Source organism: Thauera aminoaromatica (assembly GCF_000021765.1).
GTDB lineage: Bacteria > Pseudomonadota > Gammaproteobacteria > Burkholderiales > Rhodocyclaceae > Thauera > Thauera aminoaromatica.
In genome coordinates, this window is the sequence record NC_011662.2 from 2,533,254 (window position 1) to 2,644,109 (window position 110,856).

Below are 110,856 nucleotides of genomic sequence, written 5' to 3' on the forward strand. Positions count from 1 at the left end.
GACATCGAGATCCACCTCGGCGCCGGCGCCTACATCTGCGGCGAGGAATCCGCGCTGATCGAGTCGCTCGAAGGCAAGCCGGGCAAGCCGCGCATCCGCCCGCCCTTCCCGGTCACCAACGGCTATCGCGGGCAGCCGACCACGGTGAACAACGTCGAGACGCTCGCCCTCGCCGCGCTGATCGCGGTGCGCGGCGGCGACTGGTTCCACGCCATCGGCACCCCGGCCTCGACCGGCACCAAGCTGCTGTCGGTGTCGGGCGACGTCGAGCGCCCGGGCATCTACGAGTTTCCCTTCGGTGTCACCGTGGCCGAGGTGCTCGAGGCCGCCGGCGCGCGCGACACGCAGGCGGTGACGAGCGCCGGCGCGGCCGGGCATTGCCTGGCTGCCGACGAGTTCGGTCGTCGCATCGCCTTCGAGGATGTCGCCACCGGCGGCTCGATCATGGTGTTCGACCGTTCCCGCGACATGTTCGAGGTGGCGCACAACTTCGCCCACTTCTTCGCCCACGAGAGCTGCGGCTTCTGCACGCCCTGCCGCGTCGGCACCGCGGTCAACGCCCGCCTGCTGGACAAGCTCGCCGCCGACCACGGCTCGCCCTACGACCTCGACGAGATCGCGAAGATGCACCGCCTGATGCAGGGCGCCAGCCACTGCGGCCTGGGCAACACGGCGACGATCGCGATCGACGACATGCTGGCCAAGTTCCGCCCCGCCTTCGAGCGCCGCCTGCACTCGCCCGACTACGAGCCCGCCTTCGACCTCGACGCGGCGCTGTCGCAGGCGCGCCGGATGACCGGCCGCGACGACCCCGGCGCCCACCTCGGCGACAACCACGAGGCCCTGGTCGAGGAGCGCCCCCATGCGCAGGGCGCCACCACAGCGGGCGCCGCGCAGTCCGTCCCCTCCTCCGCCGAGGCCGCCTCGGCAAAGGATCTGCAGCCATGAACGATTCCTTCCTGCTCGACGGCGAGGACATCCCCTTCACCCCCGGCCAGACCGTGATGCAGGCCGCCGCCGCCGCGGGCAAGTACATCCCGCACCTGTGCTGGCACCCCGACTTTGCCGCGCACGGCTCGTGCAAGCTGTGCACGGTGAAGATCGGCGGGCGCTTCGCCACGTCCTGCACGGTGCGCGCCGCCGCCGGCCAGGAGGTGGAGAACCGCACGGCAGAGCTCGACGCCAAGCGCCGCACGCTGCTGCAGCTGCTCTTCGTCGAAGGCAACCACTTCTGCCCTTCGTGCGAGAAGAGCGGCGACTGCGCACTGCAAGCCACCGCCTACGAGATGGGCATGCTGACGCCGCATTTCGACCACTTCTACCCCGATCGCCCGGTGGACGCCTCGCACCCCGACGTGCTGCTCGAGTTCAACCGCTGCATCCTGTGCGAGCTGTGCGTGCGCGCCAGCCGCGATGTCGACGGCAAGAACGTGTTCGCGCTCGCCGGCCGCGGCACGCAGTCGCACCTGGTGGTCAACAGCGACACGGGGCGGCTCGCCGACACCGACTTCGCCGTCACCGACCGCGCCGCCGCGGTCTGTCCGGTGGGCGTGATCCTCAGTAAACGGGTGGGCTTCGCCGTGCCGATCGGGCAGCGGACCTACGACCGCCGGCCGATCAGCGCGAGCACCAGCCCCGAAGGCAAGGCCGGTGCCGGCATCGAGGAGGCTCGATGATGGACATCGACATCGCAAAGATCGACGCTGGCGGCGCGCCACGCAAGCTCAAGGTCGCCACCGTCTCGCTCGCGGGCTGCTTCGGCTGCCACATGTCCTTTCTCGACATCGACGAGCGCCTGCTGCCGCTGCTCGAACTCGTCGAGTTCGACCGCTCGCCGCTCACCGACATCAAGCACTGCGGCCCCTGCGACATCGGCCTCATCGAGGGCGGGGTGTGCAACGCCGAGAACGTGCATGTGCTGCGCGAATTCCGCGCCAACTGCAAGGTGCTGATCGCGCTCGGCGCGTGCGCGGTCAACGGCGGGCTGCCTGCACAGCGCAATCACCTCGAGCTCGCCGACCTCCTGCAGGAGGTCTATCGAACCGGCCACGGTCTCGCCGAGGGCAGCCGCATTCCCGACGACCCCGAGCTGCCGCTGCCGCTCAACCAGGTCCATCCGGTGCATGAGGTGGTGAGGATCGATTACTTCTTGCCTGGCTGCCCGCCATCGGGCGACGCGATCTGGGCCTTCCTGACCCAGTTGATCGAAGGCAAGGACCCGAGCCTGGGACATGGGCTGCTGCACTATGACTGAAACCCCGAAAGGCTCGCGGCTCGCGCCGCTCCTGCAGGAAGCTCGAGCACCTCGCTTTTCGGCAGGAGTGGCGCAAGCCGCGAGCCTCTCACTGACGACGATATCCAAATGAGCTTTCAACTCGAAACCGCCACAGTCGCCAGCGATACCTTGCGCCGTATCGCAATCGACCCCGTCTCGCGCGTGGAAGGCCACGGCAAGGTCACCATCCTGCTCGACGAGGACAACAAGGTGCACCAGGTGCGCCTGCACATCGTGGAGTTCCGCGGCTTCGAGCGCTTCATCCAGGGGCGGCCGTACTGGGAAGTGCCGGTGATGGTGCAGCGCCTGTGCGGCATCTGCCCGGTGTCGCACCACCTCGCCGCGAGCAAGGCGCTCGACCTCGTCGTCGGCGCCGCACGCGTCACGCCAACCGCCGACAAGATGCGCCGCCTGATGCACTACGGCCAGATCCTGCAGTCGCACGCGCTGCACTTCTTCCACCTGTCCTCGCCCGACCTGCTGTTCGGCTTCGGCTCCGAGCTCGGTCGGCGCAACATCGTCGGCGTGGCACAGCAATATCCCGACATCGCGAAGAAAGGCATCCTGCTGCGCAAGTTCGGCCAGGAGGTGATCCGCCTCACCGCCGGCAAGCGCGTGCATGGCACCGGCGCGGTACCGGGGGGCGTCAATCGCGCGCTGAGCGCCGACGAACGCAAGCTCCTGCTCGCCGATGCCTACCAGATGATCGCCTGGAGCCGCGACGCGGTGCGCATCATCAAGGAACTCCACCAGCAGGACCGCGCGCTCTACGACCACTTCGGCACCGTGCGCTCGAGCTTCATGGGCCTGGTCGCGCCCGACGGCAGCCTCGACCTCTACCACGGCGTGCTGCGCGCCAGGGACGCCGACGGCAGGATCCTCTTCGACCAGGTGGACTACCAGACTTACGACCGCCTCATCACCGAGGAGGTCAAGCCCTGGAGCTACATGAAGTTTCCCTACTTCACGTCGATGGGCCCGGAGGCGGGCTGGTACAAGGTCGGCCCGCTCGCGCGCGTGCAGAACTGCGACAGCATCCCCACGCCGTTTGCCGAGCACGAGCGCCGCGAACTCGTCGCGTACGCCGGCGGCAAGCCGCTGCACGGCAGCCTGGCCTTCCACTGGGCGCGCATGATCGAGATGCTCTTCGCCGCCGAGACCATCAAGGACCTGCTTCACGACGACGACCTCTCCGGCACCGAGCTCATGACGAGCGGCGAGCGCCGGCGCGAGGGTGTGGGCGTGATCGAGGCCCCGCGCGGCACCCTCTTCCACCACTACCAGGTGGGCGACGACGACCTCGTCACCATGGCCAACCTGATCGTCTCCACCACCAACAACAACCAGGCGATGAACACGGCGGTGCGCGAGGTCGCGAAGCAATACCTCCACGGCCAGGAGATCACCGAGGGACTGCTCAACCACATCGAGGTCGCCATCCGCGCCTTCGACCCCTGCCTGTCCTGCGCCACCCACGCGCTCGGGCAGATGCCGCTGGAGGTCACGCTGGTGGATGCCGAGGGCACGGAGCTGGACCGGAAATACAAGGCATGAGCGCGCCGGTGCTGGTCTTCGGATGGGGAAATCCGAGCCGCGGCGACGACGCGCTCGGGCCGCTGTTCGTGGAGGCGGTCGAGGCGATGAAGCTGCCGGGGATCGAGTGCCTGACCGATTTCCAGCTCCAGGTCGAGCATGCGCTGGATCTGCGTCGCCGTAGCCGGATCCTGTTCGTCGATGCATCCGGTACGGCACGGCCGCCTTTCGAATTCCAGCCGATCGCAGCGGCCCGCGACGACAGCTTCACCACCCACTCGGTCTCGCCGCAGAGCGTGCTACAGGTGTTCGAGGACCTCGAGGGCCGGCCCGCGCCGCCCAGTTGGTTGCTCGCCATCCGCGGTGACTCATGGGAGCTCGGCACCGCGCCAGCCCCCTCCGCCAACGCCAACCTGCGCGCCGCCATCGCGGCCTTCACGGCCTGGCTCCCCGACCTGTAGAAGCGGCGCAAGCCGCGAACTCGGCGGACTCATTATCGACGTGGGTGGGACGGCCGACGCCGCATTCGCGCCTGGCGGCGCTCCTGCAAGAAACGGCGCGCTTGCGGGTGTCGTGTGGGAGCGGCGCGAGCCGCGATTCCTGCGTGCGGGGAATCGACGTGGGTGGGACGGTCGACGCTGCATTCGCGCCTGGCGGCGCTCGTACAGGGATGCGACTTACCTTCCCGCTTACAACCCGCGCAACTGCTCCAGGGCCTCCTCCACGCGCTCGACCGCGATCACCTTCAGGCCCTCGATCGGATGCTTCGGCGCATTGGCGCGCGGAACGATGGCGGTGTCGAAGCCGAGCTTGGCGGCTTCCTTCAGGCGCTCCTGGCCACGCGGTGCGGGCCGGATCTCGCCGGCGAGACCGACCTCGCCGAACACCGCGAGGCCGCGCCGAAGCGGGCGGTCGCGCAGCGAGGAGACGATCGCGAACAGGATCGCGAGGTCGGCGGCCGGCTCGGTGATCTTGACGCCGCCGACCGCATTCACGAAAACGTCCTGGTCGAAGCAGACCACGCCGGCGTGACGGTGCATGACCGCGAGCAGCATCGCCAGGCGGTTCTGCTCCAGGCCCACCGACAGCCGGCGCGGGTTGGGGCTCTGCGACGAATCGACCAAGGCCTGCACCTCGACCAGCAGCGGGCGCGTGCCCTCCTGGGTGATCAGCACGCAGCTGCCGGCGACCTGCTGCGAGTGCTGCGACAGGAAGATCGCGGAGGGATTGGACACACCGCGCAGGCCGCGCTCGGTCATGGCGAACACGCCGAGCTCGTTGACCGCGCCGAAGCGGTTCTTGAAGGCGCGGATCAGGCGGAAGCTGGAGTGCGTGTCGCCCTCGAAGTACAGCACGGTGTCTACGATGTGCTCGAGCACGCGCGGGCCGGCGAGCGTGCCGTCCTTGGTGACGTGGCCGACCAGGATCAGGCTGGTTCCGCTCTGCTTGGCAAAGCGGGTGAGCTGGGCGGCGCATTCGCGCACTTGGGCGACCGAGCCGGGGGCGGACTGCAGGGTCTCGGAATAGACGGTCTGGATCGAGTCGATGACCGCCACGCGCGGGCGCGCCTCGCGCAGGGTGTGGAGGATGCGTTCGAGGTTGATCTCGGCGAGCATCTGCAGGGGCGACTGCGGTAACTGCAGGCGCTGGGCACGCAGCGCGACCTGCTCGCCCGACTCCTCGCCGCTGACGTAGATGACGCCGCCCGCCTTGGTGCCCTTGCCCGTCGCGCCCTCGCTGCCAGCCGACGCACTCGTCGCGGCCAGGTTGGAGAGCGCCTGCAGCAGCAGGGTGGATTTTCCGATACCCGGGTCGCCGCCGATCAGCACCACGCCGCCGGCGACCAGGCCGCCACCGAGCACGCGGTCGAACTCGTCGAGACCGGTGGGCTGGCGGGGTTCTTCGCGGGGTTCGAGCGCGGACAGGGGCTGCAGCCGGCTGGTCTCGCCGGCGAGCGCGGCGAAGCGGCTGCCCGCAGCCGGCGCTGCGGGCTCGAGCACGGTTTCGACAAGGGTGTTCCAGGCCTGGCACTGCGGGCACTGGCCTTGCCAGCGCACGGCCTGCGCACCGCATTCGGTGCAGACGAAAGCGGATTTCTGCCGTGCCATCAGGGTCTTCCGTAACTGCGTCAGGGCCCCGGCCGCGGCCGGAGCAAAAACTTGCGGGGAATCAGTCCTGCTCGGTCGCGATGCGGGCGAACTCCTCGCAGACGTGGTCGGCGAAGGCGTTGATCAGGCGCGAGCGGAACTTGTCGCGTGGCAGGATGACCTCGAGCGGGGTGTGCAGCCGCGGCTGCAGCGGGATCGCCACCAGCCTGCCCTCTTCCACGTCGCGCCGGATCGCGCGCCCGGAGGCGATCGCGAAGCCGAGGCCCGCGGCCGCGAGCTGCTTGACCGCGGCGAGGCTGCCGAGTTCGGCGCACAGGGTGATCTGGCTGCCGGCGATGCCGGCGGCCTCGAAGAACTCGTCGGCGATCTGGCGGATGCCGTTGCCAGGGTCGCGGTCGATGAAGGGGTGGCCGACCAGGTCGCGGGCGGTGAGCTCCTTGAACTTCGCCAGCGGGTGGCCGGGGCTGCAGATCACCAGGAGGTCGTCGCGCGCGGCGCTGCGGCGTTCGATGCTGGGCTGCTCGGTGGCGATCTCGATGAGGCCGAGGTCGAGATCGCGCGCGGCGACGCGATCCTCGGTGAGCTTGGAGGTTCCGACCACCACGCGCGGCAGCACGCCGGGGTAGCGGCGCTTGAAGCTCTCCAGCACCTGCGGCAGCCAGTAGGCGGCGATCGTCGTGCTGGTGCCGATGCGCAGCTGGCCGGCGAGCTCGTCGGTGAGTTCGGAGACGCGCGAGTCGAGCTCGGCCGACAGACCGAGGATGCGCTCGGCGTAGGCGAGCACGAGCTCGCCCGCGGCGGTGAGCGTGATCTTGCCGTGCCCGCGATCGAGCAGGCGGGTGTCGAAGTGTTCCTCGAGCTGCTTGATCTGGAAGGTGACGGCCGGTTGCGTCATGTGGAGGTGTTCCGCGGCTCGGGTGAACGAGCCGTGCTTCGCAACCGCGTGGAAAACCTGGAGTCTGCGATCTGCCATGGCGTGGATAAGTACGTTTTATTTACGTGAATTAAAGCACAAACCGGCGCATTCAGGTGGATCCCTGCGCGTTCATCCCGAGAACCTGCTCGCTGCGGCCTCAAACCGTTGCCATACGGGCATCTGCGCGCCCTCGCACAAGCGCTGCGCGAGATCATCACAGGGCAATCCGCTTCGTGATATAAACCGCGCTTCGACCTTCCGCCGCGACCCGACGATGCCGCTCGGCTTCTACATCATCATGGCAGCGCAGTTCTTCTCCGCGCTGGCCGACAACGCCTTGCTGATCATCGCCATCGCCATGCTCCGGGACATGGCGGCCCCCTCCGAATACGAGCCGCTGCTCAAGCTCTTCTTCACCGTCTCCTACGTCGCGCTCGCCGCCTTCGTCGGCGCCTTCGCCGATTCGATGCCCAAGTGGCGAGTGATGCTGATCAGCAACACGATCAAGATCGGCGGCTGCCTGATGCTTTTCCTGGGTACGCATCCACTCTTCGCCTACGCGGTGATCGGACTGGGCGCGGCGGCCTACTCGCCGGCGAAGTACGGCATCCTCACCGAGTATCTGCCCCACCGCCTGCTGGTGGTGGCCAACGGCTGGATCGAGGGCCTCACGGTGGCGGCGATCATCGTCGGCACCGTGATCGGCGGGATCATGATCCGTGGCGACGTCTCCACCTGGCTGATGGGGCTGGGCCTGCCCGGCGCCGGCTCGGCCTTCGGCGCGGCGGTGCTGGTGGTCGGCACCCTGTACCTGGTGGCGGCGATCTTCAACATGTACATCCCCGACACCGGGGTGGACCACAAGCCGCTCAAGAGCAATCCGCTCTACCTGCTGCACGACTTCAACCACTGCCTGCGCCTGCTCTGGCGCGACAAGCTCGGGCAGATCTCGCTCGCGGTCACCACGCTGTTCTGGGGCGCAGGCGCGACGCTGCAGTTCATCGTGATCAAGTGGGCCGAGCACAACCTGGGCATGAACCTGTCGCAGGCCTCGATGCTGCAGGGCGTGGTGGCGCTCGGCGTGGCCACCGGCGCGGTGCTGGCGGCGCGCTACATCACGCTCCGGCGCGCGGTGAACGTGATCCCGCTCGGCATCGCCATGGGCCTCGGAGTGATGATCATGGTCGGCGTCACCGAGGCCTGGGTCGCGATGGCGCTGATGGTGATCGTGGGCGGGCTGGCAGGCTTCTTCGTGGTGCCGATGAACGCCCTGCTGCAGCACCGCGGCCACATCCTGATGGGCGCCGGGCACTCGATCGCCGTGCAGAACTTCAACGAGAACCTGTCGATCCTGATGATGACCGGCACCTATGCGCTGCTGATCGTGCTCGGCCTGTCGATCAACACCGTGATCGTGCTGTTCGGGCTCTTTGTCGCCGGCACCATGCTGCTGGTGAAGCGCCGCCACGAGGCCAACCAGCGCGAGTTCGACAACGTGGCGCTGCTCGAGGATCGCCCGCACTGAGGCCGGGCGGCCTTCGCCCCCGGTCCGCCCGGCACCCCGCCACCGCCTTCACCCCGTCTCGGCGATCAGCCGGCGCGCGAAGCAGAGGTCTTCCCATGCCTTGGCCTTGTCCTGCGGATTGCGCAGCAGATAGGCCGGATGGTAGGTGACCACGACCGGAGTGCCCGCGCGCTCGAAGCGCTTGCCGCGCGCGGCCGAGATTGCGATCTCGCGATCGAGCAGGGCCTGGGCGGCCGGACGGCCGAGCGCGACCAGCAGCTGCGGCTGCACGAGCGCGATCTGGCGATCGAGATACGGCTGGCAGGCGGCGATCTCGCCGCGTTCTGGAGTGCGGTTGTGTGGCGGTCGGCACTTGACCGCATTTGCGATATAGACGTCTTCTCCGCGCTTCAGCCCGATCGCCGCGAGCATGTTGTCGAGCAGGCGCCCGGCCTGGCCGACGAAGGGCTCGCCACGCTGGTCCTCCTCCGCGCCCGGCGCCTCGCCCACCAGCATCCAGCGTGCCTGGCGGTCGCCCACGCCGGGCACGGCCTGCTTGCGGCGCTCGCACAGCCCACAGGCCTTGCAATCGCGGATCTCGGCTTCGAGCGCGTCCCATTCGAGCGTGGAGATGCGGGCGCCGCGAGCCGGATCCGGCGCCGCAGGCGCACTGCGAACGGCTGCGGGCGTCGAAGCGGCCGCGGGCTGGGGGCGCGCGGCACGGTGCGGGCCGGCTTGGAACGCAACGCTCGATCGCGGTCCGGCAGCCGGGGCCGGTGCGGCTGGCGGAGGATTCGGCGTACGCGGCACCTCGACCCGGGGCGAGGCGGTCGCGTCGGTTTCGGTCGATGCAGGCTCGGCCGCTTCACGCTCCGCATCATCCGCTTCGGAGACCTCCGCCTTCCGCGTGCGCAGGCGCCAGATCGGGCCGAGCCCCATCTCGCGCAGCACCGCGTCGCGGCGGGAGGACAGGCGCGGCGACATCACAGCGCCCGCCTCATCACGATCGCGTCCTCGCGCCCACCCGCCGCGGGGTAATACCCGCGCCGGCGACCGATCTCGACGAAGCCGCTGCGCGCGTAGAGGCGCAGCGCCGCGGCGTTGGAAGGCCGCACCTCGAGGTAGAAATCCCGCGCGCCGCGCGTCTTCGCCCCTTCGGCCAGCCAGTCGAGGAAGCGCTTGCCCAGCCCCCTGCCCTGCAGCTCGCCGACGATGCCGATGTCGAGCAGATGCGCTTCGTCGAGCACGTTCATCACGACCGCGTAGCCGGAAGGGACACCGTCGCAGGACAGGATCCAGGCGTCGTAGCCGCTGGCCAGCGAGTCGGCGAAATTGCCGCGCGACCAGGGGTGGGCATGGAGCTCCGCCTCGCGCGCGCCGACCCAGTCGAGGTCTCCCTCGCCCATCGGCGCAAAGGCCAGCGCCAGCATCAGGCACGCCCTCCGCGCGCGAGTCGCTCGGCGGTGGTGAAGGCGACCTTGTCGCGCACGTAGAGCGGCGCGGCCTGCTCGGGGGCCACCAGCCCGCCTTCGCGCGCCTGGATCGCCCCGAGGCGGGCAATCTCTTCCGCACGCGGGTGAAGGTCGGGCTGGCAGGCGACGAGACGCCCTGCAGTGCGCGCCTCGAGTTCCTCCGGCCAGGCGCGGAAGGCCGACCCGGCAGCGCTCCACTCGCCGGGGGGCAGCTCGAGATCCAGCGGCGCGCAACAGCGCGGCATGCCCTGCGGCTGCGGCACCCCTTCGGTGTCGGTCACGAAGCTCGCCCAGTAGATCTCGCCCATGCGCGCATCGGTGGCCGCCAGCACCCGCGGCGCGCCGACCTGGAGCGCGAGCGCCTGCAGGCTGCCGACCACGGCCACGCCGAGATCCGCTGCCAGCGCGATGCCTTGCGCGACACCGCAAGCCAGCCGCAGCCCGGTGAAGGCACCGGGACCGGCGCCGAAGGCGACCGCGTCCAGCCGCGCCACGGCGAGCCCGGTCTCGGCAAGGAGTTCGCGCAGGTCGCGCAGCACCGCCTCGGAGTGATTGGCCGCGCCCTGGATGCGGCGGACGAGCAGCTCGTCACCATGCAGCAACGCGACGCTGCCGTGTTCGGTGGCGGTTTCGATGGAGAGGATGTTCATGGGGCCGCCATTCTACCGGGAGCGCGCCGGTTCGTTGCGGCCGCGGTTGTCACGCGGCGGCATCGACAGGGGCGAACGAAGACCGCGACCGCATGCGGGTGCGGGTATCCCGACTGCCGGATTGCCGAGTGCTCAGCGCTGCGGCTTGCGCCCCGATTCCTCGCGGTAGGCGCCGCGCGCGGCGTCGCGCATGTGGCGCCGCAGGTCGCTGCGCTCCTCCTCGCTCATGCGCCGGCGCTCGCGCGCGCCCTCGCGCTCGTTGCGCTGGTCGCTCAGGGTGTCGCGCCATTCCTGCCGGTCCTCTGCTCCCGCCGGACGCAAGCGTTGCGCCTGCTCCTCTCCACCGACGATGAAGCGTAGCTGCGCGCTGGCCGTGGTGGGCGCGAAGACGAAGAACGCCAGCAAGCCGCAAACGAGGTAAGCGCGCACGCACGGCCGGCAGGCAAGGTGCTGCGCGGGATGCCGGAAGGCGCGGGAAACGCGGAAAGGGGTCATGAGAGCACGACGTCGGCCCCTACGGCCTCGAGGAGGCACGGAACCGACGCAGGAAAGCGATGACCGCACCTTACGGCAAACCGCCCGGTGCGCAAAGCCTTCGCGGGCCTGATCGCGACTGCTTTGTAAGCCGATATTGCCTCTCCGTCCCCGCCTTACGAAGGCTTACCGGGAGCCCCCCGCGACCGGCCCCGGGAAGGCTGGCACCCTGCCGCGAGTCAGGCTAGCATTCCGTTCATGAACCAGAAAAACCGCTATCGCATTCTCGTGGTGGATGACGACGCGCGCCTGCGCGAGTTGCTGTCCCGATACCTTCAGGAACAAGGCTTTTCGGTGAAGGCCGTCGGCGATGCGCCGATGATGGATCGCGCCCTGCACCGCGAGCATTACGACCTGATCGTGCTCGACCTGATGCTGCCCGGCGAGGACGGGCTGTCGATCTGTCGCCGGCTGCGCGCGGCCGAGAACCAGATCCCGGTCATCATGCTCACCGCCAAGGGTGACGACGTGGATCGCATCGTCGGGCTGGAGATGGGCGCCGACGACTACGTCGCGAAGCCCTTCAACCCGCGTGAGCTGGTGGCGCGTATCCAGGCGGTGATGCGTCGCCAGCCCCACACCCTGCCGGGCGCGCCCACCCCCGAGGACGAGATCGTCGCGTTTGGCCGGGTCAAGGTGAACCTGGGCACCCGCGTGCTTGTCCGCGATGGCGAGGAGATTCAGCTCACCACCGGCGAATTCTCGCTGCTCAAGGTGCTGCTAACCCACCCGCGCCAGCCGCTGTCCCGCGACAAGTTGATGGAACTCGCGCGCGGGCGCGAGTACGGTGTGTTCGACCGGGCGATCGACGTCCAGGTCTCGCGCCTGCGCAAGCTGGTCGAGGACGATCCCGCCAAGCCGCGCTACATCCAGACCGTGTGGGGTTTCGGCTACGTCTTCGTGCCCGATGAGCAAAAGGGCGGCGAGGACAACGGCGGGCAGCCGGACACCCCGGCCGGCGGCGAGGACTGATGGCGGGCACGGTCGAGGCAGCGGGCGGGCCGGCGCGGCCCCGCCTGCTGCCGAGCACCCTGCTCTGGCAGACCTTCCTGCTCGTCGCGCTGCTGCTGATCGTCGCCCTCGGCAGCTGGGTGCAGATCTTCCGCTACTTCCAGGAGCCGGCGCGCTCGCGCGACGTGGCGCAGATGGTGGTTTCGGTGATCAACCTCACCCGCACCGCGCTGATCAATGCCGACTTCGACCGTCGCATGGATCTGCTGATCGACCTCGCCGCCCTGGAAGGCATCCGCATCTATCCCGCCGAGGCCACCGACGAGCTCGCGCCGCTCGCCGACACCCGGCCCTTGCGCTTGCTCACTGCCGACGTACGTCGGCAGCTCGGCGACCATACCCGCTTCGCCTCGCGCTGGAAGACGCTGGACGGCTTCTGGGTGAGCTTCCGTCTCGATCCGGACGACGCCAACGATGAATACTGGGTGATGCTGCCGCCCGAGCGTATCGAGAACCCGGACGATTTCGGCTGGCTCGGCTGGGGGGGGGGCGCGCTGCTCGCCGCCCTGCTCGGCGCCTTCCTGATCGTTGCCCGGGTGAGCGCGCCCCTGCGCCAGCTCGCGCGCGCGGCGCGCATGGTGGGCAGCGGCGAGCGCCCGCCTCCGCAGCCCGAGAGCGGCCCGCAGGAGATTGCGCTGGTGGCGCGCGCCTTCAACCAGATGGCGGGCAACCTCGCGCGCATGGACGAGGACCGCGCGCTGATCCTCGCTGGCGTCTCCCACGACCTGCGCACGCCGCTCGCGCGCCTGCGCCTGGGTATCGAGATGTCGGGTGCGCCCGACGACGAGGTCACCGCGATGGTCGCGGACATCGGCGAAATGGATCGCATCATCGGCCAGTTCCTCGACTTCGGCCGCGGCGACGCGCAGGAACCCACCGCGGCCATCGATCTCGCCACCCTGGCGCGCGAGGTCACCGAACCGTACCGGTTGCGCGGCGTGGATCTTCGCCTGGAGGTCCCGGAGAGCCTGTTCGTACAGGCGCGCGCCCTGTCGATCCGGCGCGCGCTCGCCAACCTGATCGACAACGCCCTGCGCTACGCGGGCGGGAACGCGCCGCTGGAGGTGACGGTCTCCATCGAGGACGGGCAGGCACGCATCGAGGTCGCCGACCGCGGACCGGGCATCCCCGAGAGCGAGATCGAGCGCATGCGCCAGCCCTTCACCCGGCTCGAGAAGGCGCGCAGCAACACGAAGGGCGCCGGCCTGGGCCTGGCGATCGTGGATCGGGTGATGCGCGCCCACCAGGGCCGCCTCGAGCTGTCCGCCCGCGATGGCGGCGGTCTGCGCGCGGCGCTCTGCCTGCCGCTCGCGGCTCCCGCCGGGGAACAGGATAGAATGCGGCGCTCCGCGCACAGCGAACCGGACCGACCATGAAATTCCTCTTCGATCTCCTGCCGGTGATCCTTTTCTTCGCCGCCTACAAGATCGGCGGCGCCAACCCCGAAGCCTCGCATGCCTTCGCTGCCGGCTGGCTGGGCGACGGCATCGCGGTCTCGCAGGCGCCCATCCTGATCGCGACCTTCGTCGCCATCCTCGCCACCTTCCTGCAGATCGCACTGGTGTGGCTCAAGCACCGCAAGGTGGACACCATGCTGTGGATCAGCCTGGCGATCATCGTCGTATTCGGCGGCGCCACCCTCTTCTTCCACAACCCCACCTTCATCAAGTGGAAGCCGACCGCGCTCTACTGGCTGTTCGGCGTGGTGCTGCTCGGCTCGGCCTCGCTGCTCGGACGCAACCTCATCCGCACCATGCTGGAGGCCCAGATCAAGCTACCGGACCCGGTTTGGGCGCGGCTCAACCTCGCCTGGGCCGGTTTCTTCATCGCGATGGGCGTGCTCAACCTTTGGGTCGCCTACAACTTCAGCGAAGAAGCCTGGGTCGACTTCAAGATGTTCGGCGGCATGGGGCTGATGCTCGCCTTCGTGCTCGCCCAGGGTTTCTACCTGTCCCGTCACATGGAAGAGGAAAGCAACTGATGCTCTACGCCCTGATCGGAGAGGACGCTCCCGGCGCGCTCGAGACGCGCCTCGCGGTGCGCCCGCAACATGTCGCCCGCCTCGAGGCATTGCGCGACGACGGCCGCCTGTTGCTGGCCGGGCCGATGCCCGCGATCGACTCGCCCGACCCCGGCCCGGCGGGCTTCGCCGGCAGCCTGATCGTCGCCGAGTTCGACTCGCTCGCCAGCGCCGAGGCCTGGCTTCGGGACGACCCCTACGTGCGCCAGGGCGTGTTCGTACGGACCACCGTGCGCCCGTTCCGGAAGACGCTGCCGTGAGCGCGACGAGGGTCGAGCGCATCCGCGCCGCGCTGCAGGAACGCTTCGCACCGACACGCCTCGAGATCGGCGACGACAGCGCGCTGCACGCCGGGCACGCGGGTGCGCGCGAGGGAGGCGGACATTATCGGGTTTTCATCGTCTCGGAAGCTTTCCAGGGCTGCAGCAGAGTCGTCCGGCAGCGTATGATCTACGACGCGGTCGGGGACATGATGCACAAGGACATCCATGCCCTCGCCATCCGCGCGCTAACGGCCGCAGAGGCCGAATCACAAGGACATTGAAGGAATCTCCATGAAACATTTCCCGAGCCGTCTCGCCATCACCCTGCTTGCCGGCTTCCTCGCGCTGCCCGCCCTCGCCGCATCCCCGGTCGCCAAGGTCAATGGAGTCGCGATTCCCGGCGAGCGTTCCGACGCCATGCTGGCCGAGCAGCGCGCCCAGGGCGCGCCCGACGGTGAACAGCTGCGCAATGCGGTGCGCGAGGAACTGATCCGCCGCGAGGTACTGAGCCAGGAAGCCGGCAAGAGGGGCCTGGACAAGAAGGCGGACGTGAAGGCGCAGATGGAGATGGCCCGCCAGGCCATCCTGATCCGTGCCTACCTGCAGGACTACGTGCGCACGAACCCGGTCGACGACGCCGAGCTGAAGAAGGAATACGAGGCCATCAAGGGCCGCATGGGCGACAAGGAATACAAGCCCCGCCACGTGCTGGTCGAGACCGAAGACCAGGCCAAGGCGATCATCGCCCGCCTGCAGGGCGGTACCGCCTTCGAGGAAGTCGCCAAGGAGTCGCGCGACCCGGGCTCCAAGGAGCGCGGCGGCGAGCTCGGCTGGAGCAACCCCGCCATGTACGTGAAGCCGTTCTCGGATGCGATGGTCCAGCTCCAGAAGGGCAAATACACGACGACGCCCGTCAAGAGCGATTTCGGCTATCACGTGATCCAGCTCGACGACGTGCGCGACGTGCAACCGCCGCCGTTCGAGGAGGTCAAGCCGCAACTGCAGCAACGCCTGCAGCAGCAGAAGATCGAGCGCCACGTGCTCGATCTGCGCGAGAAGGCCAAGGTCGAGTAAGCGCCCGTCCTGTCCGCGCCTTCCGACGCTCCTGCGTGGAAGGCGCGAACACGAACACAAGAAAAACCCGCTGCCGGGCAAGTGCCCGCAGCGGGTTTTTTTCGCTCGGTTGCTCCGGCGCTTCCACGCCGGGCAATATCCGGTCAGAACAGCTCTTCGGTCAGCTCCAGCGCGCCCGGGGCGCCATTGACGACCGTGTAGGCCAGACCGCCGGCCTGCGCGAGCACGTGGTCGGCATAGAAGCGCGCGGTGACGATCTTGGCCTTGCAGAAGCCGGCATCGCCCTCGCCCGCCTCGAGCTTGCGCTTGGCCACCAGCGCGGCGCGCGCCATCTGCCAGCCGCCAGCCACGATGCCGAGCAGCTTCAGGAAGGGCACCGAACCGACCGAGGCCGCCTTGATGTCCTGGGAGTAGGTGGCGAGGATGTAGGCCACAGCCTCTTCCACGGCCGCGATGCCCTTGCCGAGCGCGCGCGCGATGGCTGCGAAGGCCTCGTCCTGCACGCCGGCCACTTCGGCCTCGACCGCGCGCATCATCTTCACAACGGCACCGACGGTGGCGCCGTTCTCACGGGCGATCTTGCGGCCGATCAGATCGTTGGCCTGGATGGCGGTCGTGCCCTCGTAGATCGTGGTGATGCGCGAATCGCGGAAGTGCTGCGCCGCGCCGGTCTCCTCGATGAAGCCCATCCCGCCGTGCACCTGCACGCCGTCCGAGGTCACGTCGATCGAGTTCTCGGTGCACCAGCCCTTGACCACCGGGATCATCAGGTCGACGAAGGCCTGATTCTGCGCACGCACAGCCTCGTCGGCGTGGTGATGCGCCTTGTCGAAGGCGGCGCCGACGACGTAGGCGAGTGCACGCATGGCCTCGGTCTTGCTCTTCATGTTCATGAGCAGGCGACGCACGTCGGCGTGATGCAGGATGTTGACCTTCGGACCGCCGCGCACGCCGGCGTCGGTGCCCTGGATGCGATCCTTGGCGTACTGCAGCGCGTGCTGGTAAGAGCGCTCGGACAGCGCGAGGCCTTCCATGCCGACCGCGAAGCGGGCTTCGTTCATCATGATGAACATGTACTCGAGGCCGCGGTTGGGCTCGCCGACCAGAGTACCGATCGCGCCGCCCTTGTCGCCGAAGGCGAGCACGGCGGTGGGGCTGGCGTGGATGCCGAGCTTGTGCTCGATCGACACGCAATGCACGTCGTTGCGCGCGCCCAGGCTGCCGTCGGCGTTGACCATGAACTTGGGCACGACGAACAGCGAGATGCCCTTCACGCCCTCGGGCGCGTCCGGCAGACGGGCGAGCACGAGGTGGATGATGTTGTCGGTGAGGTCGTGCTCGCCGTAGGTGATGAAGATCTTCTGCCCGAAGATCTTGTAGGTGCCGTCGCCCTGCGGCTCGGCCTTGGTGCGCACCGCGGCGAGGTCGGAGCCGGCGTTCGGCTCGGTCAGGTTCATCGTGCCGGTCCACTCGCCGGCGATCATCTTGGGGAGGTAGAGGTTCTTCTGCTCGTCGGTGCCGCGCAGCATCAGGGCCTCGATGGCGCCGCTGGTCAGCATCGGGCACAGCGAGAAGGCCATGTTGGCCGACTTCCACATTTCCATGACCGCGGTGGCGAGCAGCTTGGGCAGGCCCTGGCCGCCGTATTCCGGATCGCACGGCAGCGCGGTCCAGCCCGACTCGGCGAACTGCGTGTAGGCGTCCTTCCAGCCCGGCGCGGTGGCGACCTCGCCATTGTTCCACTTGGCGCCTTCCTGATCGCCGGTCCAGTTCAGCGGAGCGAGCACGCCGCTGGCGAACTTGTCGGCTTCTTCCAGGATCGCGTCCACGAGGTCGGCCGAGACCTCCTCGTTGCCGGGCAACTGCATGACTTCGTCGAGACCGGCGAGCTCACGCATCACGAACTGCATGTCGCGGATGGGGGCGTTGTATTGACTCATTGTTGCGCTCCGGAAAAGGTTGAACAGCCCTACTTGTCGAGCAGATAGCGGCGATCGTCGAATGCACTCACCCATTCGGGCCGATACACCACCATCAGCGTGATGATCGCGCCGCTGATCCAGCCCTCGGAAAACCCGAGCAGCAGGAAGAACGGCAGGTAGTCGCTCCACAGGAAATCTGCGGAATACGCGCCCGACAGCGCCAGCACGGACGAGGCGGTCAGCCCCTGTGCGATTGCGGTCAGCGCGGAACCGGCAAAGCCGGTCACGAAAATGAAGATGAAGAAATGCGCCGGGAGCAGGCGCTCGATCAGGCGATGCAGACCGCTCGCGACGGAAACCGGAACCAGCACCATGAGCACGAAGTTGGCGGGCCAGTCGCCCCACTCCAGCGCGCCGTTGAGGGTGATCCCGCACAGCGCGAGCGCGAGCGCGGCGATCGCCTTCCACGGCCCGAGCGCGAGGGTTGCCGCCATCGCCCCGAGCAGATGCAGGTTAAGCCCCGGCTTGACCCCGGCCTTCATGCTCCAGATCAGCGTGAGGCACACCGCGAAGCCGAGCAGCAGGTTCAGATGCACCCCGCCGGCGAGCTCCCTCCACGGCAGCTTGCGCGCGAGCGCGAGCAGTCCCAGCGCGGCGAGCGCGAACACCACCCCCTGAACGTCTGCCGAAAGCAGCGCCGCCGGGAGATCCATGCCCGCGCTCCTCGCGCCCGGTCAGAGCGCCCCGGTCAGTTCCGGCACCACCTGGAACAGATCGCCCACCAGGCCGTAGTCGGCGACCTGGAAGATCGGCGCTTCGGGATCCTTGTTGATCGCCACGATCACCTTGGAGTCCTTCATGCCGGCCAGGTGCTGGATCGCGCCCGAGATGCCGACCGCGATGTAGAGCTGCGGCGCGACGATCTTGCCGGTCTGGCCGACCTGGTAGTCGTTGGGCACGTAGCCCGCGTCCACCGCGGCGCGCGAGGCGCCGAGCGCGGCGCCGAGCTTGTCGGCGAGCGGCTCGAGCAGCTTGTGGTAGTTGTCGCCGCTGCCCAGGCCGCGACCGCCGGAGACGATGACCTTGGCCGCGCCCAGTTCGGGGCGCGCGCTCTTGACGATCTCGCGGCCGACCAGCGCGGTCACGCCGAGGTCGGCCGCCGCCGCGACCGCCTCCACCGGCGCGGCGTTGCCGCCGGCTTCGGCCGCGTCGAACGCGGTGGTGCGCACGGTGATCAGCTTGATCGCGTCGGCGCTCTTGACGGTGGCGAGCGCGTTGCCGGCGTAGATCGGGCGCACGAAGGTGTCGGCGGACTCGACCGCGACGATGTCGCTGATCTGCGCCACATCCAGCAGCGCGGCCACGCGCGGCAGCATGTTCTTGCCCGCCGGCGTCGCCGGTGCGAGCACGTGGCTGTAGCCGCCCGCCAGACCCTTCACCAGCTCGGCGACGTTCTCCGCGGTCTGCGCCTCGTACTGCGGCGCGTCGCACACCCGCACCCTGGCGACGCCGGCGACCTTCGCCGCCGCATCGGCCGCGGCTGCGCAACCGGCGCCGGCCACCAGCACATGGACGTCGCCGCCCAGCTTCGCGGCCGCGCTCACGGTGTTGAGCGTGGCCGCCTTGATCGATTGATTGTCGTGTTCGGCAATGACGAGAATGGCCATGTTCAGATCACCTTCGCAACGTTCTTGAGTTTGTCGATCAGCTGGGCCACGTCGGCCACGCGCTCGCCGGCGCTGCGCTTGGGCGGCTCGGCGACCTTCAGCGTGGCCAGACGCGGCGCGACATCGACGCCCAGGTCGGCCGGCTTCACGGTGTCGAGCGGCTTCTTCTTGGCCTTCATGATGTTGGGCAGCGTCGCGTAGCGCGGCTCGTTCAGGCGCAGGTCGGTGGTCACCACCGCCGGCAGCTTCACCGACAGGGTCTCGAGGCCGCCGTCGATCTCGCGCGTCACCGCGGCTTTCCCGTCGGCCAGCGTCACCTTGGACGCGAAGGTCGCCTGCGGCCAGCCCGCCAGCGCCGCCAGCATCTGGCCGGTCTGGTTGGCGTCGTCGTCGATCGCCTGCTTGCCGCAGATCACCAGCTGCGGCTGCTCCTTGTCGCACACCGCCTTGAGCAGCTTGGCCACCGCCAGCGGCTGCAGCTCGACGTCGGTCTCGATCAGGATGCCGCGGTCGGCACCGATCGCCATCGCCGCGCGCAGGGTCTCCTGGCAGGCGCCCACGCCGCAGGACACCGCCACCACCTCGGTGGCCACCCCCGCTTCCTTCAGCCGCACCGCCTCCTCGACCGAGATCTCGTCGAAGGGGTTCATGCTCATCTTGACGTTGGCCAGGTCCACGCCGCTGCCGTCGGCCTTGACGCGAACCTTGACGTTGTAATCCACCACGCGCTTTACCGGTACGAGAATCTTCACTCTGACGCGCTCCTCTTCTTTGCAGGGGATGGTAGGCCCGAAACGCGGACCCGACTTTCGGATTATGTCACCGCCCTTGGCCGGTCGCACTGCTGCGCAGCAGCATTTCCATACGGCCAAGTATGGCGCATACGGTAGCGTATGGTCACCGAATCGTCAATACTACGCCGTATGGAAAACATTGTGAAAAAGCCGCGTACCCAGCTCGACCGTGCCGCCTGGATCGCAGGCGCCACCGAGGTGCTCGCCGAGGAAGGCATCGCGGGCTTGCGCGTGGAGGTGCTGGCGAAGCGGCTCAAGGTCACCAAGGGCAGTTTCTACTGGCATTTCACCGACCGCCGCGACCTGCTGATGGCCGTCCTCGCGCAGTGGAAGGAAGGTCGAATCCGCGACATCATCAAGCAGACGCGGGCACAGCCTGGCCGCGAGCTCGAGCAGATCTACCACGTCATCGACGTCTACAGCGCGAGCCGCAGCCGTCGCGGCATGATGATCGAGCTTGCCGTGCGCGACTGGGCGCGTCGGGACGCCGAGGCCGCGGCGATCGTCGCCGAGGTCGACGACGTCCGCCTGCGCTGCGCACGCGACCTCTTTCTCGCCTGCGGGGTGCCGATGGACGAGGCTTCCAGCCTCTGCATGCTGTTGTACGCTTACGTGTTCGGGGTCTCGCTGATGATCTACGAGAAATTCGATCGCGACGTCGTCCGGCTCAAGCGCGACATCGCCGACCTGATCGCGCGCTCGCCGTCGAGGGTGGTCGCTTAGCGCCTGCGCGGCAGCGCACGCGCCGAGCGATGCGCGCGCGCAGGCGTCGAGGGCGGAATCAGGCTCGACCGGAATGGCGCCTGGATTTCCTGCGCAACAATCCGAGCCCCAAGCCGAGCAGGGCGATCGTTGCGGGCTCCGGCACCGTTATCGCGGGAGCGTTCGTGCCACCGCCCGGGTTGTTGGTCCCCCCGGTGCCCGAACCCGAACTGGGCGCAGTGTCGGTCCACCACCGCGTGGAGCGGTCCGTCAACAACAGCCCACCAGTTGCGTACTCGAAAATCTGCACGCCGTTGAGATCGGTCTCGCTGAAGACGAAGACCGTGCTCCCGTCATCGTTCGTGCCCGTCAGCAGGCTGGTAGACCAGCCGTGGAGCTCCGCCGGATCGAGGCCGGCGAGGATGGAGTCGACTGCATCGTTTACGCCGATCTCCACCTTGGACGTGATCCGCGTCGCGGCCCGATACCAGTTGCCGCCCTCGTCCAGATACCAGTTTCCGACATCCCGCGTCTGCCCCATCCGCAGGTAGTAGCCGTCCGCCGAGCCGAGACCGGGGCCATTGGTGTCCGCGTACATCCGCACGTCGTTCGTGAGGTCGCTCCCCCGCCCTGCAAGGGTGCGCGTGACCCCGTTGATGGTGACCGATGCGCTCATGAAGTAGGTGCAGCCGGGGGCTGCGGATCCGCATCCGTAGGCGGAGAGGGTCGGATCGGTGTTGCGATCGGATCCCAGCGAAGCAGAGTCCATGAGCCACGAGAAGGTCGCGGCGCGTCCGGTGAGGCTGGTGTTTGCCCCCAGGCCGAAGACGTTGGTCCGATCGGTCCCGTAGGCGAGATTGCCCGAAACCTCGAGGCGGATGAGCGCAGCTTGCGCGCTCGCTGAAAGGGTGGCGATGCCGATGGCGGCGAGCAGGGCCATTCCGTTTTTCATGTTGTTTTCTCCCGGTTGCGGGCGTACGAGGCCCGTCCAATAAGCGTTAACTCGAAACCTCGCGGCACAAGGGTATGCATTCATCACCGCGACGGTTCGGCTAAAGCAAATTTCGAACCAGGAAGCTCTTCCCCATCAATACAGACACTTGCCGAGTCGATCGAGTGGCTCGCGAAAAAAAATGTAAAAAAAATCGACAAGCGGGCGCCGGGGATCTCGGCGCCCGCGTCGCCTATTCTTCTTCGAGGGGTGGCCAGTGCAGGACCTGGATGGCGTTGGCCGTGGTCACGTCCGCCACCTCTTCGGGCGCCATCCCTCGCAGCTCCGCAAGGATCCCGGCGTAACGGGCGAGGTTCGCCGGCTCATTGCGCCTGCCACGCGCCCATTCCGGCGCGATATCGGGTGCATCGGTCTCGAGGACGATCGCCTCCAAGGGCAGCGAGGCGGCGAGCTCGCGGATCCGGGTGGATCCGCCGTAGCTCATCGATCCGCCAAAACCCAGCTTGAACCCCATCCCGATCAGGATGTCCGCCTGCTGGCGGCTGCCGTTGAACGCATGTGCGATTCCACCCGGGACCGGGATGCGGCGCAGTTGCGCGAGTATCGGATCGATCGCACGCCGCACGTGCAGGATCACCGGCAGTCCGTGGCGAGCGGCCAGGCGGAGTTGTGCGGTGAAGAACTCGAGCTGTACGCCGCGATCGACGTCGGTCACGTAATGGTCGAGGCCGATCTCTCCGACGGCGATCGCCCTGCCACGGTTCAGGCGCTGGTCGAGGAGTTCGAGGTCTTCCCGCGCCGCCCGCATCGTGTAGAGCGGGTGGATGCCTAGCGCATGAACGATGCCGCGATGGTCGTCGGCGAGCCGCTCGACCGCATCGAACCCCCGGCGCTCGACTGCAGGAACGACGAAGCGCCCTACCCCCGCTGCGCGCGCACGCGCGATCACCTGCTCGCGGTCGTCGTCGAACTCCGCAGCATCGAGGTGGACGTGGGTGTCGATCAGCACCGGTCGCCTTCGCATTGCTCGACGGGGATGATCCCGACGCCGCTCAGCGCCCCTTGAACTCAGGTTTGCGCTTGGCGATGAAGGCATCGATGCCCTCGGCCGCGTCCTCGCACATCGCGTTGCAGGCCATGGTCTCGGAGGCGAGCTGGTAGGCGGCGTCGAGGCCCATCTCGAGCTGCTTGTAGAACATCTGCTTGCCCATGCGGATCGCCACCGGCGATTTGGCCAGGATGGACGCGGCCAGGCGGCCGACCTCCTCGTCGAGCTGGTCGGCCGGCACCACGCGGTTGATCAGCCCGCGCCGCTGCGCCTCGCGGGCGTCGATGAAATCGCCCGTCACCAGCATCTCGAAGGCCTCCTTGCGCCCCATGTTGCGCGACAGGCCGACGCCGGGCGTGGCGCAGAACAGGCCGACATTGATGCCCGACACCGCGAAGCGCGCGTGCTCGGCCGCCACTGCGAGATCGCACATCGACACCAGCTGGCAGCCCGCGGCGGTGGCGATGCTGTGCACCCGCGCGATCACCGGCTGGGGCAGCTCGGTCAGCTTCATCATGAACCTGCCGCACAGGCGGAACAGGCGCTGCTGGAATTCCAGCGTATGGTTGCCGCGCATCTCCTTGAGGTCGTGGCCGGCGCAGAAGGCCTTGCCTTCGCCGGCGATGACCACCACGCGCACCGTCTCGTCGCGTGCGATCTCATCCACCGCGGCGATCAGCGCCTCGAGCATCTCGAACGAGAGCGCGTTGAACTGCTGCGGACGGTTCAGCGTGAGGGTGGTCACGCCGCCGGCATCCTCGCGGCGCAGGATGGGGGCTTCGGCTGCGGCATCGGGGCGGAATTCGGCGTTCATGGTTCTCTCCTCGTGGTTTCGTGTTCGCAGGGCCATGTGGCCACGGGCGGCAACGTTAACGTCAACAAGCGCGCCACGCCAGCGCTTCGCGCAGCGCTCCGCCCATCACGATTCGTCGCGCCATGCGTCCGGGTGTGAGAAAACGCACACCTGCGCCCGCGCCGGCAGCCCAAACTGAGCAAGAAGCCACGGACAGCGACCCGAACGCAGGGAGTGCCGGCGCGTGAACCTGAGAACTCGATTTCTCCTCCTCATCTCCGCGCTCATCGTGGTCGGCTCGGTATCCGCATGGGCGGTGTTCCATCATCTTGCCCGGCAGATCGTCATGCAGTGGGGACAACGCGTCGCCGACATCCAGGTGCGCTACGACCGCGCCCGCCTCCTGCAACCGCTCGAACGCGAGATCGCGCTGGCGCGGCAGATGGCCGACTCGCTCGTGCTCAAACGCTGGGCACGCTCGCCCGTCGATCCGGCGCTCGAAGCCGAGGCAGTGCGCGAAATGGAGAACTTCCGCCGCAACTTCAGCTCCGGCAACTATTTCGTCGCGCTGCGCACCTCCGGGGCCTATTACCACAACAACGCCGGGGACGAGTTCGCCGGCCGCCAGCTGCGCTACCACCTCGACCCCGCCAAACCCGCCGACGCGTGGTTCTACAAGCTCGTCCAGGTCGGGCCCGACTTCCACCTCAACGTCAATCCCGATGCCGAACTGGGCGTCACCAAGCTGTGGATCGACGTCCTCATCCGCGACGGCGACGAGATCCTCGGCGTGGTCGGCACCGGCATCGAGCTGACACGCTTTCTGGACGAGATCGTGGACCTGCACCAGGACGGCGTGAGCACGCTGTTCGCAGATCTTTCCGGTGCGATCCAGCTTCACCGCGACGCGAAGCTCATCGACTTCGCCAGCCTGGTCAAGCCGGAAGGGCAGAAGAGCCTGGCGGACCAGCTGCTCGATCGCGAGTCCGACCGCGTGGCACTGCGCGAGACGATGAGTGCCCTGGCGGCGTCGGGCGACGGCGTTCCGCGGGTCCTGGACCGCTTTGTCGAGTCCGGCGGGCGGCGGACCCTGCTCGGAATCGCCTTCGTGCCCGAGATCGGCTGGTACGAGATCACCCTGCTCGACCTCGACGTACTGATGCCGGTGGCAGCCCTCACCCCGGTCGCAGTCGCCTTCGTCCTCACCCTGCTGGTCGCGCTCGTCCTCGTCCATCTGGTCCTGCGTCGCCTCATTCTCGACCCTCTGGGCAGGCTGGAGCAGGCCATGCTGCGGGTGCGCGACGGCGACCTCAGCCCCGCGCCGCTGGCGCAGGCGAGTGGAGAGATCGGGCGTCTCACCCAGCACTTCGAGGCGATGGCGGGCGCGATCCGGGCGCACACCGCGGAGCTCGAGGCCAAGGTGCGCGAGCGCACCGACGCCCTGCACCGGCTGGCGCGGATCGATCCGCTCACCAACCTGACCAACCGCCGCGGCATGAGCGAAATGCTGGAGGCCGAGATCATCCGCGCGGAACGCCAGGGCAGCCGCTTCGGCCTGCTGTGGCTGGATGTCGATCACTTCAAGGAGATCAACGACCGCCGCGGCCATGGTGCCGGCGACGAGGCGCTGACGAGGCTGGCGCGTGTCCTGGAAGGATGCCTGCGCCCCTACGACCGCGCCGCACGTTGGGGTGGCGACGAATTCCTCGTGCTGCTCTCGCCTTGCGACGCGGCCACGCTGGAGGCGATCGCCCACCGCGTCCGCGCCGACATCGAGCACGGCAGCGCGGCCTGCGGCGAACGCGTCACGGTCACCATCGGCGCCTGCCTGGCGGAACCGGGCGAGACCCTCGGCGTGGTGCTGCAGCACGCCGACGATGCGCTCTATCGTGCCAAGGACGCCGGGCGCAACCAGGTCGTGATCGCCGCCCGCTGAAACCGAGCGCCCCACTCCACCAGGCCGCCGCCGGTGCGCTCGAGACGGCCGCCCCCCGCGGCATCGCCTTCCTCAGCGCTGGCAGCGACCCGCGATGCCGAGCCCGCCGGAGAGCGCGCGGTCGGTCTCGGCGATCCACTGCGCGATGGCAAGCGCCAGCCGCTCGGTCGCCGCACGGAAGGCGCTCGCCCCACCGCTCGCATCGGCCGTCGTGGCCGGCTCCGCCACGACGAGCGAAGCGCTGGCGATGACCGCGGCGCCGCGCACCGGCAGCAGGGCGAAGCGAGCCAGGAGACGAGCCTCGCTGCGTTCGCCCGCGGTGAAGACCTGCTCGAACTCGTCAAGCTGGACCTGCAGCCGGCACCCGCCCCCCTCGCCGGCACCGAGCGTGCGCTCCAGCACGAGTCCGAGCATGGCGGGAGGTGGAGCGGCCCAGCGGTTGTCGGCATAGGCGCGGCGACGCCCTGGATCGACCCGGGCATCGCGATAATGCATCGTCGTCGTCTGCAGCCAGGGGGGCGAGGACACCGCCACCCGCGCGGGCGCGAGCCCGTGGGCGAGCGCGGCGCGCTCGCCGGTGCCGAGATCGTAGGTCGCCGCCGCACGCGGACGCTCGGGGAGCACCTGGCAGGCGGCCACCAGCAGCGCGGTCGCGATACACGCGGACAGGCGCGGCAGGACGCGGTGGCAGTCGGGATGACGTGGCTGCATTCCTTTCTCCCTTCGGCTCATCGGTCGCTCCCCGCAAAGCCCTCGTGGCCCGCCTCACCGGGCCCGGGCAGAGGACGGTCGCGCCCGGTCAGCAGGAGCTGCGGCGAGGCGTCGAGCTCCTCGACCAGGTGGCCGAAGCGTTGCGAGGTGCTCGTGAGCTCACCGAGCAGGACATCGAGCTGCGGCAGCGTGCGCTCGACGAGGTCGTCCCCTGCGGCGGCGGCGCGGAGCTCCAGACGCGCGGCCGCCTGATCGATGCGGACGATCAGGCGGCGCAGCTCGGCAACGGCGGGCACGGCTTCGGCCGAGCCGCGCTCGAGGTTCCCGAGCACGGAGGTGATGCGCGCGATGTTCCCGGCACTCAAGGCGGCCCGCAGCGCGGCCAGGGTCGCCGGCAGTTCCGCCACCCCGCGATCGACGCCCGCGGCCGCTGACTCCAGGCTGGCCAGCGCCCCCTGCAGGCGCTCGCCGAGCGCCTGGAACTGGTCGAGGGCGGCGAGCGCCCGCCCGGAGAGCGCCTCCACCAGCCCGGGTTGCAAGGCGATGCGCGGCACCTCGCCATCGGCGGCAGCCAAGGGCCGGCGGTCCACCCCGCGATCGTCGAGCTGCACGAAGGCCAGGCCGGTCACGCCCAGCGTGCCGAGCGCGGCGGTGGTGCCGCGGGTCAGGGGCAGATCGGCGGGCACCGCGATGCGCACCAGCAGCGTGCGCAGGTCCTCGGGGTCGATCGCGACGGCGCGCACGCTCCCCACCGCCATGCCGCGGTAGCGCACGCGCGACTGTGCGCCCAGGCCGTTGATGTCGCCGCGTGCCTCGAGCACGATCTCGCGCATCGGCACGCGCTGGCCCGAAAACCACCAGATCGCGAACACGACGCCGGCACCGAGCAAGATTGCGAACAGCCCGGCGGCAAGCGCGTGGGCACGGTTTTCCATTTCAGCCTGCTCCTGCGCCGCGCGGCTGGCCGCAGCGCGCCTGCAGCCCACTGAAAAAGCGGGCGACGAAGGGGTGGTCGTAGGCGAGCGTGTCGGCGAGCGAGGCGTGGCTGACGATGCGGCGCTCGGCGAGCACCGCCACGCTCGTGGCCATCTGCGCCAGTGTATCGAGATCGTGCGTGACCAGCACCACGGTGAGTCCGAGCTCGCGATGCAGCGCGCGGATCAGGCGGATGAAGCTCGCGCTGCGGTCGGGGTCGAGCCCGGCGGTGGGCTCGTCGAGCAGCAGCAACTCGGGCTCGAGCGCGAGTGCGCGCGCGAGCGCCACCCGCTTGACCATCCCGCCGGACAGCTCGGCAGGCATCAGTGGCGCATGCGCCGGCTCCATCTCCACCATCGCCAGCTTGAGGGCGACCAGGCGGTCGATCTCCGGCCGGCTGATCACGCCGAGCTCGCGCAGCGGAAAGGCGATGTTCTGCGCCACGCTGAACGCCGAGAACAAGGCGCCGTGCTGGAACAACACCCCCATGCGGCGCTGGCGGGCGAGCCGCGCGGCCGCCCCGCCGGCATCGAGCGCCTCGCCGAACACCTCCACCCGGCCGGCGGCGGGCCGGCTCAGCCCGACGAGGTGGCGCAGCAGTGTGGTCTTGCCACTGCCCGAGCCGCCCACGAGGGCGACGATGTCGCCCGCGCGGATGGTGAGGTCCAGCCCCTCGTGCACGATATTGCGCCCGAAACGGGTGACGATGCCTTCGAGGCAGACCACGGCGTCGCTCGTCGCCCGCTCGCTCACAGCGGCAGCCCGATCGAACGGGTGGCGATCGCGAACACCGCGTCCACCAGGATCACCACCGTGATCGCCGCCACCACCGAGGCGGTGGTGTTCGCGGACAGGCTCTCGGTGTCGGGCTTCACCCGCAAGCCGAAATGGCAGGCCACGAGCGCGATCAGGAAACCGAACACCGCCCCCTTGGCGAGCCCGATGTAGAGGTTGGCCACCGGCACCGCATCGGGCAGCGCCCGCAGGAAGAACTGTAGCCCGATGCCGAGCTCCACCCAGGCCGACACCCAGCCGCCGAAAAGGGCGATCGCCGAGGTCCACAACACGAGCAGCGGCATCGCGAGGGAAAGCGCCACCACCTTGGGCAGCACCAGGCGCAGGCTGCGCGAGACGCCCATCGCCGCGAGCGCATCGATCTCCTCGGTCACCCGCATCACCCCGAGCTGCGCCGTCATCGCCGAACCGGAGCGCCCCGCCACCAGCACCGACACCAGCACGGGGCCGAGCTCGCGGATGATGCCCATGCCGAGGATGTTGACGATGAAGGCGTCCGCGCCGAAGGTGCGCAGCTGCAGCGCGGACAGATAGGACAGCACCACACCGATCAGGAAGCCGACCAGGGCCGAGACCGGCATCGCCTTGACGCCTACCTTGTGGAGGTTTGCCGAGATCTCCAGCAGCGGCCAGTCGCGTGGATGGTGCAGCAGGTGGCCGAGATCGAGCACGAGACGACCGAGGAGCGCGACGAAGCCGGAAAGATGGCCAGCGAATGCGAACAGGCCCTTGCCGAGCAGCGCCACCGCGTCGAGCGCGGAAGCGCGCGGCGGCTCGGGCAGCGCACGGGCGGAGGCGTTCTCGATACGGCCGATGATGGCGCGCTGGGCGTCATCGGCCTCGAGCGCCGCAGGCCAGCGTCCGCCCCAGGCCTGCCACAGCAGCAAGGCGCCGAAGCTGTCCATGCGGCGCACCGCGCGCAGCGACCAGCGCGCGTCGGGAGGCACCGTGGCCAGCGCCCGGCGCAGCGTCGGGAGGCACTCGTCGAGACCGCGCAGGGTCCAGTCGCCGGCGAGGCGGATGCCCTCGGCTCCGGCCGTGAAGACCTCGTCGAGCACACGCCCTGCCATCTGCGCTCAGGCCACAGGCGTGCGCAGGCTGAGCGCCCGGATGTAGAGCGCGCGCCCGAGACCCTGCCACTGGCGCTGCTCCTCGTCGAGCGCGGCCGCGGTGAGCGGCAGCTTCTGCAGCCAGCCCGGCGCGGCGGTGAGGCTGAAGCCGCGGCCCTCGCGACGCAGCGTGACGGGCGGCAGGCCGCGCGCGTCGCGGGCGCGGTGGATCACCACCGCCAGGCGCATGCAGGCGATCAGCAGCCAGTCCACGCTGCCAGGGTCGATCGAGGCGACACGTTCGAGCTTGCCACGATGCGCCAGCACCAGGCGCGCCAGGCGGGCCTGGTCCATGCGCGAGAAACCGGGCATGTCGGCGTTGCCGACAATGTAGGCGCTGTGCTTGTGGTAGCTCGAGTGCGCCACCGAGATGCCGATCTCGTGCAGCATCGCCGCCCAGCGCAGGAAGCGGTGGTCGTCGTGCTCGGGATCGGCGGTCTCCGGCTCGAGCTGGGCGAGCAGGTGGCAGGCCGTGTCGGCGACCTGCTGGGCCTGGCGCAGGTCGACGCCGTAGCGCCGCACGAAGGCGCTTACCGTGGCGTCGCGCAGATCGTGGTGGTGGTAGCGACCGAGCAGGTCGTAGAGCACGCCCAGGCGCAACGCACCTTCGGAGAACACCATGTGCTCGAGCTCGAACTCCTTGAAGATCGCGCTCATGATCGCGAAGCCGCCCAGGATGACGGGCAGGCGGTCGCCCTTGAGGCCGGCGAGGTCGATGTTGTCCAGGCTGCCGGCGCGCAGCAGCAGCGCCTTGAGCTTCTCCAGGCCCTCGCGGGTGATCCCGCTCGCCGACAGGCCGTTCTGCTCGAGGATCTCCACGATCGCCTTGGCAGTGCCGCTCGAACCCACCGCTTCTTCCCAGCCGGCCTCGCGGTAGGCCGCCGAGATCGTCTGCAGCTCGCGGCGGGCGGCGAGTTCGGCCTCCTTGAAGGCGCGCTTGTCGATGCGGCCCTCCGGAAAGTAGCGCAGGCTGTAGCCGACGCAGCCCATGTAGCGCGACTCCAGCAGCTGCGACTCGAAGCTCTTGCCGATGATGAATTCGGTCGAACCGCCGCCGATGTCGACCACCAGCTGCTGGCGGTGCGGATCCGGCAGCGTGTGTGCGACGCCGACGTAGATCAGGCGGGCCTCCTCGCGGCCGGCGATGATCTCGATCGGGAAACCGAGCGCGGCCTCGGCGCGGATCAGGAACTCGGGCGCGTTCTTGGCCACGCGCAAGGTGTTGGTCGCCACGGCGCGCACCCGGGTGGGCGGGAAGTCGCGCAGGCGCTCGTGGAAGCGCTGCAGGGCGCCGACCCCGCGCTGCTGCGAGGCGAGGTCGAGCATCTTGTCGGGCGACAGGCCGGCGGCCAGGCGCACCGCCTCCTTGAGACCGTCGAGCGGATAGATCTGGTCGTTGACGATGCGGCCCACCTGAAGCCGGAAGCTGTTGGAACCGAGGTCGATTGCGGCGATCAGATCTTGCATGGTTTTGTCGGCGGCTGGCACCCGCGGGGCGCCGGAACCCTGGATTCTAGCACCCCGCAAAAGGCTTCCGAGCCGCGCCGGCATGGCGCCGGGGAAGGCCCCGCGGGCGCGGCCCGACGTCATCAAACCGAAATGGAAATGTCACATAATCGCGAGCGAACTTCCGCGCACAGGAATCCCGAATGCCCGTCGACCGCATGACCCTGAACTACCCGCCCGAGCACTTCCTCAACCGCGAGCTTTCGCTGCTGCAATTCCAGCGCCGCGTGCTGGCGCAGGCCGCCGACCCCACCGTGCCGCTGCTCGAGCGCCTGCGCTTCCTGTGCATCGTGTCGAGCAACCTGGACGAGTTCTTCGAGATCCGCGTCTCCGGCATCAAGGAGCAGATCCGCATCGGCAGCCGCAAGTCGGGCGAGGACGGGATCGCGCCCGTCGAGCTGCTCGAGCGCGTCAGCGACGAGGTGCACGAGATCATCTCCGAGCAGTACCAGCTGCTCAACGGCGACATCCTCCCGGCACTCGAGAAGGAAGGCGTGGTCTTCCTGCGCCGCAGCCTGTGGACCGAGGCCCAGCGCGCGTGGATCCACGACTACTTCATGCGCGAGGTCATGCCGGTGCTGACCCCGATCGGGCTGGACCCGGCGCATCCCTTCCCACGCGTGCTCAACAAGAGCTTGAACTTCGCCGTCGAGCTCGAAGGCCGCGACGCCTTCGGGCGCGACTCGGGCGCGGCGATCGTGCAGGCGCCGCGCGCGCTGCCGCGGGTGATCCGCCTGCCGCGCGAGCTGTGCGATCAGGAGTACGGCTTCGTGTTCCTGTCCTCGGTGCTGCACGCCCACGTGGGCGAGCTGTTCTCGGGCATGAACGTGCTCGGCTGCTACCAGTTCCGCGTCACGCGCAACTCCGACCTGTTCGTCGACGAGGAAGAGGTCAAGGATCTGCGCGCCTCGCTCAAGGGCGAGCTGCAGCAACGTCACTTCGGCGACGCGGTGCGCCTGGAGGTCGCCGACAACTGCTCCGAGGAGATGGCGGGTTTTCTCCTGCAGCACTTCCACCTCACCCCCGACGACCTCTACCGCACGCCCGGCATCGTGAACCTGGTGCGCCTCATGCAGGTCCCCGACTGGGTCGAGCGCCCGGACCTCAAGTACGCACCCTTCGTGCCCGGCCTGCCCAAGGTGCTCGACAAACGCCGCCAGGTCTTCACCGCGATCCGCGGCGGCGACATCCTGCTCCACCACCCCTTCCAGAGTTTCGCCCCGGTGATCGAGATGCTGCGCGCGGCGGCCGACGACCCGCAGGTGCTGGCGATCAAGATGACTGTGTACCGCACCGGCACCGACTCGGTGCTGATGGAGCACCTCGCCCGCGCGGCGCAGAAGGGCAAGGAAGTCACCGTGGTGCTCGAGCTGATGGCGCGCTTCGACGAGGAGGCCAACATCACGCTGGCCAACCGCCTGGAAGAGGTCGGTGCGCACGTCGTGTATGGCGTGTTCGGCTACAAGACCCACGCCAAGCTGCTGATGATCGTGCGCCGCGAGGAAGACGGCCTGCGCCGTTATGTGCACATGGGCACCGGCAACTACCACCCGCGCACCACACGCTTTTACACCGACTTCGGCCTGCTCACCTGCAACGCGGAGATCGGCGAGGACGTCGCCACCGTGTTCAAGCAGCTCACCGGCCTGGGCAAGGCCACCGAGCTGCGCCACCTGTGGCAGGCGCCCTTCACCCTGCAGCCCAACGTGGTCGCGGCGATCCGGCGCGAGGCCGAGATCGCGCGCGCAGGCCGGCGCGGTCGGGTGATCGCGAAGATGAACGCGCTGCTCGAACCCGAGACCATCGAGGCGCTCTACGAGGCCTCGCAGGCCGGGGTCGAGATCGACCTCATCGTGCGCGGCCCGTGCGCGCTGCGCCCGGGCGTGCCCGGGCTGTCGGACAACATCCGCGTGCGCTCGGTGATCGGCCGCTTCCTCGAGCACCACCGCATCTTCCACTTCCACGCCGACGGCGCCGAGCACATGTACCTGTCGAGCGCGGACTGGATGGACCGCAACTTCTTCCGCCGCATCGAGATCGCCTTCCCGGTGCTCGACCCGCGCCTCAAGCGCCGCGTCATGAAGGAAGGCCTGCGCCCCTACCTCGGGGACAACTGCCAGGCCTGGGACATGCAGGCAGATGGCAAATACCGCCGCAAGCACCCGCGCAGCATCCGCCGCGCGGCGCAGCTCATCCTGCTGAAGGAGCTCGCGGCGAGCAGCTGAGGCGTCGATACGGGAAGGCGTGCTGCGCGAGTCGGCGATGGGGAGGCGCCGCTGAAGCGCTCGCCGGACCAAGCCCGATGCCGCGCAAGCCCGCCGCAGGGCCGGGGGCGGCGCTCACTTGCGCTGAGCGTCGATCACGCCGGGCACCTCGCGCACCAGCGTGATCGCGCGCTGCACCTGCTTGATGCCGCCCACCTCCATGGTGAAGCGCATGTAGGCGGTGCCCTTCTTGGTGAGCGTGTTGACCGCGATGACGTTGAGCTTCTCGCGCGACAGCACCTCGGAGATGTCGCGCAGCAGGCCTTGGCGGTCGCTCGCCTGGACGTTGATGTCGACCTGGTAGAGGGCGTTGCGGGTGTCGTGCGCCTTCTCGCCCCACTCGGCCGGGATCACGCGCTCGGGGTGCTTGCGCGCGAGGTCCTGGAAGTCGGCGCAATCGACGCGGTGGATCGAGATGCCGCGGCCGCGCGTCACGAAGCCCTCGATCGCATCCGGCGGGGCGGGCTTGCAGCAGCGCGACAGCGAGGTCATCAGCTTGCCCACACCGACGATCAGGATCTTGTCCTGATTGTCGCCCGAGCGGCTGCGGCTGACCACGAACTCGGGTTCGGCCTCCGCCGCCGGCTCGGGGGCGCTGCCCTCGCGCAGCGCGGTCTGCATCGCGCGCGGGCCCACCTCGCCACGCCCGGCGGCCAGGTACAGCGCCTCGGCGTTCTTGAAGCCGAGGCGCTCGGCCAGGCCGTCGATGTTGGCCTGGCCGTGGCCGTCGCGCTGCATCTCCTTGGTGACGAAGCTGCGCCCGCGCGAGAGGATCTCCTCCTCGTCCAGTTGTGCGAAGTACTGCTTGATCTTGCTGCGCGCACGCGAGGTGGCGACGTAGCCCTGGCGCGTGTCCAGCCAGTCGCGCGAGGGGCCGCCCTCCTTGGCGGTGACGATCTCCACCGTCTGCCCGCTCTCCAGCTGGGTGTTCAGGGGTATGAGGTGGCCGTCGACCTTGGCGCCGCGGCAGTGGTGGCCGACGTCGGTGTGCAGGCGGTAGGCGAAGTCGACCGGCGTGGCGCCGCGCGGCAGATCGACCACCCTGCCCTGCGGCGTCAGCACGTAGAGCGTGTCGTCGAGCGAGGCGCGCTTGAGCTGCTCCACCCAGTGCGCCGCATCGGTAACCTCGTCGCGCCAAGACAACAGGCTGCGCAGCAGCGCGATCTTCTCGTCGTAGTCGCCGCCCTGCCTGGCGCCTTCCTTGTAGCGCCAGTGCGCGGCCACGCCGAGCTCGGCGTGCTTGTGCATGTCGAAGGTGCGGATCTGCACCTCGAGCGCGCGCCCGTCGCCCGCCAGCACGGCGGTGTGCAGCGACTGGTAGTTGTTGCCCTTGGGCTTGGTGATGTAGTCGTCGAACTCCTTCGCGATCGGCTGCCACATCTGGTGCACGATACCCAGCACCGTGTAGCAGTCCTTGATCTCGGGCACCAGCACGCGCAGCGCGCGGATGTCGAAGACCTGCGAGAAGTCGAGCCGCTTCTTGCGCATCTTGTTGTAGATGCTGTAGATGTGCTTGGCGCGGCCGGTGATCTCGGCCTCGATTCCGACCGCGGCGAGCTCGCTCTTCAGGCGCTCGATGGAGTCGCGGATGAACTGCTCGCGCTCCACCCGACGCTCGTCGAGCATCTTCGCGATGCGCTTGTAGGTGTCGGGCTCGATGAAGCGGAAGGAGAGATCTTCCAGCTCCCACTTGATCTGCCACACCCCCAGCCGGTTGGCGAGCGGCGCGTAGATGTCCAGGCTCTCGCGCGCGACCTCGACGCGGGCCTCGCCCGGCAGGTCGGTGTAGAAGCGCAGGGTCTGGGTGCGCGAGGCCAGCCGCACCAGCACGACGCGGATATCCTCGACCATCGCCAGCAGCATCTTGCGCAGGACTTCGGTCTGCGCGCGGATCTCGGGCGCGCTCGCGCTGGTGGTGAGGCGGGTGAGCACGCGCAGGCCGTTGAGCTTGTGCAGGCCGCGCACCAGCGCGGTGATCGCCGGACCGAAGCGCGCCTCGATCTCCTCGGCGGGGGCCTCGAGTTCCTCCCAGGCTGCGAACAACAGCGCGGCCACGCGCGTCTCGGCGTCCAAACGCAGCGAGGCCGCGATCAACGCGGCACCGATCGCGTGCGTCCAGGTCGGCTCGCCGGTGCCGAGCACCTTGCCCTCGTAGAGGTCGGCGATCCATTCGAGCGCGGCTTCGATGTGCTCGCGTTCGGTCGGCTCCAGGCCGGCCGCGAGCAGATCGATCGGGGGGGCGGTGTCGCCCTGGGAGATGGCGTGGGTGACGGATACCATGGCTGCAATTATCCCACATCGGGCAGTCCATCGTGCTGCATGCCCGTGCTCGCAGCCCCTTCGCCGGGTGCGACTCCCCGGGGTCAGCCGCGCCGGCGCGGCGTCTCGAAGGTGGTGAGCATGCCGCGCAGCAGGGCGACCTCCTCGCGCTCGAGGCGCACGCGGTTGAACAAGCGCCGCATGCGCGGTAACAGGCGCTTGGGGTTGGCAGGATCGTGGAAGCCGCTGGCGGTGACCGCACGCTCGAGGTGCGCCATGAAGCCCTCGAAGTCGGCATGCGTGGCCGGCTCGGGCTGCGGGTCGGCGGGCGCGGCGGCGTCGCCGAGCGCGGCCATGCGCAACTCGTAGGCCAGCACCTGCACCGCCGCGCCGAGGTTCAGGGAGGAGAACCCGGCGTCGGTGGGGATGGTCACCGGCAGGCTGCACAAGGCGGCCTCCTCGTTGGTGAGCCCGCTGGTCTCGTTGCCGAACACCAGCGCGACGGCGCCGTCCTGCGTGCGCCGCACCAGCTCCAGCGCCGCGTCGCGCGCCTGCAGGCGCGGCAGCGAGAGTTCGCGCCGGCGCGCGGTCAGCGCCGCGGAAAAGACCGTGTCGGCGAGCGCCTCCTCCAGCGTGCCGACCACCCGCGCGGCGTCCAACAGGTCGGCCGCGCCCGAGGCGCGCGCGGTGGCGACCTCGTCGGGAAAGGACTCGGGCGCGACCAGCCAGAGCTCGCGCAGGCCCATGGTCTTCATCGCGCGCGCGGCGGCGCCGATGTTGCCGGGATGGGTGGTACGGGACAGCACGACGCGGATGCGGTCGAGCGCGAGGGGGCGATTCATATTAAAATTCCGCGTTTTCCGAATTTGCCGGGCTGCCTGCCCGGAACGTGGCCCGGCGGTCGCGCGGCGGCTCGATGAAGCGGGCGGCGGCGCGCGCCCGACGCACGTGGCAGGCCCCGATTCTTTAACCGAGACCGCTCCGCATGCATCCCACCCTGAACATCGCCGTCAAGGCCGCCCGTCGCGCCGCGTCCGTCATCAACCGCGCGTCGACCCAGCTCGATCTGCTGACCGTCCAGTCCAAGTCGCCCAACGACTTCGTCACCGAGGTCGACCGCGCCGCCGAACAGGCGATCATCGAGGTGCTGCGCGACGCCTTCCCGGGGCACGGGATTCTAGCAGAGGAGTCCGGCGAGTCCGGACCCGAGAGCGAATACACCTGGATCATCGACCCGCTCGACGGCACCACCAATTTCATCCACGGCATGCCACAGTACGCGGTCTCGATCGCGCAGACGAAGAACGGCGTGCTCGAGCACGCGGTGGTCTACGACCCCAACACCAACGAGATGTTCACCGCTTCGCGCGGCGCCGGCGCCTTCCTCAACGACCGCCGCATCCGGGTCTCGCGCCGCACCCGCCTCAACGAGGCGCTGATCGGCACCGGCTTCCCCTTCCGCCAGTTCGACCACGTCGACGCCTACCTGGCGATGTTCAAGGAACTCACCCAGAAGACCGCCGGCATCCGCCGCCCGGGCGCCGCCTCGCTCGACCTCGCCTACGTGGCGTCCGGCCGCTTCGACGGCTTCTGGGAGATGGGCCTGTCGCCCTGGGACATGGCGGCCGGCGTGCTGCTGATCCAGGAGGCCGGCGGCCTGGTGTCCGACCTGTCGGGCGAAGCCAACTACCTCACCACCGGCAACCTGGTTGCCGGCACGCCGAAGATCTTCGGCCAGCTGCTGCCGATCATCCAGGCCTGGCGCCCGGCCAACCTGCGGGCCTGAGGACCGAGAAAACGCGGCCCGCTAGCCGGAACCCGGCGCGCGCAGGGTGAGCGTGTCGCCGCGCTGGGTAAACTCCAGGTGACGCAGCGCCGACATGCCGAGCAGCACCTCGTCGCCCTGCATGCCAGGGTTCAGGTGGCCGGCCACGTCGCGGAACTCGAAGGGGCCGAAGGCGAGGCGCGGGATGCGCGTCTGGCGCACCGTGACCGCGCCGTTGGCGGTCAGCACCGAGGCCGGCGCGCCCGCCTGCAGCCCAAGCTCCGCGGCGAGGCGCGCAGGGACCGACACCTGCGTCGCGCCGGTGTCGAGCAGCAGGCGCACCGGACGGCCGTTGATCTCGCCGGGCAGCAGGTAGTGCCCGGCGCGGTTGCGCTGCAGCACCAGCTCGCTGGCGCCGGGGGCGACCACGAGATTACGGTTGGGGTCCTCGCGGCGCTCGAGCGCGCCGTCGAAGCTCACCCAGCCCAGCGCGAGAAAGGCGAGCGTCGCCAGCAGGCCCAGCCTGCGGCCGATGCGGCGGGTGTCGGCGTCGGGTGTGTTCAAGTCGGTCTTTCCTTCGATCCACGGTGATAATCCTGCCTTTGCTGACGACAGCACGGCAACCGGGAGGTTTCTTCAGTTGGCAATCCGCAAGCCGCCCTTCGGCGACACGGCCATCCGCCCCGCCGCGCTGAGCGAGGCCGAGATCGGCGCCCACACTCCGATGATGCAGCAGTACCTCCGGATCAAGCAGCAGCATCCGGACACCCTGCTCTTCTACCGCATGGGCGACTTCTACGAGCTCTTCTTCGACGACGCCGAGAAGGCCGCGCGCCTGCTCGACATCACGCTCACCACCCGCGGCCAGTCGGGCGGCAAGCCGATCCGCATGGCGGGCGTGCCCTTCCACGCGGTCGAGCAATACCTCGCGCGCCTGGTCAAGCTCGGCGAATCGGTGGTGATCGCCGAGCAGGTGGGCGAGCCGGGCGCGAACAAGGGGCCGATGGAGCGCGCGGTGAGCCGCATCGTCACCCCCGGTACGCTCACGGACGCCGCGCTGCTCGACGACCGCCGCGACTCCTTGCTGCTCGCCGCCAGCCTGCACCGCGGCGTGCTCGGGCTGGCCTGGCTGAATCTCGCCAACGGCGACTTCCGCCTCATGCAGTGCCCATCGGACGCACTGCAGGCGCAGTTCGAGCGCCTGCGCCCGGCCGAGGTGCTGGTGCCCGACGGCCTCGCCCTGCCGCTCCTCGACACCCTCGCCCCCGCGCTGCGCCGCCTGGCCGACTGGCAGTTCGACGCCGAGACCGGCACGCGGCTGCTGACGACCCACTTCGGCACGCGAGACCTCGCCGGCTTCGGCGTCGAGGACCTGCCGGTGGCACTCGGCGCCGCCGCGGCCTTGTACGACTACGCCCAGGCCACCCAGCGCCAGACGCTCTCCCACGTCACCGGCCTCGTGGTCGAACGCGAGTCGGAATATCTGCGCCTGGACGCCGCAACCCGGCGCAACCTGGAGCTCACCGAGACCCTGCGCGGCGAGTCCTCGCCCACCCTGCTGTCGCTGCTCGATACCTGCGTGACCAGCATGGGTTCGCGCTGGCTGCGCCATGCGTTGCACCACCCGCTGCGCGAGCGCGCCGAGCCCGCCGCGCGCCATGCCGCGGTGGCGGAGCTGGTGGGTACGGTCGAAGGCGAGATGAGCGAGCACACCGGCGCAGCCCCCGGCGGCTTCGCGCTCGGTGGCCGCGACGGCCGCATCGCCTTCGCGGTGCGCAGCGCGCTGCGCGGCGTGGCCGACGTCGACCGCATCACCGCCCGCATCGCGCTGCGCAGCGCGCGCCCGCGCGACCTCTCGGCGCTGCGCGAGAGCCTGCTGCGGCTGCCCGAGCTCGCCGCCGCGCTCGCACCCTGCCGGGCGCCGCTGCTCGCCGAGATCGTCGGCGCGCTCGCCATCGCCCCCGAGCCGCTCGCCCTGCTGCAGCAAGCCATCGCCGCCGAGCCCGCCGCCATGGTGCGCGACGGCGGCGTGATCGCCCCCGGCTTTGACACCGAGCTCGACGAACTGCGCGGTATCCAGACCAATTGCGGCGAATTCCTCATGGCGCTGGAGACCCGCGAGCGCGAGCGCAGCGGCATCCCCGGGCTCAAGGTCGAGTTCAACAAGGTGCACGGCTTCTACATCGAGGTCAGCCGCGCCAACGCCGACAAGGTGCCCGACGACTACCGCCGCCGCCAGACGCTGAAGAACGCCGAGCGCTACATCACGCCCGAGCTCAAGGCCTTCGAGGACAAGGCGCTGTCGGCCAACGAGCGTGCGCTGGCGCGCGAGAAGACGCTCTACGACCAGGTGCTCGAGGTGCTCGCCGCCCACATCCCGGCGCTGCAGCGCATCGCGCGCGCGCTGGCCCTGCTCGACGGCCTCGCCGCGCTGGCCGAGGCCGCGCTGCGTTACGGCTACGTACAGCCACGCTTCCTGGAGACACCCGGGCTCACCATTACAGGCGGCCGCCATCCGGTGGTCGAGCGCCAGGTCGAGAGCTTCATCCGCAACGACGCCCGCCTGGCCGCCACGCGCCGCATGCTGATGATCACCGGCCCCAACATGGGCGGCAAATCGACCTTCATGCGCCAGGTCGCGCTGATCTGCCTGCTCGCCCATGTCGGCAGCTTCGTGCCGGCGGATGCCGTCGAGCTCGGCCCGCTCGACGCCATCTTCACTCGCATCGGCGCCTCCGACGACCTCGCCTCGGGGCGCTCGACCTTCATGGTCGAGATGACCGAGGCCGCCGCCATCCTGCACGGCGCCACCGAGCGCAGCCTGGTGCTGATGGACGAGATCGGCCGCGGCACCTCGACCTTCGACGGCCTCGCGCTCGCGTTCGCGATCGCCCGCCACCTGCTGGAGAAGTCGCGCGCGCTGACACTGTTCGCCACGCATTATTTCGAGCTCACCCGGCTCAACGCCGACTATCCCGAGTGCGCCAACGTGCATCTGGACGCGGTCGAGCACGGCCACCGCATCGTCTTCCTGCACGCGCTCGAAGAAGGCCCGGCGAGCCAGAGCTACGGCATCGAGGTCGCCGCGCTCGCCGGCATCCCGGCCGCGGTGATCCGCGACGCCAAGCGCCGGCTGCGCGCGCTGGAGAACCGCGAGATCGACGCCGGCCCGCAGGCCGACCTCTTCGCCGCCCTGCCCGAGCCGGAGGACGCGCCGCTGTCGCACCCGGTGCTCAGCGCGCTCGCCGACATCGACCCCGATGCACTGAGCCCGCGCGAGGCGCTGGAACGCCTCTACGCCCTCAAGCGCCTGGCCGGAGACCGCAACACATGAACCCGCCGATCGACATCTCCGAAGAAGCCGGCGTGCGCTACCTGCACTTCGGCTCCGACTGGATCCAGGGCGCGATGCGCATCCGCAAGCCGTACGCACTGGAACTCGCCTACACCCGCGAGATGATGGCCGGCCTGCTGCTGCGCGACGGCCTTGCCGCCGACGGCGGGCACTGGCCGCGCAAGGTGCTGATCATCGGCCTCGGCGCGGCCTCGCTGGCGCGCTTCGTGCATCACCACCTGCCGCAGGCCAGGATCCGCGTGGTCGAGATCGCTCCCGCGGTGGTGGCCGCGGCACGCCAGTTTTTCAAGCTGCCGACGGAGGATGCGCGCTTCTCGGTGCACCTCGGCTGCGGCGCCCAGTTCGTGCTCGAGCACGACGAGACCTGGGACTACGTGCTGGTCGATGGCTTCGACCGCAATGCGCGCGCCGGCGTGCTCGACACCGAGCCCTTCCACCAGGCCGTGCGTGCGCGCTTGTCGGCGCGCGGCATCATGGCGGTGAACCTCTTCGGCCGCGCGCGTGGCTACAAGGCCAGCCTGCAGCGCATCGTGCGCGCCTTCGATGACCGCGCGCTCGCCTTTCCGTCCTGCGACAGCGGCAACGTGGTCGCCTTCGGCGCGGCCGGCGAGCCGATCGAACGCAGCGTCGAGGAACTGCGCGAACGCGCCCGCCAGCTCAAGGCCGAGACCGGACTCGACCTCCTGCCTACAGTGACGCGCCTCGAAGCCGCGGGGGAACTCCCGGGCGGCGTGCTGCGCATGTGAGCCGCCCGCGCGCGACTTGCGTCGATCCGGCGCGCGTGCTCGAACGGCCCCATGGCCAGAACCCGGCAGCCCGCGTTATTGTCCACCCGATCGGATGTCCGTGCATCCGCAACCCGATAAGCTGCAAACCATGAACACTTTTCTGATCACCCTGCTCGTCGTCGGCCTCGTGATCCTGGCCATGGCGGTTGGCGTCCTTTTCGGGCGCAAGCCGATCTCCGGCAGCTGTGGCGGGCTCGGCTCGATGGGTCAGGACTGCGAGTTCGGCTGCAAGAAGCCGTGCTCGAAGCGCCAGGCCCGCATGATGGCGGCGCAGGCCGAACAACCACACTGATTCCCCGGAGACATGATGCTCGGCTCCCTTCTCGTCAAGGACTACATGGTCGGCGACCACCTCGCCTTCTCGCCGGACACCGATCTGCTCAAGGCGGTCCGTCTGCTGCTCCAGCGCGGCCTCTCCGGAGCGCCGGTGGTCGACGAAAACCGACGCCTCATCGGCTTCCTCTCCGAGAAGGACTGCCTCAAGGCGGCGTTGGACGCCTCGTATTTCCGCCGCGACGAAGGGAAGGTGGAAGACTTCATGAACCGCGACGTCGTCTCGATCCGCGCCAGTGCCAGCCTGATCGACGCGATCGAACTCTTCCTTGCCAGGAACCACCACATCCTGCCGGTCGTCGAGGGCGCGCGCCTGATCGGGCAGATTTCCCGCCACGACATCCTCAAGGGCCTGGAGAAGGTCCGCCGCGACGAACGCTAGCCTTCAGCGTCCTCGTGCACGAAACCGGTGCGCTGCGGGGCACCTGCGGAGCGATGCGAGTCGCGAGCGGGCGCTTCCATGGCGCCGTCGCAGATCCCATGCGCCCTGATCACGACTTGCATCGCCTTCCATGAGCGCCGGCGCACGCTCCCGCATCTGCAGGGGCGTGGCAAGTCACGGCGGGCTCAGCCGCCAGGCGCTCATCCCGCCGACGCCGGCTCCGGAGGCAACCACAAGCACAGCCCCTTGTTCGCCTTTGCGATGTCGGCGAGCGCTGCATCGTGGGCGGCGCATTCGTCGGCGCTCGCACGCAACACCCGGACCGCGGCGCGCAGCACGGGCGTGCCCTCGCTGTCGGACTCCCGCGGCGCGGCTTCCTCGTCGAGCCCGATCATGAGACTTTCCTGGCCGCGCGTCATCGCCAGGAAGACCTCGGCGAGCAGTTCCGCGTCGAGCAGCGCGCCGTGCAGTTCGCGGTGCGCGTTGTCGATCTCGTAGCGGTCGCAGAGCGCGTCGAGCGAAGCCTTCTTGCCCGGGTTTTGCTCCTTGGCGAGCTTCAGCGTATCGACGACCCCGGCGCACAGCGCACCCAGCTTCGCGCGCCCGAGGCGCTCGAGTTCGGCATCCAGGAAGCCGACGTCGAAGCTCGCGTTGTGGATCACCAGCTCGGCGTCGCGCACGAAGTCCTCGAAGTCGGCGACGATATCGGCGAACTTCGGCTTGTCGGCGAGGAATTCCTCGGTGATGCCGTGCACCGCCACCGCCTCGGCGTCGATGCCGCGCCCGGGGTTGATGTAGACGTGGTAGTGGCGGCCGGTGAGGCTGCGGTCGAGCAGTTCGACGCAGCCGATCTCGATGACGCGGTCGCCGTTGCGCCAGTCGAGGCCCGTGGTTTCGGTGTCGAGGACGATCTGTCTCATTGCACGCTCCCGCTCAGCATTGCACCGCGGCGCCGGACTTGCGCACCGCGTCCACGCCGCGGCGCGCGAGCGCGTCGGCGCGTTCGTTCTCGGGGTGGCCATTGTGGCCGCGCACCCACAACCACTTCACCTGGTGGCGCGATGCCGCGTCGTCGAGCGCCCGCCACAGGTCGGCGTTCTTGACCGGCTCCTTCGAGGCCGTCTTCCAGCCCCGCGCCTTCCAGCCGTGGATCCACTCCGAGATCCCCTTCTGCACGTACTGGCTGTCGGTGTGAACTCGCGCCGCCACCGGGCGCTTGAGCGCGTCGAGGGCACGGATCACCGCGAGCAGCTCCATGCGGTTGTTGGTCGTCGCCGGCTCGCCACCCCAGATCTCCTTCTCGTGCGATCCGGAGCGCAGGATCGCGCCCCAGCCGCCGGGTCCGGGATTGCCGCTGCAGGCGCCGTCGGTATAGATATCCACTTCTTCCATCGTTACTGCATGTTCCTCGTCGAGCCGTCGCGCTGGGCGACCGGCGAAAGTCGTTTGGCCGCGGCCTTGCGGCCGCGCCAGTGGGGGGTGATCAGCCGCATGCCCTGCACCCGCTTGACCCCGTGCAGCAGATAGCCCGCGCCCAGCACCGGCCACCAGCGCGAGCCAGCGCGGTCGAGGCAGCCCCAGCGCTCCAGCCACTGCGGCGTGCGCAGCGGCGGGGCGTAACAGCCGAAGCGGCTCTCCTGGATCTCGAAGCCGAGCAGGTTGAGCCAGTCGCGGATGCGCATCGCCGAGCGGTAATGCCCGCTCCACGGCGCCTCCGCGCCGCGGCGCGCCATCAGGCGACGCAGGCCCCACAGGCTGAGCGGGTTGAAGCCGCTGATCACGACGCTGCCCTCGGGCACCAGCACGCGCTCGACCTCGCGCAGCACCCGGTGCGGGTGCGCGGAAAACTCGAGCACATGCGGCAGCAGCACAAGGTCGAGGCTGCCGGTGGCAAAGGGCAGCTCGTATTCGCTGCAGCGCAGGTCGCGACCCTGCGGGCCGCAATCGATCCGGCGCGGCATGCGATTGGCGCGCAGCAAATCGAATCCGGACAGCCCGAGCTGCACCGCGTGATAGCCGAAAATGTCCGCCACCAGGCGGTCCAGTCCGTCCTGCTCCCAGTCGAGCAGGTAGCGCCCCTGCGGGGTCTGCAGCCATTCCTCGAGCCGGAGGATTGACATCGGCACTCAGGTCCTCACAATTCGCGGGATGGACATTATCCCCGTTCCCGCCTTCCGCGATAACTATATCTGGCTCGTCCACGACGGCCGCCATGCCTTGGTGGTCGATCCGGGCGACGCGACCCCGGTCGAGGAAGCCCTGCGCGAGCACGGCCTCGTGCTCGGCGCGATCCTGGTCACCCACCACCACCCCGACCACACCGGCGGCATCGCCGCGCTGGTGGCGAGCCACCGTGTACCGGTTTACGGCCCCGCGCGCGAATCGATCGCGGGCGTCGTCCATGCCGTCTCCGACGGCGACGAAATCCACCTGCCCGCGCCCGCCATCGCGCTGCGCGTCCTCGACGTGCCCGGGCACACCGCCGGCCATGTGGCCTACGTCGGCATGGACATCGAGCCGGGCCTGGTGTTCTGCGGGGATACGCTCTTTTCCGCCGGCTGCGGCCGGCTCTTCGAAGGCACGCCGACCCAGCTCGAGCACTCGCTCGCCCGCCTGGCCGCCCTGCCCCCCGACACCCGGGTGTTCTGCACCCACGAATACACGCTGTCCAACCTGGCCTTCGCACGCGCGGCCGAGCCCGAGAACGTCGAACGCGACGCCTGGGCCGCGCACTGCGAGACGCTGCGCGCACGCGGCGAACCCACCCTGCCGAGCACCGTCTCCCGCGAGCTGGCGATCAACCCCTTCCTGCGCTGCGACCAGCCCGGGGTGATCGAGGCCGTCGCCGCGCACACCGGCAGCCGCCCGCAGGATGCGCTCGAATGCCTCGCCGCGCTGCGTGCCTGGAAGGACCGCTTCTGAGCCCCGATGACCTCTTCCGCTTCTTGTGCCGCCCAGCCCCGCGGCGGCCGCAGGCATGGCCCGCTGCTGGCCGTCTGCGCCTGCGCCCTCGCCCTTGCCGCCCTCGCCTCTCCCGCGTCCGCCCGTGACGTGACGGCGGCCCCGGCCACCCTCACCGCCAGCGACACCGCCGCTAGCGCCGCGGTAGCGACGTCCGCGCCCGAGACGGCGCGCGTGCTCACGCTCGATCTCACCCGCGACGCCAACGACATATGGGATCGCATCCGCCGCGGCTTCGGCATGCCCGACCTCGACAGCCAGCGGGTGATGGACCAGCAGAGCTTCTACCTCAACCGCCCGCGCTTCCTCAAGCAGGTCTTCGAGCGCGGCGGGCGCTATCTCTACTACATCGTCGACGAACTCGAGCGCCGTGGCATGCCGACCGAGCTCGCGCTGCTGCCGATGGTCGAGAGCAGCTACAACCCGATGGCCTACTCGCGCGCGCACGCTTCCGGCCTGTGGCAGTTCATCCCCTCGACCGGCAAGCACTACAACCTCACCCAGGACCACTGGGTGGACGAGCGCCGCGACGTGATCGCCTCGACCAACGCCGCGCTCGACTACCTGCAGCGCATCTACGAGATGCACGGCGACTGGCACCTCGCGCTCGCCTCCTACAACTGGGGCGAAGGCGCGGTGCAGCGCGCGCTCAAGCGCAACGCCGAGGACGGCCTGCCGCTCGAATACGAGCACCTGCGCATGCCCGACGAGACGCGGAACTACGTGCCCAAGCTGCAGGCGATCAAGAACATCGTCGCCGAGCCCGAGCTCTTCCACTTCGAGTTGCCCTACGTCGCCAACGAGCTGCACTTCGTCAGCGTCGAGGCACCGATCGGGGTCGACCTCGCCACCGCGGCGAAGCTCTCCGGCATGCCGCTGGACGAGTTCCTCGCCCTCAACCCGGGCTTCAACCGCCCCGCGGTGACCACGCCCGGGCAGATCTTCATCGTGCCCACCGACCGCGCCGAGCAGCTGCAGCAAGGCCTCGCCGAGCTCGACGAGGAGGACGGCGAATGGCGGATGCACGTGATGGCCGCGGGCGAGACCCTCGAGGCGGTCGCCGCCCGCCATGGCCTGAGCTCGGCCGAGCTGCGCAGGCTCAACGGCCTCGGCCCCGGCAGCCAGCCGGGCGAAGGCCATTCGCTGCTGGTGCCCGACGGCATCGACCCGGACGGTGCGCTCGAGGTGACCAGCCTGCTCCCGTTCGCCGCCACCGCCGCCCGCCAACCGGGCCTCAAGCTCAACACCAGCCAGGCCCGCAGCGGCGAGCCTCACCTCAAGTCGCCCAAGGCCAGGCAACGCCCGGGCGAGAAGCGCAGCACCAAGCGCAGCAAGAAGCGCTGATCCTGGCGGCGGGGGCATGGAGTCCCGGGGCTCCCACCGCGCTTCGCGCCCCCTGCACAAGGAGCGACGCCAGTCGCGACTGCAGCGCCTCGACGAGCGCAGGCGCTTGAACGCTCGCGCGATCGCGACGCGCGTCGCTCCTGCAAGAAAACCGGTGTCAGCGGAGCGCGAGCGGCCAGTGGCAGCGCACGCGGTGGCCCTGGCCGAGGTCGGCGGGCGCGGGGTAGCGGATCCGGCATACGTCGGTGGCGTATGGGCAGCGCGGATGGAAATGGCAGCCGCTCGGCGGGGCGAGCGGCGACGGCAGCTCGGCCATGATCGTGCCGGGGGTCGCCGTGCTCCCGCCCGCAACGCCTGTGCCCCCCACGTCCGGTGCCGCGCCGCCCGCGCCCTCGATCCGCGGCACCGCCGCGAGCAGCGCGCGGGTGTAGGGGTGGGCGCGCACGCCGAGCACGCGCTCGATCGGGCCCTCCTCGACGATGCGACCGAGATACATCACCGCGACCTCGTCGGCGAGGTACTCCACCACCGCGAGGTTGTGGGTGATGAAGAGGTAGGCGAGGCCTTGCTCGTGCTGCAGCTCGCGCATCAGGTTGAGCAGCTGCGCCTGCACCGAAACGTCGAGCGCGCTGGTGGGCTCGTCGCACACGATCACCCGCGGCGCCACCGCGAGCGCACGCGCCACCGCGATGCGCTGGCGCTGGCCGCCGGAGAACTCGTGCGGATAGCGCCAGCGCATCTCCGCCGACAGCCCCACACGCTCGAGCAGTTCGGTCACGCGGGCCTGGCGCGCGCGGTGGTCGGCGCCGACGCCAAGCGCAGCCAGGCCCTCCTCGATGATCTCGCCCACCCGCATGCGCGGATCGAGCGAGGCGAAGGGGTCCTGGAAGACCATCTGCACCGCACGCCGCAGGGGTTGCAGCGCCGAGAGCGGCAGTGCGTCGTAGCGCTCGCCATCGAGCCATAGGCGGCCGGCGGTGGGCTCGATCAGGCGCAGCAGGGCCTTGCCCACAGTGGTCTTGCCGCAGCCCGATTCGCCCACCAGCGCGAGCGTGCGCCCGGGCTGCAGGCGCAGGCTCACGCCGTCGACGGCCTTCACGTGACCGACGGTGCGGCGCAGGAAACCCTTGCGTACCGGGAAATGCACCGCCAGCTCGGCGACCTCGAGCACGCTCTGCGCCGGGCGTGCGGCGACGACATCGGCCGCACCCGCCGTCTCGCGCACGAACCGGCGCGGAATCGCAACGCCTTCGTACAGATGGCAGCGCACGGCCTGCGTGCCGACCGCATGCCAGACGGGGACTTCCTCGTCGCAGCGGTCGAAGGCGGCCGGACAGCGCTCGGCGAAGCGGCAGCCGGGGAAGTGGCGGTCGGGCGGCGGCACGCTGCCCACGGGCGCGTCGAGCGCACCGCCGCGCTTGGCCGCCTCGGGCAGCGCGGCGAAGAGCTTGCGCGAATACGGATGCAGCGGCGTGGCGAAGAAGGCCTCGCGCGGACCGCTCTCCACCACCTGACCGGCATACATCACCCCCACGCGGTGGGCGACGCGCGCGACCACGCCGAGATCGTGGGTGATCAGCAGCATCGCCATGCCCTCGCGGCGCTGCAACTCGGCGAGCAGGTCGAGCACCTGGGCCTGGATGGTGACATCGAGGGCGGTGGTCGGCTCGTCGGCGATCAGCAGGCGCGGACGGCCGGCGAGCGCGATCGCGATCATCACGCGCTGCTTCATCCCGCCCGAGAACTGGAAGGGAAACTCCTGCAGCCGGCGCTCGGGGTCGGGGATGCCCACCGCTGCGAGCAGCCGACAGGCTTCGGCGCGCGCCGCCGCGCCGCGCAAGCCGTGGGCGGCGAGCGCCTCGGCGATCTGCGCACCCACGCTCATCACCGGGTTGAGGCTGGTGGCGGGCTCCTGGAAGATCATGCCGATGCGCCCGCCACGCACCCGCCGCATCGCCGCCTCGGGCAGCGCGAGCAGGTCCTCGTCGCCCAGGCGCACGCTGCCCGCGGCGATGCGGCCGCCGTCGGGCAGCAGGCGGGCGAGCGCGAGCGCGGTCATCGACTTGCCGCAGCCCGATTCGCCGAGCAAGGCGAAGGTCTCGCCCGCGGCGATGGCGAAATTCACCCCGTCGACCGGGCGGACCTCCTCGCCGTCGGTGCGCGCGATCGCCACGCCCAGTCCTTCGACGTGCAGCAGCGCAGCGGTCGCGGCTTCAGGGAGATCGGCGGGGAGCGGAGCGTTCATGCGCGTGGGACGACCCTTGCAGGGCCGCAGCAGATCGAGGCGGAGGAAGGCGGAGAGAGGCGAACGAGGCGCGGACGAGGCGGACGGCCCCTGACACGCACCACGCAGCCGCAGGTGCCGTCCACATGTCGAAAGGGCCGCTTGCGCGGCCCCGTCCTGACATCGGTGCAATCAGTGGTGGTGATGACCACCGGGACCATGCACATGGCCGTGGGTGATCTCCTCGGCGCTCGCCGCGCGCACCTCGGCGACGGTGACGTCGAACACCAGCGCCACGCCGGCCAGCGGGTGGTTGCCATCGACCACGACCTTGCCGTCGGCGATGTCGGTGATGCGGTAGATCATGTCTTCCTCGCCGTCCTCGGAGACGCGCTCGAAGCTCATGCCGATCTCGATGTTGTCCGGGAAAAGCTTGGCGTCCTCGACCAGGATCAGCTCCTCGTCGTAGTCGCCGAAGGCGTCTTCGGGCTGCAGCTTGACCTGCAGCTGCTCGCCGACCTTCTTGCCGTGCAGGGCCTCTTCGAGCAACGGAAAGATGCCATCGTAGCCGCCGTGCAGATAAACGAGCGGGTGCTCGCCGTCGTCGATCACCGCGCCTTCGGGGTCGCGCACGGTGTACTTCAGCGTCACCACGCTATTCTTGACGATTTCGTTTTGCATGCTGGGGTTCCAGTTCCTTGACCAATTCGAAAACCGCGGCGGCGTGGCCGCGGGGTGTCACATCGTAGAGCGCGTGGCGGATCCTGCCCTGCTTGTCGATCACGAAGGTCGACCGCCGCACGCCCATCTTCTTCATCCCGTCGACTTCGCGCTCATGCCATACGTTGTAGAGCCGGCACACCTCGGTGTCCGAATCGGAGAGCAGGCGGATCGACAATCCTTCCTGGTCGCGAAACTCGGCGTGGGTCAGGCAATCGTCCGGGCTCACGCCGACCACGATGCAGTCGTAGCGGGCGAACTCGTCGTCGTGGTCGCTGAAATCGGCGGCCTGACGCGTGCAGCCCGGGGTCTTGTCGCGAGGGTAAAAGTAGAGAACCACATTGTGCTTGCCGGCCACCGACGCGAGGTCGAAAATTTCCATGTCGGCATCCGGCAACGAAAACGCGGGGGCGATGTCTCCGCTCTGCAGCATGTGTTCTCCCTGATGTGGGCCGGATTCTAGCCGAGACCCCAGGCGAACACTACCGCCGGGACCGCAGGCTTCGGACTGGTCGAGCATGGGGGTCTCCTCCCTTTTCCTTGTCGTCGTGTCGGGTGCCGCGATGCGGCTCCGTGTCCAACGAATAGCCCAGATCGGGGCCGTACTCAAGTCGCAGCGCACCATCGTTCCGCCTGTCCTGGAGACCGCAAGCATGCCCCAGCCCCATCCGAACGCCCCCGCCAAGCCCCCCGCCGGCATGCGCGCGATGCAACTCGAACGCCCCGGCGAGGCCCTGCGCGCGGTGCATCTGGCGGTGCCGCGCCCCGGCCCCGGGCAGGTGCTGCTGCGGGTGGAGGCCTGCGGCGTGTGCCGCACCGATCTCCACCTCATCGACGGCGAGCTGCCCGACCCGGTGCTGCCGATGATTCCCGGCCACGAGATCATCGGCCGCGTGGTCGAACTGGGCGAAGGCGTCGGCGACGCCGCGGGCATGGTGCCGGGTCAGCGCATCGGCGTGCCCTGGCTGGGGTGGACCTGCGGGCATTGCGGCTTCTGCGCCAGCCAGCGCGAGAACCTCTGCGACGCGGCGCGCTTCACCGGCTACCAGATCCAGGGCGGTTATGCCGAATACACCGTGGCCGACGCACGCTACTGCTTCCCGATCGACGAGGCGCTCGACGCCGCCGAGGCCGCGCCGCTGCTGTGCGCCGGCCTGATCGGCTATCGTGCGCTGGAGATGGCGGGCGCCGCGCGCCGCATCGGCCTCTACGGCTTCGGCGCGGCCGCCCACATCATCACCCAGGTGGCGGTGTGGCAGGGTCGCGAGGTGTACGCCTTCACCCGTCCCGGCGACAGCGCAAGCCAGGCCTTCGCCCGCCGGCTCGGCGCCTGCTGGACGGGCGCGGGCGAAGAGCGCCCCCCGCACCCGCTCGACGCCGCGCTGATCTTCGCCCCCTCCGGCGAGCTCGTCCCCGCCGCGCTGCGCGCCGTCGCCAAGGGTGGCACGGTGGTGTGCGCGGGCATCCACATGAGCACCATCCCCGCCTTCCCCTACGACATCCTGTGGGGCGAGCGCCGCATCGTCTCGGTCGCCAACCTCACCCGCCGCGACGGCGACGAATTCCTCGCCCTCGCGCCCAGGGTGCCGGTACGCACCGAGGTCGTCCGCTTCGCCCTCGAGGACGCCAACGAGGCGCTCGAGCGCCTGCGCCGCGGCGCGCTGCAGGGGGCGGCGGTGCTGCTGCCCTGAATTCCGCTTGCCAGCGCTGCGGGACTGTTTAAAATTACAGCCATCCCATGGAGGCTGTCATGACCGCCCGTAGCGAAAACCTCACCGCGCGCCAGCAGGAAATCCTCGATTTCATCCGCTCCACCGTCGAGTCCGAAGGCCGCCCGCCCACCCGCGCCGAGGTGTGCACCGCCTTCGGCTTCCGCTCGCCCAACGCCGCCGAGACCCACCTGCGCGCGCTCGCCGCCAAGGGCGCGATCCTGCTCGAGGAGGGGCGCGCGCGCGGCATCCGCCTGGCCGAGGCGCTCGGCCTGCCCCTGGTCGGCCGCGTCGCCGCGGGCAGCCCCATCCTCGCCGCCGAACACGTCGAGGCGCGCTATCAGCTCGACCCCGCGCTGTTCTCGCCCAGGGCCGACTACCTGCTGCGCGTGCGCGGCATGAGCATGCGCGACGCCGGCATCCTCGACGGCGACCTCATCGCGGTGCATCGCAACAGCGAGGCGCGCAACGGCCAGATCGTGGTCGCCCGGGTGGACGACGACGTCACCGTCAAGACCCTGCAACGCAAGGGCCCGGTGGTCGAGCTCCTCCCCGCCAACCCGGACTACACCCCGATCGTCGTGGACACCCGCCGCGAGCCGCTGGTCATCGAAGGCGTCATGGTGGGGCTGATCCGCAAGGACCACTGAGCGAGCCGATGCCGCACCCGCCATGGCCCTCCCGCTCCAACGCCACGCCGACGCGTCGCTGCGCGCCGTAGCTCCTGCCGCCACCGGCACGCATGGCGTGCTCGCCGGCCTGCCTGCGGGCAGCGTGTGGCAGGCGAGCCGGCTCGCAGGCGCCGCAGGAGCGGTGCTGCCGACCGGCTTCTCCGCGCTCGACGCCGAGCTGCCCGGCGGCGGCTGGCCGGCCGGGGCGCTCATCGAGCTCCTCGCCGACCGCCCCGGCGTCGGCGAACTGAGCCTGCTGCTGCCGCTGCTCGGCGCCACCCCGCCCGCATGCTGGATCGTCTGCATCGCCCCGCCGCTGCTGCCCTACGCTCCCGCGCTGGCGAACGCAGGCGTGCCGCTGGCGCGCCTGCTCGTGGTGCGCCCCGAGCGCCGCGAAGACCTGCTGTGGGCCGCACGCCAGGCACTGCTGTCGGGCAGCTGCGCCTGCGTGCTGGCGTGGCCGCAGCGCATCGACAACACCGGACTGCGCCGCCTGCAGCTGGCCGCCGAGGAAAGCGCCACCCCGCTCTTCCTCTTCCGTCCCGGCAGCGTCGCCGGCCAGCCTTCGCCGGCGGTGTTGCGGATTGCGCTCGCCCCGCAGCCCGAAGGCCTGCAGCTACGCATCCTCAAGCGCCGCGGACCGCTCGCCGCCGCGCCGCTCGTGCTCGCCCTGCCGCCCGGGGCCAGCGCGGTACCGAAGGCATCCCGCGCAGGGCAATCCCCCCGGATGCCCCTCTCGGCAGCTTCCCACCCTACCGCATCCACCACCGTCGCCCCCGTCGCGCCTGCATGCAAACCGGAAGCGCGGCGTTTTCTGTAGGAGCGACGCCAGTCGCGATCGGCGGCCTTCCTCCACCCGCCGCAATCGTTTCGTCGCTCTAACCGCAGCCCTCGCTGCCGACCGATTCAAACACCTCGACGCGGAGCGTTTCCATGTTGTGGCTGGCGATCCTGTTGCCGGCGTTGTCGCTGCAGGTCTTCACACGCGGCGTACGCGCCGCCCCACCGCTGGCGATCCTGTCGCCCCGGGGCCGGGTGCTGGCCGCCAGCGCGGCGGCGAGCGCGGCCGGCATCGAACCGGGGCAGCGTGCGGCGAGCGCCCTCGCCTTGCTGCCCGAACTGCGCCTGCAACCGCACGAGCCGGCGCGCGAAGCCGAAGCCCTCGCCGAGATCGCCACCTGGGCCGGGCGCTTCAGCCCGCGGATCAGCCTGTCCGCAGCGGACGCGGTGCTGCTGGAGATCTCCTCCTGCCTGCGCCTGTTCGGTGGCACGGCACAGATCGAATCCGCCTTGCGCGAAGGCCTTGCCGAGCTGGGCTTCACGGCCCTGCTGGCCTGCGCACCCACTCCACTGGCCGCGCGCTGGCTTGCACGGGCGGCCGCTCCTTCCGCCCTCTCCTGCCCCCCGACCGACGCGGCACTCCCCACCGACGCCGCCGGGCAAGACTGGCGCGCTGCGCTCGACCCGCTGCCGCTCGAACTCCTGAGCGAGGAAGACGCCTGCGACGCCGCCACGCTGGAGTTGCTCGCCGGACTCGGCCTGCGCACCCTTGGCGAGCTTCGCCGCCTGCCGCCCGCCGGACTCGCCCGCCGTGGTGCGCAGGCGGCCGCGCGGGCGCTGGCGCGGGCGCGCGGCGAGCTCGCCGATCCACGCCCCTGGTTCGAAGCGCCGCTGCGCTTCCACCACGGCATCGCCCTGCCCGCGCCGGAACTTCACGCCGAGGCCCTGCTCTTCGCCGCACGCCGCCTCTTCGCCAGCCTTGCCGCCTGGCTCGATGCCCGCCACGCGGCAGTCGACCGCTTCCGCCTGCGTTTCGGCCACGGCTCGCGACCGCCCACCGAACTCGAGTTCGCGCTCGGCCGCCCAAGCCGCGACGAGGGGCACTTCGCCCTGATCGTGCGCGAACGCCTGGCCATGCTCGAGCTGTCCGCCGAGGTCGACTCGATCACCCTGTGTGCGGAAAGCCCCGTGGCTGCCGACCCGCGCGCCCGGGACCTGTTCGGCGATCCTGCCCAGGCCGGAGAGGACGCCGCCCTGCTGCTTGCCCGCCTGCAGGCGCGACTTGGCGAGGAATGCGTGCAGCGCCTGGATCTTCGCGCCGATCACCGTCCCGAAGCCGCCTGGCGAAACACCGTGCCCTCCGCACAGGCGACCACTGCACGCGCCGGCCGCGACGCCGCTGCGGGGCCGGCCTCGACACGGACGGCATCGCCGCCGCCACGCACGACAGCAGGCCTGCGCCCGCTCTGGCTGCTGCCCGCGCCGCGTCCGATCTCCGCTCCCCGCTATACCCTGCTCGGCGCCGCCGAACGCATCGAGACCGGCTGGTGGGACGGCATGCCGGTCCGTCGCGACTACTACCTCGCGCGCGATGCCGACAACGTCCTGTGCTGGATCTTCGAGAGCCTGGATGCGCCGGGGCAGTGGTTCGTGCATGGGTATTTCGGCTGAAGACGCCGGTCCCGATCACGGTGCCGGAGCCCGCGACGAGGGCGGCGCGAGCCGGGACGGAGGATCGCCACTCGCGTCGCTCCCAGCGGGGTCCGAAGCTGCATCGTGCTGCGGTAACGTGCCGATTTTCGTGGGAGCGACGCAAGTCGCGATCACGACGACGCGCGAGCGCGTGACGGGAACTGCAGGGGCGCGGGGCTGTGCGCGTAGTACACTTCCCGGGCTCCGAACCTTTTCCACCGCCTCCATTCCCATGCCCGAGCCTTCCTCTTCCGTCACCGTTTCCGCTGAAACCCGCGCCCGCCCCCTGCCGGGCGACCTCGACCGGCGCCGCGCGCTGTTCGCGCTGCTGGTATGCGTGGTCGCGCTGCCTGCATCGTGGCTGTTGTTCAGCCAGCTCGAGCGCCTGTGGCCGGAGATCGTGCGCCTGGAGGGGCTCGGCTTCCTCGCGGCGGCCACCCTGCTCGGCGGCGTGATGGCGATCGGCCCGCTCGCTGCGGCGCTCGGCTTCCTGATCGCGGTGTGGTTCGGGGTGCGCAGCGTCTACAGCGCGCGCAGCCTCGCCACGCCGCTGCTCGACCGCGTCATCGTCGGCGCCGGGCTGCTGGTTTGGTTCATGCCCGCGCTGGCGGCGATCGCACAGGCGGTGCGCGCGCTGACCACAGGGCGGATCCACTTCGTGCGCCCGCCGCGCGACTACCTCCTCGCCACCGATCCGATCGCCTTCTGGCAGGGCGTCGGCTTCTGGCTGATCATCGCGGGGCTCGCCGGCTTCCTCGCCTGGCGCTACTGGCAGCCGAAGCTGTTCCCGGCGCACGACGCCGCCCCCGAGGCCTGAACGCGACCTGCCGCCGCGGGCGCGCCTGGCCGTGCGTGCCCGCTCCGTCACACCTTGCCGTCGTCCGCGGCTGCGCCTCGCGCACGGCAAGGCGGCGCATCACCCCCCCAACCAACCCCGCCGCAGCTTCGCTGCCGCGCTATCGGCGCGCGGCGCCAGCTTGAGCTCCTGGCGCTCGGCAGGCGGTGCAGCGAGCACCGCACGGAAGCTCATCAGCTCGTCGCGACGGAAGAGATGCAGTTCCACCTCGTCGCCCGCACCACGACGGGCGAGCAGATCCTCCAGCCCCTTGGCGCTGGAGATCCTCAGCCCGTCGAGCGCGATCAGCACGTCCCCGGCCGAGACGCCCGCCGCCTGCGCCGGACCGTCGTCGTACACATTGGCGACCTTCGCCTCGCCACTGCCCCCGCCGAGCTTCATCCCGAGCACCGGCGCGGTCCCCGCCGCCTCGGCGCGCAGGCTCACGCCGAAGGGACGCAGCAGGCGCGCCAGCGGCAGATCCTCGCAGCCGTCCACCGCCTTCTGCAGCCATTTCGCCAGGCGCGCGCCGAGGCGTTCGCCGCCCGCGTCGCGCACCGCGGCGAAGATGCCATCCTCCGGCACGCCCACGCCGGTGAGGCCGTGGCGCCGCCACAGCAGCCGCATCACGTCGTCCAGGCTGGCCGCACCCTCGCTGCCCGCGCGCAGCTGCAGGTCGAGCGCGAGCGCGATCAGCGCACCCTTGGCGTAGTAGCTGACGATGGCATTGGGTGCGTTCTCGTCCTGGCGGTAGTACTTGGTCCACGCGTCGAAGGAGGACTCCGCCACGCTCTGCTTGAGCCGGCCGCTGCCGCGCAAGACGTTGGCGATGGTCTTGCCGAGCAGCCCCAGGTAGTCATCGATGCCGATCACGCCGCTGCGCACCAGGGCGAGGTCGTCGTAATACGAGGTGAAGCCCTCGAAGGCCCACAGCAGCCGGGTGTGGTTCTCGCGCGCGAGATCGTAGGGCGTGAACGCCACCGGCTTGATGCGCTTGACGTTCCAGGTGTGGAAATACTCGTGGCTGCACAGGCCGAGGAAGCTCTTGTAGCCGTCGGGCAGACCCTCCATGCCCTTCCACGGCAGCTCGGCGCGGCTGCAGATCAGCGCGGTCGAGGCGCGATGCTCCAGCCCGCCGTAGCCCTCTCCCACCACCATGGTCAGGAAGGCGTAATAGTCCACCGGCGCCGGCGTGCCGAAGAGCGCGATCTGCCATTCGCACACCCGGCGCAGGTCGGCGCACAGGCGCTCGAGGTCGCAGTCGTGGCGGCCGGTGAGGGCGATGTCGTGCGGCACGCCCGCGGCCTCGAAGCGTGCCAGCGTGAAACGGCCCATCTCGACCGGGTGGTCGATGAGCTCGTCGTAGTCCGCGGCGCGGAAGCGGCCGAAGCGGCAGGCCTGGCCCGGGTGGCCGTGCTCGGGCGGCAGCGCGGTGACGAGCTTCCAGTCGCGCCCGCAGTCGCCCTCGGGGCGTTCGATGGTCACCACGCAAGGTGCTTCGGTACGCCCCGCCACCGCGAGGAAGACGCTCGTGCCGTTGAAGAAGCCGTGTGTGGTGTCGAGATGGGCGGTGCGCACCGACAGGTCCCAGGCATAGACCTCGTAATGCACGCTCAGCACGCGCGCGCCCGGCACCGCAGCCGCGCGCCAGGTGTGCTTGTCGAGCTTCTCCAGCGCGCAGGGCTCGCCGTCGGCCTCGGCACGCAGGCGCACGATGTTGCGCGCGAACTCGCGGATCATGTAGCTGCCCGGGATCCACGCCGGCAGGCTGAAGACCTGCCCCGCGGGGTCGGGCTCGGCCACCGTGCAGCTCACCTCGAAGAGGTGGGCGCCGGGGTTCGCCGGGCGGATGCGGTATTCGACCGCGGGCGGCGGACGGCCATGGAGCGCCGACGCGGCGGCGGACAAGCGGGTGGAACGGGCGGACATCGGCAGGCTCCGGCGGAACTCGTCTGGAAGAGGTCCAATCGTAACCGCATGGCCGGGCGCCGGGGAGGCGACAGAGGTGGGCAGCGATCTCCCGGCGCCCAACGGCGAACGCCCGGCGTGACGGCCGCGATCCGCGGATACCCGTCATCCCCATGGATCGATTACCGTGCGCATCACGCGAACGACTGATAGGTTCCTTCGAACTCGATGATGATCGACCGGAGTCCGCTCAGATCGAGCTCACTGTTGTACTCCCGGGGAATTCGGATTGACCACTGACAGAACGGCCCGATCATTTGTCGCTGCGCGTCCAGGAACCCGCCGGTCAGCACGGGCGCTGGTGTCGCCGCTGATGCGCTGGTAACGGTGCCCGTCTCGGGTCTTGCTGCGGCCGCCGCACCTGCCGAAAGTGTCGTGCCATCGGGGGAGAGCGCACGTGCATCGTAGCGGTACTCGTGATGCACTTTTTGATGATTGACGGTGACCGGCACGTCGCTGGCGGTCACGATCGTCTCTACGCCGGGATGCGTAAACTGAATCACGTGAATGTTGTCCTTGGTCCTCATCCCGAGCGCGCACGCTCGAATGGCGGAGAGGCGGACGTTGGCCATTCCCGGGAAGTGTGTATGGTCGGTGTTGGTGTCTTTTCGCGCCGGAAGAATCGACACCAGTCCCTCGTTGCCGTTCATCAGCATTGCGAACAGCAGGGGGTTCCGCGCTTTTGTAAACTCGATTCGGCAGGAGTTGCCCATGGGGACAAAAGCTTGAATGGTCGAAAGCCGCTTGTTCTCCTCTTTCAGTCGTCCGACGATGAAGTCGATCAACGCGGCTCTGAACGCGGTCGAGTTGATGTTGTCGGGCCGCTGCGAGCCAGCCATCAACTGCCGAAGCACGTCGATGAACACATCCTTGTTGCTCAAGGTGTGCATCGTGAATGCGCGGCTCGCCAGGTACAGCGTCTCCACACACTGCTCGCGCGCGTGACGCCACAACGCGCTGCTGAACGCGGCCATCTGCGGCAGGCTGAGACCGGCCTGACTGACCCGCCAACTTTCGGTCTTGCTCTTGGCCGACCTTATGGCATCCGTCTGCGATCGCAGGTAGCACAATTCGGTAAGCGCGTCGTTGTACTCGGCAATCTTGGCATTCCGCGTCGCGACCAGTTCGATGTAGTGCGCCAGATCGTCGCTTAATTTCTGCGCTGTCGGACACTTGCTGAAGAAGTCGGCGCAGATCGCATCAACCTGCCTGCGCGTGGCCATCAGGCGGCCTTGCTCGGTTCCGTCGGCGCTGATCAGTCCGTCACTGGCCTGCTTCAATCCGGTGAAGTCGGTGACTTCATTGGACAAGGACAGCACCTGACGGCTGAGATACGAACGATTCACCGTAGTGCCGTTGTCGGTCGCGACCTCGTTGGCAGTCTTCGAGATCAAATCGCCGGCCTGGCCTGCAACGAGCGGTATCGCGAAGGCAGGCGCCTCAGGGTTGATGAAGGCCAGCTGACCGATGGCGGACAACAGGGCTGCGGGCGTAAGGCCTGTGCCGATCGTGACTTCATTTTCAAAATCGGTGAACTTCCTGATCAAGTGCACCGAGCCATCGGCGCGGTTCGCCTCGAACTGCTGAACGGACTTCAGGGCCGCATTGACCTTGGAGACGCTGTCGGCTACGTCCGCCTCGAGCGCCGTCAATGTGCGGCTCTGACTCTCCGAGAGGTTGCCGAGAAAGCCGGCTCGCTCCTGCGCGTTCTTCAGCGCGCCTGCCAAGGCGCCGTGCGTCTGCTCTATGGCGCTGTATTCTGCGACCACCTCGGTCAGATCCGGCTGATAGCGGTCGATCGACCCAAGCGCGACGAAATCATGATCGTGCCCGAACAGGTTCCGCCCCTGTCGAAGCGACTCCAGCGTCATCGTCGCCGCTGCAGCAAGGTCGGCCTCCTTGCGCTCCGTAGCCATCCGGACAATCCATGACAGGGTTGCCTGCAGGCTGCCGAGCGCTTCGCAGGTCTCGTTGGTGTTCGCATGAACGTTCGTGAAGAGAAAACGTTCGCGGCAACGCTCGAAGACCATGGGCAGAAGATCCCCGCTCAGTTGCAACGCAAGCGATCTGTCATCGACGATCGACCAGCAGCCGGGATAGTTTGACGCGGGACTGATGCCTACACGTGTGGGCGGCGTCGCAACGGGCCTCGCGCCTTGCGCAGGGCGATTGGTATTGTTGGCGCCGACCTGCCCGCTTTGCCCCGGACCAAATCCGCGCCCTCGGATGTCCAAGCCGCCATTGACGGCGCCATACCGGGGATCTACGGGTGCGGGCCCGCCTGGTGTTCCCGCTTTTCCGAACGTCTGCTCCGCCGGCAGCGCTTGCCCATCTGCCCCGTTCGCATCGATGGGCGTATGAATCTCATTCCACGAGCCCCACACTTTGGCGCGAGTCCACACTGCCCAGATATTCGCGATCGTTCCTTCGAAGGCCGCCTGCTCGGCCTCCACGCGAATGATCTGGTACGTCTTCGGGTCGACGGATGGAACTGCCGGCGGGCGGAGCGCGCCAATGGCGATCGTGCCAGGGCTGCCGGCAACTCCGCCGTAACCCGGAAGTCCGCAGACACCGCCGCCGCCGCTGTCGGCGCCGTTCTGGTGCCCATCCGAATCCCTGCCGCCCATGAAAGCGAGGAAATTGGGCTTGTAGCGCAGCGAGTCCATTTTGGGCGTACCGCCGTTTCCACCGTTGCCGCCGATTCCGGGTGATGCTCCGTTGCCGCCGATGCCACCCGCAACCGACAGGCTCATGCCTGACATCGGAAAATCAAACCCCAGAAAATTCAGCGAAATGGTTCCGCCGTCGCCACCTGCCCCGCCGTTTCCACCGTGACCGCCACAGCCTCCAGCGCCCCCACGTGCCGACTCCGAATCGTTGTCATCCAGGTTGTCGATCCCGTTTCCGCCGCGTCCGCCAGGCTGGCCCTTCCCTCCGTTGCCGCCGAGGCCCCCACTGGCATCGAGGACCAACTGCGGTCCCCGAACCAGTCGATCGCACCAGATCGTGATCGAGCCCCCCTCGCCCCCCTTGCCACCATCCCCGCCCGGTTGACCGTTCGACCCAACGCCTCCTTCGTGCCGCCCTGGTTGTCCGTCCTGTCCCGCGGTCGCCGCCATTGGTTCTGTGCCGGCGGTCGTCTGGCCTCCGCTGCACCCATCCTTGCCACGACAACCGCTTACATCGATTCCCCCGTAATTGCCTGGGTTCAATGGGTCGGGCAGGAACTCCAGGCGCCGGCAGACGATCGTTACCTGCCGTCCGGGCAAGGTGATCACGCCTTCAACCACCACCTCGTCGCCATAGACCGTCAGATTGGTGGTCGCCGCAACGGTCCTCTCGTTCAGGACGTGACGCCTTGCCGTCAGCACCTGCTGCATCGCGACTGAATCGCCCGCCGCCGCGGGAACCAGAATCTCCGAATAGTAGGGGTCGAAAGGCGTTTCGCTGGTGGATGCAGGCGAAGTGCATTCGGTCGTGTTCATGACGTTTCACCTCGATTCGAACGCGCCGTTCTGGAACAGAAAGGTCAATTCCTTTGCGATTGCGGCGCGCAGCGCCGCGATGGGTGCACAGGCGCCATCCGCGATCTGTTCAATCGCCAGCGGGTCGCCCGCCGCCGCACGGCTGTCTTCGCCATTCAGGATCGAGCGGGTTCGCAGCGCATACGCGTCGAGGGTTTGCAGCAGCGTCGATGCGAGGTTCTGCAGTTTCTGCGGATCCAGCTTGGACTTCACCAACTGTTTCGTGAAGTCGTCCAGTTTGCTCGCCAAATCAGAATCGAACGCGGCATCGAGTACCTTGCGGACGCTCTTCCCGAGCAGGGCGTCGACCTCGCTGAACAGCCGTGACTTCGACGAGCGCCAGAACTCTGCGAGATCCTGCCCGTTGGCCAACGCGCTTGCGGCGGTCTGGAAGCTCTGTTCATATGCGGCGCTACGGTCCGAGGCGGCTGCAAGTCCGTTCTCTGTCAGGGCGATGACGCTGTCCAGTCGGTCCGACACGCTCTTGAGACGGCTGATGTCCCGTTCCAGCTTGGACACTTTCCGTGTCGCCTCGTCGCGCTGAGCGGCCGTCAGGTCCGGACCTTGCAATTCGATGCGGAGGCCGTCGAGCTCTGTCGTCCGATCATAAATCAGCTGCTCGCTGCGGGCCTTGTTGTCGCGCCTTTTCGCGAGCTCCGTCTCCATGTTCGCCCGCGCCTGTTCAATCAGATCACCCGCCTCATCCATGCCGGCGCGCTCGATCAACTGCTTGGTCTGCGTGCTCATCGTGATCGGCTCGACGATGCCGCCTGCGGCGATGGCATGCAGACGCTCGGCAATCTGCTCAGACAGGCCGGTCAGCGCGCTGCCGAGCAGTGACAGGCAGGCGATTTCGGCGCGATCTTGCAGGCGCATTCCCTCGAGGCGCGAATCGAGCGTTGCGCGGGCCGCGCGAATACTCTCTCGAAGGGCATCGGCTGCCGCGCCGATCCGATCGGGATCATATTCGGCCGCCGGACTGGTAGCCTCTTCCCACTCGGCCAATCGCTCTTCCAGACCTCGATCAATCGACTTGAAGTCCGCTTCCAAGCCTGCCCCGAAACGTTCGAGCGTGGAGGCTCCGAATTCGTAGGCGTCGGACGCCGTCTCACGTGCGCTCGCCCAGTAGTCGCCGAGATCCAGGCTGAACTTGGCGGCCCGCTCGACCAGCCTGCGATTCGGTCCCGGGATTTCTTCGCGCTTGGCAGGCTTGTACCCCTCCGCTTTGGGGTCTCTCGACATGGAGTGATCGTAGAAGTGTTGGGCGTCCGAGGTGAAGGAATGCGCGATATCTGCCAGATGTCGGGCGCCAGGCGACTCGTGCTCGATCGGCCGTACTGCAACTCGTGTCAAGCGACACGAAGATTTAACCCCCTGACGACATCTGGAATTGACCCCCTGGGTTAATCAACTCTCCGACGTGATCGGGGTGGGGGCAGCGGCCTTCTGCAGAAGGCCGCTGCGGCGCTTGTCGCGCAGCCGGTAGCTGTCGCCCCGGATCGTGATGACCTGGCTGTGGTGCAGCAGTCGGTCGAGGATGGCGGTAGCGGCCACCGCGTCGCCGAACACCTGCCCCCACTCGCCAACGGGCCGGTTGCTGGTGATCAGCATGCTGGCCCGCTCGTAGCGCCGCGACACCAGCTGGAAGAACAGGTGCGCAGCGGCCGGCTCGAGCGGCAGGTAGCCCAGCTCATCGATGATCAGCAGCTTGGGCTTGGAGAGCTGCAGCAGCTTCTCCTCGAGCCGTCCGTCGGCGTGCGCCTTCGTGAGCCCGGCCATCAGCGCTGCTGCCGAGGTGAAGAGCACCGTGTAGCCGCGATCCACCGCTTCGCGCCCGAGGGCGACCGCCAGGTGCGTCTTGCCTACGCCCGGCGGACCGAGCAGCAGCAGGGCCTGACCGTGCCCGATCCAGCGACCGGAGGACAGATCCCGGATCTGCCCTGGATCGATCGAGGGCTGCGCGTCGAAGTCGAAGCCTTCGAGCGTGCGCACGCACGGGAAACGGGCGAGCTTCATGCCCATCTGGATGCGTCGGGTGTCGCGCCGGGCGACCTCGCGCTCGGCCAGGAAGAGCAGCGCTTCGCGCAGTGTCATCTGCGCCCGGCTGGCTTCGTCGAGCAGGCTGTCGAGCTGGTCGCGGATCGCCGTGAGCCGCAGCCGGGTGAGCAGTTCGTCGAGTCGGTCGGCATCGATCATCACCAGCCTCCTCCGACGAGCGCTTCGTACTCGGCCAGCGGACGCAGCAGCGCATCGGTGGGCGGCGGCGCCTCGATCTGGGCCGGCGGCAGCGACCCACCCAGCAGGTGGCTGCGCTCGATGCTGCGACCGCGACTGCCGGCGAGCTCCGCATGGCGGGCGACTTCCTCGCCGGCGTACTCGACCACCACGGTGTCGGCGCTGACCACGACCGTCACCGTCTCGCCAATCAGCCGCCACGGCACGCTGTAGGCGTTGGTGTCGAGCTCGATGCAGCCCTCCGCATTGACTCGGCGCACGAGCTCGCGCACCTGCAGGAAGGGGGCGATCCCGGCAACCGGACGCAGGTGTTCACGCTCCAAGTCGAAGCGCTCAGCGGGCGTGACACCGGTCGTACCGTGGATGCGCACATCGGCCACCTCGCGCTGCCAGCGCGCCAGGTGCGCCTCCATCGCCGTCCAGCTCTCGAAAGCATGGCCGGCGATGGCGTTCTTCTTCACGTAGCCCACGCCGTTCTCGGTCTTGCCCTTGGTGCGCGCGCGAAACGGCGCGCACGCCTTGGCACGGATATCCCAGTGCCGGCAGAACGCCTCGAAGCGGCTGTTGAGTCGGACCTGGCGCGTCTGCGTGTCGTGTTTGTCGACCAGCGCCTTGGCGTTGTCGATGAGCAGCGTCTGCGGCCGTCCGCCGAAGTGGACAAACGCCGCCTCGATCCCAGCGAACCACGCACTCTGGCGCTCGTGCCGGAACGCGCACGCAAATCCCCGGCGCGAATAGCCCAGCGTCGCCACGAACAGGAACACTCGCACCGACTCGCCGCCGATCAGCACACGTGTCTGGCCGAAGTCGATCTGCATCTGTTCGCCCGGTCCGGTCTCGAAGCGGATCGTCGCACGGCGACTCGCCTCCAGTTCCTGGCGGAACCCTCGACACGCGCGCTCGACCGTGCGCAGGCTCGTCTCGATCCCCAATTCCTTGCTCAACTGCTGACGCACCACGTCGCAGTTGCCCCGGTGCTGCAGGAAACGCTCCCGCAGCCATGCGTCGTGACCGCCCAGCACGCTGGCACGCTGCGGCTGTCGGTACGCCACCGGCCCGCCCGCGTTCAGATACCGCCGCACCGTGTTGCGCGCGATGCCCAGCGCCTTCGCAATCCGCTTCGCACCCCAGCCCGATTGCCCCAACCGAACGATCGTCGTGACCGCCTCCGGCTCCAACATCTCCTGCACTCCGCAAACCAGACGGCGTACAGGATTCACCTCGATGTGCTTCGTTTCCAATGATGGCCTCCTCGCGAACGAGGGGGTCAGTTCCTCGTGTCGCTAGGGGGTCAATTTACGGTGTCGCCTGACAACTCGCTCCAGTGCCATGGCTGCATCCCTCCTCTTCCCAGGTTCGGTTGGTGGTTACGGCGGCCTACGCGTGAATACGTCGTCGTCGATCGACCAACGACGTGTCCCGGCTTGTGTCCGCCCGCATACGGGCCTGTAACATTCTAGACACTACAGGAAAGACTCGCCCGCTGCCGCCAAGGGGCACGCTTGGATTCCTTCACCGCACCGAACCTGTGGTTGCTGGCGAAGTGTCGTCGCATGTGGTTCGACTGGAGGGTCGGATGGTCGGTCGCGCCGACCCATTCGCACTTCCTGAGGCATGAGGAGCGCGCGGAGCTGGACACCTCGCATCCGGATGAGAGCTGGTGGAGGGCCGAGTTGCAGATGGTTCCGTCGACAAGAAAAAAGCCGGCTCGCGGGCCGGCTTTTTTCTGCTGTCTGGTGGGCGATACTGGGATCGAACCAGTGACTTCCACCGTGTGAAGGTGGCACTCTACCGCTGAGTTAATCGCCCGTCTCTGGAACCTGTTCCGTACGATTTCCGTACCTTCTTTGCAGGAGGGCACCAAGTCGTTGATTTACCTGGTGGGCGGTACTGGGATCGAACCAGTGACCCCTGCCGTGTGAAGGCAGTGCTCTACCGCTGAGCTAACCGCCCTCCCGAAAAGAGGCCGCATTTTAGAAGGCGAGTCGCCGGGCGTCAAGCGCGGCATCGCTCGCGCGGCGTTGCTCGCACGCACGCCCCCTGGCGATGCGGCGCCGCGCGGGCAACCGGAGCCGGGACACGCGCGACCGCTCAGCGCAGCGCAGCGTGGATCTGCTCCGCGAGCTTGCGGCTGACGCCCTCCACCCGGCACAGGTCCTCCACCGTCGCCTCGCGCACCCCGTCCAGCCCGCCGAAGGCGGCGAGCAGGTTGCGACGGCGCGAAGGGCCGACGCCGGGGACGTCCTCCAGCTTCGAGCCCACCCGCGCCTTGGCGCGCTTGGCGCGGTGCCCGGTGATGGCGAAGCGGTGAGCCTCGTCGCGGATCTCGACGATCAGGTGCAGCGCCGCCGACTCGCCGCCGAGCGCCAGACCCTCGCGCCCGTCGGGGAAGATCAGCGTCTCCAGACCCGCCTTGCGCCCCTCGCCCTTGGCCACGCCCACCATCGCCACCGCCTCCAGGCCGACCTCGGCGAGGATCGCCCGCGCCGCGCTCACCTGCCCCTTGCCGCCGTCGATCAGGATCAGGTCGGGGCACACACCCTCCCCGGCCGCGACCTTGCCATAGCGGCGCTCGAGCGCCTGGCGCATGGCGGCGAAGTCGTCGCCGCCGGTGATGCCGGCGATGTTGTAGCGGCGGTATTCGGCGCGCTTCATGGCGCCCGCCTCGCACACCACGCAGGACGCCACCGTGGCCTCGCCCATGGTGTGGCTGATGTCGAAGCATTCGATGCGCTGCGGCGCCTCGTCCATGCCGAGCGCCTCGCGCAGGGCCTCGAGACGCTGTTCGATGCGGCCGGTGTCGCGCGCGCGCGCCTGGATGGCGAGGTGGGCGTTCTTCTCTGCCATCTCCATCCACGCCTTTTCCGCCTCGAAGCGCGGCGACACCACGCCGGGCGGACGCTCGGTGATCTCGGCGAGCGTCTCCTTGACCGCCTCCGGCGGCAGGTTGACCAGGATGCGCGCCGGGATCGGGTGCTGGCTGTAGTGCTGCTCGACGAAGGCGAGCAGGCTGTCCACCGCACCCGACACCGCCGCACCGCTCGGGAACTGCGGGCGATCGCCGAGATGGCGGCCGCCGCGCACCATGGCGATGTTCACGCAGGTGAGTCCGTCGGCCTCGATCGCGGCGAGCACGTCCACATCTTCATCCTTGCGGCTGTCGACGAACTGCTTGTGCAGCACCGCCTGCAGCACGCGCACCTGATCGCGACAGGCCGCGGCCTCCTCAAAGGCGAGGCGCTCGGCGGCGGCCTGCATGCGATTCGTGAGGTCGTCGATCACCTCGCTCGCCTGGCCGTCGAGGAAGCGCGTGGCGAGCTTCACGTCCGCAGCGTAGGCGGCGGGCTCGACAAGACTGACGCAGGGCGCGGTGCAGCGCTTGATCTGGTGCAGCAGGCAGGGGCGCGAGCGGTTGGCGAAGACGGTGTTCTCGCAGGTGCGCAGCTGGAAGGTCTTCTGCAGCAGATGGATGCTCTCGCGCACCGCCCAGGCGTTCGGGAAGGGGCCGAAGTAGCGCGCGCCCTTGGTGAAGGCGCCGCGGTGGTAGGCCAGGCGCGGGAACTCGTCGGCGGAGAGCTCGATGTAGGGGTAGGTCTTGTCGTCGCGGAAGAGGATGTTGTAGCGCGGCGCGAGGCTCTTGATGAGGTTGTTCTCGAGGATCAGCGCCTCGGCCTCGGAGCGTGTGGCGGTGATGTCCACGCGCAGCACCTGCGCCACCATCATCGCGATGCGCGGGCTGGAGACGGTCTTCTGGAAGTAGCTGGAGACGCGACGCTTGAGGTTCTTCGCCTTGCCGACGTAGAGCACCTTGTCGTCGGCGCCGATCATGCGATAGACGCCCGGCTCCTCGGTCAGGGTGCGCAGGAAGGGCTTGGGGTCGAAGGCGGGGGCGGGCGTCGGGTCGGTCATGGGAGCAGGATGTTTGAGCAACGCCGCTGATCGCGACTTGCGTCGCTCCTACAGGGGAGTTCGCTACCGCTGCGCGGAATTATCCTTCCTTGCGCAGGACTTCGGTACGTTGCTCACCGATGGTGGCGGCGGTCATGGTTGGCGCGGCGCTCTTGTCCTCGGGAATGGACGCGAGGTGCTCGCGGGCCCGGAGGTAGGGGGCGTGCAGTTCGAGTGCGAAGGGGTCGGCAAGCCAGGCTGGCCTGGCCGTGTCCGGCAAGATCGCGGCGAGTCGGGCCAGGTTGCCGGCGTCCAGGTCCGGCGCCCAGCGATCCAGCAGCTCGGCCGCGAGGTCAGGTCGATTGCACACCAGCAGCATGTCGCAGCCGGCCGCGTAGGCTGCTTTCGCACGGCCGACGATGTCACCGGCGACGCGGGCGCCTTCCATGTTGAGATCGTCGCTGAAGATCACCCACTGGAAGCCGAGGCGGTCGCGCAGCACCTCCTTCAGCCAGAACGGCGAGAAGCCTGCGGGCTGCGGTTCGGGGCTGGGGTCGGCGTTGGGGTAGACGACGTGGGCGGGCATGACGCCGGCGAGCTGGCGGCCGAGACGATGGCGGTAGGGGGCGATGTCCTCGTTCCAAACCGTGTCGAAGTCGCGCTCGTCCACCGGCACGTCGTGGTGCGAGTCGGCCTCGACGAAGCCGTGGCCGGGGAAGTGCTTGCCCACGCAGCCCATGCCCGCCTCCGCCATGCCGGCGCACAGCGCCTGCGCGAGCGCCGCGACCACCTGCGGATCGCGATGGAAGGCGCGGTTGCCGATCGCGCGGCAGCAGCCGTAGTCGAGATCCAGCACCGGGGTGAAGCTCAGGTCGACCCCGTGCGCGCGCAGCTCGGCGGCGAGCACGACGCCGGTGGCGCGCGCCGCGTCGAGCGCCACCAGATGGTCCTGCGCCCACAAGGCGCCGAGGCTGCGCATCGACGGCAGGCGGGTGAAGCCGTCGGTGCGGAAGCGCTGCACCCTGCCGCCTTCGTGGTCGACCGCGATGATCAGCGCCGGGTCGCGCAGCCCGCGGATCTCGGCGGTGAGCGCGCGCAGCTGCTCGGAGCCGGTGTAGTTGCGCGCGAACAGGATCACCCCGCCGACCAGAGGGTCGCGCAGGCGTTCGCGCTCCTCGTCGGTGAGCGCGGTGCCGGCGACATCGATCATGACGGGGCCGCGTGGGCGGCGGATGGGTGGATTCATGTTCTGGAGGCTCCGGGGCTCACACGCTTTCGATCAGGGCGAACGCGACGATGTGCTCGTCCTCGTCGCTGATGCTGAGGTGGGCGCGCAGCGCGTTGTCCCGCATGTGCGCGGCGAGGCGCTCGTCATAGCGGTATTCGGGCTTGCCGCGCGCGTCGTGGCCGACCGCAACCGCGTGCAGCGTGGCCGGCACCGCGACGCCGGTGCCGAGCGCCTTGCCGAAGGCTTCCTTGGCGGCGAAGCGCTTGGCGAGGAAGCGCGCCGGGTCGCGATGGGCGCGCCAGGCCTCGACCTCGCTCGCGGCCAGGATGCGCAGGGCGAAACGCTCGCCGTGGCGCTCGAGCGCCTCGCGCATCCGACGCAGTTGCACGAGATCGGTGCCGATGCCGTGGATCATGCTTGCACGCTCGCACACAGGCTCGCGCGCGCCCCTGTGGGAGCGGCGCAAGCCGCGAATGCGGCGCCCGGATCCACTCCACCGCCCGGATTGGGTGCAGCATTCGCGGCTTGCGCCGCTCCTGCAGGGGGACGCCGGCGCGCTGCGCTGTCGGCGGGTGCAAGGGGGCAGGGGCGCGGCACGCGCATCGCGCTTCCTCAGGCGCCCTGCGCCGCTTCGCGCATCAGCCGCTTCATCTCGGCGACCGCCGCGCGCAGGCCCACGAACACCGCACGGCTGACGATCGAATGCCCGATGTGCAGCTCGCGGATGCCGTGCAGGCGGGCGATCGGCTCGACGTTGTAGTAGTTGAGCGCGTGGCCGGCGTTGAAGCGCATGCCCAGGCTGCGCACCACTTCACCCGCCGTGCGGATCTTGTCGAGCTCGGCGAGCACCGCCGGCGCCTCGGCGTCGCGTCCGGCGGCGTGGAAGGCGTGGGCGTAGGGGCCGGTGTGGATCTCGCACACGCGCGCGCCGATGCGCGCGGCGGCCTCGATCTGCTCGGGCTCGGCGTCGATGAACACGCTGGTGACGATTCCGGCGTCGGCGAGGCGGGCGATCACGTCCTTCAGGCGCGTCTCCTGCGCGAGCACGTCGAGCCCACCCTCGGTGGTGATCTCGTGGCGGCCCTCGGGCACCAGCATCGCCATCTGCGGCTTCGTGCGGCAGGCGATGGCGACCATCTCGTCGGTGGCCGCCATCTCGAGGTTGAGCTTGACCTGGGTGAGCTCGGCGAGCCGGCGCACGTCCTCGTCGCCGATGTGGCGGCGGTCCTCGCGCAGGTGGATGGTGATGCCGTCGGCACCACCGAGGTGGGCTTCCACGGCGGCCCACACCGGATCGGGTTCCCAGGTGCGGCGGGCCTGGCGCAGCGTGGCGACGTGGTCGATGTTGACGCCGAGTTCGATCATCAGAGCTCCTGCAATTCCTTGAGCACCCGGCGCGACTGCAGCGGCTGGCCGCCCAGGGTGTGGTTGATCAGCATGCGCAGCAGCTGCTTGGACTGGCCCAGCGTCTCCGCACGCGAGAAGTCGCCGGCCGCCATGTCGAGCAGGGTCTGACCGGAGAGCAGCGGCTGCTCGCCGAGCGCGGCAGGGTCGAGGGCAGCACCCTCTTCCTCCAGCGCCTCCAGCCTCACCGGACCGCGCTCGATTATATAAAGGTAGCGCCCCTCGGGCCGCACCGGCTCGCCGCTGTCGCCCTCGTTCGCGAGCCCGGCCTCGTAGCCGAGCTCCTGCAGCAGGGCGAGCTCGAAGCGACGCAGGATGGGCGACTCCGCCTCGCCGCGGCCGAGCGCACGCACCGCCTCGGCGTAGGCGTCGAAGAGGCGCGGGTGGGGATCTTCACGTGCGGTCAGGCGCACCAGCAGCTCGTTGAGGTAGTAGCCGCAGATCAGCGCGCGCCCGATCAGCAGCGGCTGCCCGCCCTGCCATTCGGCACGCACCAGGGTCTTGACCTCGCCACCGCCAGACCAATCCATCCACAGCGGCTGGAAGGCGAGCAGCACGCCGCGCAACTGCGAGTGCGGGCGGCGCGCACCCTTTGCGACCAGGGCGACGCGGCCATGCTCGCGCGCGAAGATCTCGACGATCAGGCTGGTCTCGCGCCACGGGTAGGTATGCAGCACCCAGGCCGGCTGCTGCTCGATGCGCTGCTTGGCTGCCGCCATGACCCGGGGTCCGGATCACTCGTAGCCGAGGCTCTTCAGCGCGCGCTCGTCGTCGGCCCAGCCGCTCTTGACCTTGACCCAGACCTCGAGGAAGACCTTGCCGTCGAAGAGCTTCTCGAGTTCGACGCGGGCCTCGCTGGAGATGCGCTTGAGCTTCTCGCCACCGCGGCCGATGACCATGGACTTGTGGCCGGGCTTGTCGACGATCACCGCGGCGTAGATGCGGCGCAGGTTGCCCTCGACCTCGAATTTCTCGATCTCGACCGCGATCCCGTAGGGCAGTTCGTCGCCGAGCAGGCGGAAGAGCTTCTCGCGCAGGAATTCGGAGGCGAGGAAGCGCTCGCTGCGGTCGGTGATCTCGTCTTCCTCGAACATCGGCGTACCGACCGGCAGCAGGGGCGTGGCGGCCTTGACCAGCTCGTCGACGTTGCGTCCCTTCTCGGCCGACAGCGGCACGATCTCGGTGAAGTCGCGCGCCTCGCGCACCTGGGCGATGAAGGGCAGCAGGCGGGTCTTGTCCTTCAACTGGTCGACCTTGTTGATGACCAGGATCACCTTCGAGGACTCGGGGATCACCGCCAGCACCTTGCGGTCGTCCTCGGTGAAGCGCCCGGCTTCGATGACGAAGAACACCAGATCGACGTCGGCCAGCACCTGCGACACGGTGCGGTTCATCGAACGGTTGAGCGCGTTGCGGTGATGGGTCTGGAAGCCGGGGGTGTCCACGAACACGAACTGCGCGCCCGGCTCGGTGAGAATGCCGGTGACGCGGTGTCGGGTGGTCTGCGCCTTGCTGGAGACGATGCTGATCTTCTGCCCGATCAGACGGTTGAGCAGCGTCGACTTGCCGACGTTGGGGCGACCGACGATGGCGACGAAGCCGGCGCGAAAGCCGTCCTCGCCGGTGGGCTGGTCGCTGAGGGGAGTCTGGGACGCGTCGCTCATTTCTTTCTCACCGCGGCGAGCGCGAGCTCGGCCGACTGTTGTTCGGCGATGCGCCGGCTCGGGCCGCGGCCCAGCGTGCGTACCGCGAGTTTGGGGATTTCGCAGGCGACCTCGAACTCCTGCGCGTGGGCTTCGCCGACGATCTCGACCATGGTGTAGCTCGGCACCGGAATGCGGCGCGCCTGCAGCCATTCCTGCAGCGCGGTCTTGGGGTCCTTGCTCGGCTTGCACGGATCGACTTCGGCGATCAGCGGTGCGTAGAGGCGGTCGATGACCCCCTTCGCCGCTTCGAAGCCGGCGTCCAGATAGACCGCGGCGAACAGCGCTTCGAGCGCATCGGCGAGGATGGACGGGCGCCGGCTGCCGCCGGACTTGAGCTCGCCCTCGCCCAGGCGCAGGCAGTCGCCGAGCTCGAGCTCGAGCGCGAGGCGGTGCAGCGTGTCCTGGCGCACCAGCGAGGCGCGCACCCGCGACAGCTCTCCCTCGCGCAGCTCGCCGAAGCGGCCAAACAGCGCGATCGACACCACGCAGTCGAGGACGGCGTCGCCGAGGAACTCGAAACGCTCGTTGTTGGGCTGCCCGAAGCTGCGATGGGTCAGCGCCTCCTGCAGCAGGCGGACATCGGAGAACGCGTGGCCCAGGCGCGCCTGAAGTCGATCCGGCATCATCGGCTCAGCGCGGCTCGCTGCTCGGATGCAGGTCGATCGACAGGCTGACGTTGGCGAGCAGGGGAATCTTGCGGGTGTACTCGACGTCGATGACGGTGCGGACACCCGACTTGTCGATCGTCAGATCCGCGCCACCGACGCTGCTCACGTCGTCGATCTGCCGGCGCCGATCGAAGCTGCGCCGCACCTCGATCAGGCTCGCCCCCTTGTCGGACTCGTCGGCGACGATTCCGAGGATGCGCTTGATGGCGAGATACTCGTTGATCACCGGAACGCTGCGGAACCCGACGACGAGCACGAAGGCCGCGATCACGCCGGTCACCAGCACGCCCAGAAGCGTGAGCCCGCGTTGGGAACGCATCTTCATCTCCACCCCCATTTCAGTCGAAGCCGCCGATCCGCTTCATGTCGCCGAAGTTGAACCAGATGAAGAAGGCACGCCCGACGATGTTCTGGTCCGGCACGAAGCCCCACACGCGGCTGTCGCTGCTGGCGTCGCGATTGTCGCCGAGCACGAAGTAGTGCCCGGCCGGCACCGTGCAGCGCACGCCCGCATGCACGTAGGTGCAATGCTCGCGCCCGGGGAAGTTGAGCACCTGCGGCACGTAGGCCGGCGCGTCGCGCTCGATCAGCACAGAGTGCTCGACCTCGCCGAGCCTCTCGACGTATTTCGGCGAGTAGTACAGCCGATCCGGATGCAGGTAGCTGCCGTCCTCACGGATCGGCACCGCCTCGCCGTTGATGGTGAGGCGCTTGTCGATGTATTCGACGCGGTCGCCGGGCAGGCCGACCACGCGCTTGATGTAGTCCATCGACGGATCGGCCGGATAGCGGAAGACCATGACGTCGCCGCGCTGCGGATCGTTCACGGCGACGATCTTGCGGTTGATCACCGGCAGGCGGATCCCGTAGGTCCACTTGTTGACCAGGATGAAGTCGCCCACCAGCAAGGTCGGGATCATCGAACCGGAAGGGATCTTGAAAGGCTCGACGACGAAGGAGCGCAGGCCGAACACGATCAGGATCACCGGGAAGAAGCTCGCGCCGTACTCCACCCACCACGGGTCGGGCGTGCCCGCGGGACGCAGCTTGCGCGCGTGAAAGCGGTCGACGGACCACAGCGCGCCGGAGGCGATCAGCAACAGGAACAGGATCAGGGCAAAGTTCATGCGGTTTCCGTCTTAGGCCGGCCCCCAGGGCCGGCGTCGATCACTTGCCTTCGTCGGTGCGCAGCACGGCGAGGAAGGCTTCCTGCGGGATCTCGACGTTGCCGACCTGCTTCATGCGCTTCTTGCCTTCCTTCTGCTTCTCGAGCAGCTTCTTCTTGCGCGTGATGTCGCCGCCGTAGCACTTGGCGAGCACGTTCTTGCGCAGGGCCTTGATGGTCTCGCGCGCGATGATGTGCGCACCGATCGCCGCCTGCACCGGCACGTCGAACATCTGCCGCGGGATCAGGCCGCGCAGCTTGGCGGCGAGCTCGCGGCCGCGATACTGCGCGCTGGCGCGGTGCACGATGACGGACAGCGCGTCCACCTTCTCGCCGCCCACCATGAGGTCGAGCTTGACGAGGTCGGCCGTGCGGTACTCCTTGAAATCGTAGTCGAGCGAGGCGTAGCCGCGCGACACCGACTTGAGCCTGTCGAAGAAGTCCATCACGACTTCGTTCATGGGCATCTCGTAGATCAGCTGCACCTGGCGGCCGTGGTAGCGCATGTCGATCTGGTTGCCGCGCTTCTGGTTGCACAGCGTGATCACCGGTCCGACGTAGTCCTGCGGCAGGAAAATGGTCGCGGTGATGATCGGTTCGCGGATCTCCTGGTACTTGCCGGGCTCCGGCAGCTTGGCCGGATTCTCGATGCGGATGATCGAGTTGTCGTTCAGTACCACCTCGTAGACCACCGTCGGCGCGGTGGTGATGAGGTCCATGTCGAACTCGCGCTCGAGGCGCTCCTGCACGATGTCCATGTGCAGCAGGCCGAGGAAGCCGCAGCGGAAGCCGAAGCCGAGCGCCTGCGAGACCTCGGGCTCGAACTGCAGCGAGGAGTCGTTCAAGCGCAACTTTTCGAGCGAGTCGCGCAGTTGGTCGTATTCGGAAGATTCCACAGGATACAGGCCGGCGAAGACCTGCGGCTTGATCTCCTTGAAGCCGGGCAGCGGCGCACTCGCCGGCTTGTTGGCGAGCGTGATCGTGTCGCCCACCTTGGCTGCCTCGATCTCCTTGATGCCGGCGATGACGAAGCCCACCTCGCCCGCGCGCAGCGCATCCCGGCCCACCGAGCGCGGCGTGAACACGCCCACCTGGTCGCAGGGATACTGCAAGCCGTTCGACATCAGCAGGATGCGGTCCTTGGGCTTGAGTTCGCCGTCGACGACGCGCACCAGCATGACCACGCCGACGTAGTTGTCGAACCAGGAGTCGATGATCAGCGCCTTCAGCGGCCCGTCGGGCTCGCCCTGGGGCGGCGGCACCCGGGCGACGATGGCCTCGAGCACCTCCTCCACGCCCAGGCCGGTCTTGGCCGAGCACAGGATGGCCTCGGAGGCATCGACCCCGATGACGTCCTCGATCTCACCGCGCGCGTTCTCGGGGTCGGCCGCGGGCAGGTCGATCTTGTTGAGCACCGGCACCACCTCGACGTCGAGGTCGAGCGCGGTGTAGCAGTTGGCCACGGTCTGCGCCTCGACGCCCTGCGAGGCATCGACCACCAGCAGCGCGCCCTCGCAGGCGGCAAGCGAGCGGCTGACCTCGTAGGAGAAGTCGACGTGTCCCGGCGTATCGATGAGGTTGAGGTTGTAGACCTGCCCGTCCTTGGCCTTGTAGTGCAGGGCCGCGGTCTGCGCCTTGATCGTGATGCCGCGCTCGCGCTCGATATCCATCGAGTCGAGCACCTGCTCCTCCATCTCGCGCTCGGACAGGCCGCCGCAGAAGTGGATGAGTCGGTCGGCCAGGGTCGATTTGCCGTGGTCGATGTGGGCAATGATGGAGAAGTTTCGGATGTGCTTCATTTGAAACGAAAAAGGTGCCTTTCAGCACCCGTTTCGGAAAGGATTCGGTTAGTCGCCGGGCGGGTTCGGTCCAGCGCGTCAGGCCCGCGATTCTAGCGGAAAACCGCCCAGATAAGCGCGGACCGCGGCCTCGTCGAGGTGATAGTGGCAAAGTTCGTGCTCCCCGTGCAGCAGCACGGGCACCCATTCACCCCAGCGCGCCTCGAGCTCGGGATGCTGGTCGACGTCGATCACCTCGATGCCCCAGCCGGCCGCTTCGGCGAGCGGGCGCAGGGCGTCCACGAGCACATGGCACAGGTGGCACCATTCCCGGCTCATCACGGTAAAACGCCGTTCCATCGCGACCGGGCTCACTTGTCGGCGCGCAGGCTGACATAGGACGCGCTCTCGCCGCGCCCGACCAGCAGGGTGACCTGCTGCCCGGGCTTGAGTGCGGCGACCACGCGTTCGAAATCCTCGATGCGATCGAGCCTGGCCTGGCGCCCTTCGACGACGATCGCCAGCACGAGGTCGCCGGGAACGATCTGGGCCCGCGCGGCGGACTTTTCGGCACGCTGCACCAACAGGCCGTGCGCAAGCCCGCGCTCGCGCCGCTGCTGCGCCGTGGGCGCGACGAGTTCGAGGCCGAGGCGGTTGGTCGCGCCCGTGGCCAGACCGACCGCCACGGGCTCGACCTCTTCCTCCGGGTCGCGCCATTCGCCCAGCGTCAAGCTCAGGGAACGCGGCGCCCCGTCGCGATAGATCTCGACCTCGACCTTGCTGCCCGGGCGCGCCGCCGCGACGATGCGCGGAAGGTCGGCCGAATTCTCGACGTTGCGCTGGTTGAAGCGCACGATCACGTCGCCCTGGACGACGCCGCCGAGCGCCGCCGGACCACCGGCCTCCACACTGCTCACCAGCGCACCCGCAGGGCGCGGCAGCCCGAAACTGTCGGCGAGGTCGCGGGTGATCTCCTGGATCGACACCCCGATGCGCCCGCGCTCCACCCTGCCCTTCTCGCGCAGTTGCTGCTGCACGTCCATCGCGACATCGATCGGGATCGCGAAGGACAGACCCATGAACCCGCCCGTACGACTGTAGATCTGCGAATTGATGCCGATCACCTCGCCACGCAGGTTGAACAGCGGCCCGCCCGAATTTCCCGGATTGATCGCGACGTCGGTCTGGATGAAGGGCACGAAGTTCTCGTCGGGCAGACTGCGCCCCTTGGCGCTGACGATGCCGGCGGTGACCGACTGCTCGAAGCCGAAGGGCGAACCGATCGCCAGCACCCACTCGCCCACCGCGAGCGCCTCGGGGTCGCCGAGCACGACATGAGGCAGGTCCTTGGCCTCGATGCGGATCAGCGCGACGTCGCTGCGCGCATCGGCGCCGATCACCGTGGCGTCGAACTCGCGCTTGTCGGCGAGGCGGACCACGATGCTCTCTGCGGCCTCCACCACATGCGCGTTGGTGAGGATGAAACCGTCGGCGCTGATGATGAAGCCCGAGCCGAGCGACTTGTCGTCGGGCTCCGCCCCCGGGTACTCGGGCATGCGCGGGATGAACTTGCGGAAGAACTCGAACATCGGATCCGACTCGTCGAGTTCCGGAAGACGGAAGGGTTGCTTCTGCGGCTGCGCAGCCACCTGGGTGGCGCTGATATTGACCACGGCGGCGCCCTGTGTCGCCACGAGGCGGGTGAAATCGGGGAGCATCGCCCGCTCTGCCGTGCCGGCCGCGAAGCCCCTCGGCGCGCAGAGCATCAGCAGGAGACAGAGCACCACGGCGAGCGCCCTCGCGGCGCTCGTTTGCATGCGGACTTCGGGGTTCATTGCAGGACGCGCAGCCGGCGGCTGCAATTCTCCTCGACCGAGAGCTCCATGCTGAGACTGTTCCGCCAGTTGCGGCTGCGCGACAGCATCCGATTGACGACCCAGGCCAGCGCGAGCCCCGCGACGCCCCCGGCCAGACCCCAGGCATCGCCGTGCTGCACGCCGCCCAAGAGGCTGCCGAACGCGGCGCCGACCAGAAGCAGCAGCGTCCCCAGCCCGTAGCTGACCAGCGCCGCGCGCAGCGGCGCACCGTCCGGGATGCGGATCACCACCGCATCGCCAGCTGCGAAGCGGGCGTCCGCGGGGATGGAGAATTCGTCCCGGGGCATGCCGAAGACGTGGGAGATCTGCACCGAGCCGCAACCACCCGGCTCGTCACAGCGTCCGCAGCCGCCCTGCTTGCCACTGAGCTTGACCCAGGCCTGACCATTCTCGATCCGCAGGATACGGGCGCGCGCTTCCATCATCGTGCCTCCGGCCGAATGCCCTCGCCGATGCGACGCACCGCCGCCTCTGGCGCCTCGCCGAGTGCGGTGACAAGGTGACCGTCGATCGCGCGCTTGAAAATGTTGATCGCGCCGCTGGAGAGCGGGCCGAGGCCGGCTCGCGAACCCTCGCCGATCGGTTCGATGAACACGGAGATCGCCGCCAGCCCGTCGCTGAAAACCATGTGCACCGCTTCACCGCGATCCCGCCCCAGCGGGCGCTTCATGGCCGAGGTGAGCGCGTAACCCGGAACCGCCGGCTCGAGCACCCAGCCGGCAGCCTCGACGGACATGCTGACACCGCGCGCATTGACCATCCGCCAGCCTTCGTCGGTCTTGAAGCGCGACTCGAGCAGGCTGTTCTCCACCTCGCCCCCGATGCGCAGCTCGCTGAAGCTGAATTGCTCGATGACAGCACCGTGCTGATCGAGCGTACGCGACTTCAGCAGCAGGCCCGACTGCACGTCGGCCCACAGCACGTGGCCGTAGCGCAATTCGTCCTTGGGCTCGAGGACCAGCGCCTGGGCCTCGAGCCCGGCCACCCTGCCCAATTCGCCCTTGCGCACACGGTAGTTTTCGGCCAGCCCGGTCGGCGACGCCGGCAGGCGAGCCGGGAAGGCGCGACGGCCCTGCGCTTCGTCGATGATCACCGTGCGCTCGTCGGGCAATACGCAACGCACCTCGGCACCACGGCGGATGATTTCGCGCGGACTGCCATCGAGGACCTCGAGGCGCTCGTACTCGCCGCTGGCATCGACACGATGCGCGATCCGCGAGGTCTCGACATGGCTGCCGGACTGATACACGAAGGTGCCAACGTAATTGAGTCGTTGCCCCGCGGTCGAGATGCGTCCGAGCCAGGACAAGGGGTCGGTCGGGTGTTCGGCAGACGCCGGTCCCTGCGCGAGCAGCGCGCAGAGACCGAGCATGGCGGGGAACCACCTCATCGAGCGCCGCCCTCGCGCGTGTCGGATACGGTGCGGACGTACTGCACGCCGGCCGGCATCGGGCCGCCGCGGCTGAGGCCCTGATGGGCGAAGAGATACTCGCGCATCGGATCGGCCGCCGGAGCGGCGACCGGGCGCACATTCGAGGAACCGACGAACTGGATCGGCGACGCGGCGACCGCCATCTGCGGCGCCGGCGCGTCCTGCCGGTACAGACTCGCGGCCACCAACCCCACCGCGGCCACCCCCATCACCGAAGCGGCCAGCGGCATCAGGCGATGCACGAGGCCGCGCTGCGCGAGGCCTGCCGCCGGGACCCCAGGCGCGAGCAGCGTCGGCTCGTCATCCAGGCTGACCATGACACGGGAAACGAAATCACTTGAACCGGCGGAGTCGCCACGCAGGGTGTCGCCGATCAGGCAATAGGTGTCCCACTCCTTGCGCAGCGAAGCATCCTTGCGCATGCCGTCGAACACCGCACGCATGCCCTGGTCGTCGAGATCTCCGTCGAACAGCGCCGACACTTTGTCCTTCATGCTTGCACCTACCAACGTTTGTCCGGGGCCGTGTCCAGCAGGGGCCGCAGACGTTCTGCTATCGCTTCGCGCGCACGGAAGATCCGCGAGCGCACCGTGCCAATCGGGCATTCCATGATGCCGGCGATCTCCTCGTAACTGAGCCCTTCGAGCTCGCGAAGCATGATCGCCGTCCTCAGTTCCTCGGGCAGTGCGGCCATCGCGTCCTCCACGGTTTCGCCGATCTGGCGGGTCATCAGCAGCCGCTCGGGCGTGTTGATGTCGCGCAACTGATCGCCTTCCTCGAAGGTCTCCGCCTCTTCAGAATCGAAACTCGTCGAGGTCGGGGCCCTGCGCCCCTGGGAGACCAGGTAGTTCTTCGCCGTGTTGATGCCGATGCGGTACAGCCAGGTGTAGAAGGCACTGTCACCCCGAAACGAACCCAGCGCTCGATAAGCCTTGATGAAGGTCTCTTGCGCCACGTCCTCGACTTCTGCCGAGTCGCGGATCAGCCTCGACAGCAATCTGTTCAGCTTGCGCTGGTACTTGGATACCAGCAGACCGAACGCCTGCTTGTCGCCACGTTGAACACGCTCGACGAGTTGCTGATCGAGTTCCCGATCGCTCATGGGTTCCTGTTGATTCCGGGGAATTCAAAGATTCGAAGATCCCGGATTATAAGCGAGCGGGCCACGTACTCAGCAGAAATCGAAGACACTGGAACTGACAGGGTCGGGTGGAAATAGTTCAGGCGCGCGGACGGGCAGGACGGACGACCGGGCGCGCCCGACGGCCTGTCACCGCATGCTATATTCCCTCTCCCGCAAATCCTGCCCGAGCGACATCTTGCTGAAACAGTACGACGTACTCATTCTTGGCAGCGGCACCGCCGGCCAGTCGATGGCCCTCCGTCTGGCGGACCGCCTGCGCGTGGCGCTCGTGACCAAGCGCGAGTTGGCTGACAGCGCGAGCAACTGGGCGCAGGGCGGCATCGCCGCGGTGCTCGACAACACCGACAGCATCGAAGCTCATATCCAGGACACCTTCGTCGCCGGCGCCGGCCTGTGCAACCCCACGTCGACGCGCTTCGTGGTCGAGAACGGCAAGCGCGCGATCGAATGGCTGATCGACCGCGGCGTACCCTTCACCCGCGAGGCCGACTCCCAGCTCGGCTACCACCTCACCCGCGAGGGCGGCCATTCCCACCGGCGCATCATCCACGCCGCGGACGCCACCGGCGCGGCGGTGCAGGCGACACTCGGCGACCACGTGCGCCGACACCCGAACATCGACATCTACGAGCACCACATCGCGGTCGATCTCATCACCGCGGACAAGCTGGGGCAGTCCGGCGCAGGCTGCCTCGGCGCCTACGTGCTCGACATCCACGGCGAGCGCGTGCTGACCTTCGCCGCGCGCAACACCGTGCTCGCCACCGGCGGCACCGGCAAGGTCTATCTCTACACGACCAACCCGGACGTCGCCACCGGCGACGGCGTCGCGATGGCGTGGCGAGCGGGCTGCCGGGTGGGGAACATGGAATTCATCCAGTTCCACCCCACCTGCCTGTACCACCCGCAGGCGAAGTCCTTCCTGATCTCCGAGGCGGTGCGCGGCGAGGGAGGCCTGCTGAAGCTGCCCGACGGCACGCGCTTCATGCCCGAGCACGACCCGCGCGAGGAGCTCGCACCGCGCGACATCGTCGCGCGCGCGATCGATTTCGAGATGAAGAAACGCGGCATCGACTGCGTCTACCTCGACATCAGCCACAAGCCGGCCGACTGGCTGCGCGGCCACTTCCCCAATATCCACGCGCGCTGCCTGGAGCTGGGCATCGACATCACCAAGGAGCCGATCCCGGTCGTGCCCGCGGCGCACTACTCCTGCGGCGGCATCATGACCGACCTTGCCGCGCGCACCGGCGTTCCCGGGCTCTACGCCGTGGGCGAATCTGCATGCACCGGCCTGCACGGCGCCAACCGCCTCGCGAGCAACTCGCTGCTCGAATGCCTGGTGTTCGGCGAAGCCGCGGCCGAGGACATCCTCTCCAAGGCGCAAGAGCCTGCACCCGTGCTTCCGGCTTGGGACGAGAGCCGCGTCACCGACGCCGACGAGGAGGTGGTGATCTCGCACAACTGGGCGGAACTGCGCCGCTTCATGTGGGACTACGTCGGCATCGTGCGCACCAACAAGCGCCTGCGCCGCGCCCAGCACCGCATCCGCCTGCTGTCGCGCGAAATCCACGAGTTCTACTCGAACTTCCGCGTCAGCAACGACCTGATCGAGTTGCGCAATCTGGTGACCACTGCGGACCTGATCGTGCGCTGCGCGCTCAAGCGCAAGGAAAGCCGCGGCCTGCACCACTCGCGCGACTATCCCGAGACACTTCCACGCGCACGCGACACCGTGCTTCGTCCGCCGGCGCGCACGCCCCGCAAACGCTGAGCGTCAGCCCTGTCGCGCCGGCGCGATCCGTCCGCGGACGAGACCGCGTCAGCGCGCAGCGGCTTCGGGCCCGACGCGCCCCGAGCGATGGCGCAGCCAGACCCTGAGGAGGCGGAAACTGCCGGCGGATAGATTGCCGGGAACGAGGAACAGCGTTCGAGCAACCGGGGCGCCCTGCCCCGGCGCCGATATCTGCGCGGGCACCAGCGTGAACCAGGCGGCCATCGGCAACACCACCTGCGAGCGTTCGCGCACCCGATACAGCCCACCTTCACCGTCCGGTTCCTGCAACAGTTCGAGCGTGCCGTCGCGCTCCAGCCAGAGCGTGCAGCCATCCAGACGAGCCTGCGCACGCAAGCCGCGAAACAGCGACAGGAAGATCAGCGCCCAGGCGCAGGCGGCGATCGCCCGATCCACGTCTCCCGCCTCCCAGTCCGTGAAGACAGGCACGTGAAAAAGCGCCAGTGCGGCCGCTGCATGCACGACCCACACCGACGCTTTCACGAGACTGCAGCCGCGCAGCTTCAGTTCGACGGGGAACTGCATGCCGCGGAGCAGAACGAAAGGCTCACACCCGGCGGAACACCAGGGTGCCGTTGGTTCCGCCGAAGCCGAAATTGTTCTTCAGGGCCACGTCGATCTTCATCTCGCGGGCGACGTTGGCGCAGTAGTCGAGGTCGCACTCCGGATCCTGCTCGAAGATGTTGATCGTCGGCGGCGAAATCTGGTGGTACACCGCCAGCGCGGTCACAACCGACTCCAGCCCCCCGGCGCCACCGAGCAGGTGACCGGTCATCGACTTGGTGGAGTTCACCACCAGCTGCTTCGCCGCTTCGACGCCGAAGGCGAGCTTGATCGCGTCCGTCTCGTTCTTGTCGCCGAGCGGGGTCGAGGTACCGTGCGCGTTGAGGTACTGCACCTGATCGACGTTCACGCCGGCGTCCTTCATCGCATTGACCATGCTGCGGCGCGGGCCGTCGGTGTCGGGCGCGGTCATGTGGTAGGCGTCGCCGCTCATGCCGAAGCCGGCAACCTCGGCGTAGATCTTCGCGCCCCGGCGCCTGGCGTGCTCGTACTCCTCGAGCACCATCACGCCGGCACCCTCGCCGAGCACGAAGCCGTCACGCCCCTTGTCCCACGGCCGGCTGGCGGTGGCGGGATCGTCGTTGCGGGTGGACAGCGCCTTGGCCGAGCCGAAGCCGCCAATGGCGAGGTTGGTCACGGTGGATTCCGCGCCACCGCACACCATCACGTCGGCATCACCGTAGCCGATCATGCGCGCGCCCATGCCGATCGCGTGCAGGCCGGTTGTGCAGGCGGTGACCACCGCGAGGTTGGGCCCCTTCATGCCGAACATGATCGAGAGGTTGCCCGAGATCATGTTGATGATGGTGCCCGGAATGAAGAAGGGCGAGATCTTGCGCGGGCCGCCACCGAGGAAGTCGTTGTGCGTATCCTCGATCATCGGCAGGCCGCCGATCCCCGAACCGATATTGATGCCGATGCGGTCGGCGTTGGCCTCGGTGACCTCGATGCCGGAGTCGCGGATCGCCTGGATGCCAGCGGCCATGCCGTAGTGGATGAACACATCCATGCGGCGAGCTTCCTTGGGCGACAGGTAGGCGGACACGTCGAAGTCCTTCACCTCGCCGGCGATGCGGGCAGCGAAGTTGCTCGCGTCGAAACGGGTGATCGGACCGATGCCGCTCTTGCCGGCGATCAGGTTGGACCAGGCTTCGGTAACAGTATTGCCGACAGGCGAGATCACGCCCAGACCGGTGACGACGACTCTACGACGCGACACAGGCGACTCCGTTGAAATCGTTGGAGAAATTCAAACCTGTCCGGTTGCCGCAACGATGCGCGGTAACGCGGACAGGACGCGCGGGAAAATGCGCGGGGATTACTTCTTGAGGTGGGCGTTGACGTAGTCGATCGCCTGCTGGACGGTGGTGATCTTCTCGGCCTCTTCGTCCGGGATCTCGCACTCGAATTCTTCTTCCAGCGCCATGACCAGTTCCACGGTGTCCAGCGAATCCGCGCCCAGATCATCGACGAACGAAGACTCGGTCTTGATCTCCGATTCGTTCACGCCAAGTTGCTCAGCGACGATCTTCTTGACGCGCTGTTCGATGTTCTCCATGAACCAACTCCTTCCTGAGGGTGACAGGTGAATGTAAAAAGCCGGCGTATTCTACCAAAACGCCGCGGAACCGCTATCCCGACGCAAATCAGGACATGTACATGCCGCCATTGACGTGCAGGGTGGTCCCCGTCACATAGGCGGCAGCGGGGGAGGCGAGGAACGCCACGGCGCCGGCGATTTCTTCCGGACGACCGAGACGGCCCAGCGCGATGTTGCCGAGCAAGGCGTCGCGCGCGGCTTCGGGCAGCGCGCGCGTCATGTCGGTGTCGATGAAACCGGGGGCGACGCAGTTGACCGTGATGTTGCGGCTGCCGAGTTCGCGCGCCAGCGCGCGCGTCATGCCCGCCACGCCGGCCTTGGCGGCGGCGTAGTTGGCCTGGCCCGGGTTGCCGGAGCTGGCCACCACCGAGGTGATGTTGATGATGCGGCCGTGGCGGGCCTTCATCATGCCGCGCATGACCAGCTTGCTCATGCGGAAGACCGCGCGCAGATTGGTGTTCACCACCGCATCCCACTCCTCGTCCTTCATGCGCATGGCAAGGTTGTCGCGGGTGATGCCGGCATTGTTGACCAGGATGCCGACCGCACCGAAGCGCTTCTCGACCTCGCCGACCAGCGCCTCGCAGGCTGCCGCGTCGGTCACGTCCAGCGCCATGCCGGCCCCCTGGATGCCGGCGTCGGCGAGCGCCTTGCCGATATCGGCGGCGCCGGATTCCGAGGTGGCGGTGCCGACCACCGTCGCACCCAGGCGGCCGAGTTCGAGCGCCACCGCACGGCCGATGCCGCGCGACGCGCCGGTGACCAGGGCGACCTGGCCTTCGAGCGAAAAACTCATGTCTTACCTCACCGCCGCAATGGCTTGTTCCAGGCTCGCCGCGTCATGCGCCGAGCCACCCTCGACTTCCTTGGCGATGCGCTTGGTCATGCCGGCGAGCACCTTGCCGGGGCCGCACTCGATGACGTGGCTCATGCCGCGGGCGCCCATCGCCTGCACGAGCTCGATCCAGCGCACCGGCGAATACGCCTGCCGCACCAGGGCGTCGCGGATCTTCTCGGGATCATCGTAAACCGCGACGTCGACGTTGTTGATGACGTCGATCTCCGGCTTGACGATCGCCACACCGGCCAAGCGCTCGGCCAGGCGCTCGGCGGCCGGGCGCATCAGCGCGCAATGGAAGGGCGCGGAAACAGGCAGCAGCACGGCACGCTTGGCGCCCTTGGCCTTGGCGATCTCGCTCGCGCGCTCGACCGCGGCCTTGGCGCCGGCGATCACGATCTGCCCCGGCGCGTTGAGGTTGGCTGCCTCGACCACCTGGCCCTGCGCGGCCTCGGCGCAGGCCGCATGCACCGCGTCGGGCTCCAGGCCCATCACCGCCGCCATCGCGCCCTCTCCCGCCGGCACGGCCTCCTGCATGGCTTGGGCGCGGAAACGCACCAGCGGCACGGCGTCCTTGAAGGCCAGCGCGCCCGCGGCGACCAGCGCCGAGTACTCGCCCAGGCTGTGGCCGGCGACCAGGGCCGGTTTCGGCCCGCCCGCGGCCCGCCAGGCACGCCAGGCCGCCACGCCGGCGGTCAGCATCAGCGGCTGGGTGTTGACGGTGAGGGCAAGGCGCTCGGCAGGGCCGTCGCAGACCATCGCCCAGAGATCCTCTCCGAGGGCCTCGGAGGCCTCCGCGAAGGTGTCACGGATGACGGCGGACTCGCCGTAGGCGGCCATCATGCCGACCGATTGCGAACCCTGGCCGGGAAAAACCAGCGCAAAAGCCATGCTGTTCTCCGCTTGTGTCGAAAGTGGGAAATCGGGAAACGAAGCTCAGAAATCGATCAGGGCCGCGCCCCAGGTGAAGCCGCCACCGACGCCCTCGACCACGATGCGATGCCCCGGGCGCAACCGCCCCGCACGCACCGCCTCGTCGAGCGCGAGCGGAATCGACGCCGCCGAGGTGTTGCCGTGATGATCGAGCGTGGTCACGACGCGCTCCATCGGCACACCGAGCCGCTTGGCGGTGGCCTGGATGATGCGGATGTTGGCCTGATGCGGGATCAGCCAGTCGACACTGGACGCCTGCACACCCGCGGCATCCAGCACCTCGTTGGCCACATCGCCGAGCACCTTGACCGCGAACTTGAACACGGCCTGGCCGTCCATGCGCAGGAAGGGATCGCCGATCACCTGCCCCGAGGCCACAGCGCCCGGCACGCACAGGATGGGGTGGTGGCTGCCGTCGGCGTGCAGCGCCGAAGCCAGGATGCCCGGCCGCTCCGAGGCCTCGAGCACGACCGCGCCTGCGCCGTCGCCGAAGAGCACGCAGGTGCCCCGGTCGGACCAGTCGAGGATGCGCGAGAACACCTCGGCGCCGATGACCAGCGCGCGCTTGTTGCTGCCCGAGCGGATGAACTTCTCGGCCACGCTGAGCGCATAGATGAAGCCGCTGCACACCGCCTGCACGTCGAAGGCGGCGCCGCCGTTGCGGATGCCGAGCTTGGACTGCACGAGGGCCGCCGTGCTCGGGAAGATGTAGTCGGGCGTGGAGGTGGCGACGATGATGAGGTCGATGTCCTCCGCTTCGCAGCCGGCGGCCTCGATCGCGCGCTCGGCGGCGACGCGGGCGAGGTCGCTCGCCCCGGTGTCGGCCGCCGCCAGATGGCGGCTGCGGATGCCGGAGCGGCTGACGATCCACTCGTCGGAGGTATCGATGCCACGCTTGACCAGGTCGTCGTTGCTGACCGGTTCGCCGGGCAGGTAGCTGCCGGTACCGGCAATCCGTGCATAGATCATGCCTTCGCCTCGTTCATGCTCGCCATGCGTTCGGAGATGCGCTCGATGAGCCGGTTCGACGCCGCTTCGGCAGCGCGCGAAAGCGCATTGCCGAATGCGAGCACGTCGGCCGAGCCGTGACTCTTGAGCACCACGCCGCGCAGGCCGAGCAGCGGCGCACCATTGTAAAGACGATGATCGACGCGCTTCTTGAAGCGCTTGAGCACCGGCATCGCCGCCACCGCCAGCAGCTTGGTGAACAGCGTGCGCTTGAACTCCTGCTTCAGGAAGGCGCCGACCATCTGCGCCAGGCCCTCGGAGGTCTTGAGCGCGACGTTGCCGACGAAGCCGTCGCAGACGACCACATCCACCGTGCCCTCATAGATGTCGTTGCCCTCGACGTTGCCCTGGAAGTTGAGGCCGCTGTTACGCAGCAGCTCGCCCGCTTCCTTGACGACGTCGTTGCCCTTGATGACCTCCTCACCGATGTTGAGCAGGCCGACCGTAGGACGGTCCTTATGCTCGATCGCAGCGACGAGCATCGCGCCCATCACACCGAACTGGAGCAGATGCTCGGCGCTGCAATCGACGTTGGCGCCGAGGTCGAGCACATACGTGTGCCCCTTCATCGACGGCAGCACGGTCGCGATCGCAGGGCGATCGATCCCGGGCAGGGTCTTCAGCACGAAGCGCGAGATCGCCATCAGCGCGCCGGTATTGCCCGCCGAGACGGCAGCGCTCGCCTCGCCCGCCTTGACGAGGTCGACCGCGACGCGCATCGACGAATCCTTCTTGTTGCGCATGGCGATCGCGGGCGGATCGTCCATGGCCACCACCTCGGAGGCCGCGCGCACGCGGATGCGCGCGCCGAACTCGGTCGTCGCGTTGCCGAGCAGGGGCGCGATCGCCTCCTCCCGCCCGACGAGGATCGCGCTGGCCTGGGGATGGCTGCGCAGGAATTCCAGCGCGGCTGGCACGGTCACGACCGGGCCGTGATCGCCACCCATGCAGTCGATCGCAATGGTGACACCCATCGGGTTCTCGCGTGATTACAGGTTTCGGGAGCCGGAAAAAAGGCGGCGCCGGCGCAATGCGCCCGACGCCGCCCTTCTCGATTCAGGCAGCAGGATTACTCGCCCTTGCCCTTGGCGACCTTCTTGCCACGGTAGAAACCGCTGGGGCTCACGTGGTGGCGCAGGTGGGTCTCGCCGGTGGTGGGCTCGACGGCCAGCGCCGGACCGGTGAGGAAGTCGTGGGCACGGTGCATGCCACGCTTGGACGGGGACTTCTTGTTCTGCTGAACGGCCATGAGTAAAGCTCCTAAAACAAATATCGCGCCTATTTCGCGCTGTGACTGCCTCGCAGCGACGCCAGCGCAGCGAAAGGCGATTCCTTCGACGCACCACCATCGGGCCGTGGCGCGTCACAAACCTGGTGTCGCGGGGCGATCGGCAGGGCGAGCAGGATCTCGTCCTCGACCAGGGCGATCACGTCGAGCTCGCCATCGAGCTCGATCGCATCGATCTCGTCATCCTCGAGCTCTTCCTCGGGGATGGGCTGACCCGAACGCACCGGCTGCAGCACCGAGTCCACCCGGACCGGCCATGCCATCCCGCCGAGGCAGCGCTGGCAGCAAAGCTGCAACTCGCCCTCGAACATCAGGTGCAGCCGCGGTTCACGCGCCTCGACGCCTTCGACCATCGACCCCTCGATCCGCCACGACACCTGCCCGCCGGACGACGCGAGCACGTCGGACAGACGCAACATCTCCGCGACAGCGGTCACGCCTTCCAGCGTGCGCGCCTCCGCGGCAAATCGAAACGGGTCGGAGATGATCCTGGATGGATCGCCATGTTGCGACATAAGCCGCGCATGATAATATTTTTCGCATCGGCCTGTAAAGGCTTCATTCGATTCGGGAAGCCCCACCCCGATCCCTCCTCTCCAGCACAGTCGCGCGAACAACTCGACCGGTCTCCGGCGGGTCGTGTTCGCACCGGACCCATGAAGATCGTCCTCGCCTCCACCTCCGCCTACCGCCGGATGCTGCTCGAGCGCCTGCAACTCCCCTTCGAGACCGACCGCCCGGAGACGGACGAATCGCCTCTGCCCGGCGAGGCACCCGCCGCCACCGCCGAACGCCTGGCGCTGGAGAAGGCCCGTGCCGTCGCCGCGCGCTGGCCCGGCGCGCTGATCATCGGCTCGGACCAGGTCGCCCACCTCGGCAACGAGGTCTTCGGAAAGCCGGGCACCGAGGCGCGTGCGATCGCGCAGTTGCAGCGCATGCGCGGACAGACCGTGGTCTTCCACACCGCACTCGCCCTGCTCGACACCCGCAGCGGCCACGCCCAGGTCGAGGGCGTGCCGACGCACGTCCGCTTCCGCGAACTCTCCGACGACGAGATCCGCCGCTACGTCGAGCGCGAACGGCCGCTCGACTGCGCCGGCAGCGCCAAGTCCGAAGGCCTCGGCATCGCGCTGCTCGAAGCGATGCGGGGCGACGACCCCACCGCACTGATCGGCCTGCCGCTGATCGCCCTCGCGCGCATGCTGCGCACGGCCGGAGTGCATCTCCCATGAGCGGCGACGCCATGCCGCGCGGCAACCTCTACCTGGTCCCCGTGGCCCTGGGCGAGCACACACCGTGGGCACACTTCCTGCCTGCGCAGGCACAGGCGATCGCAGCCGGCCTGCGCCACTTCGTCGTTGAGACCGCGCGCGCGGCGCGCGCCCACCTCAAGCAGCTCGACTATCCCCACCCGCTGCGCGACACGGACATCCGCGAGCTGCCCGCCGAGGCCGCCGACGCGGCGCTCGACGCGCTGCTCGCCCCCGCGCTCGCCGGCACGGACCTCGGCCTGCTCTCGGACGCCGGCTGCCCGGCGGTGGCCGACCCCGGCGCCCGCCTGGTGGCACGCGCGCACGCCCTCGGCATCCGCGTCGTGCCGCTGGTCGGCCCCTCCTCCATCCTGCTCGGGCTGATGGGCTCGGGGCTCAACGGCCAGAGCTTCGCCTTCCACGGCTACCTGCCGGTGGCCGAGGGCGAGCGCGATGGGGCCCTGCGCACGCTCGAGGACGAATCCCGGAAGCTCGGGCGCACGCAGATCTTCATCGAGACGCCTTATCGCAACGAGCGCATGCTCGACGCCCTGCTGCGCACGCTCAAGCCCGAAACCCGGCTGTGCGTGGCCTGCGAACTCAACACCGCGGACGAATTCCTCCTCACCCGCAGCGTGCGCGAGTGGAAGAAGGCTGCGCGCCCCGCCCTCGCCCGCCGCCCCGCGCTCTTCCTGCTGCTGGCCTGAACGACGCTACGCGGCTCAGGCGTTGGCCAGCAGCCAGCCCGCGAGCTCGCCCGGCGTACGCACGCAGGCGAGCGGGGACTCGGCCACCAGCACCTCGACCGGATGCGCGCCGAAGCCCACCGCCAGCCCGGCGGTGCGCGCGTTCTTCGCCATCTGCAGGTCGTGGGTGGTGTCGCCGATCATCAGGGTGCGCTCCGGCGCCACGCCGAGCTCGTCCATGAGCGCTTCAAGCATCGCCGGATGCGGCTTGGAGAAGCACTCGTCGGCGCAGCGCGTGGCATGAAAATAGCGACCCAGCCCGGTGTGGCAGAGCGCACGGTTCAGGCCCACGCGGCTCTTGCCGGTGGCGACCGCCAGCAGGTGGCCGCGCCCGGCAAGCGCGTCGATCAGCGCGTCGATGCCCTCGAAGAGGCTCAGCTCGTGATCCGAGGACAGGTAGTGGTGACGATAGCGCTCGACCATGCGCGGATAGTCGGACTCTTCCAGATCGGGCACGGCGTGGCGCAACGCATCGCCCAGGCCGAGGCCGATGACGTAGCGCGCGCGCTCCTCGGAGGGCACCGGCAGATCGAGGTCGCGCGCCGCGGCCTGCATCGCACGCACGATGGCGGCAGCCGAATCCATCAAGGTGCCGTCCCAGTCGAAGACGATCAGGTCGAAACGTTCAGCCATGCTTTTTCTCCGCGGCATCGAGCCGGTCGAGGAAGGTTTGCAGGTCCGCGGGCAGCGGCGAATCGAAGGCGAGCGGCGCACCGGTGAGCGGGTGGGCGAGGCGCAGCTTCGCAGCGTGCAGGAACATCCGCCGCAAGCCCTCGACCTCCAGGCGCTTGTTGAGCGCGAAGTCGCCGTATTTGTCGTCGCCGCACAGCGCGAAGCCGAGATGGGCAAGATGCACGCGGATCTGATGCGTGCGCCCGGTCTTCAGTTCCACCTCGAGCAGGCTGTAGTCGCGCCAGCGCCGTACCAGGCGCACGATGCTGTGCGCCGCCTTGCCCTCGTCCGCGACGCGCACCCGGCGCTCGCCTTCGGCGGTCAGGTACTTGTGCAGCGGAACCTTGACGTGCTGCAGCGGATTGGACCAGCGCCCCGGCACCAGGGTCAGATAGCGCTTCTCCACGCTGCCCTCGCGCATCATGTCGTGCAACGCGGTGAGCGCCGAGCGTTTCTTCGCGACGATCAGCAGCCCCGAGGTCTCGCGGTCGAGGCGATGGGCGAGCTCGAGCATGCGTAGCTCGGGGCGCTGCACGCGCAGCTGCTCGATCACCCCATAGCTCACCCCGCTGCCGCCATGCACCGCCTTGCCGGAGGGCTTGTCGATGACGAGCAGCGCCTCGTCCTCGTACACCACCGGCAGCGGCTTGCCCGCCGGCGCGGGTGCGGCGTGGGTCGGCTCGGCGATGCGGATCGGCGGGATGCGCACCTCGTCGCCCTCCTGCAGGCGATAGGTCTGCTGCACGCGACGCCCGTTCACCCGCACCTCGCCGCTGCGCAGGATGCGATAGACGTGGCTCTTGGGCACCCCCTTGGCGATGCGCAGGAGGTAGTTGTCGATGCGCTGGCCCGCCGCCGCCTCGTCGATGCGTTCGTGGCGAACCGCGATCGCTTTGCCTTCAATCGTCGTCATGAAATATACTTTCGCGCGGTTGAACCGGTCGCTGCCACCCAAGTGCGGCGCGTCAGCAGTCCGTCAGGTCGAAACACCTGCTCCGGACGACGCGCGCAGACTGCTGGCAAAGAGCCCTGAAGAGCGCTCCCGGTCACAACCCTTGCCCGCCATCCAAGGCCGAAAAGGCGCCGATGGTAACGCAAGCGATCCCCTTCGACACACCCATCCAGCCCCCGGGTTGGATTTTGACGCGCAAGTCACCGACGCAGGATCAAATGTTCCGGCCACGCTGCCGCACCGGCACCGCGGGCGGGAACAAGAGAAATTCGACCAGCCGACCCATCACAGCCCTGTTAACCCACCGGATGAAAGCAGCAGCCCTACCCAATCGCTCCTGATCCCGGAAAGCGCGATGGTGCGCGCCGTTCGTCCTGCCCGTGTGTCTTCTCGCGGGAGAACGATCCAAATGAAGCGCATGCTTTTCAATGCGACGCAGGCCGAAGAACTGCGCGTCGCGATCGTGGACGGTCAGAAACTGATCGACCTCGATATCGAATCGGCCGCCAAGGAAGAACGCAAGAGCAACATCTACAAGGCCGTCATCACCCGCATCGAGCCCAGCCTCGAGGCGGCGTTCGTGGACTACGGTGCCGACCGCCACGGCTTCCTGCCGTTCAAGGAGATCTCGCGTTCCTACTTCCAGCCTGGTGCGGACGCCAAGGCCTCGATCAAGGAAGCCCTGAAGGAAGGCCAGGAACTCATCGTCCAGGTCGAGAAGGACGAGCGCGGCAACAAGGGTGCGGCGCTCACCACCTACATCTCGCTGGCCGGCCGCTATCTGGTGCTGATGCCCAACAACCCGCGCGGCGGTGGCGTCTCGCGCCGCGTCGAGGGTGACGAGCGCGCCGAACTGCGCGAGAACATGGATCAGCTCGACGTCCCCCAGGGCATGAGCCTGATCGCGCGCACCGCGGCGATCGGCCGCAGCGCCGAAGAGCTGCAGTGGGACCTCAACTATCTGCTGCAGCTGTGGACCGCCATCGAAGGCGCGGCACAGGGCCAGTCCGGCGCCTTCCTGATCTACCAGGAAGGCAGTCTGGTGATCCGCGCGATCCGCGACTACTTCCAGCCCGACATCGGCGAGATCCTGATCGACACCGACGACATCTTCGAGCAGGCCACGCAGTTCATGGCCCACGTGATGCCGGGCAACGTCGCCCGCGTGAAGCGCTACAGCGACGACGTGCCGCTGTTCTCGCGCTTCCAGATCGAGCACCAGATCGAGTCGGCCTATTCGCGCCAGGTGAACCTGCCCTCGGGCGGTGCCGTGGTGATCGACCATACCGAGGCGCTGGTGTCGATCGACGTCAACTCGGGCCGCGCCACCAAGGGCTCGGACATCGAGGAGACCGCCTTCCGCACCAACTGCGAGGCGGCCGACGAGATCGCCCGCCAGCTCCGCCTGCGCGACCTCGGCGGCCTCATCGTCATCGATTTCATCGACATGGAATCGGCCAAGAACCAGCGCGAGGTCGAGAACCGCCTGCGCGACGCGCTGCGCCACGACCGCGCCCGCGTGCAGACCGGCAAGATCAGCCGCTTCGGCCTGCTCGAGCTGTCGCGCCAGCGCCTGCGCCCGGCGCTCGCCGAAACCAGCTACATCACCTGCCCGCGCTGCAACGGCACCGGCCACATCCGCAGCACCGAATCGTCGGCGCTGCACATCGTGCGCATCCTCGAAGAAGAGGCGATGAAGGACAATACCGGCGCGGTGCACCTGCAGGTGCCGGTCGATGTCGCCACCTTCCTGCTCAACGAGAAGCGGGTCGACATCGCGCGCATCGAGATGCGCCACAAGGTGCAGCTCATCATCGTTCCGAACCGCCATCTCGAGACGCCGGCGCACGAGATCATCCGCCTGCGCCACGACCAGCTCAACACCGAGGACATCGCCCTGGCGAGCTATCAGATGGTGCAGAAGCCGGTCGAAGAGGACACCCGCCTGCCCTCCAAGGCCAACGAGCGCCCGGCACGCCCCGAGGCCGCGGTGAAGGGCATCGCCCCCGCGCAGCCTGCCCCGATGGCTGCACCCGAGCCCGCTCCCGCCTCGGCCCCGGCCCCTGCCGCGCCCGAGCCCAAGGGGCTGATCGCGCGCATCATGGGCTGGTTCTCCGCCGGCAAGGGCGCCGCGGAACCGGTCCCCGCCCCGGTCGTGGAAGAGACTCCGAAACGCGAGGCGCGCCCGCGTGGCGAACGCAGCGGCGAGGGTCGCCGCAATGGCGGCAGCAATGGCGGCCGTGGCCGTCGCGGCGAGCGCGACGGCGAGGCGCAGCCCTCCACCCGCGGCAGCCGTGCCGAGCGTGGCGAGAGCACCGAGCGCCCGCAGCGCGTCGCGGCCGAGCGTGCCGAGCGCCCCGAGCGTGCCGAGCGCCCCGAGCGTGCTGAACGCCCCGAGCGTGCCGAGCGCAGCGAAGGCGGCCGCCGTGGTCGCGGCCAGCGCGGCGAGCGTGCCCAGGAAGGCGCCGAGCAGCGCGCGGCCCAGACCGAGGACGATCTGCTGAAGGCCGCCACCGCCACTGCGATGGTGGCAGCGGCCACGACGGCGGACTCCGGCACGACCGAGACCGTTGCCAGCACGGAAGGCGGCGAAGAGGAAGGCACCCCGTCCGAGAAGCGCCGCCGTCGCGGCCGTGGCCGCGGCCGTCGCTCGGGCGAGCCGCAGGGCATCGACGGCGCCGCCGAAGCGGGTAACGAAGCCGAGACCGGGGCGAAAGCGCCCGAGGGCGAACTGCCGGGAATCGCGGCGTCCGCCGTCGAGCAGGGGACCGTCGAGTCCGCGCACGCTGCCAGCCCGGTCACGACCGGACAGGACGCGAACGTCGGCGCTGCCGCCACAGCCGTGGTGCAAACCGCTCCGGCGGATGCGCAGATCGCCGAACTGCCGATCGTCGGCGGCACCGCGGAGGACGTCACACCGGTCGCCCTGGCCGCACCTCAGGTGCCGCTTGCCCCGGTGCCGGTCGGCGCAGCGCTGGAAGTCGTCGCTGAAACGGCGCCTGCCGCGGAGGTCCCGGTCGACAAGGCCCTTGCGGCCGAAGCGGTGCTCGCCGAGCAAGGTGCTGCTGCCGAAGAGCTTGCCGCCGGGAGTGCTGCCACGGTCGAAGCGGTATCCGCCGCGGCGCCCCGTGCCGAGACCGCTGCCATGATCGATTCGGCTTCTGCCGAGGAAGCGCCGCCTGCGGTCGCCTCCGCAGCGGGCGAGGAGGCGGTCATCGGCACCGAACCCGTCGCGGTCGCCGAGCCCGCCCCCACGTCGAGCGCCGGCGTCCCCCCCGAGGTCGCCGCCGCAGCGCCGGAAGCCGTGCCAGCCCCGCTCGCGGATTCGACGGAGGTCGCCGAACCGTCCGTGCCTGCGGCAGCCGAGTCGACGGTGGTTCGCGCGATGGAAGCCGGCCGTGCCAGCCACGCGCCGAGCGCACCGATCGCGGTGCCGTCCGGCGACAGCGGCCTGATCAGGATCGAGACCGATCCGGCCAAGCGCGTGCAGTTCGGCACCGGCGCCCCGGAGCAGCCGGCACGCCTGGGCCGCCAGCCCCGCCCGGCCGCAGTGATCGCCGAAGAGCCGCTGCAACAGGTCGAGACCCGCAAGTAAGCGGTTCCACCAACCCCGGCGCGAAGGCTTGTCGAGCGCACATCGCGACTTGCATCGCTCCTGCAGGAAACCAGCCCGCGTGGTTGCGCTTTCCGCAGGAGCGGCGCGAGTCGCGATTTCCTTGTCGCCCCGAACTCAGCCCTCGCCCCGAACTCAGCCCTCGCCGCGGACGCGTTGCACGATCCCGCGTGCTGCGTCTTCACACATGTCGAGCACCAGGTCGAAGCCCTTCGGCCCGCCGTAGTAGGGATCGGGCACCTCCTCGCCGTGAGCTTGCGCGCCGGCGAAGGGCAGGAAGAGCTGCAGCTTGGGCCGGTACACCTCGGGGCAATGGCGCTGCATGTGCTCGAGATGCCCGCGGTCCATCGCCAGCAACAAGTCGAACTCCTGGAAGTCGCGCAGCTCGAGCTTGCGCGCGCGCAGCGCCGAGAGGTCGTAGCCGCGCAGCTTGGCCGCCTTCTGCGTGCGCGGGTCGGGTGCCTCGCCGGCGTGGTAGCCCTGCGTGCCGGCAGAGTCGAGCAACACCTGCGCACCCAGCCCGCCGGTCTCGACGAAGTGGCGCGCCACCGCCTCGGCGGTCGGCGAGCGGCAGATGTTGCCAGTGCATACGAACAGGATCCTCTTCATCCCCTCCCCTCCTCTTCTTGTTGTTCACACGCTGCCATGCTGGTCGGCGCCGAAGGCGCGCTCGCGCAGCTTGAAGAGCTCGTCGCGCGCCGCCGCCGCCTTCTCGAACTCGAGGTTGCGGGCGTGCTCCTGCATCTCCTTCTCCAGCCGCTTGATCGCCCGCGCCAGCGCCTTCTCGTCCATCACCGCGTAGTCGCTGCCCTTGTCGGCCACGCGTGCGGCGTCGCGCTTGGCCCCATCGGAATCATAGACCCCGTCGATGATGTCCTTGATCCGTTTCGTCACCGACTTCGGCACGATGCCATTGGCCTCGTTGAAGGCGATCTGCTTGTTGCGGCGACGCTCGGTCTCGCCGATCGCCGCCTTCATCGAGTCGGTGATGCGGTCGGCGTAGAGGATGGCGGTGCCGTGCAGGTGGCGCGCGGCGCGGCCGATGGTCTGGATGAGCGAACGCGCGGAACGCAGGAAGCCCTCCTTGTCCGCGTCCAGGATCGTCACCAGCGACACCTCGGGGATGTCCAGGCCCTCGCGCAGCAGGTTGATGCCCACCAGCACGTCGAACTCGCCCAGGCGCAGGTCGCGGATGATCTCCACGCGCTCCACGGTGTCGATGTCCGAGTGCAGGTAGCGCACGCGGATGCCGTTGTCGGCGAGGTAGTCGGTGAGGTCCTCGGCCATGCGCTTTGTCAGCACGGTGACCAGCACGCGCTCGTTTACCGCCAGGCGCTTCTTGATCTCGCCGAGCAGGTCGTCCACCTGCGTCATCGCCGGGCGCACCTCAACCATGGGGTCGATCAGGCCGGTCGGGCGCACCACCTGCTCCACCACCTGGCCCTGGTGCTCTTCCTCGTATTTCGCCGGGGTTGCCGACACGAAGACGGTCTGCGGCATCAGGCGCTCGAACTCGTCGAACTTGAGCGGCCGGTTGTCCAGCGCCGAGGGCAGGCGGAAGCCATAGCCGACGAGGTTCTCCTTGCGCGAGCGATCGCCCTTGTACATGCCGCCGACCTGGCCGATGGCGACGTGCGACTCGTCGATGAACATCAGCGCATCCTGCGGCAGGTAGTCGATCAGCGTCGGCGGCGGCTCGCCCGGACCGCGCCCGGACAGGTGCCGGGAGTAGTTCTCGATGCCCTTGCAGAAGCCCATCTCGTTCAACATCTCGAGGTCGAAGCGGGTGCGCTGCTCGATGCGCTGCGCCTCCACCAGCTTGCCCTCGCGCTGGAAGAAGGCGACGCGCTCCTTCAACTCCTCCTTGATCGCCTCGATCGCCTGCAGCACCGTCGCGCGCGGGGTCACGTAGTGGCTGGACGGATAGACGGTGAAGCGCGCCAGCTTGTGCCTGAGGTGTCCGGTGAGCGGATCGAACAGGGTCAGGTGTTCGATCTCGTCGTCGAACATCTCGATGCGCACCGCGAGCTCGGCGTTTTCCGCCGGGAAGACGTCGATCACATCGCCGCGCACGCGGAAGGTGCCGCGGCGGAAGTCGATGTCGGCGCGGGTGTATTGCATCGCCACCAGGCGCTGGATGAGGTCGCGGTGCGCCATGCGCTCGCCCTCGCGCAGGTGCAGGATCATGGCGTGGTAGTCGACCGGATCGCCGATGCCGTAGATGCACGACACCGTGGCCACGATGACCACGTCGCGGCGCTCCATCAGGCTCTTGGTCGCCGACAGGCGCATCTGCTCGATGTGCTCGTTGATCGACGAATCCTTCTCGATGAAAAGGTCGCGCGAGGGCACGTAGGCCTCGGGCTGGTAGTAGTCGTAGTAGCTGACGAAGTACTCGACCGCGTTCTCGGGCAGGAACTCCTTGAACTCGGCGTAGAGCTGCGCGGCCAGCGTCTTGTTGGGCGCCAGCACCAGGGCCGGTCGCCCCATGCGGGCGATGACGTTGGCCATGGTGTAGGTCTTGCCCGAGCCGGTCACGCCGAGCAGGGTCTGATACATCAGGCCGTCCTCGACGCCTTCGCACAGCAGGCGGATCGCCTCGGGCTGGTCGCCGGCGGGCGGAAACGGCTGGTGCAGGCGGAAGGGGCTGCCCTCGAAGCCGAGCACGGTCCCGCCTTGCTGCGGTGCATCGTTTCCGGCGCTATTGCCTTGAGTCGTCATGCTAAAATTCCCGCTCCATTCCGGTGCATCGCCGCACGGCGGCACCGGACGAAAACGCCGATTATTTCCCAAATCGCGTGACAAGGCACGGCGCAAGTCCGTTCCCGCCACGCGCATTCACTGCCGCCCTACCGGAACAACTGGAGTCCTCATGTCCGCTTCGATCTTCGCCGCCGTCGAGATGGCGCCCCGTGACCCGATCCTTGGCCTCAACGAGGCCTTCGCCGCCGACACCCGCGCCGAGAAGGTCAACCTCGGCGTCGGCGTGTACTACGACGACAACGGCAAGATCCCGCTGCTCGCCGCCGTGCGCACCGCCGAGAAGGCACGCCTCGAAGCCATGCCGCCGCGCGGCTACCAGCCGATCGAAGGCCCCGCGGCCTACAACAACGCGGTGCAGGGCCTGCTCTTCGGCAAGGACTCGCAGCTCGCCACCAGCGGCCAGACCATCACCGTCGAGGCCCTCGGCGGCACCGGCGCGCTCAAGGTCGGCGCCGACTATCTCAAGCGTCTCGTCCCCGGCGCCACCGTGTACATCTCCGACCCGAGCTGGGAGAACCACCGCGCGCTGTTCGAATCCGCCGGCTTTCCGGTCGAGAACTACCCCTACTACGACGCCGCCAGCCGCGGCGTGAACTTCGCCGGCATGAAGGCCAAGCTCGACAGCCTGCAGCCCGGCTCGATCATCGTGCTGCACGCCTGCTGCCACAACCCCACCGGCGCAGACCTGTCCGACGCGCAGTGGGACGAAGTGGTCGCCGTGTGCCGCGAGCGCGGCCTGATCCCCTTCCTCGACATGGCCTACCAGGGCTTCGCCGAAGGCATCGACGCCGACGCCGTGGCCGTGCGCGCGCTGTCGGCCAGCGGCCTGCAGTTCTTCGTGTCGAGCTCGTTCTCGAAGAGCTTCTCGCTCTACGGCGAGCGCGTCGGCGCGCTGTCCATCGTCACCGCCAGCAAGGAAGAGGCCGGTCGCGTGCTGTCGCAGGTCAAGCGCGTGATCCGCACCAACTACTCCAACCCGCCGATCCACGGCGGCGCCATCGTCGCCGCGGTGCTGAGCTCGCCCGAGCTGCGCCAGATGTGGGAAGACGAGCTCGGCGGCATGCGCGAGCGCATCCGCGCCATGCGCACCGGCCTGGTCGAGCAGTTGAAGGCCGCGGGCGTGGCGCAGGACTTCTCCTTCGTGATCAAGCAGCGCGGCATGTTCTCCTACACCGGGCTCACCGCCGCGCAGGTCGAGAAGCTCAAGGCCGATTTCGGCATCTACGCCGTGTCGACCGGCCGCATCTGCCTGGCCGCGCTCAACTCCAAGAACATCGGCTACGTCGCCAAGGCGATCGCGCAGGTGGTCAAGGGCTGATCCAGCCCGGCCAGGGCGGCGGGATCGCAAAATCTTCCGCCCCAGCCTTGACGAGCGCGCATCTGCTGCCTAAAATGCGCGCCTCTGTTCCCCGATAGCTCAGTCGGTAGAGCGCCGGACTGTTAATCCGTAGGTCCCTGGTTCGAGCCCAGGTCGGGGAGCCAAGTTTCAGGACTTGGTGTTTCATAAAGGAACAGCAAGCCAGCATCGCAACCGAGTACTTCCTCGATAGCTCAGTCGGTAGAGCGCCGGACTGTTAATCCGTAGGTCCCTGGTTCGAGCCCAGGTCGAGGAGCCAGCATCGCCAACAAGAAAGCCAATCCTTCGGGGTTGGCTTTTTTGTTGGCGGGGCCAGCGCGACGCGGCACTATTCCGCGCCGGATCGACCTCGCCTATCGCGACTTGCGTCGCTCCTACAGGCGGGCGGAACGACCCGACGGCTCACGGAAGCGATGACGACCGAGCCCGCGGTGGGAGCGACGCAAGTCGCGATACGGCGCGCGAACGAGCACCGGCGTCCGGCCCCGCGCCACGATGCGTCAACGAGCACTGAAACCGGGTTCGCCGCCGTGCCGCGAGCCCTCACGAATTGCCCGCATCGTTCGCCGGGTCCATCTCGCGCGCGGCACGCAGGTCGCGGTACACCGCGGCACGCATGATCAGCATCGACACCACCGGCGCGGTCATCAGCACGAAGACGCTGATCAGCAACTCGTGGATCACCAGGCGCGACTGTGTCACGGTGAAGTACAGCATCGATGCCACCAGGATGCAGCCGGCGCCGAGCGCGATGCTGATCGCGGGGCCGTGGATGCGCTGGTAGAAGCTCTGCAGGCGCGCCAGGCCGAGCGTGCCGACGAGGGTGACGATGCCGCCCAGCACCAGCAGCAGGGCCACCGGGATCGCCGCCCACCACGGCAGGGATTCGGCACCGCTCATTGGGCTGCCCTCCTGTCGCTGCGCGACCTCCTCCCCGAGGGAGGGGAGCGCTTTCCTTCGGGCGGTGGTGCGGACGCGCTCATTCGATCACCTCCCCGCGCATCAGGAACTTGGCGAGCGCGATCGTGGATACGAAGCCGAGCAGCGCGATGATCAGCGCGGCCTCGAAATAGATCTGGCTGCCGTGGCGGATGCCCAGCAGCAGCGCCAGCACCATCACGCACATCCACAGCGTGTCGAGCGCCAGCACGCGGTCCTGTGCCGAGGGGCCGATCATCAGCCGCAGCGTGCACAACAGCATGGCCAGCACCACGCAGGCCAGCGCGAAAAGTGTCGCCGCCGAGAGCAGCGTCGCGGTCGTCATGTCCGGCCTCCTCCGGGTTCGGGCGTCTCGAACACCTCGATGATCGGCTGTTCGTAACGCGTCTTGATGGTGTGCACCCACCACGCCTCGTCGTGCAGATCGAAGACGTGGAGCAGCAGCTCGTGGCCGTCGGGAAGGATCTCCACCCACACCGTGCCCGGCGTCGAGTTGATCAGGCAGGACAGCAGGGCCAGGCCGTGCGGGCTCTTCAGGTCGAGCGGCACGCGGATGAATTGCGAGTTCACATCGGCCGAACGCCGCAACAGGATGATCTGGGTGACGTTGAAACAGGAGCGGACGATCTCGATCGCCGCCATCCACAGCAGGCGGAACAGCGCCAGCGGGCGGCGGATGCGGGCGTGGCCGTGCGGCTGCAGCGGCTGCGACAGCAGCGGCGCGAGCACGCCGAGCGCGCCGCCGAGCAGCCAGTGCGCGGGCTCCAGGCTCTGGTTGAGCATCAGCCACATCAGCAGCAGGCTCGCCGACAGCAGCGGCGAAGGCAGCCAGCGTCTCATCGCGCACCCTCCGCGCCCGGCGCGCGCAGCACCGGAGGCTCGCCGAGCACGCGCGCCGCGTAGTCGCCGCTGCGCAGCAGGCCCGCGGTGGTGCGGTCGAGGTAGTCGAACACCGTGCCCGCCTGCACCGTCAGCAGCACGCACAGGATCACCAGCGCCCCCACCGGCACCGCCTCGGAGAACTGCAGCCGCGGCGGCGTCACCGCGCCCGCAGCCCAGAAGGTGCGCACCCCCAGGCGCATCAGCGCGATGATCGCCGCCAGCCCGGCGAGGATCATCAGCCCGATCAGGCCCCAGGTCGTCGCCGGGACGCCTTCGGGCGCGGCCGCGAGCATGGCGTGGAAGAGGCTGAACTTGGCGACGAAGCCCGCCAGCGGCGGCATCCCGGCGATCACCAGCGCGCACGCGGCGAAGCTCAGGCCGAGGAAGGCGAGCGTGCCGGGAATGCCGACGCCGACCGGATCCTCCGGCTTGTCCTCGATCGCGAAGGCCTCCATGGTGATCGCGATCAGCGCCGCGCCCGGCGGACGGATGCGCTCGGTGAGCTCGATCAGCAGCATGAAGGCCGCCATCGCCAGCGTGGAGCCGAGCAGGTAGTAGAGGCCCGAGGCCAGCACCGCTCCCCCGGAATGCCCGATCACCGCCAGCAGCGTGCCCGAGGACACGATCGCGCCATAGCCCGCCATGCGCCCGCCGTCCTGGCTGGCGAGCATGCCGATGGCGCCGAACAGCACGGTCGCCATGCCGCCGAGGGTCAGCGCGGCGAAGCCGAAGCCCTCCGCGGCGCCCGCCCCCTCGCCGAACACCGCCAGCCACACCCGCAGCACGGCATACACGCCCACCTTGGTCATCAGCACCAGCATCGCCCCCACCGGCGCCGAGGCCGAGGCGTAGGTGGTGGGCAACCAGAACCCGAGCGGCCACATCGCCCCCTTGGTGAGAAAGGCGAGCGCCAGCACCGCCGCCCCGACCTGCAGCAGCCAGGCGTCCTGCGCGCCGAGCAGGGCCACGCGGGCGCCGAGGTCGGCGATGTTGAGCGTCCCGGAGGCGGCGTAGATCAGCGACACCCCGATCAGGAACACCAGCGAAGCCACCAGGTTCACCGCGATGTACTGCATGCCGGCCTGGATGCGACGCAGGTTGTAGCCGTGCAGCACGAGCCCGTAGGACGCCGCCAGCATGACCTCGAAGAACACGAAGAGGTTGAACAGGTCGTTGGTCAGGAAGGCGCCGTTGAGCCCCATCAGCAGGAACTGGAAGAGCGGGTGGAAGCTCACGCCGACGCGGTCCCAGCGCCGCGCCGAGAACACCAGCACGGCGAGCGCGATCGTCGCCGTCAGCACCAGCATCAGCGCGGAGAGGCGGTCGGCCACCAGCGCGATGCCGAAGGGCGCAGCCCAGTTGGCCGCCAGATACACGCCGATGCCGCCGGGCCAGTACCCGCCGTCGGCCAGCACCAGCAGTGCGACCGCCACCGCCCACAGCAGCATGCCGCTCGCGAGGCCGAGGCCGAACTTGAGCCCGTGGCGCTTCTGGTTGATCGGGATCATCAGCGCGCCGACGATCAGCGGCAGCAGCACGGGCACGATGATCAGGTGGTTGAGCCAGGGCAACACCGTCATTCGCGCGGCTCCTCGCCATCGACGTGGTCGCTGCCCGAGAGCCCGCGCGCGCCGATCATCATCACCAGGTAGAGCGCGGTGGTGGCGAAGCCGATCACGATCGCGGTGAGCACGAGGCCCTGCGGCAGCGGGTCGGCGAACTGCGCCGGATCGATGGCGGGCGTGGGCGTGATCGGCGGCTTGTCCACCCACAGCCGCCCCATCGCGAAGATGAACAGGTTCACCGCGTACGACATCAACAGCAGCCCGGTGATGAGCTGGAAGGTGCGCGGACGCAGGATCAGCCAGATCCCCGCGCCGAACACCACGCCGACGGAAATCGCCAGTACCAGCTCCATCAGATCCGCCTCCCCTCGGCACCGCCCTGCCCGTCCGCCGGCAGGTCCTCGCCCGGGTGGCGGTGCGCGCGCAGCGACTGGTGCGCGAGCGCGACCAGCATCAGCATCGTGGTGCCGACCACCACCGCGAACACGCCGAGGTCGAACACGAAGGCGCTCGGCAGGTGCAGCTCGCCCACCAGCGGCCACTCCACGTGCGCGGTGTGGGTGGTGAGGAAGGGATGCCCGAACCACCACGCCCCCAGGCCGGTGGCGCAGGCCAGCAGCAGTCCGAAGCCCAGCCAGCGATGCGGGCGCAGGTTCAGGCGGCTCTCCACCCACACCGTGCCGGCGAGCATGTACTGCACCAGGATCGCCACTGCGAAGATCAGTCCGGCGACGAAGCCGCCGCCCGGCAGATTGTGCCCGCGCATGAAGAAATACACCGCGATCACCCCCATGAAGGGCAGCAGCAGGCGCAGGTAGATCCCCGGCACCAGCAGGTAGCCGCTGCCGGCCTGCTCGGCGGGGCTCTGCCGGCTCGCCGGATCGCCCTCGAAGCGCTGCTGCGGCGGGATGCCGGCGCTTTCCGGCGCCGGGCGGAAGCGGCGCAGCAGCGCATACACGGTGAGCGCGACGATGGCGAGCACGGTGATCTCGCCCAGGGTGTCGAAGCTGCGGAAATCCACCAGCAGCACGTTCACCACGTTGCTGCCCCCGCCGCCGCCGAGGGCGTTGAGCAGGAAGAAGTCCGCGATCGTGTCCGAGGCCGGATGCACCAGCACCGCATGGGTCAGCGCCGCCAGCGCGAGGCCGCCGCCGACGGCGAGCGCGAGGTCGCGCGTGCGTCGCGTCCATACCTGCCACGGCGGCTGCACCGGGCCGGCGATCGACTCGATCCGCGGCGGCAGCCAGCGCAGGCCGAGCAGGATCAGCACCGTGGTCACCGTCTCCACCATCAGCTGGGTCAGCGCCAGGTCGGGCGCAGACAGCCACAGGAAGGTCGCCGCGGTGACGATACCGGTGCCGCCGACGAGCGCGAGCGCGGCCAGGCGGTGGTACTTCGCCATCCACGCCGCCGCCAGCGCGCAGCCGGCGCCGATCAGCCACATGCCGGCGAAGAGCGGGTCGAAGCCCCGCACGAGGATCACGGTCCACGCCGGCGGAGCGCCCGCCAGCAGGAGCGGGATCAGCAGCAGCGCGAGCATCATCAGCATCAGCTGCGGCTGCAGCCGGCGCGTGCCGACGCGGCGCAGCAGCCACTCCGCACCGCGGGTGAGCTGCAGCATCGTCGTCTCGTAGGCCTGCGCGCCGTTGAGGCGGTGGAGCAGCGGCACGCGCTCGCGCCGCGCCAGGTCGAAATGGCGGCGCAGCACCCCGTAGAGCAGCACGCCGCCCACGAGCGCGCACACGCTCATCAGCAGCGGCAGGTTGAAGCCGTGCCACACCGCCAGGTCGTAGGCCGGCGCGGCCTCGCCCAGGGTGGCGACCACCGCCAGGTGCAGCAGCGGCTCGATGCTCACGCCGGGGGCGACGCCCACCACCAGGCAGGCCAGCACCAGCAGCTCGACCGGAAAGCGCATCCAGCGCGGCGGCTCGTGGGGGTCGCGCGGCAGGCCCTGCGCCGACGTTCCGAAGAAGACCGAGATGAAGCGCAGCGAGTAGGCCACGCTGAACATGCCCATCGCCACCGCGGCGTACGACATCCACCAGTTGCGATCCCCCCCGACGTGCAGCGTCTCGGCGAAGAACATCTCCTTGGACAGGAAGCCGTTCAGCAGCGGCACCCCCGCCATCGCCGCGCTGGCCACAATCGCCAGCGTGGCGGTGATCGGCAGCTTGTGGCGCAGGCCGCGCAGCACGCGCAGGTCGCGGGTGCCGGTCTCGTGGTCGATGATCCCGGCGGCCATGAACAGCGAGGCCTTGAAGGTCGCATGGTTGAGGATGTGGAAGATCGCCGCGACGATCGCCAGCGGCGTGCCGATGCCGATCAGCACCGTGATGAGGCCGAGGTGGCTGATCGTCGAGTAGGCCAGCAAGCCCTTGAGGTCGTGCTGGAAGATGGCCACGAAGGCGCCGATCAGCAGGGTGCACACGCCGGCGCCGCCGATGATCCAGGTCCATTCCGGCGTGCCGGCAAGCGCCGGCCACAGGCGCACGAGCAGGAACACCCCGGCCTTCACCATCGTGGCCGAGTGCAGGTAGGACGACACCGGCGTGGGCGCCGCCATCGCATGCGGCAGCCAGAAGTGGAAGGGAAACTGCGCACTCTTGGTGAGTGCACCGAGCGCGACCAGCACCAGCGCGGGCAGGTAGAGCTCGTGGCCGCGGATCTGGTCGCCGGCGGCGAGCACCACGTCGAGGTCGTAGCTGCCGACGATATGCCCCAGCACCAGCACACCGGCCATCAGGCACAGGCCGCCGGTGGCGGTCACGGTGAACGCCATGCGCGCGCCGCGGCGAGCGTCCGCGCGGTGGTGCCAGTAGCCGATGAGCAGGAAGGAGGTGAGGCTGGTGAGCTCCCAGAACACCACCAGCTGCACCAGGTTGCCCGACAGCACGACCCCCAGCATCGAGCCCATGAAGGCGAGCAGGAAGGCGAAGAAGCGCGGCACCGGGTCTTCGGGCGACATGTAGTAGCGCGCATACAGCACCACCAGCAGTCCGATCGCCAGCACCAGCATGCTGAAGACCCAGGCCAGGCCGTCGACCCGCAGCACGAAGTCCAAGCCCTCGGCGGGCAGCCAGGCGAACTCCGCACGCACGACCTCGCCGGCGGCGACCTGCGGGAACAAGGCCGCGGCGATCGCCAGTCCGCCCACCGCCACCCCGATCGCCAGCCAGGACTCGCGGTTGCGCGCGTCCTGCGGCATCAGCGCGGCGAGCACGCTACCGAGAAAGGGGAGGAGGACGAGCGAGGCGAGCAGCATCGAGGCGGATCGGGGCGGAAAGGCGTTCAGGGACGGGGCGGGGGCCAGGACGACGTGCGGCGGTCCGGCGAAACCCTGCCGAGGTTACCACAGCAAATTTGGTGCCAGATTACCGGGCACGCATGAAAAGGCGGAGCTCCCGCAGGGGTCTGTCGGGTTCTGGGAGCGCGGGAGCGGCGCGCTCCAGCGCTTTCGACCCGCTTCATCGACCCTTCCACCGCCGTATCGCGACTTGCGTCGCTCCCACAAGATGCGCGTCGTATCGCGACTTGCGTCGCTCCCACAAGGTGCCCGTCGCTCCCACAAGGTGCCCGAATCAACCGGTGGGGGCGCCGGAACCGCGGTGTTCTTGTGGGAGCGACGCAAGTCGCGATCGCCGCTGAAGGGTGCGATGACGCTCGCACCGCCCTCACCCGCCGCCACCCTGCTCCCCGCGCACCAGCCGCCCGACATCGAAGCCGCGCGCCGCGAGGCGTTCGAGCAGCTCGGCGTAGGCACGCGCCTCCACCGTCGGCGTGCGCGACAGGATCCACAGGTACTCCCGGCTCGGCTCGCCCACCGCCACCAGGCGATAGTCGGGGTCGAGGTCGAGCACCCAGTAGTCGCCCCATACGATCGGCAGGAAGGACAGCCAGGCCGGCGCGAAGCGCACCTCCAGCCGCGGCGAATCGGCACCACCGATCTGCCGCGCCACGCCGACCGCCTCGGAGACGCTGCCATCGGCCTCGCGACAGCGGTTCAGCACGCGCACCTCACCGCGCTCCAGCAAGCTGTAGTCTGCGCGAGAATCCCCTACGCACTTCTTCTGGAACCAGTTCGGATAGCGCGCGATCTCGTACCAGGTGCCCATGTAGCGCGGCACGTCGAGCGCGGCGATCGGTTCCACGGGCGGAAGCGGAGCATCGGCCGCGACGGCGGGGCCAAGGCGCACGAAGAGGGCGAGGACACAGGCGGCGAGCGTGAGCGGACGGGCTTTCATCAGAACTCCTGCATGTCTGGGGCCGGTAGGACTTGGCACAGGGCGCGAAGTTTCTGCGCGCTCGCGCAGACGACGAACCGACGCCAACAGGCCACGCTGGCGAGGATTGCCGCGAAGCCTCAGGATTGCCCGAAAAGGCCGTCGCCCGTAGCCCTCCGCCCCCCAGGAGGCCCCGCGCGATCGAGCCGAATGCCCAGCGCACCCACCCGCCGGTCCAGCCATCGCCGGCCGGCACGCGCCACCATCGTCATCGCCGGGAGCCCCCATGAACCTGCGCACTGCCCTGCTGATCCTCGTCCTCGCCGCCCTCCTCGCCTCGGGCGTCGCCCCCTACGACCGTGGCGTGTGGTGGGCCGAGGTGGCCCCGGTCCTGATCGCGCTGCCCATCCTGCTCGCGAGCGCGCAGCGCTTCCCGCTCACCCCGCTCACCTACGGTCTGATCGCGTTCTTCTCGCTGATCCTCATCCTCGGCGGCGCCTACACCTACGCGCGCGTGCCGGTCGGCTTCGTGGTGCAGGACTGGTTCGAACTCGCGCGCAACCCCTACGACCGCTTCGGCCACTTTTTCCAGGGTGTCACCCCGGCCATCCTCGGGCGCGAGCTGCTGCTGCGCACCTCGCAGCTGCGCCCGGGAAAATGGCTGTTCGCCCTGCTCACCCTGAGCTGCACCGGCATCAGCGCGCTGTACGAGCTCGTCGAATGGGCCTCGGCCGAGCTGTGGGCCGGCGGCGCGGTGGAATTCCTCGGCACCCAGGGCGACCCCTGGGACGCCCAGGCCGACATGCTGATGGCGCTGCTCGGAGCGATAATCGCGCAGATCGTGTTCGGACGGCTGCACGACCGCCAGCTCGCACGCCTCGCCGCGCAGCCCTCCACCTGAACGGACGCATCCGGCCGATCTTCATATCGGCCGTCCGTTGCGGCGACTGCGGTCGCCAAGCCCTGCCGAGCCGTCGCGCCCGGCTCATCAAGCCCCGGCGGCTTCCCGCACCGGGGCGGCTCACCTATCGGGAGACCTCATGAACCAGCCATCCTCGAACCCACGCCGGCGCTTCCTCACCGCGGCCGGCGGGCTCGCCACCGCCGCCGTCGCCGGCCCGGCCCTGGCGCAGTCCGCGCCCCCCGCCGCGAGCACCGAGCGCAGCCTGCCCTTCCTGATCGGCCGCGCCACCGACACCCTGCTGCCACCCGGCAAGCAACGCAGCGTCGTGATCTGCGGTGGCGGCTGGGGCGGGGTGACCGCCGCCAAGTACCTGCGCCAGCTCGCCCCCCAGCTCGACGTCGTGCTGCTGGAGCGCAACCCCGTGTTCTTCTCCTGCCCGATGAGCAACAAGTGGCTGGTCGATCAGGTGGATACCCGGTATCTCACCCACGACTACCTCGCCGTGGCCGAGAAGTACGCCTACCGCTTCATCCAGACCGAGATCCTCGAGATCGAGCGCGAGGGCAAGCGGGTGATCACGGCGGCCGGCGCCATCCACTACGACTACCTGATCGTGGCCCCCGGCATCCGCTACAACTACGAGGCCTGGTTCGGCAACGACCGCCGCATGGCCGAGGCCACCCGGGCGCGCTTTCCGGCGGCCTACATCCCGAGCGCCGAGCACTTCCACCTCAAGAACGCGCTCCAGTCCTTCAAGGGCGGCGACCTCGTGATGACCCTGCCGCCCCCGCCGCAGCGCTGCCCGCCCAGCCCCTACGAGCGCGCCTGCCTGATCGCGTCGATGTTCAAGCAGAAGAAGATCCCGGGGCGCATCTACATCCTCGACCACAAGGACGGCGCGCGCCCGATCGGCCCGGGCTTCCGTTCCACCTTCGAAGAGCTGTACAAGGACATCATCACCTACGTCCCCGACGCGCGCATCGAGGAGGTCGATCCGTTCAAGCGCAGGATCCGCACCGAGGCGGGCGATTTCGACTTCCAGCACGCCATCCTCATGGCCCCGCACCAGGCCGGCGACCTCGCCTGGAAGGCAGGTCTGGTGCCGCGTCCAGGTGCGGGCAACCCGAGCGGCGGCTGGGCCGACGTCGATCCACTCTTCCTGCACGACCGCACGGACAAGGAGGTCTTCGTCATCGGCGACGCGGTCGGCTTCGTGTCGCCACAGTTCGGCTTCTACCCCAAGGCCGGCCACGTCGCCAACCGCCACGCCCGCATCGTGGCCTACTACATCTCCGAGCGCGAGGCCGGGCGGGAACCCGACTACCGGCTCCCGGACAACCTCTGCTTCATGATGGTGAATATCGCCCCGCAGGAAGGCATCTCGGTGCAGTTCGACTACAAGGTCAACGCCCAGGGCATCATCGAGCAGACCCAGATCGACTACAACGAGCGCACCGCGGCGACGATCTCGCAGGACTTCGGCTGGGCGCAGACCATCTACGAGGACATGTTCTCGTAAGCCGGCCCGTCCGGCGCGGGGCTCACACCCCGTGCCGGCGGCGGTGCTGGCGGGCGCCGGCGGCGCCGTCGGCGTCCGAATAGGCGTGGCGCGCCGCGGTCATCTCGGCGAGCACGGTGGCGATCTTGTGGTTGAGCGTGCCCTTGGGAATCACGCCCTTGGCGTCGGGCTCGCCGGCCTCGACGCCGGTCAGCACGGTCATCGCCTCGTCCACCGTCTTCACCGCGTGGATGTGGAAGCGGCCTTCCGCCGCGGCCTGCACCACGTCCTCGCGCAGCATCAGGTGACGCACGCTCGCCGCCGGGATCACCACGCCCTGCGTGCCGTCCAGCCCGCGCGCGCTGCACAGGTCGAAGAAGCCTTCGATCTTCTCGTTCACACCGCCGATCACCTGCACCTCGCCGAACTGGTTCACCGAGCCGGTGATCGCGAAGCGCTGCTGGATCGGCACCTGGGTCAGCGCCGAGAGCAGTGCGCACAGCTCGGCGAGCGAGGCCGAGTCGCCCTCGACCGGCGCGTAGGACTGCTCGAACACCAGGCTCGCCGACAGCGACAGCGGCTGGTGGCGGGCGTAGCGCGCGGCGAGGAAGGCCGACAGGATCAGCACGCCCTTGGAGTGGATCGCACCGCCGAGCTCGGTCTCGCGCTCGATGTCGACCACGTCGCCCTCGCCCATGCGCACCGTGGCGGTGATCCGCACCGGGTGGCCGAAGAGCTCCCCGGCGAGCTCGATCACCACCAGGCCGTTGATCTGGCCGGCGCGCTCGCCGGTGGTGGAGATCAGCGTGGTGCCGTCGAGGATGGACTCCAGTACCCGGGTCGGGTAACGATTGGCCCGCCGCGCGCGCGCGGCGAGCGCGTCCTCGACCTCGGCGCGCGTCGTGGCGGCGAGGCCCTTCTGGCGGGCGTGGAAGTCGGCCTCGCGCATGAGGTCGGAGAGCGCGCGGGTGTTGAGCGACAGGCGCCCGGAGTCCTCGGCCAGGCGCGAGGCTTCCTCGACCAGGCGCGCCACACCGCTGCGCTCGACCGGCAGCAGCTTCGCGCCGCGCGCGAGCAGCGCCATCAGGCGGGCGTACTCGCATTCGTTCTCGGGCGTGCGCAGGATGTCGTCGTTGAAGTCGGCCGCCACCTTGAAGAGGTCGGCGAACTCCGGATCGTGCTCCATCAGCAGGTAGTAGACCTCGCGGTCGCCGATCAGCACCACCTTGAGCGCGCTCGGCACCGCCTCCGGCTCCAGGGTCAACGCCCCGCTCCAGCCCTGCGCCTCGGCCGGCGGCTCGATGCGGATCTCGCCCGCGCGCAGGCTGCGCTTGAGGCCTTCCCAGGCGAAGGGCTGCGACAGCAGGCGCTCCGCGTCGAGCACCAGGTAGCCGCCGTTGGCGCGGTGCAGCGCGCCGGCACGGATCAGGTTGAAGTGGCTGACCTGGTTGCCCTGCTGCACGATGTGCTCGATGCGGCCGATCAGGTTGCCGTAGCCGGGGTTGTTCTCGAACACCACCGGCGCACCCTGCGAGCCGGAATGATCCACCAGCAGCTTGACCTGGTAGCGGTGGTAGCGCGTGTTCTCCTCGGGCTCTGGGGCCTCGTCGTCTTCTTCCTCCAGCATGGTGCCGCGCACCGCGCTGTCGATGACGTCGCGCTCGACCGCGTCGAGGAAGGCGAGCACCTCGGGCAGGTCCTCGTGCGCCTCGCGCACCTCGCGCAGCAGGTGCGCGACCGCGGGGCCGAGCACCTCGCGCTCGGCACGGTCGATCGACTCGCGCACCGACTTGCGCCAGCCGGGAAAGTCGTTGAGCAGATCCTCGAGGCGGTCGCTCCACGCGCCGATGCGCGCCTCGATGGCCTTGCGCTCGTCCTCCGGCAAGGCCTCGAAGGCCTCGGGCGACAGCGGCTCGCCGTCCTTGGTGGGCGCGAACACGAAGCCCTCGGGGGTCTGCAGCAGCGAGATGCCTTCGGCGTTGCAGGCCTTGCCGAGCTCGCGCAGCGCCCCTTCCTCGCGCGCCTTGTGCGCGCTCTGCAGCGACTCGACACGCTCGACGTGGGCGTCGCTGTCGAGCGCGGCGCCGAGCGCCGGGCCGAGGTCGCGGATGAAGGTCTGCATGCGCGTGCGCAGCGCAGCGCCGCGCCCGGCCGGCAGGGTCAGCAGGCGGGGCTTGAGCGGCTCGTCGAAGTTGTGGAGATAACAGAGATCGGGCGGCACGTCCTCGCGCGCCGCGCGCTCGCGCAGCAGGCGGAAGGTGGTCGCGTGCTTGCCGCTGCCGGCATCCCCGAGCACGAACACGTGGTAGCCGGTGTGGCCCATCGCGAGGCCGAAGCGGATCGCCTCGACGGCGCGCTCCTGGCCAAGGTCGCCGGCGTGGTCGGCGAGCGATTCGGTGGTGTCGAAGCTGAAGCAGGCGGGGTCGCAGCGCTTGCGCAATGCCGTCGCCGGCAGTGGCACGAGATCGGCCATGGATTTGATCTTTCTTCTGGTGCCGGAGCGGCAGGGAGCGCAATGATACACCCCGCCCCGCAGGCCCCGTGATCCACGCCCACTGCCCCCGGCTACGGCGGCTCCGGTTCTCGTGGGAGCGACGCGAGTCGCGATCGGCCGCGGGCTTGCGACGAAGGTCGACATGCACGCCTGCGCGAACCTCGCCTTGCGCCGCGCTGTCCACGACTTGATAATCCCGCAACCCGAACCCCAGCCCGCAGCCGCAGCCGACCATGAAAGTCATCCCGATCCAGCAGGCCGCGTCTCCCCTCGCCCCCGCGGCCCCCGCGCCCGTTGCGGCGCCCGGCGCTGCGCTGGTCGACCGCCGCGCGCGCAGCGTGCGCGACCTGCGCATCTCGGTCACCGACCGCTGCAACTTCCGCTGTGTGTACTGCATGCCGCGCGAGGTCTTCGGCGACGACTACGCCTTCCTGCCGCGGCGGCAGCTGCTCAGCTTCGAGGAGATCCTGCGCGTGGCGCGGCTGTTCGTCGCGCGCGGCGTGCGCAAGATCCGCATCACCGGCGGCGAACCACTGCTGCGCAAGGACGTCGACCGCCTGATCGGCATGCTCGCCGCACTCGACGGCGTCGAGGTCACGCTCACCA

104 protein-coding genes and 4 tRNA genes (2 of these 108 running past the window's edge) are annotated in these 110,856 nt (G+C 68.9%); 37 read left to right on the forward strand and 71 right to left on the reverse strand.

What is annotated here, in order from left to right:
* The 5 genes from TMZ1T_RS11115 to TMZ1T_RS11135 all read left to right on the forward strand — a co-directional run.
* Positions 1-948, forward strand: partial view of an NAD(P)H-dependent oxidoreductase subunit E gene (locus TMZ1T_RS11115; protein WP_004302162.1) — the 3' portion only. It extends 936 nt beyond the left edge of the window; the window shows 948 of its 1,884 coding nt (coding positions 937-1,884); the start codon falls outside the window, past its left edge; it ends in the stop codon at positions 946-948.
* On the forward strand, positions 945-1,676 hold the full coding sequence (locus tag TMZ1T_RS11120; RefSeq protein ID WP_004302164.1) for a 2Fe-2S iron-sulfur cluster-binding protein: 732 nt from the start codon (positions 945-947) through the stop codon (positions 1,674-1,676). Before TMZ1T_RS11115 ends, TMZ1T_RS11120 begins: the two co-directional genes overlap by 4 nt.
* On the forward strand, positions 1,673-2,254 hold the full coding sequence (locus tag TMZ1T_RS11125; RefSeq protein ID WP_012585447.1) for an NADH-quinone oxidoreductase subunit B family protein: 582 nt from the start codon (positions 1,673-1,675) through the stop codon (positions 2,252-2,254). Before TMZ1T_RS11120 ends, TMZ1T_RS11125 begins: the two co-directional genes overlap by 4 nt.
* Before the next feature lie 108 nt (positions 2,255-2,362).
* Positions 2,363-3,829: a Ni/Fe hydrogenase subunit alpha gene (locus TMZ1T_RS11130; protein ID WP_012585448.1), complete on the forward strand. Its 1,467-nt coding sequence runs from the start codon at positions 2,363-2,365 to the stop codon at positions 3,827-3,829.
* Positions 3,826-4,269, forward strand: a complete 444-nt coding sequence (locus TMZ1T_RS11135; RefSeq protein WP_004322151.1) for a hydrogenase maturation protease — start codon at positions 3,826-3,828, stop codon at positions 4,267-4,269. Before TMZ1T_RS11130 ends, TMZ1T_RS11135 begins: the two co-directional genes overlap by 4 nt.
* Before the next feature lie 228 nt (positions 4,270-4,497).
* On the opposite strand, the gene radA is transcribed toward TMZ1T_RS11135, so the two are convergent.
* Positions 4,498-5,916, reverse strand: coding sequence for a DNA repair protein RadA (radA, locus tag TMZ1T_RS11140; RefSeq protein ID WP_004322149.1), 1,419 nt, complete (start codon positions 5,914-5,916; stop codon positions 4,498-4,500).
* 61 nt (positions 5,917-5,977) lie between these two features.
* On the reverse strand, positions 5,978-6,889 hold the full coding sequence (locus tag TMZ1T_RS11145; RefSeq protein ID WP_012585449.1) for a LysR family transcriptional regulator: 912 nt from the start codon (positions 6,887-6,889) through the stop codon (positions 5,978-5,980).
* A gap of 217 nt (positions 6,890-7,106) precedes the next feature.
* On the opposite strand from TMZ1T_RS11145, the gene lplT reads away from it, so the two are divergent.
* Positions 7,107-8,357, forward strand: coding sequence for a lysophospholipid transporter LplT (gene lplT / locus TMZ1T_RS11150; protein ID WP_004322141.1), 1,251 nt, complete (start codon positions 7,107-7,109; stop codon positions 8,355-8,357).
* A 48-nt stretch (positions 8,358-8,405) separates the two neighbouring features.
* Here lplT and TMZ1T_RS11155 read toward each other — a convergent pair whose 3' ends face one another.
* The 4 genes from TMZ1T_RS11155 to TMZ1T_RS11170 all read right to left on the reverse strand — a co-directional run bounded on the left by TMZ1T_RS11155 (position 8,406) and on the right by TMZ1T_RS11170 (position 10,953).
* On the reverse strand, positions 8,406-9,320 hold the full coding sequence (locus TMZ1T_RS11155; RefSeq protein ID WP_004322138.1) for a uracil-DNA glycosylase: 915 nt from the start codon (positions 9,318-9,320) through the stop codon (positions 8,406-8,408).
* Positions 9,320-9,766: a ribosomal protein S18-alanine N-acetyltransferase gene (rimI, locus tag TMZ1T_RS11160; protein WP_004322136.1), complete on the reverse strand. Its 447-nt coding sequence runs from the start codon at positions 9,764-9,766 to the stop codon at positions 9,320-9,322. Before rimI ends, TMZ1T_RS11155 begins: the two co-directional genes overlap by 1 nt.
* Complete coding sequence (gene tsaB, locus TMZ1T_RS11165; RefSeq protein WP_004322135.1) at positions 9,766-10,458, reverse strand: tRNA (adenosine(37)-N6)-threonylcarbamoyltransferase complex dimerization subunit type 1 TsaB; 693 nt, start codon at positions 10,456-10,458, stop codon at positions 9,766-9,768. Before tsaB ends, rimI begins: the two co-directional genes overlap by 1 nt.
* Positions 10,459-10,590: 132 nt before the next feature.
* Positions 10,591-10,953, reverse strand: coding sequence for a hypothetical protein (locus tag TMZ1T_RS11170; RefSeq protein ID WP_012585450.1), 363 nt, complete (start codon positions 10,951-10,953; stop codon positions 10,591-10,593).
* Positions 10,954-11,190: 237 nt separating this feature from the next.
* Between TMZ1T_RS11170 and ompR the strand changes: the two genes are divergently transcribed.
* The 6 genes from ompR to TMZ1T_RS11200 are packed head-to-tail and all read left to right on the forward strand — an operon-like array spanning position 11,191 to position 15,360.
* Positions 11,191-11,964: an osmolarity response regulator transcription factor OmpR gene (gene ompR / locus TMZ1T_RS11175; RefSeq protein WP_004322133.1), complete on the forward strand. Its 774-nt coding sequence runs from the start codon at positions 11,191-11,193 to the stop codon at positions 11,962-11,964.
* Entirely contained in the window at positions 11,964-13,379 is a 1,416-nt protein-coding gene (locus TMZ1T_RS11180) for a sensor histidine kinase (protein ID WP_012585451.1), read from the forward strand. The genes ompR and TMZ1T_RS11180 overlap by 1 nt, the downstream gene beginning before the upstream one ends.
* The gene (locus TMZ1T_RS11185; RefSeq protein ID WP_004325536.1) at positions 13,376-13,984 is read left to right on the forward strand and encodes a septation protein A; all 609 of its coding nucleotides are present in this window, start codon (positions 13,376-13,378) and stop codon (positions 13,982-13,984) included. Before TMZ1T_RS11180 ends, TMZ1T_RS11185 begins: the two co-directional genes overlap by 4 nt.
* The gene (locus tag TMZ1T_RS11190; RefSeq protein ID WP_004325535.1) at positions 13,984-14,283 is read left to right on the forward strand and encodes a YciI family protein; all 300 of its coding nucleotides are present in this window, start codon (positions 13,984-13,986) and stop codon (positions 14,281-14,283) included. The genes TMZ1T_RS11185 and TMZ1T_RS11190 overlap by 1 nt, the downstream gene beginning before the upstream one ends.
* Positions 14,280-14,567, forward strand: a complete 288-nt coding sequence (locus tag TMZ1T_RS11195; protein ID WP_004325533.1) for a BolA family protein — start codon at positions 14,280-14,282, stop codon at positions 14,565-14,567. Before TMZ1T_RS11190 ends, TMZ1T_RS11195 begins: the two co-directional genes overlap by 4 nt.
* A gap of 10 nt (positions 14,568-14,577) precedes the next feature.
* Positions 14,578-15,360, forward strand: coding sequence for a peptidylprolyl isomerase (locus tag TMZ1T_RS11200; RefSeq protein WP_004325532.1), 783 nt, complete (start codon positions 14,578-14,580; stop codon positions 15,358-15,360).
* A 143-nt stretch (positions 15,361-15,503) separates the two neighbouring features.
* On the opposite strand, the gene TMZ1T_RS11205 is transcribed toward TMZ1T_RS11200, so the two are convergent.
* The 4 genes from TMZ1T_RS11205 to TMZ1T_RS11220 are packed head-to-tail and all read right to left on the reverse strand — an operon-like array spanning position 15,504 to position 19,701.
* A complete protein-coding gene (locus tag TMZ1T_RS11205) occupies positions 15,504-17,300 on the reverse strand; it encodes an acyl-CoA dehydrogenase (RefSeq protein ID WP_004325531.1) in 1,797 nt (598 codons plus the stop codon).
* 29 nt (positions 17,301-17,329) lie between these two features.
* The gene (locus TMZ1T_RS11210; RefSeq protein WP_004325529.1) at positions 17,330-17,995 is read right to left on the reverse strand and encodes an energy-coupling factor ABC transporter permease; all 666 of its coding nucleotides are present in this window, start codon (positions 17,993-17,995) and stop codon (positions 17,330-17,332) included.
* Between the two features lie 21 nt (positions 17,996-18,016).
* A complete protein-coding gene (locus tag TMZ1T_RS11215; protein ID WP_012585452.1) occupies positions 18,017-18,949 on the reverse strand; it encodes an electron transfer flavoprotein subunit alpha/FixB family protein in 933 nt (310 codons plus the stop codon).
* A 2-nt stretch (positions 18,950-18,951) separates the two neighbouring features.
* Positions 18,952-19,701, reverse strand: a complete 750-nt coding sequence (locus TMZ1T_RS11220; RefSeq protein WP_012585453.1) for an electron transfer flavoprotein subunit beta/FixA family protein — start codon at positions 19,699-19,701, stop codon at positions 18,952-18,954.
* A gap of 171 nt (positions 19,702-19,872) precedes the next feature.
* Here TMZ1T_RS11220 and TMZ1T_RS11225 point away from each other — a divergent pair, with 171 nt between their 5' ends.
* Positions 19,873-20,466 (forward strand): TetR/AcrR family transcriptional regulator, encoded by a 594-nt coding sequence (locus TMZ1T_RS11225; RefSeq protein WP_012585454.1) that lies wholly within the window; start codon positions 19,873-19,875, stop codon positions 20,464-20,466.
* A gap of 58 nt (positions 20,467-20,524) precedes the next feature.
* Here TMZ1T_RS11225 and TMZ1T_RS11230 read toward each other — a convergent pair whose 3' ends face one another.
* From TMZ1T_RS11230 to TMZ1T_RS11240, 3 genes are all read right to left on the reverse strand, one after another.
* Positions 20,525-21,397: a PEP-CTERM sorting domain-containing protein gene (locus TMZ1T_RS11230; RefSeq protein ID WP_012585455.1), complete on the reverse strand. Its 873-nt coding sequence runs from the start codon at positions 21,395-21,397 to the stop codon at positions 20,525-20,527.
* Positions 21,398-21,629: 232 nt separating this feature from the next.
* Positions 21,630-22,406: a TatD family hydrolase gene (locus tag TMZ1T_RS11235; RefSeq protein ID WP_041589658.1), complete on the reverse strand. Its 777-nt coding sequence runs from the start codon at positions 22,404-22,406 to the stop codon at positions 21,630-21,632.
* A 43-nt stretch (positions 22,407-22,449) separates the two neighbouring features.
* Positions 22,450-23,259 carry an enoyl-CoA hydratase gene (locus TMZ1T_RS11240; protein ID WP_004308191.1) on the reverse strand — a complete coding sequence of 270 codons (810 nt, stop codon included), beginning with the start codon at positions 23,257-23,259 and terminating at the stop codon, positions 22,450-22,452.
* Positions 23,260-23,482: 223 nt separating this feature from the next.
* On the opposite strand from TMZ1T_RS11240, the gene TMZ1T_RS11245 reads away from it, so the two are divergent.
* Positions 23,483-25,174: a GGDEF domain-containing protein gene (locus TMZ1T_RS11245; protein ID WP_012585457.1), complete on the forward strand. Its 1,692-nt coding sequence runs from the start codon at positions 23,483-23,485 to the stop codon at positions 25,172-25,174.
* 72 nt (positions 25,175-25,246) lie between these two features.
* Here the strand turns inward: TMZ1T_RS11245 and TMZ1T_RS11250 are convergent, their stop codons facing one another.
* Genes TMZ1T_RS11250 through ppx form a run of 5 tightly spaced genes read right to left on the reverse strand, consistent with a single transcriptional unit; the run spans position 25,247 to position 30,231 of the window.
* Complete coding sequence (locus TMZ1T_RS11250; protein WP_004308195.1) at positions 25,247-25,885, reverse strand: ABC-type transport auxiliary lipoprotein family protein; 639 nt, start codon at positions 25,883-25,885, stop codon at positions 25,247-25,249.
* 17 nt (positions 25,886-25,902) lie between these two features.
* Entirely contained in the window at positions 25,903-26,820 is a 918-nt protein-coding gene (locus tag TMZ1T_RS11255) for an MlaD family protein (RefSeq protein ID WP_004308197.1), read from the reverse strand.
* A 1-nt stretch (position 26,821) separates the two neighbouring features.
* On the reverse strand, positions 26,822-27,613 hold the full coding sequence (locus TMZ1T_RS11260) for an ABC transporter ATP-binding protein (protein ID WP_012585458.1): 792 nt from the start codon (positions 27,611-27,613) through the stop codon (positions 26,822-26,824).
* Positions 27,610-28,725 (reverse strand): MlaE family ABC transporter permease, encoded by a 1,116-nt coding sequence (locus TMZ1T_RS11265; RefSeq protein WP_004308200.1) that lies wholly within the window; start codon positions 28,723-28,725, stop codon positions 27,610-27,612. Before TMZ1T_RS11265 ends, TMZ1T_RS11260 begins: the two co-directional genes overlap by 4 nt.
* Positions 28,726-28,731: 6 nt before the next feature.
* The gene (ppx, locus tag TMZ1T_RS11270) at positions 28,732-30,231 is read right to left on the reverse strand and encodes an exopolyphosphatase (RefSeq protein WP_004308202.1); all 1,500 of its coding nucleotides are present in this window, start codon (positions 30,229-30,231) and stop codon (positions 28,732-28,734) included.
* Between the two features lie 182 nt (positions 30,232-30,413).
* Here ppx and ppk1 point away from each other — a divergent pair, with 182 nt between their 5' ends.
* Positions 30,414-32,495 carry a polyphosphate kinase 1 gene (gene ppk1 / locus TMZ1T_RS11275; protein WP_004308203.1) on the forward strand — a complete coding sequence of 694 codons (2,082 nt, stop codon included), beginning with the start codon at positions 30,414-30,416 and terminating at the stop codon, positions 32,493-32,495.
* Between the two features lie 114 nt (positions 32,496-32,609).
* On the opposite strand, the gene TMZ1T_RS11280 is transcribed toward ppk1, so the two are convergent.
* Positions 32,610-34,814 (reverse strand): RelA/SpoT family protein, encoded by a 2,205-nt coding sequence (locus TMZ1T_RS11280; protein ID WP_012585459.1) that lies wholly within the window; start codon positions 34,812-34,814, stop codon positions 32,610-32,612.
* A gap of 83 nt (positions 34,815-34,897) precedes the next feature.
* Positions 34,898-35,635 (reverse strand): RNA methyltransferase, encoded by a 738-nt coding sequence (locus TMZ1T_RS11285; RefSeq protein WP_004308205.1) that lies wholly within the window; start codon positions 35,633-35,635, stop codon positions 34,898-34,900.
* A gap of 143 nt (positions 35,636-35,778) precedes the next feature.
* On the opposite strand from TMZ1T_RS11285, the gene TMZ1T_RS11290 reads away from it, so the two are divergent.
* Positions 35,779-36,579: an inositol monophosphatase family protein gene (locus TMZ1T_RS11290; RefSeq protein WP_012585460.1), complete on the forward strand. Its 801-nt coding sequence runs from the start codon at positions 35,779-35,781 to the stop codon at positions 36,577-36,579.
* Between the two features lie 21 nt (positions 36,580-36,600).
* Here TMZ1T_RS11290 and TMZ1T_RS11295 read toward each other — a convergent pair whose 3' ends face one another.
* Complete coding sequence (locus TMZ1T_RS11295; protein WP_004308208.1) at positions 36,601-37,122, reverse strand: retropepsin-like aspartic protease family protein; 522 nt, start codon at positions 37,120-37,122, stop codon at positions 36,601-36,603.
* A gap of 163 nt (positions 37,123-37,285) precedes the next feature.
* Between TMZ1T_RS11295 and mutS the strand changes: the two genes are divergently transcribed.
* The 4 genes from mutS to TMZ1T_RS11315 all read left to right on the forward strand — a co-directional run bounded on the left by mutS (position 37,286) and on the right by TMZ1T_RS11315 (position 41,416).
* Complete coding sequence (mutS, locus tag TMZ1T_RS11300) at positions 37,286-39,892, forward strand: DNA mismatch repair protein MutS (RefSeq protein ID WP_407083906.1); 2,607 nt, start codon at positions 37,286-37,288, stop codon at positions 39,890-39,892.
* Complete coding sequence (locus tag TMZ1T_RS11305; protein WP_004328146.1) at positions 39,889-40,659, forward strand: fused MFS/spermidine synthase; 771 nt, start codon at positions 39,889-39,891, stop codon at positions 40,657-40,659. Before mutS ends, TMZ1T_RS11305 begins: the two co-directional genes overlap by 4 nt.
* Before the next feature lie 130 nt (positions 40,660-40,789).
* A complete protein-coding gene (gene nqrM, locus TMZ1T_RS11310; protein WP_041589852.1) occupies positions 40,790-40,993 on the forward strand; it encodes a (Na+)-NQR maturation NqrM in 204 nt (67 codons plus the stop codon).
* Between the two features lie 15 nt (positions 40,994-41,008).
* Positions 41,009-41,416, forward strand: a complete 408-nt coding sequence (locus TMZ1T_RS11315; RefSeq protein ID WP_012585463.1) for a CBS domain-containing protein — start codon at positions 41,009-41,011, stop codon at positions 41,414-41,416.
* 200 nt (positions 41,417-41,616) lie between these two features.
* Here the strand turns inward: TMZ1T_RS11315 and dnaQ are convergent, their stop codons facing one another.
* The 3 genes from dnaQ to TMZ1T_RS11330 are packed head-to-tail and all read right to left on the reverse strand — an operon-like array spanning position 41,617 to position 43,536.
* Positions 41,617-42,336, reverse strand: coding sequence for a DNA polymerase III subunit epsilon (dnaQ, locus tag TMZ1T_RS11320; RefSeq protein WP_012585464.1), 720 nt, complete (start codon positions 42,334-42,336; stop codon positions 41,617-41,619).
* 13 nt (positions 42,337-42,349) lie between these two features.
* Positions 42,350-42,808 carry a ribonuclease HI gene (gene rnhA / locus TMZ1T_RS11325; protein ID WP_012585465.1) on the reverse strand — a complete coding sequence of 153 codons (459 nt, stop codon included), beginning with the start codon at positions 42,806-42,808 and terminating at the stop codon, positions 42,350-42,352.
* Positions 42,809-42,810: 2 nt separating this feature from the next.
* Entirely contained in the window at positions 42,811-43,536 is a 726-nt protein-coding gene (locus TMZ1T_RS11330; RefSeq protein WP_012585466.1) for a methyltransferase domain-containing protein, read from the reverse strand.
* A gap of 28 nt (positions 43,537-43,564) precedes the next feature.
* On the opposite strand from TMZ1T_RS11330, the gene gloB reads away from it, so the two are divergent.
* Entirely contained in the window at positions 43,565-44,338 is a 774-nt protein-coding gene (gloB, locus tag TMZ1T_RS11335; RefSeq protein WP_004320376.1) for a hydroxyacylglutathione hydrolase, read from the forward strand.
* A gap of 6 nt (positions 44,339-44,344) precedes the next feature.
* Positions 44,345-45,721 (forward strand): transglycosylase SLT domain-containing protein, encoded by a 1,377-nt coding sequence (locus TMZ1T_RS11340; protein WP_012585467.1) that lies wholly within the window; start codon positions 44,345-44,347, stop codon positions 45,719-45,721.
* Between the two features lie 157 nt (positions 45,722-45,878).
* Here TMZ1T_RS11340 and TMZ1T_RS11345 read toward each other — a convergent pair whose 3' ends face one another.
* From TMZ1T_RS11345 to TMZ1T_RS11355, 3 genes are all read right to left on the reverse strand, one after another.
* Entirely contained in the window at positions 45,879-47,966 is a 2,088-nt protein-coding gene (locus tag TMZ1T_RS11345; protein ID WP_004320371.1) for an ABC transporter ATP-binding protein, read from the reverse strand.
* A 171-nt stretch (positions 47,967-48,137) separates the two neighbouring features.
* Positions 48,138-48,626: an FKBP-type peptidyl-prolyl cis-trans isomerase gene (locus tag TMZ1T_RS11350; protein ID WP_012585468.1), complete on the reverse strand. Its 489-nt coding sequence runs from the start codon at positions 48,624-48,626 to the stop codon at positions 48,138-48,140.
* A complete protein-coding gene (locus TMZ1T_RS11355) occupies positions 48,601-49,098 on the reverse strand; it encodes a peroxiredoxin (RefSeq protein WP_012585469.1) in 498 nt (165 codons plus the stop codon). The genes TMZ1T_RS11350 and TMZ1T_RS11355 overlap by 26 nt, the downstream gene beginning before the upstream one ends.
* 220 nt (positions 49,099-49,318) lie before the next feature.
* Here TMZ1T_RS11355 and TMZ1T_RS11360 point away from each other — a divergent pair, with 220 nt between their 5' ends.
* The 5 genes from TMZ1T_RS11360 to TMZ1T_RS11380 all read left to right on the forward strand — a co-directional run bounded on the left by TMZ1T_RS11360 (position 49,319) and on the right by TMZ1T_RS11380 (position 54,334).
* Positions 49,319-50,356: a zinc-dependent alcohol dehydrogenase family protein gene (locus tag TMZ1T_RS11360; protein WP_012585470.1), complete on the forward strand. Its 1,038-nt coding sequence runs from the start codon at positions 49,319-49,321 to the stop codon at positions 50,354-50,356.
* 59 nt (positions 50,357-50,415) lie between these two features.
* On the forward strand, positions 50,416-51,024 hold the full coding sequence (gene lexA, locus TMZ1T_RS11365) for a transcriptional repressor LexA (protein ID WP_004320360.1): 609 nt from the start codon (positions 50,416-50,418) through the stop codon (positions 51,022-51,024).
* Between the two features lie 22 nt (positions 51,025-51,046).
* Positions 51,047-51,865: a translesion DNA synthesis-associated protein ImuA gene (gene imuA, locus TMZ1T_RS11370; protein WP_012585471.1), complete on the forward strand. Its 819-nt coding sequence runs from the start codon at positions 51,047-51,049 to the stop codon at positions 51,863-51,865.
* 113 nt (positions 51,866-51,978) lie between these two features.
* The gene (locus TMZ1T_RS11375; protein ID WP_012585472.1) at positions 51,979-53,496 is read left to right on the forward strand and encodes a Y-family DNA polymerase; all 1,518 of its coding nucleotides are present in this window, start codon (positions 51,979-51,981) and stop codon (positions 53,494-53,496) included.
* 253 nt (positions 53,497-53,749) lie between these two features.
* Positions 53,750-54,334 carry a hypothetical protein gene (locus tag TMZ1T_RS11380; protein ID WP_004302682.1) on the forward strand — a complete coding sequence of 195 codons (585 nt, stop codon included), beginning with the start codon at positions 53,750-53,752 and terminating at the stop codon, positions 54,332-54,334.
* A 99-nt stretch (positions 54,335-54,433) separates the two neighbouring features.
* Here TMZ1T_RS11380 and TMZ1T_RS11385 read toward each other — a convergent pair whose 3' ends face one another.
* From TMZ1T_RS11385 to rpoE, 23 genes are all read right to left on the reverse strand, one after another.
* Positions 54,434-56,281: a M61 family metallopeptidase gene (locus tag TMZ1T_RS11385; RefSeq protein WP_012585473.1), complete on the reverse strand. Its 1,848-nt coding sequence runs from the start codon at positions 56,279-56,281 to the stop codon at positions 54,434-54,436.
* 173 nt (positions 56,282-56,454) lie between these two features.
* Positions 56,455-59,805: a hypothetical protein gene (locus TMZ1T_RS21105; protein WP_012585474.1), complete on the reverse strand. Its 3,351-nt coding sequence runs from the start codon at positions 59,803-59,805 to the stop codon at positions 56,455-56,457.
* A 6-nt stretch (positions 59,806-59,811) separates the two neighbouring features.
* A complete protein-coding gene (locus TMZ1T_RS11395) occupies positions 59,812-61,086 on the reverse strand; it encodes a coiled-coil domain-containing protein (protein WP_012585475.1) in 1,275 nt (424 codons plus the stop codon).
* Between the two features lie 165 nt (positions 61,087-61,251).
* Positions 61,252-62,040 carry an IS21-like element helper ATPase IstB gene (gene istB / locus TMZ1T_RS11400; protein ID WP_004299423.1) on the reverse strand — a complete coding sequence of 263 codons (789 nt, stop codon included), beginning with the start codon at positions 62,038-62,040 and terminating at the stop codon, positions 61,252-61,254.
* Complete coding sequence (istA, locus tag TMZ1T_RS11405; RefSeq protein ID WP_004299421.1) at positions 62,040-63,260, reverse strand: IS21 family transposase; 1,221 nt, start codon at positions 63,258-63,260, stop codon at positions 62,040-62,042. The genes istB and istA overlap by 1 nt, the downstream gene beginning before the upstream one ends.
* 553 nt (positions 63,261-63,813) lie before the next feature.
* Positions 63,814-63,888: transfer RNA gene (locus TMZ1T_RS11410), tRNA-Val, on the reverse strand.
* A 69-nt stretch (positions 63,889-63,957) separates the two neighbouring features.
* Positions 63,958-64,032 (reverse strand) — tRNA-Val (locus TMZ1T_RS11415).
* A gap of 138 nt (positions 64,033-64,170) precedes the next feature.
* On the reverse strand, positions 64,171-65,988 hold the full coding sequence (gene uvrC / locus TMZ1T_RS11420) for an excinuclease ABC subunit UvrC (RefSeq protein WP_004302690.1): 1,818 nt from the start codon (positions 65,986-65,988) through the stop codon (positions 64,171-64,173).
* Positions 65,989-66,067: 79 nt separating this feature from the next.
* Positions 66,068-67,213, reverse strand: a complete 1,146-nt coding sequence (gene nagZ / locus TMZ1T_RS11425) for a beta-N-acetylhexosaminidase (RefSeq protein WP_004302692.1) — start codon at positions 67,211-67,213, stop codon at positions 66,068-66,070.
* A gap of 19 nt (positions 67,214-67,232) precedes the next feature.
* A complete protein-coding gene (gene acpS / locus TMZ1T_RS11430) occupies positions 67,233-67,610 on the reverse strand; it encodes a holo-ACP synthase (protein WP_004302693.1) in 378 nt (125 codons plus the stop codon).
* A 197-nt stretch (positions 67,611-67,807) separates the two neighbouring features.
* Positions 67,808-68,560: a pyridoxine 5'-phosphate synthase gene (locus tag TMZ1T_RS11435; protein ID WP_012585476.1), complete on the reverse strand. Its 753-nt coding sequence runs from the start codon at positions 68,558-68,560 to the stop codon at positions 67,808-67,810.
* Positions 68,560-69,318 carry a DNA repair protein RecO gene (gene recO / locus TMZ1T_RS11440; RefSeq protein ID WP_004302698.1) on the reverse strand — a complete coding sequence of 253 codons (759 nt, stop codon included), beginning with the start codon at positions 69,316-69,318 and terminating at the stop codon, positions 68,560-68,562. Before recO ends, TMZ1T_RS11435 begins: the two co-directional genes overlap by 1 nt.
* Positions 69,319-69,333: 15 nt before the next feature.
* Entirely contained in the window at positions 69,334-70,263 is a 930-nt protein-coding gene (era, locus tag TMZ1T_RS11445) for a GTPase Era (RefSeq protein WP_004302700.1), read from the reverse strand.
* The gene (gene rnc, locus TMZ1T_RS11450) at positions 70,260-70,931 is read right to left on the reverse strand and encodes a ribonuclease III (RefSeq protein WP_004302702.1); all 672 of its coding nucleotides are present in this window, start codon (positions 70,929-70,931) and stop codon (positions 70,260-70,262) included. Before rnc ends, era begins: the two co-directional genes overlap by 4 nt.
* A gap of 4 nt (positions 70,932-70,935) precedes the next feature.
* Complete coding sequence (locus tag TMZ1T_RS11455; protein WP_012585478.1) at positions 70,936-71,298, reverse strand: DUF4845 domain-containing protein; 363 nt, start codon at positions 71,296-71,298, stop codon at positions 70,936-70,938.
* Between the two features lie 13 nt (positions 71,299-71,311).
* The gene (lepB, locus tag TMZ1T_RS11460) at positions 71,312-72,100 is read right to left on the reverse strand and encodes a signal peptidase I (protein WP_004302705.1); all 789 of its coding nucleotides are present in this window, start codon (positions 72,098-72,100) and stop codon (positions 71,312-71,314) included.
* 40 nt (positions 72,101-72,140) lie between these two features.
* Positions 72,141-73,937, reverse strand: a complete 1,797-nt coding sequence (lepA, locus tag TMZ1T_RS11465) for a translation elongation factor 4 (RefSeq protein WP_004302707.1) — start codon at positions 73,935-73,937, stop codon at positions 72,141-72,143.
* 78 nt (positions 73,938-74,015) lie between these two features.
* Positions 74,016-74,276, reverse strand: coding sequence for a glutaredoxin family protein (locus tag TMZ1T_RS11470; RefSeq protein WP_012585479.1), 261 nt, complete (start codon positions 74,274-74,276; stop codon positions 74,016-74,018).
* Positions 74,277-74,287: 11 nt separating this feature from the next.
* Positions 74,288-75,733 (reverse strand): Do family serine endopeptidase, encoded by a 1,446-nt coding sequence (locus TMZ1T_RS11475; RefSeq protein ID WP_041589853.1) that lies wholly within the window; start codon positions 75,731-75,733, stop codon positions 74,288-74,290.
* Between the two features lie 14 nt (positions 75,734-75,747).
* Positions 75,748-76,218 carry a SoxR reducing system RseC family protein gene (locus TMZ1T_RS11480; RefSeq protein WP_231570676.1) on the reverse strand — a complete coding sequence of 157 codons (471 nt, stop codon included), beginning with the start codon at positions 76,216-76,218 and terminating at the stop codon, positions 75,748-75,750.
* Positions 76,215-77,183, reverse strand: a complete 969-nt coding sequence (locus TMZ1T_RS11485) for a MucB/RseB C-terminal domain-containing protein (RefSeq protein WP_012585481.1) — start codon at positions 77,181-77,183, stop codon at positions 76,215-76,217. Before TMZ1T_RS11485 ends, TMZ1T_RS11480 begins: the two co-directional genes overlap by 4 nt.
* The gene (locus TMZ1T_RS11490) at positions 77,180-77,719 is read right to left on the reverse strand and encodes a sigma-E factor negative regulatory protein (protein ID WP_012585482.1); all 540 of its coding nucleotides are present in this window, start codon (positions 77,717-77,719) and stop codon (positions 77,180-77,182) included. Before TMZ1T_RS11490 ends, TMZ1T_RS11485 begins: the two co-directional genes overlap by 4 nt.
* 8 nt (positions 77,720-77,727) lie before the next feature.
* On the reverse strand, positions 77,728-78,327 hold the full coding sequence (gene rpoE / locus TMZ1T_RS11495; RefSeq protein ID WP_004302718.1) for an RNA polymerase sigma factor RpoE: 600 nt from the start codon (positions 78,325-78,327) through the stop codon (positions 77,728-77,730).
* 217 nt (positions 78,328-78,544) lie between these two features.
* Between rpoE and nadB the strand changes: the two genes are divergently transcribed.
* The gene (gene nadB / locus TMZ1T_RS11500) at positions 78,545-80,143 is read left to right on the forward strand and encodes an L-aspartate oxidase (RefSeq protein ID WP_004302720.1); all 1,599 of its coding nucleotides are present in this window, start codon (positions 78,545-78,547) and stop codon (positions 80,141-80,143) included.
* Positions 80,144-80,191: 48 nt separating this feature from the next.
* Here the strand turns inward: nadB and TMZ1T_RS11505 are convergent, their stop codons facing one another.
* The 9 genes from TMZ1T_RS11505 to TMZ1T_RS11545 form a co-directional block, all read right to left on the reverse strand.
* The gene (locus TMZ1T_RS11505) at positions 80,192-80,689 is read right to left on the reverse strand and encodes a protein YgfX (RefSeq protein WP_012585483.1); all 498 of its coding nucleotides are present in this window, start codon (positions 80,687-80,689) and stop codon (positions 80,192-80,194) included.
* A gap of 22 nt (positions 80,690-80,711) precedes the next feature.
* Complete coding sequence (fabF, locus tag TMZ1T_RS11510; RefSeq protein WP_004302724.1) at positions 80,712-81,947, reverse strand: beta-ketoacyl-ACP synthase II; 1,236 nt, start codon at positions 81,945-81,947, stop codon at positions 80,712-80,714.
* A 99-nt stretch (positions 81,948-82,046) separates the two neighbouring features.
* Complete coding sequence (gene acpP, locus TMZ1T_RS11515; RefSeq protein WP_002930040.1) at positions 82,047-82,286, reverse strand: acyl carrier protein; 240 nt, start codon at positions 82,284-82,286, stop codon at positions 82,047-82,049.
* 88 nt (positions 82,287-82,374) lie between these two features.
* Entirely contained in the window at positions 82,375-83,124 is a 750-nt protein-coding gene (fabG, locus tag TMZ1T_RS11520; protein WP_004302726.1) for a 3-oxoacyl-ACP reductase FabG, read from the reverse strand.
* A 3-nt stretch (positions 83,125-83,127) separates the two neighbouring features.
* The gene (gene fabD / locus TMZ1T_RS11525; protein WP_004302728.1) at positions 83,128-84,057 is read right to left on the reverse strand and encodes an ACP S-malonyltransferase; all 930 of its coding nucleotides are present in this window, start codon (positions 84,055-84,057) and stop codon (positions 83,128-83,130) included.
* Positions 84,058-84,102: 45 nt separating this feature from the next.
* Entirely contained in the window at positions 84,103-85,068 is a 966-nt protein-coding gene (locus tag TMZ1T_RS11530; RefSeq protein WP_004302731.1) for a beta-ketoacyl-ACP synthase III, read from the reverse strand.
* Positions 85,065-86,081 (reverse strand): phosphate acyltransferase PlsX, encoded by a 1,017-nt coding sequence (gene plsX / locus TMZ1T_RS11535; RefSeq protein WP_004302734.1) that lies wholly within the window; start codon positions 86,079-86,081, stop codon positions 85,065-85,067. The genes TMZ1T_RS11530 and plsX overlap by 4 nt, the downstream gene beginning before the upstream one ends.
* Positions 86,082-86,176: 95 nt before the next feature.
* A complete protein-coding gene (gene rpmF, locus TMZ1T_RS11540) occupies positions 86,177-86,356 on the reverse strand; it encodes a 50S ribosomal protein L32 (RefSeq protein ID WP_004302736.1) in 180 nt (59 codons plus the stop codon).
* A gap of 29 nt (positions 86,357-86,385) precedes the next feature.
* A complete protein-coding gene (locus TMZ1T_RS11545; RefSeq protein ID WP_012585484.1) occupies positions 86,386-86,910 on the reverse strand; it encodes a YceD family protein in 525 nt (174 codons plus the stop codon).
* Positions 86,911-87,051: 141 nt separating this feature from the next.
* On the opposite strand from TMZ1T_RS11545, the gene TMZ1T_RS11550 reads away from it, so the two are divergent.
* Complete coding sequence (locus TMZ1T_RS11550) at positions 87,052-87,627, forward strand: Maf family protein (RefSeq protein ID WP_004302740.1); 576 nt, start codon at positions 87,052-87,054, stop codon at positions 87,625-87,627.
* Positions 87,624-88,352, forward strand: coding sequence for an SAM-dependent methyltransferase (locus tag TMZ1T_RS11555; protein ID WP_004302742.1), 729 nt, complete (start codon positions 87,624-87,626; stop codon positions 88,350-88,352). Before TMZ1T_RS11550 ends, TMZ1T_RS11555 begins: the two co-directional genes overlap by 4 nt.
* Positions 88,353-88,367: 15 nt before the next feature.
* Here TMZ1T_RS11555 and TMZ1T_RS11560 read toward each other — a convergent pair whose 3' ends face one another.
* Together TMZ1T_RS11560 and TMZ1T_RS11565 are read right to left on the reverse strand one after the other, a co-directional pair.
* A complete protein-coding gene (locus TMZ1T_RS11560) occupies positions 88,368-89,024 on the reverse strand; it encodes an HAD-IA family hydrolase (RefSeq protein ID WP_004302744.1) in 657 nt (218 codons plus the stop codon).
* Positions 89,017-89,976, reverse strand: a complete 960-nt coding sequence (locus tag TMZ1T_RS11565; RefSeq protein ID WP_004302746.1) for an RluA family pseudouridine synthase — start codon at positions 89,974-89,976, stop codon at positions 89,017-89,019. Before TMZ1T_RS11565 ends, TMZ1T_RS11560 begins: the two co-directional genes overlap by 8 nt.
* Positions 89,977-90,424: 448 nt before the next feature.
* On the opposite strand from TMZ1T_RS11565, the gene TMZ1T_RS11570 reads away from it, so the two are divergent.
* The gene (locus tag TMZ1T_RS11570) at positions 90,425-93,610 is read left to right on the forward strand and encodes an Rne/Rng family ribonuclease (RefSeq protein ID WP_012585485.1); all 3,186 of its coding nucleotides are present in this window, start codon (positions 90,425-90,427) and stop codon (positions 93,608-93,610) included.
* Positions 93,611-93,763: 153 nt separating this feature from the next.
* Here the strand turns inward: TMZ1T_RS11570 and TMZ1T_RS11575 are convergent, their stop codons facing one another.
* Positions 93,764-94,237, reverse strand: a complete 474-nt coding sequence (locus tag TMZ1T_RS11575) for a low molecular weight protein-tyrosine-phosphatase (RefSeq protein ID WP_004316277.1) — start codon at positions 94,235-94,237, stop codon at positions 93,764-93,766.
* Between the two features lie 24 nt (positions 94,238-94,261).
* Positions 94,262-96,349, reverse strand: coding sequence for an excinuclease ABC subunit UvrB (uvrB, locus tag TMZ1T_RS11580; protein WP_012585486.1), 2,088 nt, complete (start codon positions 96,347-96,349; stop codon positions 94,262-94,264).
* Positions 96,350-96,500: 151 nt separating this feature from the next.
* Between uvrB and TMZ1T_RS11585 the strand changes: the two genes are divergently transcribed.
* From TMZ1T_RS11585 to TMZ1T_RS11595, 3 genes are all read left to right on the forward strand, one after another.
* Complete coding sequence (locus tag TMZ1T_RS11585; protein WP_012585487.1) at positions 96,501-97,709, forward strand: amino acid aminotransferase; 1,209 nt, start codon at positions 96,501-96,503, stop codon at positions 97,707-97,709.
* An 88-nt stretch (positions 97,710-97,797) separates the two neighbouring features.
* Positions 97,798-97,873 (forward strand) — tRNA-Asn (locus TMZ1T_RS11590).
* Between the two features lie 58 nt (positions 97,874-97,931).
* Positions 97,932-98,007: transfer RNA gene (locus TMZ1T_RS11595), tRNA-Asn, on the forward strand.
* Positions 98,008-98,291: 284 nt separating this feature from the next.
* Here the strand turns inward: TMZ1T_RS11595 and mnhG are convergent.
* The 7 genes from mnhG to TMZ1T_RS11630 all read right to left on the reverse strand — a co-directional run bounded on the left by mnhG (position 98,292) and on the right by TMZ1T_RS11630 (position 105,375).
* Entirely contained in the window at positions 98,292-98,648 is a 357-nt protein-coding gene (mnhG, locus tag TMZ1T_RS11600; protein ID WP_012585488.1) for a monovalent cation/H(+) antiporter subunit G, read from the reverse strand.
* Between the two features lie 79 nt (positions 98,649-98,727).
* Entirely contained in the window at positions 98,728-99,012 is a 285-nt protein-coding gene (locus TMZ1T_RS11605; protein ID WP_004316286.1) for a K+/H+ antiporter subunit F, read from the reverse strand.
* Positions 99,009-99,527 carry a Na+/H+ antiporter subunit E gene (locus TMZ1T_RS11610; RefSeq protein WP_004316288.1) on the reverse strand — a complete coding sequence of 173 codons (519 nt, stop codon included), beginning with the start codon at positions 99,525-99,527 and terminating at the stop codon, positions 99,009-99,011. The genes TMZ1T_RS11605 and TMZ1T_RS11610 overlap by 4 nt, the downstream gene beginning before the upstream one ends.
* Positions 99,524-101,149 carry a monovalent cation/H+ antiporter subunit D gene (locus tag TMZ1T_RS11615; protein ID WP_004316291.1) on the reverse strand — a complete coding sequence of 542 codons (1,626 nt, stop codon included), beginning with the start codon at positions 101,147-101,149 and terminating at the stop codon, positions 99,524-99,526. Before TMZ1T_RS11615 ends, TMZ1T_RS11610 begins: the two co-directional genes overlap by 4 nt.
* A complete protein-coding gene (locus TMZ1T_RS11620; protein ID WP_012585489.1) occupies positions 101,146-101,487 on the reverse strand; it encodes a Na+/H+ antiporter subunit C in 342 nt (113 codons plus the stop codon). Before TMZ1T_RS11620 ends, TMZ1T_RS11615 begins: the two co-directional genes overlap by 4 nt.
* Positions 101,487-104,396 (reverse strand): monovalent cation/H+ antiporter subunit A, encoded by a 2,910-nt coding sequence (locus TMZ1T_RS11625; protein WP_012585490.1) that lies wholly within the window; start codon positions 104,394-104,396, stop codon positions 101,487-101,489. The genes TMZ1T_RS11620 and TMZ1T_RS11625 overlap by 1 nt, the downstream gene beginning before the upstream one ends.
* A gap of 409 nt (positions 104,397-104,805) precedes the next feature.
* Positions 104,806-105,375 carry a lipocalin family protein gene (locus TMZ1T_RS11630; protein WP_012585491.1) on the reverse strand — a complete coding sequence of 190 codons (570 nt, stop codon included), beginning with the start codon at positions 105,373-105,375 and terminating at the stop codon, positions 104,806-104,808.
* A gap of 265 nt (positions 105,376-105,640) precedes the next feature.
* Here TMZ1T_RS11630 and TMZ1T_RS11635 point away from each other — a divergent pair, with 265 nt between their 5' ends.
* Together TMZ1T_RS11635 and TMZ1T_RS11640 are read left to right on the forward strand one after the other, a co-directional pair.
* Complete coding sequence (locus TMZ1T_RS11635) at positions 105,641-106,255, forward strand: DUF2238 domain-containing protein (protein WP_012585492.1); 615 nt, start codon at positions 105,641-105,643, stop codon at positions 106,253-106,255.
* A gap of 139 nt (positions 106,256-106,394) precedes the next feature.
* Positions 106,395-107,777, forward strand: a complete 1,383-nt coding sequence (locus tag TMZ1T_RS11640; RefSeq protein WP_012585493.1) for an FAD-dependent oxidoreductase — start codon at positions 106,395-106,397, stop codon at positions 107,775-107,777.
* Positions 107,778-107,799: 22 nt separating this feature from the next.
* Here the strand turns inward: TMZ1T_RS11640 and TMZ1T_RS11645 are convergent, their stop codons facing one another.
* Positions 107,800-110,229, reverse strand: a complete 2,430-nt coding sequence (locus tag TMZ1T_RS11645; RefSeq protein ID WP_004323159.1) for a Lon protease family protein — start codon at positions 110,227-110,229, stop codon at positions 107,800-107,802.
* Positions 110,230-110,483: 254 nt separating this feature from the next.
* Between TMZ1T_RS11645 and moaA the strand changes: the two genes are divergently transcribed.
* On the forward strand, positions 110,484-110,856 hold the beginning of the coding sequence (gene moaA, locus TMZ1T_RS11650; RefSeq protein WP_004323160.1) for a GTP 3',8-cyclase MoaA. 707 nt of this gene lie beyond the right edge of the window; only the first 373 of its 1,080 coding nucleotides appear in the window; the start codon lies at positions 110,484-110,486; the stop codon falls past the right edge of the window.

Coding starts and splice junctions, on each gene's coding strand:
- TMZ1T_RS11205 (WP_004325531.1), bottom strand. CDS start 17,300: ATGAGTCAATACAACGCCCCCATCCGCGACATGCAGTTCGTGATGCGT.
- TMZ1T_RS11505 (WP_012585483.1), bottom strand. CDS start 80,689: ATGCAGTTCCCCGTCGAACTGAAGCTGCGCGGCTGCAGTCTCGTGAAA.
- rpmF (WP_004302736.1), bottom strand. CDS start 86,356: ATGGCCGTTCAGCAGAACAAGAAGTCCCCGTCCAAGCGTGGCATGCAC.
- TMZ1T_RS11605 (WP_004316286.1), bottom strand. CDS start 99,012: ATGACGACCGCGACGCTGCTCTCGGCGGCGACACTTTTCGCGCTGGCC.
- TMZ1T_RS11475 (WP_041589853.1), bottom strand. CDS start 75,733: ATGCAAACGAGCGCCGCGAGGGCGCTCGCCGTGGTGCTCTGTCTCCTG.
- TMZ1T_RS11380 (WP_004302682.1), top strand. CDS start 53,750: ATGCCCGAGCCTTCCTCTTCCGTCACCGTTTCCGCTGAAACCCGCGCC.
- TMZ1T_RS11190 (WP_004325535.1), top strand. CDS start 13,984: ATGCTCTACGCCCTGATCGGAGAGGACGCTCCCGGCGCGCTCGAGACG.
- TMZ1T_RS11610 (WP_004316288.1), bottom strand. CDS start 99,527: ATGAGACGCTGGCTGCCTTCGCCGCTGCTGTCGGCGAGCCTGCTGCTG.
- TMZ1T_RS11230 (WP_012585455.1), bottom strand. CDS start 21,397: ATGAAAAACGGAATGGCCCTGCTCGCCGCCATCGGCATCGCCACCCTT.
- TMZ1T_RS11350 (WP_012585468.1), bottom strand. CDS start 48,626: ATGCAAAACGAAATCGTCAAGAATAGCGTGGTGACGCTGAAGTACACC.
- gloB (WP_004320376.1), top strand. CDS start 43,565: ATGGACATTATCCCCGTTCCCGCCTTCCGCGATAACTATATCTGGCTC.
- TMZ1T_RS11200 (WP_004325532.1), top strand. CDS start 14,578: ATGAAACATTTCCCGAGCCGTCTCGCCATCACCCTGCTTGCCGGCTTC.
- TMZ1T_RS11255 (WP_004308197.1), bottom strand. CDS start 26,820: ATGGAAAACCGTGCCCACGCGCTTGCCGCCGGGCTGTTCGCAATCTTG.
- TMZ1T_RS11550 (WP_004302740.1), top strand. CDS start 87,052: ATGAAGATCGTCCTCGCCTCCACCTCCGCCTACCGCCGGATGCTGCTC.
- TMZ1T_RS11180 (WP_012585451.1), top strand. CDS start 11,964: ATGGCGGGCACGGTCGAGGCAGCGGGCGGGCCGGCGCGGCCCCGCCTG.
- acpS (WP_004302693.1), bottom strand. CDS start 67,610: ATGATCCACGGCATCGGCACCGATCTCGTGCAACTGCGTCGGATGCGC.
- TMZ1T_RS11215 (WP_012585452.1), bottom strand. CDS start 18,949: ATGGCCATTCTCGTCATTGCCGAACACGACAATCAATCGATCAAGGCG.
- dnaQ (WP_012585464.1), bottom strand. CDS start 42,336: ATGAGACAGATCGTCCTCGACACCGAAACCACGGGCCTCGACTGGCGC.
- TMZ1T_RS11575 (WP_004316277.1), bottom strand. CDS start 94,237: ATGAAGAGGATCCTGTTCGTATGCACTGGCAACATCTGCCGCTCGCCG.
- TMZ1T_RS21105 (WP_012585474.1), bottom strand. CDS start 59,805: ATGAACACGACCGAATGCACTTCGCCTGCATCCACCAGCGAAACGCCT.
- TMZ1T_RS11620 (WP_012585489.1), bottom strand. CDS start 101,487: ATGGAGCTGGTACTGGCGATTTCCGTCGGCGTGGTGTTCGGCGCGGGG.
- rpoE (WP_004302718.1), bottom strand. CDS start 78,327: ATGAGCGATCGGGAACTCGATCAGCAACTCGTCGAGCGTGTTCAACGT.
- TMZ1T_RS11120 (WP_004302164.1), top strand. CDS start 945: ATGAACGATTCCTTCCTGCTCGACGGCGAGGACATCCCCTTCACCCCC.
- TMZ1T_RS11385 (WP_012585473.1), bottom strand. CDS start 56,281: ATGTCCGCCCGTTCCACCCGCTTGTCCGCCGCCGCGTCGGCGCTCCAT.
- TMZ1T_RS11530 (WP_004302731.1), bottom strand. CDS start 85,068: ATGATCTATGCACGGATTGCCGGTACCGGCAGCTACCTGCCCGGCGAA.
- ppk1 (WP_004308203.1), top strand. CDS start 30,414: ATGCCCGTCGACCGCATGACCCTGAACTACCCGCCCGAGCACTTCCTC.
- TMZ1T_RS11250 (WP_004308195.1), bottom strand. CDS start 25,885: ATGCAGCCACGTCATCCCGACTGCCACCGCGTCCTGCCGCGCCTGTCC.
- TMZ1T_RS11265 (WP_004308200.1), bottom strand. CDS start 28,725: ATGGCAGGGCGTGTGCTCGACGAGGTCTTCACGGCCGGAGCCGAGGGC.
- TMZ1T_RS11360 (WP_012585470.1), top strand. CDS start 49,319: ATGCCCCAGCCCCATCCGAACGCCCCCGCCAAGCCCCCCGCCGGCATG.
- TMZ1T_RS11485 (WP_012585481.1), bottom strand. CDS start 77,183: ATGAGGTGGTTCCCCGCCATGCTCGGTCTCTGCGCGCTGCTCGCGCAG.
- TMZ1T_RS11290 (WP_012585460.1), top strand. CDS start 35,779: ATGCATCCCACCCTGAACATCGCCGTCAAGGCCGCCCGTCGCGCCGCG.
- TMZ1T_RS11585 (WP_012585487.1), top strand. CDS start 96,501: ATGTCCGCTTCGATCTTCGCCGCCGTCGAGATGGCGCCCCGTGACCCG.
- recO (WP_004302698.1), bottom strand. CDS start 69,318: ATGGCGGCAGCCAAGCAGCGCATCGAGCAGCAGCCGGCCTGGGTGCTG.
- TMZ1T_RS11630 (WP_012585491.1), bottom strand. CDS start 105,375: ATGAAAGCCCGTCCGCTCACGCTCGCCGCCTGTGTCCTCGCCCTCTTC.
- nqrM (WP_041589852.1), top strand. CDS start 40,790: ATGAACACTTTTCTGATCACCCTGCTCGTCGTCGGCCTCGTGATCCTG.
- rimI (WP_004322136.1), bottom strand. CDS start 9,766: ATGCTGGCGCTGGCCTTTGCGCCGATGGGCGAGGGAGACCTCGACTGG.
- TMZ1T_RS11315 (WP_012585463.1), top strand. CDS start 41,009: ATGCTCGGCTCCCTTCTCGTCAAGGACTACATGGTCGGCGACCACCTC.
- TMZ1T_RS11210 (WP_004325529.1), bottom strand. CDS start 17,995: ATGGATCTCCCGGCGGCGCTGCTTTCGGCAGACGTTCAGGGGGTGGTG.
- imuA (WP_012585471.1), top strand. CDS start 51,047: ATGGCCCTCCCGCTCCAACGCCACGCCGACGCGTCGCTGCGCGCCGTA.
- TMZ1T_RS11345 (WP_004320371.1), bottom strand. CDS start 47,966: ATGAACGCTCCGCTCCCCGCCGATCTCCCTGAAGCCGCGACCGCTGCG.
- uvrB (WP_012585486.1), bottom strand. CDS start 96,349: ATGACGACTCAAGGCAATAGCGCCGGAAACGATGCACCGCAGCAAGGC.
- nagZ (WP_004302692.1), bottom strand. CDS start 67,213: ATGAATCCACCCATCCGCCGCCCACGCGGCCCCGTCATGATCGATGTC.
- TMZ1T_RS11560 (WP_004302744.1), bottom strand. CDS start 89,024: ATGGCTGAACGTTTCGACCTGATCGTCTTCGACTGGGACGGCACCTTG.
- acpP (WP_002930040.1), bottom strand. CDS start 82,286: ATGGAGAACATCGAACAGCGCGTCAAGAAGATCGTCGCTGAGCAACTT.
- TMZ1T_RS11625 (WP_012585490.1), bottom strand. CDS start 104,396: ATGCTGCTCGCCTCGCTCGTCCTCCTCCCCTTTCTCGGTAGCGTGCTC.
- TMZ1T_RS11480 (WP_231570676.1), bottom strand. CDS start 76,218: ATGATGGAAGCGCGCGCCCGTATCCTGCGGATCGAGAATGGTCAGGCC.
- TMZ1T_RS11615 (WP_004316291.1), bottom strand. CDS start 101,149: ATGACGGTGTTGCCCTGGCTCAACCACCTGATCATCGTGCCCGTGCTG.
- lexA (WP_004320360.1), top strand. CDS start 50,416: ATGACCGCCCGTAGCGAAAACCTCACCGCGCGCCAGCAGGAAATCCTC.
- lplT (WP_004322141.1), top strand. CDS start 7,107: ATGCCGCTCGGCTTCTACATCATCATGGCAGCGCAGTTCTTCTCCGCG.
- ompR (WP_004322133.1), top strand. CDS start 11,191: ATGAACCAGAAAAACCGCTATCGCATTCTCGTGGTGGATGACGACGCG.
- TMZ1T_RS11555 (WP_004302742.1), top strand. CDS start 87,624: ATGAGCGGCGACGCCATGCCGCGCGGCAACCTCTACCTGGTCCCCGTG.
- TMZ1T_RS11225 (WP_012585454.1), top strand. CDS start 19,873: ATGGAAAACATTGTGAAAAAGCCGCGTACCCAGCTCGACCGTGCCGCC.
- TMZ1T_RS11280 (WP_012585459.1), bottom strand. CDS start 34,814: ATGGTATCCGTCACCCACGCCATCTCCCAGGGCGACACCGCCCCCCCG.
- TMZ1T_RS11470 (WP_012585479.1), bottom strand. CDS start 74,276: ATGGAACGGCGTTTTACCGTGATGAGCCGGGAATGGTGCCACCTGTGC.
- mutS (WP_407083906.1), top strand. CDS start 37,286: ATGCAGCAGTACCTCCGGATCAAGCAGCAGCATCCGGACACCCTGCTC.
- TMZ1T_RS11395 (WP_012585475.1), bottom strand. CDS start 61,086: ATGTCGAGAGACCCCAAAGCGGAGGGGTACAAGCCTGCCAAGCGCGAA.
- TMZ1T_RS11435 (WP_012585476.1), bottom strand. CDS start 68,560: ATGATCGAACTCGGCGTCAACATCGACCACGTCGCCACGCTGCGCCAG.
- rnc (WP_004302702.1), bottom strand. CDS start 70,931: ATGATGCCGGATCGACTTCAGGCGCGCCTGGGCCACGCGTTCTCCGAT.
- fabG (WP_004302726.1), bottom strand. CDS start 83,124: ATGAGTTTTTCGCTCGAAGGCCAGGTCGCCCTGGTCACCGGCGCGTCG.
- istA (WP_004299421.1), bottom strand. CDS start 63,260: ATGTTGGAGCCGGAGGCGGTCACGACGATCGTTCGGTTGGGGCAATCG.
- rnhA (WP_012585465.1), bottom strand. CDS start 42,808: ATGGAAGAAGTGGATATCTATACCGACGGCGCCTGCAGCGGCAATCCC.
- plsX (WP_004302734.1), bottom strand. CDS start 86,081: ATGGGTGTCACCATTGCGATCGACTGCATGGGTGGCGATCACGGCCCG.
- TMZ1T_RS11240 (WP_004308191.1), bottom strand. CDS start 23,259: ATGAACGCCGAATTCCGCCCCGATGCCGCAGCCGAAGCCCCCATCCTG.
- tsaB (WP_004322135.1), bottom strand. CDS start 10,458: ATGAACATCCTCTCCATCGAAACCGCCACCGAACACGGCAGCGTCGCG.
- uvrC (WP_004302690.1), bottom strand. CDS start 65,988: ATGACCGACCCGACGCCCGCCCCCGCCTTCGACCCCAAGCCCTTCCTG.
- TMZ1T_RS11375 (WP_012585472.1), top strand. CDS start 51,979: ATGTTGTGGCTGGCGATCCTGTTGCCGGCGTTGTCGCTGCAGGTCTTC.
- lepB (WP_004302705.1), bottom strand. CDS start 72,100: ATGAACTTTGCCCTGATCCTGTTCCTGTTGCTGATCGCCTCCGGCGCG.
- TMZ1T_RS11125 (WP_012585447.1), top strand. CDS start 1,673: ATGATGGACATCGACATCGCAAAGATCGACGCTGGCGGCGCGCCACGC.
- TMZ1T_RS11545 (WP_012585484.1), bottom strand. CDS start 86,910: ATGTCGCAACATGGCGATCCATCCAGGATCATCTCCGACCCGTTTCGA.
- TMZ1T_RS11155 (WP_004322138.1), bottom strand. CDS start 9,320: ATGTCGCCGCGCCTGTCCTCCCGCCGCGACGCGGTGCTGCGCGAGATG.
- TMZ1T_RS11490 (WP_012585482.1), bottom strand. CDS start 77,719: ATGAAGGACAAAGTGTCGGCGCTGTTCGACGGAGATCTCGACGACCAG.
- TMZ1T_RS11455 (WP_012585478.1), bottom strand. CDS start 71,298: ATGAAGATGCGTTCCCAACGCGGGCTCACGCTTCTGGGCGTGCTGGTG.
- TMZ1T_RS11635 (WP_012585492.1), top strand. CDS start 105,641: ATGAACCTGCGCACTGCCCTGCTGATCCTCGTCCTCGCCGCCCTCCTC.
- TMZ1T_RS11570 (WP_012585485.1), top strand. CDS start 90,425: ATGAAGCGCATGCTTTTCAATGCGACGCAGGCCGAAGAACTGCGCGTC.
- radA (WP_004322149.1), bottom strand. CDS start 5,916: ATGGCACGGCAGAAATCCGCTTTCGTCTGCACCGAATGCGGTGCGCAG.
- TMZ1T_RS11130 (WP_012585448.1), top strand. CDS start 2,363: ATGAGCTTTCAACTCGAAACCGCCACAGTCGCCAGCGATACCTTGCGC.
- TMZ1T_RS11170 (WP_012585450.1), bottom strand. CDS start 10,953: ATGACCCCTTTCCGCGTTTCCCGCGCCTTCCGGCATCCCGCGCAGCAC.
- TMZ1T_RS11145 (WP_012585449.1), bottom strand. CDS start 6,889: ATGGCAGATCGCAGACTCCAGGTTTTCCACGCGGTTGCGAAGCACGGC.
- TMZ1T_RS11640 (WP_012585493.1), top strand. CDS start 106,395: ATGAACCAGCCATCCTCGAACCCACGCCGGCGCTTCCTCACCGCGGCC.
- mnhG (WP_012585488.1), bottom strand. CDS start 98,648: ATGAGCGGTGCCGAATCCCTGCCGTGGTGGGCGGCGATCCCGGTGGCC.
- TMZ1T_RS11645 (WP_004323159.1), bottom strand. CDS start 110,229: ATGGCCGATCTCGTGCCACTGCCGGCGACGGCATTGCGCAAGCGCTGC.
- TMZ1T_RS11340 (WP_012585467.1), top strand. CDS start 44,345: ATGACCTCTTCCGCTTCTTGTGCCGCCCAGCCCCGCGGCGGCCGCAGG.
- lepA (WP_004302707.1), bottom strand. CDS start 73,937: ATGAAGCACATCCGAAACTTCTCCATCATTGCCCACATCGACCACGGC.
- TMZ1T_RS11185 (WP_004325536.1), top strand. CDS start 13,376: ATGAAATTCCTCTTCGATCTCCTGCCGGTGATCCTTTTCTTCGCCGCC.
- TMZ1T_RS11305 (WP_004328146.1), top strand. CDS start 39,889: ATGAACCCGCCGATCGACATCTCCGAAGAAGCCGGCGTGCGCTACCTG.
- ppx (WP_004308202.1), bottom strand. CDS start 30,231: ATGCAAGATCTGATCGCCGCAATCGACCTCGGTTCCAACAGCTTCCGG.
- fabD (WP_004302728.1), bottom strand. CDS start 84,057: ATGGCTTTTGCGCTGGTTTTTCCCGGCCAGGGTTCGCAATCGGTCGGC.
- istB (WP_004299423.1), bottom strand. CDS start 62,040: ATGATCGATGCCGACCGACTCGACGAACTGCTCACCCGGCTGCGGCTC.
- era (WP_004302700.1), bottom strand. CDS start 70,263: ATGAGCGACGCGTCCCAGACTCCCCTCAGCGACCAGCCCACCGGCGAG.
- TMZ1T_RS11135 (WP_004322151.1), top strand. CDS start 3,826: ATGAGCGCGCCGGTGCTGGTCTTCGGATGGGGAAATCCGAGCCGCGGC.
- TMZ1T_RS11330 (WP_012585466.1), bottom strand. CDS start 43,536: ATGTCAATCCTCCGGCTCGAGGAATGGCTGCAGACCCCGCAGGGGCGC.
- TMZ1T_RS11565 (WP_004302746.1), bottom strand. CDS start 89,976: ATGACGACGATTGAAGGCAAAGCGATCGCGGTTCGCCACGAACGCATC.
- TMZ1T_RS11355 (WP_012585469.1), bottom strand. CDS start 49,098: ATGCTGCAGAGCGGAGACATCGCCCCCGCGTTTTCGTTGCCGGATGCC.
- TMZ1T_RS11285 (WP_004308205.1), bottom strand. CDS start 35,635: ATGAATCGCCCCCTCGCGCTCGACCGCATCCGCGTCGTGCTGTCCCGT.